General features: G+C 73.0%; 95 protein-coding genes and 3 pseudogenes (2 of these 98 cut by a window edge). 45 read left to right on the plus strand and 53 right to left on the minus strand.

Annotated features, from left to right (window positions below):
- The 4 genes from CHF16_RS10170 to CHF16_RS10185 all read left to right on the plus strand — a co-directional run.
- Positions 1-1,357 carry the 3' portion of a GH1 family beta-glucosidase gene (locus tag CHF16_RS10170; RefSeq protein WP_089325694.1) on the plus strand. The gene continues 11 nt to the left of window position 1, outside the view, so 1,357 of the gene's 1,368 nt are visible here — the last part of the coding sequence; the start codon falls outside the window, past its left edge; it ends in the stop codon at positions 1,355-1,357.
- 35 nt (positions 1,358-1,392) lie between these two features.
- Entirely contained in the window at positions 1,393-2,646 is a 1,254-nt protein-coding gene (locus CHF16_RS10175) for an MFS transporter (protein WP_218826615.1), read from the plus strand.
- Positions 2,630-3,637, plus strand: a complete 1,008-nt coding sequence (locus CHF16_RS10180) for a LacI family DNA-binding transcriptional regulator (RefSeq protein ID WP_089325696.1) — start codon at positions 2,630-2,632, stop codon at positions 3,635-3,637. Before CHF16_RS10175 ends, CHF16_RS10180 begins: the two co-directional genes overlap by 17 nt.
- Positions 3,638-3,750: 113 nt before the next feature.
- Positions 3,751-6,753, plus strand: a complete 3,003-nt coding sequence (locus CHF16_RS10185; RefSeq protein WP_245868333.1) for a glycoside hydrolase family 3 protein — start codon at positions 3,751-3,753, stop codon at positions 6,751-6,753.
- Between the two features lie 56 nt (positions 6,754-6,809).
- Here CHF16_RS10185 and CHF16_RS10190 read toward each other — a convergent pair whose 3' ends face one another.
- Positions 6,810-7,280 (minus strand): nuclear transport factor 2 family protein, encoded by a 471-nt coding sequence (locus CHF16_RS10190; RefSeq protein ID WP_089325697.1) that lies wholly within the window; start codon positions 7,278-7,280, stop codon positions 6,810-6,812.
- A 316-nt stretch (positions 7,281-7,596) separates the two neighbouring features.
- On the opposite strand from CHF16_RS10190, the gene CHF16_RS10195 reads away from it, so the two are divergent.
- Both CHF16_RS10195 and CHF16_RS39375 read left to right on the plus strand, forming a co-directional pair.
- The gene (locus CHF16_RS10195) at positions 7,597-7,998 is read left to right on the plus strand and encodes an SSI family serine proteinase inhibitor (protein ID WP_089325698.1); all 402 of its coding nucleotides are present in this window, start codon (positions 7,597-7,599) and stop codon (positions 7,996-7,998) included.
- Positions 7,999-8,072: 74 nt separating this feature from the next.
- The gene (locus tag CHF16_RS39375; RefSeq protein WP_143227935.1) at positions 8,073-8,396 is read left to right on the plus strand and encodes a hypothetical protein; all 324 of its coding nucleotides are present in this window, start codon (positions 8,073-8,075) and stop codon (positions 8,394-8,396) included.
- 46 nt (positions 8,397-8,442) lie between these two features.
- Here the strand turns inward: CHF16_RS39375 and CHF16_RS10205 are convergent, their stop codons facing one another.
- The 11 genes from CHF16_RS10205 to CHF16_RS10255 form a co-directional block, all read right to left on the minus strand.
- Positions 8,443-8,925 carry a nucleoside deaminase gene (locus CHF16_RS10205; RefSeq protein WP_218826616.1) on the minus strand — a complete coding sequence of 161 codons (483 nt, stop codon included), beginning with the start codon at positions 8,923-8,925 and terminating at the stop codon, positions 8,443-8,445.
- A 14-nt stretch (positions 8,926-8,939) separates the two neighbouring features.
- The gene (locus CHF16_RS10210; RefSeq protein ID WP_089325700.1) at positions 8,940-9,950 is read right to left on the minus strand and encodes a LacI family DNA-binding transcriptional regulator; all 1,011 of its coding nucleotides are present in this window, start codon (positions 9,948-9,950) and stop codon (positions 8,940-8,942) included.
- A 37-nt stretch (positions 9,951-9,987) separates the two neighbouring features.
- On the minus strand, positions 9,988-11,412 hold the full coding sequence (locus CHF16_RS10215) for a GH1 family beta-glucosidase (RefSeq protein WP_089325701.1): 1,425 nt from the start codon (positions 11,410-11,412) through the stop codon (positions 9,988-9,990).
- Positions 11,409-12,305, minus strand: coding sequence for a carbohydrate ABC transporter permease (locus tag CHF16_RS10220; RefSeq protein WP_089325702.1), 897 nt, complete (start codon positions 12,303-12,305; stop codon positions 11,409-11,411). Before CHF16_RS10220 ends, CHF16_RS10215 begins: the two co-directional genes overlap by 4 nt.
- Positions 12,302-13,294: a carbohydrate ABC transporter permease gene (locus tag CHF16_RS10225; protein ID WP_089325703.1), complete on the minus strand. Its 993-nt coding sequence runs from the start codon at positions 13,292-13,294 to the stop codon at positions 12,302-12,304. Before CHF16_RS10225 ends, CHF16_RS10220 begins: the two co-directional genes overlap by 4 nt.
- 120 nt (positions 13,295-13,414) lie before the next feature.
- On the minus strand, positions 13,415-14,710 hold the full coding sequence (locus CHF16_RS10230; RefSeq protein WP_245868334.1) for an ABC transporter substrate-binding protein: 1,296 nt from the start codon (positions 14,708-14,710) through the stop codon (positions 13,415-13,417).
- A 199-nt stretch (positions 14,711-14,909) separates the two neighbouring features.
- Entirely contained in the window at positions 14,910-15,956 is a 1,047-nt protein-coding gene (locus CHF16_RS10235) for a LacI family DNA-binding transcriptional regulator (protein ID WP_089325705.1), read from the minus strand.
- A gap of 10 nt (positions 15,957-15,966) precedes the next feature.
- Entirely contained in the window at positions 15,967-17,592 is a 1,626-nt protein-coding gene (locus tag CHF16_RS10240; protein ID WP_089325706.1) for a glycoside hydrolase family 13 protein, read from the minus strand.
- Between the two features lie 58 nt (positions 17,593-17,650).
- Positions 17,651-18,475 (minus strand): carbohydrate ABC transporter permease, encoded by an 825-nt coding sequence (locus tag CHF16_RS10245; protein ID WP_089325707.1) that lies wholly within the window; start codon positions 18,473-18,475, stop codon positions 17,651-17,653.
- A complete protein-coding gene (locus CHF16_RS10250; protein WP_089325708.1) occupies positions 18,472-19,467 on the minus strand; it encodes a carbohydrate ABC transporter permease in 996 nt (331 codons plus the stop codon). Before CHF16_RS10250 ends, CHF16_RS10245 begins: the two co-directional genes overlap by 4 nt.
- A gap of 7 nt (positions 19,468-19,474) precedes the next feature.
- The gene (locus CHF16_RS10255) at positions 19,475-20,788 is read right to left on the minus strand and encodes an ABC transporter substrate-binding protein (RefSeq protein WP_089325709.1); all 1,314 of its coding nucleotides are present in this window, start codon (positions 20,786-20,788) and stop codon (positions 19,475-19,477) included.
- A gap of 207 nt (positions 20,789-20,995) precedes the next feature.
- On the opposite strand from CHF16_RS10255, the gene CHF16_RS10260 reads away from it, so the two are divergent.
- From CHF16_RS10260 to CHF16_RS10300, 9 genes and pseudogenes are all read left to right on the plus strand, one after another.
- A complete protein-coding gene (locus CHF16_RS10260; protein WP_179271464.1) occupies positions 20,996-21,697 on the plus strand; it encodes a nucleotidyltransferase domain-containing protein in 702 nt (233 codons plus the stop codon).
- Entirely contained in the window at positions 21,694-21,987 is a 294-nt protein-coding gene (locus tag CHF16_RS41305; RefSeq protein WP_245868336.1) for a DNA polymerase beta superfamily protein, read from the plus strand. Before CHF16_RS10260 ends, CHF16_RS41305 begins: the two co-directional genes overlap by 4 nt.
- 113 nt (positions 21,988-22,100) lie before the next feature.
- Complete coding sequence (ribA, locus tag CHF16_RS10270; protein WP_089325710.1) at positions 22,101-22,769, plus strand: GTP cyclohydrolase II; 669 nt, start codon at positions 22,101-22,103, stop codon at positions 22,767-22,769.
- Positions 22,769-23,656, plus strand: coding sequence for a CDP-alcohol phosphatidyltransferase family protein (locus CHF16_RS10275; RefSeq protein ID WP_245868338.1), 888 nt, complete (start codon positions 22,769-22,771; stop codon positions 23,654-23,656). The genes ribA and CHF16_RS10275 overlap by 1 nt, the downstream gene beginning before the upstream one ends.
- Positions 23,613-24,584 (plus strand): zinc-dependent alcohol dehydrogenase, encoded by a 972-nt coding sequence (locus tag CHF16_RS10280; protein WP_089325804.1) that lies wholly within the window; start codon positions 23,613-23,615, stop codon positions 24,582-24,584. The genes CHF16_RS10275 and CHF16_RS10280 overlap by 44 nt, the downstream gene beginning before the upstream one ends.
- 52 nt (positions 24,585-24,636) lie before the next feature.
- Complete coding sequence (locus tag CHF16_RS10285; protein ID WP_089325711.1) at positions 24,637-25,035, plus strand: 6-pyruvoyl trahydropterin synthase family protein; 399 nt, start codon at positions 24,637-24,639, stop codon at positions 25,033-25,035.
- Positions 25,032-26,108 (plus strand): glycosyltransferase family 4 protein, encoded by a 1,077-nt coding sequence (locus CHF16_RS10290; RefSeq protein ID WP_089325712.1) that lies wholly within the window; start codon positions 25,032-25,034, stop codon positions 26,106-26,108. Before CHF16_RS10285 ends, CHF16_RS10290 begins: the two co-directional genes overlap by 4 nt.
- A complete protein-coding gene (locus CHF16_RS10295) occupies positions 26,105-26,956 on the plus strand; it encodes a methyltransferase domain-containing protein (RefSeq protein WP_342750086.1) in 852 nt (283 codons plus the stop codon). The genes CHF16_RS10290 and CHF16_RS10295 overlap by 4 nt, the downstream gene beginning before the upstream one ends.
- A gap of 23 nt (positions 26,957-26,979) precedes the next feature.
- Positions 26,980-27,717, plus strand: a pseudogene (locus CHF16_RS10300) (lysylphosphatidylglycerol synthase domain-containing protein); the annotation flags it as partial.
- Between the two features lie 3 nt (positions 27,718-27,720).
- Here CHF16_RS10300 and CHF16_RS10305 read toward each other — a convergent pair.
- Together CHF16_RS10305 and CHF16_RS41310 are read right to left on the minus strand one after the other, a co-directional pair.
- Positions 27,721-28,521: a creatininase family protein gene (locus CHF16_RS10305; protein ID WP_089325713.1), complete on the minus strand. Its 801-nt coding sequence runs from the start codon at positions 28,519-28,521 to the stop codon at positions 27,721-27,723.
- Between the two features lie 52 nt (positions 28,522-28,573).
- Positions 28,574-29,323, minus strand: a pseudogene (locus CHF16_RS41310) (phosphatase PAP2 family protein); the annotation flags it as partial.
- Between the two features lie 67 nt (positions 29,324-29,390).
- Between CHF16_RS41310 and CHF16_RS10315 the strand changes: the two are divergent.
- Positions 29,391-29,954: a DUF1349 domain-containing protein gene (locus CHF16_RS10315; RefSeq protein WP_089325715.1), complete on the plus strand. Its 564-nt coding sequence runs from the start codon at positions 29,391-29,393 to the stop codon at positions 29,952-29,954.
- 55 nt (positions 29,955-30,009) lie between these two features.
- Positions 30,010-30,972: an alpha/beta hydrolase gene (locus CHF16_RS10320; RefSeq protein ID WP_089325716.1), complete on the plus strand. Its 963-nt coding sequence runs from the start codon at positions 30,010-30,012 to the stop codon at positions 30,970-30,972.
- Between the two features lie 2 nt (positions 30,973-30,974).
- Here the strand turns inward: CHF16_RS10320 and CHF16_RS10325 are convergent, their stop codons facing one another.
- Positions 30,975-31,853 (minus strand): NAD(P)-dependent oxidoreductase, encoded by an 879-nt coding sequence (locus CHF16_RS10325; protein WP_089325717.1) that lies wholly within the window; start codon positions 31,851-31,853, stop codon positions 30,975-30,977.
- A 136-nt stretch (positions 31,854-31,989) separates the two neighbouring features.
- Between CHF16_RS10325 and CHF16_RS10330 the strand changes: the two genes are divergently transcribed.
- Both CHF16_RS10330 and CHF16_RS10335 read left to right on the plus strand, forming a co-directional pair.
- Positions 31,990-32,493 carry a hypothetical protein gene (locus CHF16_RS10330; protein ID WP_089325718.1) on the plus strand — a complete coding sequence of 168 codons (504 nt, stop codon included), beginning with the start codon at positions 31,990-31,992 and terminating at the stop codon, positions 32,491-32,493.
- A gap of 146 nt (positions 32,494-32,639) precedes the next feature.
- Entirely contained in the window at positions 32,640-33,278 is a 639-nt protein-coding gene (locus CHF16_RS10335; protein WP_218826617.1) for a signal protein, read from the plus strand.
- On the opposite strand, the gene CHF16_RS10340 is transcribed toward CHF16_RS10335, so the two are convergent.
- Together CHF16_RS10340 and CHF16_RS10345 are read right to left on the minus strand one after the other, a co-directional pair.
- Positions 33,275-34,195, minus strand: coding sequence for a J domain-containing protein (locus CHF16_RS10340; protein ID WP_089325719.1), 921 nt, complete (start codon positions 34,193-34,195; stop codon positions 33,275-33,277). The two genes, CHF16_RS10335 and CHF16_RS10340, sit on opposite strands and share 4 nt — an antisense overlap.
- Before the next feature lie 193 nt (positions 34,196-34,388).
- Positions 34,389-35,108 (minus strand): hypothetical protein, encoded by a 720-nt coding sequence (locus CHF16_RS10345; RefSeq protein ID WP_089325720.1) that lies wholly within the window; start codon positions 35,106-35,108, stop codon positions 34,389-34,391.
- A 112-nt stretch (positions 35,109-35,220) separates the two neighbouring features.
- On the opposite strand from CHF16_RS10345, the gene CHF16_RS10350 reads away from it, so the two are divergent.
- Positions 35,221-36,657: a hypothetical protein gene (locus CHF16_RS10350; RefSeq protein WP_143227936.1), complete on the plus strand. Its 1,437-nt coding sequence runs from the start codon at positions 35,221-35,223 to the stop codon at positions 36,655-36,657.
- A 53-nt stretch (positions 36,658-36,710) separates the two neighbouring features.
- Here CHF16_RS10350 and CHF16_RS10355 read toward each other — a convergent pair whose 3' ends face one another.
- Together CHF16_RS10355 and CHF16_RS10360 are read right to left on the minus strand one after the other, a co-directional pair.
- Complete coding sequence (locus CHF16_RS10355; RefSeq protein ID WP_089325722.1) at positions 36,711-37,283, minus strand: DUF4352 domain-containing protein; 573 nt, start codon at positions 37,281-37,283, stop codon at positions 36,711-36,713.
- Between the two features lie 184 nt (positions 37,284-37,467).
- Positions 37,468-38,592, minus strand: coding sequence for an ROK family transcriptional regulator (locus tag CHF16_RS10360; RefSeq protein ID WP_089325723.1), 1,125 nt, complete (start codon positions 38,590-38,592; stop codon positions 37,468-37,470).
- Positions 38,593-38,740: 148 nt separating this feature from the next.
- On the opposite strand from CHF16_RS10360, the gene edd reads away from it, so the two are divergent.
- The 4 genes from edd (at position 38,741) to CHF16_RS10380 (ending at position 42,719) form a co-directional block, all read left to right on the plus strand.
- Complete coding sequence (gene edd, locus CHF16_RS10365) at positions 38,741-40,552, plus strand: phosphogluconate dehydratase (protein ID WP_089325724.1); 1,812 nt, start codon at positions 38,741-38,743, stop codon at positions 40,550-40,552.
- A 156-nt stretch (positions 40,553-40,708) separates the two neighbouring features.
- Positions 40,709-41,683 (plus strand): glucokinase, encoded by a 975-nt coding sequence (glk, locus tag CHF16_RS10370; RefSeq protein WP_089325725.1) that lies wholly within the window; start codon positions 40,709-40,711, stop codon positions 41,681-41,683.
- Positions 41,680-42,300, plus strand: coding sequence for a bifunctional 4-hydroxy-2-oxoglutarate aldolase/2-dehydro-3-deoxy-phosphogluconate aldolase (gene eda / locus CHF16_RS10375; RefSeq protein WP_089325726.1), 621 nt, complete (start codon positions 41,680-41,682; stop codon positions 42,298-42,300). Before glk ends, eda begins: the two co-directional genes overlap by 4 nt.
- A gap of 35 nt (positions 42,301-42,335) precedes the next feature.
- On the plus strand, positions 42,336-42,719 hold the full coding sequence (locus CHF16_RS10380) for a PPOX class F420-dependent oxidoreductase (RefSeq protein WP_089325727.1): 384 nt from the start codon (positions 42,336-42,338) through the stop codon (positions 42,717-42,719).
- Here CHF16_RS10380 and CHF16_RS40190 read toward each other — a convergent pair.
- Positions 42,716-42,880 carry a hypothetical protein gene (locus tag CHF16_RS40190; RefSeq protein WP_179271465.1) on the minus strand — a complete coding sequence of 55 codons (165 nt, stop codon included), beginning with the start codon at positions 42,878-42,880 and terminating at the stop codon, positions 42,716-42,718. The genes CHF16_RS10380 and CHF16_RS40190 overlap by 4 nt on opposite strands.
- Positions 42,881-42,953: 73 nt before the next feature.
- On the opposite strand from CHF16_RS40190, the gene CHF16_RS10385 reads away from it, so the two are divergent.
- Positions 42,954-43,889 (plus strand): LysR family transcriptional regulator, encoded by a 936-nt coding sequence (locus CHF16_RS10385; protein ID WP_218826618.1) that lies wholly within the window; start codon positions 42,954-42,956, stop codon positions 43,887-43,889.
- Positions 43,890-43,920: 31 nt separating this feature from the next.
- Here the strand turns inward: CHF16_RS10385 and CHF16_RS10390 are convergent, their stop codons facing one another.
- Positions 43,921-44,400: a DUF1707 SHOCT-like domain-containing protein gene (locus CHF16_RS10390; RefSeq protein ID WP_089325729.1), complete on the minus strand. Its 480-nt coding sequence runs from the start codon at positions 44,398-44,400 to the stop codon at positions 43,921-43,923.
- A 2-nt stretch (positions 44,401-44,402) separates the two neighbouring features.
- A complete protein-coding gene (locus CHF16_RS10395) occupies positions 44,403-45,053 on the minus strand; it encodes a PadR family transcriptional regulator (RefSeq protein WP_089325730.1) in 651 nt (216 codons plus the stop codon).
- Between the two features lie 214 nt (positions 45,054-45,267).
- Between CHF16_RS10395 and CHF16_RS10400 the strand changes: the two genes are divergently transcribed.
- Positions 45,268-47,256: a bifunctional phosphatase PAP2/O-acyltransferase family protein gene (locus CHF16_RS10400; RefSeq protein WP_179271466.1), complete on the plus strand. Its 1,989-nt coding sequence runs from the start codon at positions 45,268-45,270 to the stop codon at positions 47,254-47,256.
- A 53-nt stretch (positions 47,257-47,309) separates the two neighbouring features.
- Here CHF16_RS10400 and hpnH read toward each other — a convergent pair whose 3' ends face one another.
- Genes hpnH through hpnC form a run of 6 tightly spaced genes read right to left on the minus strand, consistent with a single transcriptional unit; the run spans position 47,310 to position 54,503 of the window.
- Positions 47,310-48,314 (minus strand): adenosyl-hopene transferase HpnH, encoded by a 1,005-nt coding sequence (gene hpnH / locus CHF16_RS10405; RefSeq protein WP_089325732.1) that lies wholly within the window; start codon positions 48,312-48,314, stop codon positions 47,310-47,312.
- Entirely contained in the window at positions 48,314-50,260 is a 1,947-nt protein-coding gene (gene shc / locus CHF16_RS10410) for a squalene--hopene cyclase (RefSeq protein ID WP_089325733.1), read from the minus strand. The genes hpnH and shc overlap by 1 nt, the downstream gene beginning before the upstream one ends.
- 22 nt (positions 50,261-50,282) lie before the next feature.
- Positions 50,283-51,308 carry a polyprenyl synthetase family protein gene (locus CHF16_RS10415; RefSeq protein WP_089325734.1) on the minus strand — a complete coding sequence of 342 codons (1,026 nt, stop codon included), beginning with the start codon at positions 51,306-51,308 and terminating at the stop codon, positions 50,283-50,285.
- Positions 51,305-52,729 carry a hydroxysqualene dehydroxylase HpnE gene (hpnE, locus tag CHF16_RS10420; protein ID WP_218826619.1) on the minus strand — a complete coding sequence of 475 codons (1,425 nt, stop codon included), beginning with the start codon at positions 52,727-52,729 and terminating at the stop codon, positions 51,305-51,307. Before hpnE ends, CHF16_RS10415 begins: the two co-directional genes overlap by 4 nt.
- Positions 52,726-53,643 (minus strand): phytoene/squalene synthase family protein, encoded by a 918-nt coding sequence (locus tag CHF16_RS10425; protein WP_089325735.1) that lies wholly within the window; start codon positions 53,641-53,643, stop codon positions 52,726-52,728. The genes hpnE and CHF16_RS10425 overlap by 4 nt, the downstream gene beginning before the upstream one ends.
- On the minus strand, positions 53,640-54,503 hold the full coding sequence (hpnC, locus tag CHF16_RS10430) for a squalene synthase HpnC (RefSeq protein WP_089325736.1): 864 nt from the start codon (positions 54,501-54,503) through the stop codon (positions 53,640-53,642). Before hpnC ends, CHF16_RS10425 begins: the two co-directional genes overlap by 4 nt.
- A 167-nt stretch (positions 54,504-54,670) precedes the next feature.
- Between hpnC and CHF16_RS10435 the strand changes: the two genes are divergently transcribed.
- Entirely contained in the window at positions 54,671-55,654 is a 984-nt protein-coding gene (locus CHF16_RS10435; RefSeq protein ID WP_089325737.1) for a DUF2804 domain-containing protein, read from the plus strand.
- 21 nt (positions 55,655-55,675) lie between these two features.
- Here the strand turns inward: CHF16_RS10435 and CHF16_RS10440 are convergent, their stop codons facing one another.
- Both CHF16_RS10440 and CHF16_RS10445 read right to left on the minus strand, forming a co-directional pair.
- Positions 55,676-57,451: a glycoside hydrolase family 2 protein gene (locus CHF16_RS10440; RefSeq protein ID WP_089325738.1), complete on the minus strand. Its 1,776-nt coding sequence runs from the start codon at positions 57,449-57,451 to the stop codon at positions 55,676-55,678.
- Positions 57,448-58,758 (minus strand): MFS transporter, encoded by a 1,311-nt coding sequence (locus CHF16_RS10445; RefSeq protein WP_245868339.1) that lies wholly within the window; start codon positions 58,756-58,758, stop codon positions 57,448-57,450. Before CHF16_RS10445 ends, CHF16_RS10440 begins: the two co-directional genes overlap by 4 nt.
- Before the next feature lie 151 nt (positions 58,759-58,909).
- Between CHF16_RS10445 and CHF16_RS10450 the strand changes: the two genes are divergently transcribed.
- Positions 58,910-60,487, plus strand: a complete 1,578-nt coding sequence (locus CHF16_RS10450) for a carboxylesterase/lipase family protein (RefSeq protein WP_179271467.1) — start codon at positions 58,910-58,912, stop codon at positions 60,485-60,487.
- Between the two features lie 14 nt (positions 60,488-60,501).
- Here the strand turns inward: CHF16_RS10450 and CHF16_RS10455 are convergent, their stop codons facing one another.
- Positions 60,502-60,798 (minus strand): DUF1905 domain-containing protein, encoded by a 297-nt coding sequence (locus CHF16_RS10455; RefSeq protein WP_089325740.1) that lies wholly within the window; start codon positions 60,796-60,798, stop codon positions 60,502-60,504.
- A 791-nt stretch (positions 60,799-61,589) separates the two neighbouring features.
- Here CHF16_RS10455 and CHF16_RS10460 point away from each other — a divergent pair.
- Entirely contained in the window at positions 61,590-63,254 is a 1,665-nt protein-coding gene (locus CHF16_RS10460) for an HNH endonuclease signature motif containing protein (protein WP_089325741.1), read from the plus strand.
- A gap of 17 nt (positions 63,255-63,271) precedes the next feature.
- Here the strand turns inward: CHF16_RS10460 and CHF16_RS42160 are convergent.
- A pseudogene (locus CHF16_RS42160) lies at positions 63,272-63,370 on the minus strand (DUF397 domain-containing protein); the annotation flags it as partial.
- A gap of 77 nt (positions 63,371-63,447) precedes the next feature.
- On the opposite strand from CHF16_RS42160, the gene CHF16_RS10470 reads away from it, so the two are divergent.
- Entirely contained in the window at positions 63,448-63,714 is a 267-nt protein-coding gene (locus tag CHF16_RS10470) for an ATP-binding protein (RefSeq protein ID WP_089325742.1), read from the plus strand.
- On the opposite strand, the gene CHF16_RS40195 is transcribed toward CHF16_RS10470, so the two are convergent.
- Entirely contained in the window at positions 63,690-63,827 is a 138-nt protein-coding gene (locus CHF16_RS40195) for a hypothetical protein (protein ID WP_179271468.1), read from the minus strand. The two genes, CHF16_RS10470 and CHF16_RS40195, sit on opposite strands and share 25 nt — an antisense overlap.
- A 404-nt stretch (positions 63,828-64,231) precedes the next feature.
- On the opposite strand from CHF16_RS40195, the gene acnA reads away from it, so the two are divergent.
- The gene (gene acnA / locus CHF16_RS10475) at positions 64,232-66,997 is read left to right on the plus strand and encodes an aconitate hydratase AcnA (protein WP_089325810.1); all 2,766 of its coding nucleotides are present in this window, start codon (positions 64,232-64,234) and stop codon (positions 66,995-66,997) included.
- A gap of 53 nt (positions 66,998-67,050) precedes the next feature.
- Here acnA and CHF16_RS10480 read toward each other — a convergent pair whose 3' ends face one another.
- Positions 67,051-67,299 carry a hypothetical protein gene (locus CHF16_RS10480; protein ID WP_089325743.1) on the minus strand — a complete coding sequence of 83 codons (249 nt, stop codon included), beginning with the start codon at positions 67,297-67,299 and terminating at the stop codon, positions 67,051-67,053.
- Between the two features lie 46 nt (positions 67,300-67,345).
- Here CHF16_RS10480 and CHF16_RS10485 point away from each other — a divergent pair, with 46 nt between their 5' ends.
- Genes CHF16_RS10485 through mug form a run of 3 tightly spaced genes read left to right on the plus strand, consistent with a single transcriptional unit; the run spans position 67,346 to position 69,595 of the window.
- Positions 67,346-68,275, plus strand: a complete 930-nt coding sequence (locus tag CHF16_RS10485) for an aldo/keto reductase (RefSeq protein ID WP_089325744.1) — start codon at positions 67,346-67,348, stop codon at positions 68,273-68,275.
- A 37-nt stretch (positions 68,276-68,312) separates the two neighbouring features.
- Positions 68,313-69,032: a sulfite exporter TauE/SafE family protein gene (locus tag CHF16_RS10490; RefSeq protein ID WP_089325745.1), complete on the plus strand. Its 720-nt coding sequence runs from the start codon at positions 68,313-68,315 to the stop codon at positions 69,030-69,032.
- Positions 69,032-69,595 carry a G/U mismatch-specific DNA glycosylase gene (mug, locus tag CHF16_RS10495; protein ID WP_089325746.1) on the plus strand — a complete coding sequence of 188 codons (564 nt, stop codon included), beginning with the start codon at positions 69,032-69,034 and terminating at the stop codon, positions 69,593-69,595. The genes CHF16_RS10490 and mug overlap by 1 nt, the downstream gene beginning before the upstream one ends.
- Here mug and CHF16_RS10500 read toward each other — a convergent pair.
- The 6 genes from CHF16_RS10500 to idi form a co-directional block, all read right to left on the minus strand.
- Positions 69,582-70,148, minus strand: coding sequence for a Uma2 family endonuclease (locus CHF16_RS10500; RefSeq protein WP_089325811.1), 567 nt, complete (start codon positions 70,146-70,148; stop codon positions 69,582-69,584). The two genes, mug and CHF16_RS10500, sit on opposite strands and share 14 nt — an antisense overlap.
- A 128-nt stretch (positions 70,149-70,276) precedes the next feature.
- Positions 70,277-70,702 carry an ASCH domain-containing protein gene (locus CHF16_RS10505; RefSeq protein ID WP_245868349.1) on the minus strand — a complete coding sequence of 142 codons (426 nt, stop codon included), beginning with the start codon at positions 70,700-70,702 and terminating at the stop codon, positions 70,277-70,279.
- Between the two features lie 250 nt (positions 70,703-70,952).
- Positions 70,953-71,804, minus strand: coding sequence for a carbohydrate ABC transporter permease (locus CHF16_RS10510; RefSeq protein ID WP_089325748.1), 852 nt, complete (start codon positions 71,802-71,804; stop codon positions 70,953-70,955).
- Positions 71,801-72,766, minus strand: a complete 966-nt coding sequence (locus CHF16_RS10515) for a carbohydrate ABC transporter permease (protein WP_089325749.1) — start codon at positions 72,764-72,766, stop codon at positions 71,801-71,803. The genes CHF16_RS10510 and CHF16_RS10515 overlap by 4 nt, the downstream gene beginning before the upstream one ends.
- Positions 72,763-74,070, minus strand: coding sequence for an ABC transporter substrate-binding protein (locus tag CHF16_RS10520; protein ID WP_179271470.1), 1,308 nt, complete (start codon positions 74,068-74,070; stop codon positions 72,763-72,765). Before CHF16_RS10520 ends, CHF16_RS10515 begins: the two co-directional genes overlap by 4 nt.
- 142 nt (positions 74,071-74,212) lie before the next feature.
- Complete coding sequence (gene idi / locus CHF16_RS10525; protein ID WP_089325750.1) at positions 74,213-74,791, minus strand: isopentenyl-diphosphate Delta-isomerase; 579 nt, start codon at positions 74,789-74,791, stop codon at positions 74,213-74,215.
- 150 nt (positions 74,792-74,941) lie between these two features.
- Between idi and dxs the strand changes: the two genes are divergently transcribed.
- Entirely contained in the window at positions 74,942-76,885 is a 1,944-nt protein-coding gene (gene dxs / locus CHF16_RS10530; protein ID WP_089325751.1) for a 1-deoxy-D-xylulose-5-phosphate synthase, read from the plus strand.
- A 54-nt stretch (positions 76,886-76,939) separates the two neighbouring features.
- Here the strand turns inward: dxs and CHF16_RS10535 are convergent, their stop codons facing one another.
- The 6 genes from CHF16_RS10535 to CHF16_RS40200 all read right to left on the minus strand — a co-directional run bounded on the left by CHF16_RS10535 (position 76,940) and on the right by CHF16_RS40200 (position 84,921).
- Complete coding sequence (locus CHF16_RS10535) at positions 76,940-77,305, minus strand: hypothetical protein (protein ID WP_089325752.1); 366 nt, start codon at positions 77,303-77,305, stop codon at positions 76,940-76,942.
- An 83-nt stretch (positions 77,306-77,388) separates the two neighbouring features.
- Positions 77,389-78,747: an FAD-dependent oxidoreductase gene (locus tag CHF16_RS10540; protein ID WP_089325753.1), complete on the minus strand. Its 1,359-nt coding sequence runs from the start codon at positions 78,745-78,747 to the stop codon at positions 77,389-77,391.
- A 115-nt stretch (positions 78,748-78,862) separates the two neighbouring features.
- The gene (locus tag CHF16_RS10545) at positions 78,863-80,347 is read right to left on the minus strand and encodes an amino acid permease (RefSeq protein WP_089325754.1); all 1,485 of its coding nucleotides are present in this window, start codon (positions 80,345-80,347) and stop codon (positions 78,863-78,865) included.
- 234 nt (positions 80,348-80,581) lie between these two features.
- Positions 80,582-82,678 carry a 3-hydroxyacyl-CoA dehydrogenase NAD-binding domain-containing protein gene (locus CHF16_RS10550; protein ID WP_089325755.1) on the minus strand — a complete coding sequence of 699 codons (2,097 nt, stop codon included), beginning with the start codon at positions 82,676-82,678 and terminating at the stop codon, positions 80,582-80,584.
- Positions 82,671-83,876: a thiolase family protein gene (locus CHF16_RS10555; protein ID WP_089325756.1), complete on the minus strand. Its 1,206-nt coding sequence runs from the start codon at positions 83,874-83,876 to the stop codon at positions 82,671-82,673. The genes CHF16_RS10550 and CHF16_RS10555 overlap by 8 nt, the downstream gene beginning before the upstream one ends.
- A gap of 181 nt (positions 83,877-84,057) precedes the next feature.
- Positions 84,058-84,921, minus strand: coding sequence for a methyltransferase domain-containing protein (locus tag CHF16_RS40200; protein ID WP_179271471.1), 864 nt, complete (start codon positions 84,919-84,921; stop codon positions 84,058-84,060).
- 487 nt (positions 84,922-85,408) lie between these two features.
- Between CHF16_RS40200 and CHF16_RS10565 the strand changes: the two genes are divergently transcribed.
- Complete coding sequence (locus CHF16_RS10565; protein WP_218826620.1) at positions 85,409-86,254, plus strand: AfsR/SARP family transcriptional regulator; 846 nt, start codon at positions 85,409-85,411, stop codon at positions 86,252-86,254.
- Between the two features lie 78 nt (positions 86,255-86,332).
- On the opposite strand, the gene rfbA is transcribed toward CHF16_RS10565, so the two are convergent.
- Genes rfbA through CHF16_RS10580 form a run of 3 tightly spaced genes read right to left on the minus strand, consistent with a single transcriptional unit; the run spans position 86,333 to position 88,904 of the window.
- A complete protein-coding gene (gene rfbA / locus CHF16_RS10570) occupies positions 86,333-87,217 on the minus strand; it encodes a glucose-1-phosphate thymidylyltransferase RfbA (protein WP_089325758.1) in 885 nt (294 codons plus the stop codon).
- Positions 87,214-88,671, minus strand: coding sequence for an NDP-hexose 2,3-dehydratase family protein (locus CHF16_RS10575; protein ID WP_218826621.1), 1,458 nt, complete (start codon positions 88,669-88,671; stop codon positions 87,214-87,216). The genes rfbA and CHF16_RS10575 overlap by 4 nt, the downstream gene beginning before the upstream one ends.
- Entirely contained in the window at positions 88,668-88,904 is a 237-nt protein-coding gene (locus CHF16_RS10580; RefSeq protein ID WP_089325759.1) for a DUF5988 family protein, read from the minus strand. The genes CHF16_RS10575 and CHF16_RS10580 overlap by 4 nt, the downstream gene beginning before the upstream one ends.
- Before the next feature lie 501 nt (positions 88,905-89,405).
- On the opposite strand from CHF16_RS10580, the gene CHF16_RS40845 reads away from it, so the two are divergent.
- From CHF16_RS40845 to CHF16_RS10595, 3 genes are all read left to right on the plus strand, one after another.
- Positions 89,406-90,221 carry a helix-turn-helix domain-containing protein gene (locus CHF16_RS40845; RefSeq protein WP_089325760.1) on the plus strand — a complete coding sequence of 272 codons (816 nt, stop codon included), beginning with the start codon at positions 89,406-89,408 and terminating at the stop codon, positions 90,219-90,221.
- Positions 90,222-90,395: 174 nt separating this feature from the next.
- A complete protein-coding gene (locus CHF16_RS10590) occupies positions 90,396-91,778 on the plus strand; it encodes an FAD-dependent monooxygenase family protein (RefSeq protein ID WP_089325761.1) in 1,383 nt (460 codons plus the stop codon).
- A gap of 208 nt (positions 91,779-91,986) precedes the next feature.
- Complete coding sequence (locus CHF16_RS10595) at positions 91,987-93,333, plus strand: NDP-hexose 2,3-dehydratase family protein (protein ID WP_179271472.1); 1,347 nt, start codon at positions 91,987-91,989, stop codon at positions 93,331-93,333.
- Here CHF16_RS10595 and CHF16_RS10600 read toward each other — a convergent pair.
- The 4 genes from CHF16_RS10600 to accD form a co-directional block, all read right to left on the minus strand.
- Positions 93,272-93,937, minus strand: coding sequence for a hypothetical protein (locus CHF16_RS10600; protein WP_089325763.1), 666 nt, complete (start codon positions 93,935-93,937; stop codon positions 93,272-93,274). The two genes, CHF16_RS10595 and CHF16_RS10600, sit on opposite strands and share 62 nt — an antisense overlap.
- Before the next feature lie 67 nt (positions 93,938-94,004).
- Positions 94,005-95,369 (minus strand): acetyl-CoA carboxylase biotin carboxylase subunit, encoded by a 1,365-nt coding sequence (locus CHF16_RS10605; RefSeq protein WP_089325764.1) that lies wholly within the window; start codon positions 95,367-95,369, stop codon positions 94,005-94,007.
- A 5-nt stretch (positions 95,370-95,374) separates the two neighbouring features.
- Positions 95,375-95,917 carry an acetyl-CoA carboxylase biotin carboxyl carrier protein gene (locus CHF16_RS10610; protein WP_089325765.1) on the minus strand — a complete coding sequence of 181 codons (543 nt, stop codon included), beginning with the start codon at positions 95,915-95,917 and terminating at the stop codon, positions 95,375-95,377.
- Positions 95,917-97,680: an acetyl-CoA carboxylase, carboxyltransferase subunit beta gene (gene accD / locus CHF16_RS10615; RefSeq protein ID WP_245868341.1), complete on the minus strand. Its 1,764-nt coding sequence runs from the start codon at positions 97,678-97,680 to the stop codon at positions 95,917-95,919. The genes CHF16_RS10610 and accD overlap by 1 nt, the downstream gene beginning before the upstream one ends.
- A 374-nt stretch (positions 97,681-98,054) precedes the next feature.
- On the opposite strand from accD, the gene CHF16_RS10620 reads away from it, so the two are divergent.
- The 6 genes from CHF16_RS10620 to CHF16_RS10645 all read left to right on the plus strand — a co-directional run.
- Entirely contained in the window at positions 98,055-100,046 is a 1,992-nt protein-coding gene (locus CHF16_RS10620; protein ID WP_089325767.1) for an AfsR/SARP family transcriptional regulator, read from the plus strand.
- Between the two features lie 278 nt (positions 100,047-100,324).
- A complete protein-coding gene (locus CHF16_RS10625; RefSeq protein ID WP_089325768.1) occupies positions 100,325-101,599 on the plus strand; it encodes an NAD(P)/FAD-dependent oxidoreductase in 1,275 nt (424 codons plus the stop codon).
- Between the two features lie 104 nt (positions 101,600-101,703).
- Positions 101,704-102,948 (plus strand): cation:proton antiporter domain-containing protein, encoded by a 1,245-nt coding sequence (locus tag CHF16_RS10630; protein WP_218826622.1) that lies wholly within the window; start codon positions 101,704-101,706, stop codon positions 102,946-102,948.
- A gap of 67 nt (positions 102,949-103,015) precedes the next feature.
- A complete protein-coding gene (locus tag CHF16_RS10635; RefSeq protein WP_218826623.1) occupies positions 103,016-104,677 on the plus strand; it encodes an NAD(P)/FAD-dependent oxidoreductase in 1,662 nt (553 codons plus the stop codon).
- A 43-nt stretch (positions 104,678-104,720) separates the two neighbouring features.
- Positions 104,721-111,008 (plus strand): type I polyketide synthase, encoded by a 6,288-nt coding sequence (locus CHF16_RS10640; RefSeq protein ID WP_179271473.1) that lies wholly within the window; start codon positions 104,721-104,723, stop codon positions 111,006-111,008.
- An 18-nt stretch (positions 111,009-111,026) separates the two neighbouring features.
- Positions 111,027-115,106: the start of a type I polyketide synthase gene (locus CHF16_RS10645; RefSeq protein ID WP_089325770.1), read on the plus strand. 5,025 nt of this gene lie beyond the right edge of the window; 4,080 of the gene's 9,105 nt are visible here — the first part of the coding sequence; it begins with the start codon at positions 111,027-111,029; its stop codon lies beyond the right edge, outside the window.

Below are 115,106 nucleotides of genomic sequence, written 5' to 3' on the forward strand. Positions count from 1 at the left end.
GCAAGGGTTCCTGTGGGGCGCGGCCACCGCCGCCTACCAGATCGAGGGAGCGGCACAGGAGGACGGCCGGGCGCCGTCCATCTGGGACACCTTCAGCCACACGCCGGGCAAGGTCCTCGACGGCGACACCGGTGACGTGGCCACCGACCACTACCACCGGTGGGAGGAGGACATCGCGACGATGGCCGCCCTGGGCATCGGCGCCTACCGGTTCTCGATCTCCTGGTCGCGCGTCCTGCCGGACGGCACGCCCAACCAGAAGGGCCTCGACTTCTACTCCCGGCTGGTCGACGAGCTGCTCAGCCACGGCATCGCTCCCGTCGCGACCCTCTACCACTGGGACCTGCCGCAGGCCCTGGAGGACGCGGGCGGCTGGCCGGAGCGCGACACGGCCCACCGGTTCGCCGACTACGCCGAGCGGATCGGGCGCGTCCTCGGCGACCGCGTCCACACCTGGACGACGCTGAACGAGCCGTGGTGCTCGGCGTTCCTCGGCTACGCGTCCGGCGTGCACGCCCCCGGCCGCACCGAGCCGGCGGCCGCGCTGGCCGCCGCCCACCACCTCAACCTCGCGCACGGCCTCGCGGTCCGGGCGCTGCGCGGGGTGACCCCGCCGTCGGCACGCCACTCGGTGACGCTCAACCTGCACCATCTGCGCGGTGACGCGGAGGCCGTCCGGCAGGTGGACGCGGTCTCCAACCGCGTGTTCCTGGACCCGATGCTGGGCAGGGGTTACCCCGCCGACCTGCTGGACGACACCTCCTCCCTGACCGACTGGAGTTTCGTCCGCGACGGGGACGAGGCCCTCATCGCCGCGCCGCTGGACGTCCTCGGCGTGAACTACTACTCGCCGACCCTCGTCCGGGTGTGGGACGGGACGTCCCCGCGCGCACACGCCGACGGCCACCGGCAGGGCGCGGCGACGCCGTTCGTCGGCTGCGAGCGCGTCGAGTTCGCCGAGCAGCCCGGCCCGTACACGGCGATGGGCTGGCCGATCGACGCGAGCGGCATGGAGGAGCTGCTGCTGCGGCTCCATCGCGAGTACCCCGGCACCCCTCTGATGGTCACTGAGAACGGCGCCGCGTTCGACGACGTCGTGGAGGACGGGCGCGTCCGCGACGAGCGGCGCATCGCCTACCTGCGCGACCACATCGCCGCCGTGGAGCGCGCGTGCGCGGCGGGTGCCGACGTGCGCGGCTACTTCGCCTGGTCGCTGCTCGACAACTTCGAATGGGCGTACGGCTACTCCAAGCGCTTCGGCCTCGTCCGCGTCGACTACCCGACCGGCCGGCGCACCTGGAAGGACAGCGCGCACTGGTACCGGGACACGATCGCGACGCACCGCGGGAGCGCCTGACGATGGACCGGGAGCACCCCGTGACGGGAGGGCCGGTGAGCGGAGCACCGGCCGCGGGAGGGACCGGACGGGCCGGTACGGCCGTCCTGGCGCTCGCCCTCGCCGCGTTCTGCTTCGGCACGACCGAGAACCTCCCGATCGGGCTGCTCCCGCTCATCGCCGACGACCTGGACGTCTCCCCGTCCGCCGTCGGGCTGCTCGTCACCGGCTACGGGATCGTGGTCGCGGTCGTCTCCGTCCCGCTCGTGCGGATGACGGTCCGGATGGGCCGCCGCCCGCTGCTGACCGGCGTGATGGCCGTGTTCATCGTGATGAGCTTCGCGGCCGCGGCGGCGCCCGGCTACGGCACGCTGTTCGGCACCCGGCTGGTGACCGCGCTCGGGCAGGCGGTGTTCTGGCCGGTCGCCGTGGTCGCCGCCGCCGGGCTGATGCCGCCGGAGGCGCGGGGCCGGGCGGGCGCCTACGTGTTCGCGGGCGGGTCGCTGGCGATCGTCCTCGGCGTCCCCGCCGGGACGTGGCTCGGCCGGGCCGCCGGGTGGCGCGTGTCGTTCGCGGCCCTCGGGGTGCTGTGCCTGGTGTCGCTCGCCGCGCTCGCCGTGCTGCTGCCGGGCGGGCGGGCGTCCGGCCGCGACCCCGTCCCGGCGTCCGATCCGGACGCCCGGCGCTTCCGGCTGCTGGTCGTCATGATCATGCTGCTCGTCGGCGGGTTCTTCACCGCCTTCACCTACATCACCGAGTTCCTGACGGACGTGAGCGGCTTCTCCGGCGCCGCCATCAGCCCGCTCCTCCTGGTGAACGGCGTCGCCGACATCGCGGGGGTGGTCATCGCGGGGATCGTGGTGGACCGCGGCCCGCGCGCGCTGGCCGCCGGATCCGCCGCGGTGCTGGTGATCGCCCTGCTCGGCCTGTTCGCGCTCGGTACGGCGGCGGTCCCCGCGGTGGCCATGCTCGTCCTGCTGGGCGTCGGGATCCCCGGAGCCGTCACGGCGTTCCAGGCCCGCGTGATGGAGTCGGCGCCGGGCGACACCGACATCGCCTCGGCGTGGACGTCCGCCGCGTTCAACGTCGGGATCGCCGGCGGCGCCCTGCTCGGCGGCGCGCTGCTGCCGCTCGCCGGGGTGCGCGCGACGCCGCTCGCGGGCGCCGCGGTGGCGGCCGCCGCGCTCGCGGTGATCCTGCTCGACCGGCCGCCGCGCGCACGCGGTCCGGCCGTGCCCGGCACGGCTAGCATCATTCGCACCCTGCACCCCTCCGAGGACGACGGGACGGTCCGTGGTCAAGATCACTGATGTGGCGCGGCACGCGGGCGTGTCGCCGAGCACGGTCTCCTACGTGCTGAGCGGGAAGCGCTCGATCTCCGAGGAGACCCGGCGGCGCGTCCGGGAGAGCATCCGCGAGCTCGGCTACCGGCCGCACGCGGGCGCCCGCGCGCTCGCCAGCAGCCGCTCCAACGTGCTGGCGCTGATGATCCCGCTGCGCTCCGGCATCGCGGTGCCGGTCGTCATGCGGTTCGCGGTGTCGGTGGTGACGGCGGCGCGGCGGCACGACCACGACGTCCTGCTGCTCACCCAGGAGGAGGGCGAGGACGGCCTGCGCCGCGTCGCCGACAGCGCGCTCGTCGACGCGCTGATCGTCATGGACGTGCAGATGAAGGACCCGCGGCTGCCGCTGCTGCGCTCCCTGGACCGGCCGAGCGTGCTCATCGGCTTCCCCGCCGACGCCGAGGACCTGACCTGCATCGACCTCGACTTCCACGCCGCCGGCGCGGTCTGCGTCGAGCACCTGGCCGAACTCGGGCACCGCGAGATCGCGCTGATCGGGTCGCCCCCCGAGGTGTACGAGCGGCAGACCGGCTACGCCCAGCGGGTCGCGGACGGGTTCGCCGCCGCGGTCCGCGAGCACGGCCTGACCGGTGAGGTCCATCCCTGCGAGGCGACCGCGGACGCCGCCCGCGAGCTGGTCGCGCGGCTGCTCGCCGAGCGTCCCGGGCTGACCGGCGTCCTCGTGCACAACGAGCCGGTCGTCGGCCCGGTGGTGCGGGCGCTGCGCGCGGCGGGCAGGCGCGTCCCCGAGGACGTGTCCGTCGTCGCGATGGCGCCGGACGAGATGGCCGAGCACGCCGAGCCGCCGCTGTCGTCCGTCGCGATCCCCGCCGAGGAGGTCGGCGGGCGCGCCGTCGAGCTGCTGATGGCCAAGCTCGACGGGGCGCCCGTCCCGGCCGCGACCCTGCTCCCGCCCACCCTGACCCGGCGCGCCAGCAGCGCGCCCGCCGCTCGCTGACCCGACTCGCCGACCCGACTCGCCGACCCGAGGGAAGGAGGACCGGGGCCGCTCGCGGCCCGTTATCGAAGCGCTTCGATACGTCAATCGGGGGACGTCCAGAAGGAGAATCGGTGAACAGACCCCATCGAAACCCCCGTCCCGCCGGCCGGCGCAGCAGGTCGCTGGCCCTCGCCCTCGCCGCCGTGCTGGCGGCTCCCGTCGCGTGGACGGCGCCCGCCGCCGCCCGCGAGGCGGCCTACCCGTTCCGCGACCCCGCCCTCCCGGTGGACGCCCGGGTGGACGACCTGCTCGGCCGGCTCACCCTCGACGAGAAGGTCTCCCTGCTGCACCAGTACCAGCCCGCGATCCCGCGACTCGGCATCGGCCGGTTCAAGACCGGCACCGAGGCGCTGCACGGCGTCGCCTGGTCGACCGACGTCCACAACGCCGGCGCCGTCGTGACCGCCAAGGGCACGGTGTTCCCGCAGTCGGTCGGGCTCGGCGCCACCTGGGACCCGGCGCTGCTGAAGCGCATCGGCTCGGCCGTCGGCGACGAGGCCCGCGGCTACAACAGCGAGAACCCCGACGTGTGGGGCCTTCAACTGTGGGCGCCCGTCGTCAACCTGCTCCGCGACCCGCGCTGGGGCCGCAACGAGGAGGGCTACTCCGAGGACCCGCTGCTCACGGGCCTGCTCGCCACCGCCTACGGGCGCGGCATGCAGGGCGACGACCCGGACCGCCTCAAGGCCGCGCCCGTGCTCAAGCACTACATGGCCAACAACAACGAGATCCGTCGCGACCAGACGTCGTCCAGCCTGCGGCCCCGGGTGCTGAAGGAGTACGACGAGGTCCCGTTCAAGATCCCGCTCAGCCGGGACGCCGCGACCGGCATCATGACGTCGTACAACCTGGTCAACGGCCGTCCCGCGACGGTCACCCCGGACGCCGGCGGCCTCGTCCGGTCCTGGAGCGACCGGACGCTGTTCAACGTGACCGACGCCGGCGGGCCGAACAACCTCGTCAACTCGCAGAAGTACTTCCCCGACCTCGCCACGGCGGACGCGGCGGTCGTCAAGGCGGGCGTGGACAGCTTCACCACCGACGACACCAACTCCTCCATCACGGTCAAGGCGATCAAGGACGCGCTGGCGCGCGGGCTCCTCGCCGAGGCCGACGTCGACCGCGCGGTGGGGCACATCCTCAGCGTCCGGGTGCGGCTCGGCGAGTTCGACCCGGGCGGCGGCCCCTACGGCAAGATCACCAAGGACGTGGTGGACAGCCCCGCGCACCGCGCCCTCGCCCGCGAGGCCGCGGCCGAGCAGATGGTCCTGCTGAAGAACCAGGGCAAGACACTGCCCCTGCCGTCCGGAAAGTCCTCCGGGAAGGTCGCGGTCGTCGGGCCGCTCTCCGACACCCTCTACACCGACTGGTACTCCGGGTCCCTGCCGTACCGGGTCACGCCGCTGGACGGCATCAAGAAGCGCGCCTCGGCCGTCACCTCCAGTGAGGGCGTCGACCGGATCGCGCTGAAGGACGTGAAGACCGGCAAGTACGTCGCGGGCGGGACGGGCTCCGGCGCCGTCCTCAAGACCGGCCCGGCGTCGGCGTCCGACCCGGCGGCGCAGTTCGACGTGTTCGACTGGGGCCAGGGCGTGGTGACCCTGCGCAGCGCCGCCAACGGCAAGACCGTGGGCCGCTACAACTGGGGCGACACGTTCGCCAACGACCAGGCCCAGCCGAACGACTGGTTCGTCCAGCAGATGTTCAAGCTGGAGAAGCAGGACGACGGCGACTACCTGCTCCGCTACGCGGGCTACGAGAAGGCGTACGACTGGGCCGAACCGGCCAAGACGTACGTGAAAGCGCAGGACGACGGCACCCTCGTCCTCACCACAAAGGACGACGCCGGACGCTTCGCCAAGGACGTCGTCAGCAGCGGCGTCGACGCGGCCGTGAAGGCGGCGTCCGCCGCGGACACCGCGGTCGTCGTGGTCGGCAGCATGCCGTTCATCAACGGCCGCGAGGACCACGACCGCACCACGATGGCGCTCGCCGAAGGCCAGTCGGAGCTGATCAAGGCCGTCCGCAAGGCCAACCCGAACACGGTCGTCGTGGTGGAGAACAGCTACCCGACGACCCTCACCTGGGAGCAGGAGAACGTCCCGGCGATCCTGTGGACGAGCCACGCGGGCGCCGAGACCGGGAACGCCCTGGCGTCCATCCTGTTCGGCGACGAGAGCCCGTCCGGGAAGCTGCCGCAGACGTGGTACCGCTCAGAGAAGCAACTGCCCGACATCCTCGAATACGACATCATCAAGTCGGACCGCACCTACCAGTACTTCAAGGGCAAGCCGCTCTACCCGTTCGGCTACGGCCTCTCCTACACCGCGTTCCGGTACGGCAAGCCGAGACTGAGCAGCCATTCCGTGGGACGCGACGGAACGGTCACGGTCGCCGTTCCGGTCACCAACATCGGCCGGAAGGCCGGTGACGAGGTCGTCCAGCTCTACACCCACCAGCGGACGTCGCGGGTGAAGCAGCCGGTGAAGACCCTCCGCGCGTTCGACAAGGTGCACGTGGAGCCCGGCAGAACGGCCACCGCGACCCTCCGGCTGGACGCCTCCGACCTCGCGATCTGGGACGTCACCCGGAACAGGTGGACGGTCGAGAAGTCGAAGCACGACCTGCTCATCGGCTCCTCGTCCGCCGACATCCGGCAGCGCGCGGCGCTCAACGTGCGCGGCGAGACGATCCCCGACCGCGACCTGTCCAAGCCCACCCGCGCCGCCGACTTCGACGACCAGAACGGCATCGAGCTGGTCGACGAGACGAAGGAGAAGGGCGACGCGGTGGCCGGGGCGGCGAACTCCTGGCTGAAGTTCGCCGGCGCCGACCTCGGCAAGGCGACCCGCACGATCACCGCACGGGTGGCGGGCACGTCGGCCGCCACGATCCAGGTCCGGCTGGACCGCCCGGACGGCCCGCTCGCCGGAACGCTGGACGTCCCGCCCACCGGTGACGAGTACGCCTACAAGGAGGTCAGCGCGACACTCGCGAACGCCCGCGGCGACCGCGACGTCTACCTGGTCTTCACCGGCGAGACCCGGCTGAGCTCCTTCTCCCTCACCCGATGAACGCCTTCACCCGATGAACGCCCGGCCCGCCCCGGCAAACCCGGGGCGGGCCGGGGTCACGCCTTCCGGGCGGGACGGACCTCGTCCGGCAGGAGTTCCGGCCTCCGGAGGTGATGCGTCACGTTGCCCGCCAGCTCCAGCGTGATGTGGCGTTCGGCGAAGTGCCACCGCCCCTCACGGCGCTCGAAGGTGTCGCTGTAGGTACCGCAGGCGATGGGCTGCAGAGTGAGACCCGGCACGGCCTGCAGGACGGTGTAGTACGCCTTCGAGGTGGCGGTGCCCGCGTCCTCGTCCACCTCGATCGCGAGGTTCGTGGTGACGTGCTTGGTGCGGAGGGTGCCGTCCTCGTGCACGATCACCGTGTTCTCGAACATGCGGGCTATCGCCTCGCCGCCGCGCAGGGTCCCGCCGCTGCCGGTGAAGGCCGCGTCGGCGAACAGGTCGCGGATGCCCGCGAAGTCGGCGTTGTCCACGCACTCGGCGTAGCGGTAGATCAGGTTGGCGATGTCCTGGTGAGCGCACGGCATGGTCCATCATCCGCGCGCCGCGCGCCCCGCCCGGCGCCGGCTCCCGATGAGCGGGACGGCCTCGACCCCGCGCGGCGTCCCGGTGACCGCACGGCCGGATACCACAGGGCCCGGTCAATTCGCATTCAAAGTGCATTGCACAAATGGGCAGAGTTGATTTAAGTATTGACCGGTGGCCAGGTTGGGACTTGGACCGCCCTTGTTCGGGGCGGTTTGTGGCAATTAATGTCTGGATGCGGCGGGGACGTCACCGCAATCCGGTGTCCCGGCCGGCCCTGTGCCGCAGATCGCGGCGGGCGAATCCAGGGAGGAAGACATGCACATGTCGCATGCCCGGAACCGGTGGGCGGCCGTGCTCGCGGGAATGGCGGTCGCCATGACGGCCGCACCCGCGCAGGCGGCCGGGCCCGCCGGACCGCTCGGCTCCTACGTGCTCGCGCTGCGGCACGACGCGGGCCCCGGAATCGAGCGGTACCTGTACTGCGACCCCGACGGCGGGACGCTCATCGACGCGTCCCGGGCCTGTGACCAGCTCAGATCCGCCCACGGCAGGATCGAGCGCATCCCCGCGCGGCCCGGGGCCTGCACGTTCCAGTACGCGCCGGTGCGCGTGACCGCCCACGGCACCTGGAACGGCCGCCCCCGGTACTTCGAGCGGACGTACCCGAACCGCTGCGTCGCCGTGCGCGACACCGGCGGGATCCTTTTCGCCGGATAACCCCACGGACCGCGGGCCGCCGGAATGGGGAAGCGGGGTGCTGTCCGGCGGCCCGCATGACAACGGAGACGCGGATGCTCGCATTCACTGGGCCGGATGTACTGGTCACCTACCAGCGGACCGGCGGATTCGCCGGAATCCAGGAAAAGGTGACCGTGAACAATTCGGGTACGGCCCTCGTCAATGGCAGGAATCTCGCACTGGACGACGGGGAGATGAGCGGCCTGCGGGACGCGCTGCGGCGGATCGTCACCACCGATTCCTCCGCGGCGGGCTGCCAGGTGGCCGACCACTTCACCTACACCCTCACCTACAAGGGCCACCGGGCGACGCGGTGCTGGCTGCCGTCCGACTGGCGCGAAGCCGTCGAACGGCTGGACGCACTGGCCCGGCGCTGACCGGACACGCAAGGCGACCGGAAGCGAGAGTGACCGGACGCCGCCCTCAGCCGGCGGCGCGGGTGTGCAGCTCGCGCATGACCGCCTCGAGGGCGGCGACCGGGCCGTCCACCGGCAGGCCCGGCACGACCTCCCGGACCGGGATCGCCGCGACCGGCGAGGGAGGCACGCCCAGCTCGGCGCGCAGCGCGCCGAGCTGGGCGGACGACATCGCGTACACGATCCGGCCGAGGCCCACCCAGCCGTGCGCGGCCGAGCACATCGGGCAGTGCTCCCCGGAGGTGTAGACGGTGGCCGCCGCGCGGTCCTCCGGCGCCATGTTCGCCGCCGCCCAGCGGGCGATCTCGAACTCGGGGTGCCGGGTGTGGTCGCCGCCCGCGACCCGGTTGCGGTCCTCGAACAGGACCTCCCCGGAGGCGGACACCAGCACCGACCCGAACGGCTCGTCGCCGTCGTCCAGCGCCTCGGCGGCCAGTTCCACGCAGCGGTTCAGATGGCGCATCTCCTCGGCGCCCGGTTCGTAGCCCATCGGCCGATCCTAGATCATGCCGATTCGCGAAGGACCAGGTGAGGCTGCAGGATGACCACCGGCTCGTCGACGGCCTCGCCGCGGATCCGCGACACCAGCAGCCGCGCCATCTCCACGCCCATCTCCTCCAGCGACTGGTGGACGGTGCTGAGCGGCGGGTCGGCGATCGCCGCGGCGGAGGAGTCGTCGAACCCGATCACCGCGACGTCGTCGGGGATGCGCCGCCCGCGCCGGTGCAGGATGCGCAGCGCGCCGAACGCCATCGGGTCGCTCGCCGCGAACACCGCGTCCAGCTCCGGCTCGCGGGCCAGCAGCCGCTCGGCGGCGGCGATGGCGCTGGCCTCCCCGAAGTCGCCGTACTCGACGTACTCGGGCAGGCCCGCGTCGCCGAGGGCCTCCCGGTAGCCGGCCAGCCGGTCGATGCCCACCCCCATGTCCTGCGGGCCGGCGATCGTCGCGATGCGCCGCCGGCCGCCCGCGATCAGGTGGCCGACGGCCTCGCGGGCGCCGCTGCGGTTGTCGACGTCGACGTAGCTGACCGGCGACAGGCCGGGCGGGCAGCCGCCGAGGACGGTCGGCACGCCGTTGGCCTCCAGCTTGGCGGGCAGCGGGTCCTCGGCGTGCAGGGAGGTGAGGAGCACCCCGTCCACGTGCTGGGTGGTGAGGTACTCCTCCAGCCGGCCGTACTCGGCGGGGGAGCGGGCGAGGGCGAGCAGCAGCTGCAGCCCGGTGTCGCCGAGCCCGTTGCTGATCCCGCGGATGATCCCGGCGAAGTACGGCTCGCCGAACAGCCGCTGGTCCGACTCGGCGACGACGAGCGCCACCGTGTCGGTGCGGCGGGTGACGAGCGTGCGGGCCGCGCGGTTCGGCACGTAGCCGAGCTCGTCGATCGCCCGCAGCACCGCCTCGCGGGCCTGCGGGCTCACCCGCGGCGACCCGTTGACCACGCGGGACACCGTGCCGCGGCCCACCCCGGCGCGCGCCGCCACCTCTTCCAATGTCGGACGCGTGCTCCTGCCCGCCATCCCGCCCCCTTCGTTCCTTACCGTCCGCCGGCCCCGGTCAGGCCCGTCCGGGCAGCCCGCCCCGCCGGATCACGTCGGCGTACCAGCGCGCGCTGTCCTTGGGCACGCGGCGCTGCGTGGCGTAGTCGACGTGCACCAGCCCGAAACGCTTCGAATAGCCCCAAGCCCATTCGAAATTATCCAGCAACGACCAGGTGAAGTAGCCGTGCAGCGGCACGCCCTCGGAGATCGCGTCGTGGCAGGCGCGCAGGTGCGCGTCGATGTAGGCGATGCGGCCCGCGTCCTGGACCGTGCCATCGCCGTCGGGGGTCTCGTCGTAGCCCGCGCCGTTCTCGGTGATGTAGAGCGGGAGGGACGGGTACTCGCGGTACAGCCGGGTCAGCACCTCGTACAGGCCGCGCTCGTCGATCTCCCAGCCCATCCCGGTGACGGGGCGCCCCGCCGGGACGAACCGGACGTGGTCGCTGCCCACCCAGGGGGAGTACGTCGAGAACGGCGACGACGCGGTCTGCGTCGCCTCGCCGGGCGTGCCGGCGACGGTGTGCCGCGAGTAGTAGTTGATGCCGAGCTGGTCGATCGGCCGGCTGATGACGGCGAGGTCGGCGTCCGGCGGCGCGAACCCGTACCGCTCGGTGTCGGCGAGGACGTCCTCGGGGTAGCGGCCGAGCAGCAGCGGGTCGAGGAACAGCCGGTTCTGCAGGCCGTCGATGCGGCGCGCCGCGTCCACGTCCTCGGGGGCGTCCGTCGCCGGGGACACCGCGTACAGGTTGACGGCGGCGCCGAACCTGTTGCCGGGGGTCTCCGCGCGCATCGCGTCCACCGCGAGGCCGTGGCCGAGCAGCAGGTGGTGGGCCGCCAGCAGCGACGCGGAGGGGTCGCGCCGGCCGGGCGCGTGCTCCCCGGAGGCGTAGCCGAGGAACGCCGCGCACCACGGCTCGTTCACCGTCGTCCAGTGGTGGACGCGGTCGCCGAGCGCGGCGTGCACGTGCGCGGCGTACTCGGCGAACCGGTGCGCGGTCTCCCGCTCGGGCCAGCCGCCCTTGTCCTCCAGCGGCTGCGGGAGGTCCCAGTGGTAGAGCGTCGGCCACGGCTCGATGCCGGCCTCCAGCAGCGCGTCGACGAGCCGCCGGTAGAAGTCGAGCCCCTCGGAGTTGAAGCTCCCGGCCCCGGTCGGCTGCACCCGGGGCCAGGAGATCGAGAACCGGTACGCGGTGAGGCCGAGGCTCGACATGAGCGCGACGTCCTCGCGGAACCGGTGGTAGTGGTCGACGGCGACGTCGCCGTTCTCGCCGTTGAGCACCTTGCCCGGAGTGCGGCAGAAGGTGTCCCAGATGGACGGCCCGCGCCCGCCCTCCCCGGCGGCCCCCTCGATCTGGTAGGCGGCGGTGGCGGCCCCCCAGCGGAACCCGGTAGGGAACGGAGCGGCGGGAGCCGCGCTGGTGTCGTCCTGTAGGGAGGTCACGCCTTCACAGCACCTTCCATGATTCCGCCGATGATCTGGCGGCCGAAAATGATGAACACGATGAGGAGCGGCAGGATGGCCACGCTGGTCCCGGCGAACATGAGCGTGTAGTCCTTGAAGTACGCGTTCGCGAGGTTGTTGATGGACAGCTGCACGGTCGGGTTGTCGGGCTGCAGCACCGCGAGGGGCCACATGAACTCGTTCCAGGTCTGCATGAACGTGAACAGGCCGAGGACGCCCGCGGCGGGGCGCAGCGCGGGCAGCACGACGCGCCAGTAGATGCCGAACGTGGTGCACCCGTCGACGCGGGCCGCCTCGATCAGCTCGTCCGGGACGGCCTGGTCGGCGTACTGCCGCATCATGAACACGCCGAACCCGGTGACCAGGAACGGGACGATGACCGCCTGGAGGTGGCCCTGCCAGCCCAGCTTCACCATGATCATGTAGAGCGGGATGATGCCCATCTGGACCGGGATCATCATGGTCGCGATGATCGTCAGCAGCAGCGCGTTCTTGCCGCGGAAGCGCAGCTTGGCGAAGGCGAACCCGGCCAGCGAGGCGAAGAACACCGTGGAGACCGTCACCGCGGCGGAGGCGATGGCGGAGTTCAGCAGGCCCTTGGCGAAGTACGCCTCCGGGTTGTCGAACAGCCGGCCGACGTTGTCGCCGCCGTGCGCGCCCGGCAGCAGCGGGGGCGGGACGTCGGCGACCACGCTGTTGGTGCGGGTCGCGACGATGATCATCCAGTAGATCGGGAAGATCGACAGCGCCAGCGCGACGATCAGCGTGAGGTAGGTCAGCGGGCTGGCGTTCCACAGGCCGCGGAAGCGTCCGCCGCGGGCGGCGGCGTGCCGGCCGCTCGGCCGGCCGGGCCCTGCGAGGAGCGTGGTCACTTGCCTCCCCCTCCCGTGCGCCGCACGGCCAGGAAGTTGATCAGGGAGAACACGATGATCATCACGAACAGCGCCCAGGCGACGGTCGCGCCGTAGCCGTACCGGTCATGGCCGAACGCGTTGTCGTACATGTACATCGTGATCGTCTGGAACTGGTGCATCGCCCCGCCGTCCATCTTGTTCGGGGTGCCGACGCTGAACAGCACGGGCTCGGTGAACAGCTGGAGCCCGCCGATGGTCGAGATGATCACTGTGAAGATGATCGTGGGCCGCAGCATCGGGACGGTGATCTGCCAGAACTGCCGGATCCGGGAGGCGCCGTCGATGGCGGCGGCCTCGTACAGGTCCTTCGGGATCGCCTGCATGGCGGCGAGGTAGATCAGCGCGTTGTAGCCGGTCCAGCGCCAGTCGACCATCATCGCGATGGCGATCCAGGACCAGCCGCGGCTGCTCGACCAGTGGATCGGGTCGACGCCGAACAGCCCGATCACCCAGTTGACCATGCCCCAGTCGGTGTCGAACATCTGGGTGAACACGATCGCCACGGCCGCGGTCGAGGTGACCAGCGGCGCGACCATGCCGATCCGGAACAGGGTCGGCAGCCGCATCCGCCGGTTCAGCGCGTTGGCGACCAGCAGCGCGAGCAGCAGCTGCGGCACGGTGGAGACGACGAAGATGCCGAGGGTGTTGACCGTCGCGTGCCAGAAGTCGGCGTCGGTCAGCAGGTAGTCGTAGTTGTCGAGTCCGACGAACTCGCGGGTGCCCGACGCCAGCTCCCAGTCGTGCAGGGAGACCCACAGGGTGTAGACGAGCGGGAACGCGCCGAAGATCAGGAAGACGATGTAGAACGGCGAGATGAAGGCATAGGGCGCGCCCTTCACATCGAGCCGGGCCAGGCGGGACCGCCAGGTGCGGGCGGGCCGCGGGCGGGCCTTCGCCTGCGGGGGCGGCGGGGGGCCGTTCCGGCTGGGGCGCAGATCGGTGGTCATCGTCGTGCGCCTCCTTTCCGAGGACGGGACGGTGCGGGGAGAGCGGAGATGGGAACGGCGGCGGCGCCGGCGGGGAGGTATCGGCGCGGCGCCGCCGCCGTGGTCACGGGTCGCCGGGGGTTACCGGGCGGCCTTCTTGGCCTCCTCCACCGACTTCGTCCACGCGTCGGCCGGCTTCTGCCTGCCCTGGCCCACGGAGATCAGCACGTTCTCGACCGCGGCCCGCACGTCCTCGTTCTTCGGCCCGAGGTGGACCGGCTTCACGGCCGCCGCCAGCTCACCGAAGATCTGGCCGACCGGGGCGTCGCCGAAGTAGGCGCTCTTCGCGCCCGCGACCGCCGGGTCCTGCGCGGCCTGCGGCGAGGACGGGAAGACGTTCGCGGCCTTGTAGGCGGCCACCTGGCCCTCGGGGGAGGTCAGGAACTTGGCCAGCTCGGCGGCGGCCTTCGCGTGCTTGCTCTGCTTGGGCACGGCGAGCCACGAGCCGCCCCAGTAGCCGGCGCCGCCCGGGGTCTTGGCGACGTCCCACTTGCCCTTGCCGAAGTCGCCGGAGAACTCCTCGATGCCGCCGAGCATCCAGGACGGGCACGGCAGCGCGGCGAAGGTGTCCCGCTTGAGGGCGGTCTGCCACGGCGGGGTGAAGATCGACATGTCCGCGGTGAGCTTGGCCTCCGCGAACTTCAGCGAGGTGTCGAACGCCTGCTTGACGGCCGGGTTGCTGTCGTAGACGAGGTTGTCGCTCTTGTCGAAGAAGCTGTAGCCGGGCCCGTTGCCGGCGTTCTGCAGGACGGTGGCGCGGAACACGGCGGTCGGCCCGTCCAGCCACTTGGTTCCGGGCACCTTCTCCTGGAACTTCTTGCCGGTCTCCAGGAACTGGTCCCAGGTGGTCCAGAGCTCGCCGACCTTGTCGCGCTCGGTGGGCAGGCCCGCCTTCTTGAACAGGTCCTTGCGGTAGCACATGGCCAGCGGGCCGATGTCGGTGCCGAGGCCGACGAGCTGCTTGCCGTCCGCGGTGACGCCCATCTGCCACTTCCACGGCAGGAAGTTCTTCTCCAGCTCCTTGCCGCCGTGGTCGAAGAGGTTGACGAACTTCGCCTTCTGCTGCATGTAGAGCGGGAGGATGCCTTCCTCCAGCATGACGACGTCGCCCGCGCCGCTGCCGGTGGCCATCCACTGCTGGATCCGCGGCTTGTACTCGTCCAGCGTGGAGACCTTGCGCTGCTTGATCTTGACGTTGGGGTGGGACTGCTCGTACTGCTTGTAGAGCGCGTCGTACCCCGGCTCACCGAAGACGTCGACGGTCAGCTCGACCGGACCGCTGTCGGAGCCTCCGTCGTCGTTGTCGTCGCCGCCGCACGCGACGGCGAGGCCGCCGACGAGCACCGCCGCCATCGCCGTACTCAGTCCGCGCCGCATGATGGCCCTCATGGCGGACCCCTCTCAGGTTGTGTCTTGCAGTGGTGTGGGAGCGCTCCCACGAAGGAAAGACCGTGACGGGGCTCACTGTCAATGCGCCGAAACATAACCGTTACAACAACCTGCCCGCCGGGACAGGGCGGTCAGGCCCCGCCCGACGGCCGGTCAGCGACCGGTCAGCCCGTCCCGACCAGGCGGGTCACCCCTCCTGGACGGGCGTGAGCCGCGCCGCCGCCGGAGCCGGCGCCGTGGAGCGCCGGACGACCAGCTCCGGCCGGTACAGCAGTTCCGTGCGGGGCGCGCGCTCGCCGCGGATCTCGTCCAGGACGGTGCTCACCGCGGCCATCGACATGTCCCGCACGGCCTGCCGGACGGTCGTCAGCGGCGGGTCGAGGTAGGCGGTCAGGAGCGAGTCGTCCATGCCGGTGACCGAGACGTCCTCCGGCACCTGGAGCCCGCGCGCCCGCGCCGCCCGGATCGCGCCGAGCGCCATGATGTCGTTGCCGCCGCAGATCGCCGTGCAGCCCGCGTCCAGAAGCGTGGACGCCGCGGCCTGCCCGCCCTCCACCGTGTACATGGTGTTGACGATCAGCTCGTCCACCTCGGCGGGCGAGAGGTCGGTGTGCGCGGCCATCGCGCGCCGGAACCCCTCGGTCTTGCGCCGCGTCGGCACGTACACGTCCTGGCCGATCGCGAGCCCGATCCGGCGGTGGCCCATCGCGGCCAGGTGCGCGACGATCGCCTCCAGCGACGCCACGTCGTCGTTGGAGATGAACGGCGCGTCGATGTCGGGCCGGTACCCGTTGACCAGCACGATCGGCAGCGCCTGCTCCAGCAGCCGCGCGTACCGGGCGCGGTCGGAGTTGGCGTTGGCGTGCAGGCCGTTGACGAAGATGATCCCGGCGACGCCGCGCTCCAGCAGCATCTCGATGTAGTCGTCCTCGGCGACGCCGCCCGGCGCCTGCGAGCACAGCACCGCCATGTACCCGTGCCGGGCGAGCGCGCTCTCGATGACCTCGGCGAACGCCGGGAAGATCGGGTTGGTCAGCTCGGGGATGATCAGCCCGATCAGCCCGGCCCGCCGCTGGCGCAGCTTGGCCGGGCGCTCGTAGCCGAGCACGTCCAGCGCGGTCAGCACCGCCTGGCGCGTGGTCGGGGACACGCCCGGCTTGCCGTTGAGCACGCGGCTCACCGTCGCCTCGCTCACCCCGGCGTGCGCCGCGATGTCCGCCAGGCGTGTCGTCATGGGTTTCAAGTTAGCCCTCCTCGACGTCCCACCACAGGGCGGTGTCCGGGGGCAGGTCCAGGTGGCCGCCCTCCAGCCGGACCGTTCCGCTCGCGAGGAGCGGCGTGCCGCGCGCGGGGATCCGCACCGTCTCTCCGCCCGTGTTGACCGCGCACCCGAGCCGCCTCCCCCCGTTCTCCCGGACGAAGACAAGTGTGCCGGTTGGGGACGCCTCCCAGCGCAGCCCGCCGTCGCCGAGCGCGGGGTGGTCGCGGCGGAGCCGCAGCGCCTCGCGGTACAGGGCGAGCATCGAGCCGGGGTCGGCGCTCTGCGCGGCGACGGTCAGGCCGCGCCAGTCCGGCGGGATCGGCAGCCAGGACGCGGGGCCCGCGCCGAACCCGAACGGGGGCTCCTCGCCCTCCCACGGCAGCGGGACGCGGCAGCCGTCGCGGCCGGCGCCCTCGCCGCGCAGCCGCTGCGGGTCCCGCTGGAACTCCTCCGGCAGGTCGAGGACCTCCGGAAGGCCCAGCTCCTCGCCCTGGTAGACGTAGGACGAGCCCGGCAGGGCGAGCGTGAGCAGCGCCGCCGCGCGGGCGCGCCGCAACCCGGCCGCGCCGCCGCCGTACCGGGTCACGTGCCGCTTCACGTCGTGGTTGGACAGCACCCAGGTCGCGGGCGCGCCGACCTCCCCGGCGGTGCGGATCGACTCCTCGATCACCTCGCGCAGCGCGGCGGCGTCCCACGGCGCGGTGAGGTAGTGGAAGTTGAACGCCTGGTGCAGCTCGTCCGGGCGGGTGTAGTGGGCGAGCCGCCGCGGGGTCGGTGCCCACGCCTCGGCGACGGCGATCCGCTCGCCGTCGTAGGAGTCGAGGAGGCGCCGCCACGCGCGGTGGATGTCGTGCACCGCGTCCTGGTCGAAGTAGGGCAGGACGGCCGTGCCGAGCATCTCGACCTGGTTCGGGTGGCCGACGTCGGGGAGCCCGGGGGCCTTGGCCATGCCGTGGGCGACGTCCACGCGGAAGCCGTCCACGCCGAGGTCGAGCCAGAACTTCAGGATGTCGGCGAACTCGGCGCGGACCTCGGGGTTCTCCCAGTCCAGGTCGGGCTGCTCGGGCGCGAACAGGTGCAGGTACCACTGGCCGTCCGGTACCCGCGTCCAGGCGGGGCCGCCGAACACCGACTCCCAGTCGTTGGGGGGCTCGGCGCCGTCCGGGCCGCGCCCGTCCCGGAAGATGTAGCGGGCGCGCTCGGCGGAGCCGGGGGGCGCGGCGAGCGCCGCGCGGAACCAGGCGTGCCGGTCGGAGGTGTGGTTGGGCACCACGTCCACGATGATCCGCAGGCCGTGCGCGTGCGCGTCGGCGATGAGGCCGCGGGCGTCGGCGAGGGTGCCGAACAGCGGGTCGACGTCGCGGTAGTCGGCCACGTCGTAGCCGAAGTCGGCCATCGGCGAGACGTAGAACGGGGTGAGCCACAGCGCGTCCACCCCGAGACCGGCGAGGTAGGGGAGCCGGGACCGGACGCCGGGCAGGTCGCCGACGCCGTCGCCGTCGGAGTCGGCGAAGCTGCGCACGTACACCTGGTAGATGACGGCGTCGCGCCACCAGCGGGTGCCCTCCTCCGGGTGGGGGGCGCGGGCGAGCAGGGTGTCCTGCGTCATGAACATCCTTCGGATCGGGAGCCCGCGGGGTGCGGGTACGGGCTCAGGAGTGGGGCGCTCACTTCACGCCGCCGGCGGTGAGGCCGGCGACGATCCGGCGCTGGAAGACCAGCACCACGGCGATGAGCGGGACGGTCACGACCACCCCGGCCGCCATCTGGGTGCCGAACGGCTGGTCGAACCCGGAGACGCCGGTGAACTTGGAGATCGCGACGGTGGCGGTCTGCATCTCCTTCTTGTTGACCATGGACAGCGCGATGAGGAACTCGTTCCACGCGGCGATGAACGTCAGGATCGCCGTGGTGAACACCCCCGGCGCCGCCAGCGGGACGATGATCTTGCGGAACGCCTGGCCGCGGGTGCAGCCGTCCACCATGGCGGCCTGCTCCAGCTCGAACGGCAGCTGCCGGAAGAACGCCGTCAGCAGCCACACCGACAGCGGCAGCGCGAAGCCCAGGCTGGGCAGCACCATCGCTTGGTAGGTGTTGATCCACTTGATGTCGGTGAAGAGCTTCAGCAGCGGGACCAGCTGGGAGATTCCCGGGAACATCGTGGTCGCGACGATCAGCCCGAGCACCGCGTTCTTGAACCGGAAGTCGAGCCTGGCCAGCGCGTAGGCGGTGAACGTGCCGATCAGCAGGGTGAGCACGGTGGTGAGGCCGGCCACGACGAGGCTGTTCAGCAGCGCCCGGCCGAACCCGTTGCCGCCGGAGAAGACCGCGGAGAAGTTCTCCCACGACCACCGGGACGGCACGACCGAGTTGTCGAACTGGTCCTGCGGGCGGCGGAACGCCGAGATCGTCATCCAGTAGAACGGTGCGAGGCAGTACACCGCCACCGCCGCGAAACCGAGATAGGACAGCAGCCGTTTCGCCTGGGTCATGCCGCCCTCCTCCGCTCCCGCCTGCTCTGCCGGCGGGCCTCCCCGATGATGTCGGCGCCGAGCAGCTTGACGAACAGGTACGCGATCAGCGCGATGTAGAGGAACAGGACGGTCGCGTACGCCGCGGCCGACCCGTAGCGCAGGTTGGACGCCTCGAACCAGGCGATCATCGTCAGCGTCTCCACCGACTTCTGGTTGACGCCGATCAGCACGGCGGGCAGGTCGAACATGCGCAGCACGTCCAGCATGCGGAACAGCACGGCGACCAGGAGCGCGGGCTTCACCAGCGGAAGCGTGATGCGGAGGAACTGCTGGACGGGCCCGGCGCCGTCCACCCGCGCCGCCTCGTAGACGTCCCGGGGGATCATCTGCAGCCCGGCGAGGACGAGCAGCCCGATGAACGGGGAGGTCTTCCACACCTCGGCGATGACGACGGCCATCTTCGCGGGGAAACCGTCGGCGGTCCACAGGATCTGCCGGCCCAGCACCGCGTTCGCGGCGCCGTCCGCCTGGAAGATCCACCGCCACAGCAGCCCGGAGATCGCGGTGGGGATCGCCCACGGGACGAGGATGCTGGCGCGCACGACGGCCCGCCCCCGGAACGCCCGGTGCATGATCAGCGCCATCGCGACGCCGATCAGCGTCTCCAGCACCACGGTCGTCAGGGTGAAGAACGTGGTGTTGGAGAAGGCGTTCCAGAACGCGCCGGCCCGGTCGCCCTGGAAGATCGCGGTGTAGTTGCCGAGCCCGACGAACCGGTCGCCCTCGACGACGAAGCCCTGCGCGTCCAGGCCCTCGCCGCGCGCGTACAGCGACTCGCGGAACCCGGCGAGGACCGGGTAGCCGATGACCAGCGCGAGCACCAGCAGCGTCGGGGACAGCAGCAGCGCCGCCAGGCGCCTCGTCCCCTGCACGTCGCGCCCGCGCCGGCGGGCGGCGCCCGCCGCGGGCGTCCCCGCGGCGGGCTGCGTCTCGGTGGTGGTGGTGTTCATGCGCGGTTCACTGCGCGGTCAGCGGCTGGAGCTTGGCCTGCAGGTCGGTCAGGGCCTGGTCGGCGGGCTTCTTGCCCGTCACCGCGTCGTACATCTCGCCCTGGATCGCGGCGGTCACGTCGCCGTACTTCACCGCGACCGGGCGCGGCTTCGCGTTCGCGATGGCCTGCTTCAGGACGGGCAGGTACGGGAACTTCTTCACCATCTCGGGGTCGTCGTACAGCGCGGCGAGCGTCGGAGCCTGCGAGGTGGCGAGCAGGTTGGCGCGCTGCGACTGCTCACCGGTCAGGTACCGGATGAAGTCGAGTGCGGACGCCTTGTTCTTCGCGAACGCGGAGATCGCGAGGTTGTGCCCGCCGAGGTTGGCGACGCCGGGGCCGTTCGGGCCGGGCAGCGGCGCGACCGCGAACTTGCCCGCGACCTTGGACGAGCCGTCCTTCTGGTCGGCCAGCGCGTACTGGTACGGCCACTGCCGCTGGAAGACGAGCCTGCCGGACTGGAAGTAGCGGCGCCCGCCCTCGGTGTCGAGGGTGACGGCCTCCTTCGGCATGTGCTCCCTCTTGGCGTTCACCAGGAACTCGACGCCCTGCTTGGCCTGCGGCGTGTTCAGGGCCGGCTTGCCGTCCGCGCCGATGATGGAGCCCCCGGCGCTGCCGATCGCCTCGACCGCGCTGATCGTCATGCTCTCGGTCTTGTTGACCTCGGTGAAGAAGCAGTCGATGTCCTTGGCCTCGGGCAGCTTCTCGACCTTGGCGCAGGCGTCCCACATCTCGGCGTAAGTCTTCGGCGGCGCGGAGATCCCGGCCTTCTTCAGCAGGTCCTCGCGGTAGTAGAGCATCCCGGCGTCGGACGTGGACGGCACGGCGTACAGCCGGTCCCGGTACTGCCCGGTGGTGATCGTCGCGGGCAGCATCTTGGACAGGTCGACCCGGCTCTTGGGGATCTCGGTGAGCCAGCGGTTGGCGGCGAACTCGGCGGTCCACACCACGTCGAGGTTGAGCACCGCGTAGGCGTCGGACTTGGTGGTGGCATTCTGGATCATCTGCTGCCGCTGGTCGTTCGGCTCGTCCGGCAGCTCGATGATCCGGACCTGCTCCTTCGGGTGCTCGGCGTTCCAGCCGTCCACCTGCTTCTGCAGGTGGCCCGAGCGGTCCTTGCCGGTCACGAAGGTGATGGGGCCGCGGCCCTGCAGGCTCGCCTCGCTCGTGCCGCCGGCCGCGCCGCCGTCGTCGCCGCCGCAGGCGGTGAGCGAGAGCGCGAGGCCGGCGCAGACGAGGGCGCCCGCCAGTGGGGCGCCGGGGATCCGGGGGGTGCGCCGCATGGTGTCCTCCTTCGCGGGGACGCGCCGTATCGGGGCGTCGCCCCGCAGGTCAAGAGATGGGGGGCTGGACCGGGACGTTAGCAACGCGTTGCAGGGACGTAAACCTCTTGCAGAAATTTTCAGCAAGTCCGTGGCCGATCTGTAACCGTTTACAGCAACCGGTCAATCCGCTCGACACCCGTGATCGGCCTGCGCCAGGCTGCCTCCGTGACGAACCCCGACCGCGGCCCGGCGCCGGACCTGGTGCGCGACCACACGATCCTGTCCGTGGTGACCGGCTCGCGAGCCTACGGGCTCGCGACGAGTGAAAGTGACGTCGACCGGCGCGGCGTGTACGCGGCCCCGGCCCCGCTGTTCTGGGGTTTCACCAAGCCGCCGACCCATCTGGACGGCCCGCTGCCCGAGCAGTTCTCCTGGGAGCTGGAGCGCTTCTGCGAGCTCGCGCTCGGCGCGAACCCGACCGTCCTGGAGTGCCTGTGGTCGCCGCTCGTGGAACGCGTCACACCGGTCGGGGAGGAGCTGCTGGCCGTCCGGACGGCCTTCCTGTCCCGGCACGCGCACCGCACCTTCCTCCGCTACGCCGAGGCCCAGTTCCGCAAGTTGGAAGGCGACTTGCGCAACGGCGGCGCGCCGCGCTGGAAGCACGTCATGCACATGCTGCGGCTGCTCGTGAGCGGACTGCACCTCGTCCGGCACGGCGAGCCGCTGGTGGACGTCGGCGACCTGCGCGACCGCCTCCTCGCCGTCCGCCGCGGCGAGGTCGCCTGGCCCGAGATCGAGGAGTGGCGCGCCTCCCTCACCGCCGGCATCGACACGGCCATGGCCGCCACCCCGCTGCCCCCCGAACCCGACCGCGCCGCGGTCGAGGACCTGCTGATCTCCGTCCGCCGCAGGAGCGTGAACTGGTGAGACTCCCCGAAGGCATGCACGCGCGCCTCACCGCCGACCACCCCTACCCCCGCGCGTTCCTCACGGTCAGCGGCGCGCACCTGTACGGCTTCCCGTCCGAGGACTCCGACATCGACCTGCGCGGCGCCCACCTGCTGCCGCTGGACGCGCCCGGTCCGTCGCGGCTCCGGGACGATGTCGCCGCGCTCACCGCCCGCCTGGAGGACGAGCGCGACCGCAGCGACCTGCCGGAAGCGCCGGCGAACCGCCGTGCCCTTCACGAGTTGGTGGTCCGCGCGCGCCTAGGCTGAACCCTGCGGAGCCTCCCCTGCGTGCCACCGGTTGTACGGACCGTTCAGGGACGCAACCACCGGGTGCGGTCGCCACGTACCAGAGGTGATTGCGGAGCCGAGGAAGGGGAGCGATGCACGAGCAGGGCATCGACCAGAAGGACATCGCGGAGGCGGACCTCAGGACCCGGCGGGGCGTGTTCCGCGCCGTCGCCTTCCGGGACCCCGTCGACGGGCACGAGCACATGGCGCTGGTCCGCGGCGACGTGCGGGGGCGCGAGGACGTGCTGGTCCGGATGCACTCCGAGTGCATGACGGGCGACATCTTCGGCGCGACCCGCTGCGAGTGCGGGGACCAGCTCGGCTCGGCCCTGGACGCGATCGTCCGGGAGGGCGCGGGCGTCCTGGTCTACCTGCGCGGGCACGAGGGGCGCGGGATCGGCCTCGTCGCGAAGGTCCGCACCCACATCCTGCAGGACGACCAGGGCCTGGACACCGTCGACTCCGCCACCGCCATCGGGCTGCCGGTGGACGTCCGCGACTACGGGCCCGCCGCGCGGATCCTGCGGCACCTCGGCGTCCGGGCGGTGCGGCTGATGTCGAACAACCCGGACAAGGTCAGCGCGCTGGAGTCCTACGGCGTCGCCGTCGCGGCGCGGGTGCCGCTGCTCGTCCCGGTCAGCGACGACAACATCCGCTACCTGACCGCCAAGCGCGACCGGCTCGGCCACGACCTGCCGCAGCTGGACACCCCCGCCCGCGGCGCCGTCGTCGACGGGGCGCCGGTCAGCGAGGTGCGCTGATGACGCGGCCGATGACGTTGACGCGCCCGCCGGCGCCCGTGCGGGTGCCGCTCGCGCTGCCGCGCCGCCCCCGGCTCACCCGGGGACCCGAGCTGGCGCTCGCGGCCGCGGCGCAGCTGGCGCTGCTGGCGGTGCTCCGCCCCGGCCACGCGGGCCTGGCCGTGGGCGGCGGATACGCGCTGGCCTCGTGGGCTCTGCTCGCGCGGGCGTTCCGGCACCGCCGCGCGCTCGGGCCGGCCGACCACGTGACCCTGGCGAGGGTCGTGCTGACCGGGGGTGTGACGGCCCTGGTCGCGGGGCATCTGACCGGTGGCGGGCATGCGGCGGCGCTGGTCGCGGCGGCGACGGCGGCGCTCGTCCTGGACGGGGTGGACGGGCAGGTCGCCCGGCGCACCGGCACGGCGTCCAGGCTCGGCGCGCGGTTCGACATGGAGACCGACGCCTTCCTGGTGCTGGTGCTGAGCGTCGAGGTCGCCCGGACCGCGGGGCCGTGGGTCCTCGCGATCGGCGCGATGCGGTACGCGTTCGGCGCGGCGGCCTGGGCCGCGCCGTGGCTGCGCGCCGACCTGCGGCCGAGCATCGCGCGCAAGGCCGTGGCCGTCGTGCAGGGCGTGGCGCTGGTGGTGGCCGCGGCGGGCGTCGTCCCGCACGCGGAGCTGCTCGTGGCGGCGGCGCTGGCGCTGCTGCTGTGGTCGTTCGGCCGGGACGTGCGGTGGCTGGCCGCGCGGCGCGGCCGGGAGGCGGCGGCCGCGGCGGAGACGGCCGGCCCGGCGGAGGCGGCGGGCCCGGTGGAGACCGCGGGCCCGGTGGAGACTGCGGGTGCGACTCGGGGGAGGAGCGGGGATGCGGCGCGACACGCGCGCTTTCTGGATCCTGTCGCCCGGTAAGGGGGAGATCCGCGAGGCCGTCCTGCCCGACCCGGGGCCGGGGGAGGTGCTGGTCCGCACGCTGTTCTCGGGCGTGAGCCGGGGCACGGAGGCGATCGTGTTCCGCGGCGGCGTCCCGCCGAGCCAGCACGCGATCATGCGGGCGCCGTTCCAGGACGGGACGTTCCCCGGCCCGGTCAAGTACGGGTACCTCAACGTCGGCGTGGTCGAGGAGGGCCCCGCCGAGCTGGCCGGGCGCACCGTGTTCTGCCTCTACCCGCACCAGACCCGGTACGTCGTCCCGGCGGGCGCGGTCACCCCCGTCCCGGACGGGGTGCCGCCGGAGCGGGCGGTCCTGGCGGGCACGGTCGAGACCGCCGTGAACGCGCTGTGGGACGCGCCGCCGCTGGTCGGCGACCGCGTCGCCGTGGTCGGCGCCGGGATGGTCGGCTGCTCGGTCGCCGGGGTCCTCGCCGGGTTCCCCGGATGCCGCGTCCAGCTGGTCGACACCGATCCGTCCCGGTTCGCCGTCGCGGAGGCGCTCGGCGTGGAGTTCGCCTCGCCCGAGCGGGCGGCGGGCGGCTGCGACCTCGTCGTCCACGCGAGCGCGACCGAGGCGGGGCTGGCCCGGTCGCTGGAGCTGCTCGCCCCGGACGGGCAGGTCGTCGAGCTGAGCTGGTACGGCGACCGGAAGGTCAGCGTCCCGCTCGGCGAGTTCTTCCACTCGCGGCGGCTGACCGTCCGGGGCAGCCAGGTCGGCGCGGTGCCGCCGGCCCGGCGGGCGAGCCGGAGCTTCGCCGACCGGCTGGCGCTCGCGCTGCGGCTGCTCGCGAACCCCGCGTTCGACGCGCTGGTCACGGGGGAGAGCACCTTCGCGGAGCTGCCGCGGATCATGCCCGCGCTGGCGGCCGGGAGGCTGCCCGCCCTGTGCCACCGGATCGTCTACTGAGTCGTCATTCGAGTCTGAGTCGCCAACTGAGTCGCCTACTGAGGAGGGCTTCTTGTTCGGTATTACCGTCCGCGACCACGTGATGATCGCGCACAGTTTCCGCGGCGAGGTCTTCGGGCCCGCGCAGCGGCTGCACGGCGCGACCTACGTGGTGGACGCGACGTTCCGCCGGGCCGACCTGGACACCGACGGGCTCGTCGTCGACATCGGGCTCGCCACCCGCGCGCTCGGCGAGGTCCTGGGCGGGCTGAACTACCGCAACCTGGACGACGAGCCGGACTTCGCGGGCCTGAACACCTCGACCGAGTTCCTCGCCAAGGTCATCGCCGACCGGCTCGCCGACCGCGTCCACGCGGGCGCGCTCGGCGAGAACGCGCGCGGCCTGTCCGGCATCACGGTGACGCTGCACGAGTCGCACGTCGCCTGGGCCAGTTACGAGCGGGACCTATGACCGCGCCGGAGATCCCGTTCGTCGTCCCCGGCGACATCGACGACGACACCGCCCCGAGCGGCGGCAACCGGTACGACCGGCGGGTGGGGGAGGAGCTGGCGGCGTCCGGGCGGCCCGTCCGGATGCTCCAGGTGCCGGGGTCGTGGCCGCGCCCCGACGAGCCGGCGCGGACCGCGCTCGCCCGCTCCCTCGCCTCGCTCCCGGATGGCGCCGCCGTGCTGCTGGACGGCCTGGTCGCGTGCGGGGTACCGGAGATCGTCGTCCCCGAGGCGGGCCGGCTGCGGCTCGCGGTCCTGGTGCACCTCCCCCTGGCGGACGAGCCCGGACAGGACGATCTCAACGCGGGCGAGCGCAAGGTCCTGGAGGCGGCGGCCGCGGTCGTCGCGACCAGCCCGTGGGCGAAGGACCACCTCATCGCCCACCACGGCCTCGACCCGTCCCGCGTCCACGCCGTCCCGCCGGGCACCGACCCCGCGCCGCTCGCGTCCGGCACCGACGGCGCCACCCGCCTGCTGTGCGTGGCGTCGGTGACCCCGCGCAAGGGCCACGACGTCCTGGTGGAGGCCCTCGCCACCCTTGCGCACCTGCCGTGGCACTGCGAATGCGCCGGTCCGCTCACCCGCGACCCCGAGCACGTGACGCGGCTGCGCCGCCTGATCGGCCGGCACCGGCTCGCCGGCCGGGTCGAACTGGCCGGGCCGCTCACCGGCAAGCGGCTGGACGACGCCTACGCCGCCGCCGACGCGCTCGTCCTCGCGTCCCGCGCCGAGACGTTCGGGATGGTCGTGACCGAGGCGCTCGCGCGCGGCATCCCGGTCATCGCGACCTCGGCGGACGGCGTGCCCGACGCGCTCGGCTGGGACCCGGCCGGGGCCGTCCCCGGCCTGCTCGTCCCGCCGGGCGACCCCGAGGCACTCGCCACGGCGCTGCGCCGCTGGCTCGTCGACCCCGACCTGCGGGGCCGGCTCCGCGCCGCCGCACGGCTGCGCCGCACCATGCTGCCGGGCTGGGACGACACCGCCCGCCGCATGGCCACCGTCCTGTCCCGGCTGCGCAGGGAGGCGCGCCCATGATCGAGGGAAGTGAAGGCATCGCGACGAACCCGCCAGAGGGGCGTGACGGAGCGTCCCCTTACGCGCCGTCGTGGCTGGCGCTGCGGGAGGAGGCCGACGCCGCCGCGCGGGCCGGTGAGCTGCTGGATCCGCTCCGGGCGGCGCTGCCGGCGGACGGGCCGCTGGTCATCTGGGACCTCGGCTGCGGCACCGGCTCCCTGGGCCGCTGGCTGTCCGGGCGGCTGCGCGGCCCGCAGCACTGGATCCTGCTCGACCGGGACCCGGCGCTGCTCGACCGCGCCCGCGAAAGCTCCTTCGCCACCGCCGACGGGCCGCCCGCCACGGTCGAGACGCGCACCGGCGCCATCGCCGACCTGCGCGCGTCCGACCTGGTCGGCGCGTCGCTGGTGGCCGCGTCCGCGCTGCTGGACGTGCTCACCGCCGCGGAGGTCGAGGCGATCGCGGCGGCGGCCGGCTGCCCGGTGCTGCTCACCCTGTCGGTCGTCGGCCGCGTCCGGCTCACCCCGTCCGAGCCGCTCGACGACGAGTACGCCGCCGCCTTCGACGCCCACCAGCGGCGCGGCGGGCTGCTCGGGCCCGACGCCGTCACCGCCGCGACCAAGGCGTTCGGGCGGCGCGGCGCCACCGTCGTCACCCGCCCGAGCCCGTGGCGGCTCGGCCCCGGGCAGTCCGCGCTGATCGCCGCGTGGCTGCGCGGCTGGGTCGGCGCCGCCGTCGAGCAGAACCCCGGCCTCGCGCCGTTCGCGGACGACTACCTGAGCCGCCGCCTCGCCGCCTGCGCCGAGGACCGGCTCACCGTCGAGGTCCGCCACGTCGACCTGCTCGCCGTTCCCGGGGGGCAGGCGTGAAGAAGCTGTGGCCGTGGGGCCGCATGGCGATCGGGCTGGGCATCCTCGGCGCGCTGCTGTGGTGGCACAGCACGGACGCCTTCGTGGCGGCGCTCCATGCCATCGACGCCGCCTCCGTGGCGGCGGCCCTCGCCCTCGGGCTGCTGACCACGACGCTCAGCGCGGCCCGCTGGTGGCTGGTCGCGCGGCGCGTCGGCCTGCACCTGCCCATGTCCGGCGCCATCACGGACTACTACCGGGCCCAGTTCCTCAATGCGGTGCTGCCGGCCGGTGTTCTGGGGGACGTCCACAGGGCGGTGAGCCACGGGCACCGGTCGGGCGACGTCGCCCGCGGGGTCCGGGCCGTGTTCCTCGAACGGACCGCCGGCCAGGCCGTCGCCATCGTCGCGGGTCTCGCGGCCCTGCTCGTCCATCCGGCTCTGCTGTCGGCGATGGCTCCGGCGCTCATCCCCGTGGGGGTCGTCCTTGTACTGCTCCTTGTCCTCGGGCGCTGGAGGCACCCGGCCCTTGCGTCCACCTTCGCCGACCTGCGCGCCGCCGCGCGCGCTTGGCCCGGCATCGTCGGCCTGTCGGTCGCGGCGCTGGCGGGGCATCTGGCGCTGTTCGTCGTCGCGGCCCGCGTGGTCGGCGCGACGGCTCCGCTCGTCCAGCTCCTCCCGCTCCTGCTGCTGGCGCTGCTGGTGATGGTGCTGCCGATCAACGTCGGCGGCTGGGGGCCGCGCGAGGCCGTCCTCGCCCTGGCGTTCGGCGCCGCCGGGCTCGGCTCAGCGCAGGGCCTGACCGTCTCCGTCGTCTACGGGGTGCTGAGCCTCGTCGCGTGCCTGCCCGGCGCCGCGGCCCTGCTGCTGAAGCACCGCGAGGACGTCCCCGAACGCCGCGACAAGGTGCCGCAGCGCGTCCCGGCCCTTGCCGGCGCGGGCCAGTGAGGGCCGCCCGATGACGCCCGACCCGGTGTAGGCGGCCATCCCGGCCGTCAGGAGGTGCCGCCGGTCGTCGGCCAGATGGTCGGCGGTGGCGTACCCGTCCCGGACCAGCTCCGGGTGGGCGTGCAGCAGGATCGACGTCTCCAGCTCCCCGGCGTGCATGTCGCTCTCCCCGGACGTCTCGATCCCCGCCGCGCGCCGCGCGTCCTCCCAGTCGTCGAACCCGGGGAACAGCGCCATGTCGCCGTGGGCCTCCTGCACGACGTTGCCCAGGACGTAGTTGCCGCCGTGCCCGCTGACCAGCACGAGCTTCGGCACCCCCGCCCGGCGCAGCGACTCGGCGACGTCCCGCACCACCGCGTGGAGGGTCGCCGCCGAGATGCTCACCGTCCCGGGCCAGCCGGCGTGCTCATGCGAGCACGAGATCGTCACGGGCGGGAGCGTCCGCACCGGATGGGTCTTCGCGATCTCCGCCGCGAGCGTGCAGGCGATCACCGTGTCCGTCGCGAGCGGGAGGAACGGCCCGTGCTGCTCGAAGCTCCCCACCGGCAACAGGGCCACGGGGACGTCCGGCACCTCGGTACTCGTATGTGTCGGCAGCAGCGTGTGCGTTGGCGGCGGTGTGTGCGTCGGCGGCGGCATGCACCCCACCCTGCCGCACCCGCCCCGCGACGGAAACCAGCGCCATGGCTCCGGCGAGCAGGAGCGCGGCGACGATCCCGTCCGTCCAGTAGTGGTTCGCGGTCACGACCACCACGAACACCGTGACCGGTGCGTGCAGCGCGACCACCCACCGCCAGGGGCTCCGCGACACCCGGACCACCGCGACCGCCACGAGCAGCGCCCAGCCGATGTGCAGGGAGGGCATCGCCGCGTACTGGTTGGCGATCCCGTCAGCCGCCGCCGGGTAGGCGGACGGCCCCACGGTCAGCATCGTGTCGACCGCGCCGATGCCCGCGAGCCGGGGCGGCGCCAGCGGGAAGAGCATGTGCACGGCCAGGCCCGCCGCCGTCAGCACCACCAGCTCGTTCCGCACCCTCGCATAGGACGGCCGGTGCCGGACGAAGAGCCAGATCAGCAGCAGTGCCGTCCCGGGGAAGTGGACGCCGACGTAGTAGAGGTTGGCGAGGAACGCGGTGTGGTCCCAGCCGAGCGCCCACTGCTGGACGTCCACCTCGCTCGGGAGCCACGACCGCTCGAAGCGCCACAGCCACTCGGCGTTCGACATGGCCTCGCCGGGGCCCTGCTCGATCAGCGTCCGTCCGTACTTGTAGAACGCGAACAGCACGACCAGTAGCCCGGCCTCGGTGAGCAGCGGCCGCACCCTCCCCCGCATCGCCCCTAGCGCCACCGTGCCCGCCATCATGCCCTCCCGTGCCGGTTCTCTCGTGCCCATCACAACCTTCGCGTCCGACAGTTCGGCGGGCACTGGGCCCAGCACCATGAAAACCGGAGGAAAGGTCCAGGACGGAGGGTGGAGTTAACCCCACCACTCCCGTAGATTCCGGGTCGTGATCTCCGGCGAATGGCTCAACCCGCCCCCGGCCGCCGTCGAGGACGGCGGCGCCCTGCTCGTCACCGCCGCGAAGGGCAGCGACTTCTGGCGGACCACGTCCTACGGCTACGACCGCGACGGCGGCCACGCCCTGCTGGCGCCGCTCGGCCCCGAGGCGGCGATCGAGGTCTCCTTCGTCGCCGACTACGACCGGCAGTTCGACCAGGCGGGCCTGCTCGTGCGCCTGGACGAGGAGACCTGGATCAAGGCGGGCGTCGAGTACTGCGACGGTGAGCTGCAACTGGGCGCCGTGGTCACCCGCACGGTCTCTGACTGGTCGTCCGCGCCCGTCCCGTGGCACGGCCGTGAGGTGACGCTCCGGGCCAGCCGCTCCGGCGACGCCGTGACGATCCGGGCGCGCGCGGGCGACGACCCCTGGCAGATGATCCGCCTCGCCCCGTTCCCGCCCGGCGTGGCGGCGACCGCGGGCCCCTACTGCTGCGCCCCCGAACGCGAGGGCCTCACCGTCCGCTTCACCGGCGTGGCCACGGGCCCGCCGGACGAGGCCCTCCACCCATAGGCACCCAAGCACTTACTTGGTATGCTCCCGTCCGACGCGACGGGAGGAACGGTCTATGGCGGTCGCACCGGTCATCGAGGAACGCGCGGGATGCGGCCGGAGCGCGCGGGTGGCCGCGCGGCTCATGCGCCGGCTGGTGCGCCCGCTCATCGAACGCCTCCCGTGGACCCCGCACACCCTGCGCTTCGCCCCGCTCCTGGACCTCGGCGCGGTCCTGCTGGTGCCGCCGCGCGGCACGAAGGTCACCAAGGTGCAGGGGCTCGGCTGCGCCGCCGAATGGGTCCGCGGCCCCGGCGTGTCTATGGACTCCCGCCAGGCGATCCTCTACTTCCACGGCGGCGGCTTCGTCGCCTGCGGGCTGCGCACCCACCGCCGCATGATCGCCCGCATCTCCCAGGCCGCCGGCATGCCCGTGCTGTCGGTCGCCTACCGGATGCAGCCGCGCGTCCCGATCCAGACGACCATCGACGACTGCGTCGACGCCTACCGCCTGCTCCTGACGACCCGCGACCCGGAGGACATCGTCGTCGCGGGCGACTCCGCGGGCGGCTACCTGGCCTTCATGGCGCCGCTGCACGCCCTCCGCGCGGGCCTGCCCCGCCCGGCCGGGATCGCCACCCTGTCGCCCTTCGCCGACCTGGACATCGACCCCAAGATCGCCCACGCGAACGCCGCGATCGACCCGTACATCCCCGCGAAGCGCATGTGGGACATGGTCCACACCTGCTTCCCCGGCGCCGATCCGACCGACCCGTGGCTCTCCCCGGTGCACGCCGACCTCGGCGGCCTGCCGCCCGTCCTGATCCAGGCGGGCGCGATCGAGGTGATCCTCGCCGACGCCGAACTGATGGCCGAGCGCCTCGGCGCCGCCGGCGTCCCGTGCACCCTCCAGATCTGGGAGGGGCAGGCCCACGTCTTCCAGGTGTTCGCCGACATCTCCCGCGAGGGCCTGGTCGCCATCAAGGAGATCGGCGCCTTCGCCCGCCGCGCCACGGCGCGCGAGGCGCAGGCGGCCTGACCTCACCCCCGGAAGTGCTCCACCAGACGCGAGTAGCCGTCGTCCCCATGGCCCTGCTCCAGCGCCTTCCGGACGAGCGAGAGCGTGTACTCGGGCAGCTCGCCGTCGATGCCGCGGTCACGGCTCTCCCGGACGAGGTCCTCGACCGACGGCAGGTGATGCCGCAGCGCACCGAACGGGGTCGCGTAACTCGCCTGGTCGACCTCCTCGGCGATCGACGGCAGGAAGCCCCACAGCGCCGCCATCGGTTTATCGGCGTGCGCGAGGAACTGCTTGAGCTCGACGCCGGCGTCCCCCAGCGCGGCGGCGGCATGCAGGAACCCGTTGAGGAGACCCCACATCGTCCCGTGCACGGCCATCCCGTAGAGGACGGCGACACCCGGGTCGTCTGACACCAGCGGCGCATGACCACTGAGCAGCCCGAGCATCTCCCGGTACCGCTCGTGCACGCCCGCCGCGCCGCCGTAGAAGACCGTCGCGTCGGGATGCCCGACGCCCGGCGCGATGGTCATGATCTGCCCGTGCAGGTACTCCGCGTCCCGCTCGCCGACCCAGCCGGCGACCGTCCTGACCTCCTCGGACGTCCCGTCACTGAGGTTGACGACGGCGCGCCCGGCGAGCACGTCCCGGGCGGGCTCCAGCAGCTCTCGGACGTTCGCCGCGCCCTTCACGTTGATCACGACGACGTCCGCGGCCTGGACGGCCTGCCTGACGCTCGCGCCGCGAACCGCGCCCCTGGCGACCAGCGCCTCGTCCTTGCCCTTCGTGCGGTTCCAGACGGTCGTCGGATGCCCGCCGTCCAGCAGTGCCCCCGCCAGCGCGGATCCCATCTCGCCGAGCCCGAGCACCGCGACCCGCACTCCATCCACTTCGTTGACCATGTCGCCACGCTAGAACCTCAACAAAACCTGAGGTCAATAAGATGTGGCGCTTTGCCGTTTTTGGGAGTCCCTCGTCCCCGCCTTTGGCGAGGTCCGTGCGACGCTCGAAAGCGCGCACCGACCGCCTGGAGGGCCGATGAAGGCGCTGCTGAACTCGCTCAACGAGCCCGAGACGGCCCTCGTCCGGGAGACGGAGACCGCCGAACTCACCCGCCTGGACGAGGACGGCCTCGCGGACCTGCACACACGGATCCGCCGGGCCCGCGACAAGTACAGCAAGCAGTACCGGCGCACCGCGAGCGCCCGCGTCGAGCAGTACGGCGGACGAGGCAAGGCCCGCCCGAAGAACCGGCGCAACGCCCAGAAGGCCGAGGTGTTCGAGGACGCTCTGGCCCGCGTGAGCTGGTACCTGGCCAGGGCCGCCCGCCGCAGCGCGGCCGAACTGAAGGCCGAGCGCATCGCCGCCGCCACCGCGTCCGGGACGCCCCCGCCCCGACCGGGAGCCCCGGCCCCGGAGACGATGACGGCCCAGACGACCCGCCGCCGCAGACCGACGAGCGCGGACCCGGCCCTGAACCGCCGCCACGCCGCCACCCGAGCCAAGGGCGCCCGCCGCCAGGCCCGCCGCGACGCCCGCTGATCCAGTACCGCGTGAGCTACGAGCCCGTCCCGCAGGTGCGGCGCGGCTTCGCCTTTGGCGAGACTCGCGATCCCCGGGCGTCGTTCCCTGCGGCTGCGATGGGCATCGGCGTCTCGTGAAGATCGGGTCTGCGCTAATCTGCGGCGATGATCACTGGGCGAGTTGTGGTTGCGCTGGTCGTGTTAGGGCTGGTCGCCGGGTGTGCCGAGGAGAAGCCGGACGGTGTCTCGGCTTCGGCCGAGGCGGAGACCGCGACGGAGAGCGCGCCGCCTTCGCCGAGCGCGTCCGTGGACCTGGGGCCCGGGAAGGCGCAGGGGGCCTGGTGGAGCTGGGCCGCCGGTTCGCCCTCGGGGCGCAACCCCGTGGAGGACACGACGGGCGAGTTCTGTGCCGCCGAGCAGCCCGACGGCCTCTGGTTCCTGGCGGGGACGTTCGGCGGGGCCGTGTCGCGTACCTGCGAGGTTCCGGCGGGCCGGACGATCGTCGCGCCGGTCGTCAATCAGCGCGGCTCCAAGGCCGACTGCGCGGCGTTCATGCGAGGTGCCGCGGGCAGGATCACCTTGGACGGGAAGAGCGTGCCCTTGAAGCGGTGGTCGGCGACGCCCATCACGATCGTCGGGGTCGCCGGTAACCCCGCCAGCGATGAGGGAACCGTCCGGGCATACGGATGCGGGCTCTGGGGAGTCATTCCGCCGTTGGCGGCGGGCCCGCACAAGGTCGCCATTCGCGGGCGCAGTGGAGACTTCCGCACGGCGGTCAATTACAAGTTGACCGTGGCGGGCTAATCGGGGTGGCGCAGGACGCCGGTCGTCCTCTTCGTCTTCTGGTTGGACGCGTAGTACACGATGTCGGCCTTGCCGTCCTTGCGCCTGGTCAGAGTGATGTCGCCGACGTCGCACGAGGACTGCCCGTCGGGGAAGTCCGTCCGGATGATGAGGGACTTCCCGGCGTAGGAGACAGGGACGGCCTTTCCGGCGCATCTGCCCTTGAGGTATCGCACCTCGCCGACGCGCTCGCCCTTCTTCAGCTTCAGTTCGACGGCCCACTTCGCGCGGCGGCCGTAGCGGTCCTGGACGGTCCCGGTCCAGGTACCCGCCAGGTCGTCGTGCACGGACGTTTCGGCCTCGGGGCCGTCGGGGCGGAGCGATGTGATCACGACCGTGCCGACGATCAGGGCCCAGCACACGAAGACGAAGACCGCGCAGCCGATGCCGGCCTTGTACGCTCCGCGGCGCGGGGTGGTCGGGTGGTAGTGGTGGATGTGCCTGACCCGGGGCGGGGGAGGAGGCCCGGGTGCGGTGGGCGTCCAAGGGCCGGGGTGGGGTGCGCCCGCCGCGGCCGTGTCCCAGGGACCGGGCTGGGGTGCGCCAGCCGCGGCCGTCGCCCAGGGGTCGGGCGGTGCCGTGCTCGCCGCCGTGTCCCAGGGATCTTCGATGAGCTCCTCGTCGGGCTCGGGCTCCGGGGGACGGCGGGCGGCGTCGTACGAGGCGCGGTGGTTGAGGAGGACGTCGCGGGCGGCGTTGATGAGCCGGGTGCGCTCGGCGCCCTCCGCCTTGGCGCGCTCGTCCTGGAACCGGTCCGGGTGGTGCTTGCGGACGAGCGCGATGTGCGCCCGCTTGATCTCCTTCGGGGACGCGCCCGGGGCGATGCCCAGCAGCTCGTAGGCGTCGTGCCCGTCCAGCTCGGTGAACTGCCCGCGCACCGCTACCCGCCGCTCCGCACCCCGGAGTCGCCGGAACCGGACGAGACCATCGGAAGCACGGGCTGTGTCCCTCCCTGACCACGCGGTGACGAGACTTGATCAGCGTAGTCGCCGAGCGTGCCCCCGATGGGCCGCGTCCCGGTGACCGTTACCGGACGGTGCCGGAGACGTCCTCCCGCCCGGTCGGTGGAGATCAACGGCCGATGCGGCGGGCGACCGAGGCGCGGTAGCAGGTCAGCGACCAGTGCGCGGTGGCGTCGGTGTGCCCGGCCGGGACGATCTTGGTGCCGGTCGTGAACGTCACGTCCTTCGCGCCCGCGAGGTAGAACACGAACGCGTCGAGCCGGTGGTCGAAGCCCTCGTAGTACCAGTTATGGCGGAGCACCTTCCGCTGGGGCGTGAACGGTGCCTGCAGCAGTTCCTGGGCCTGCGGCGGGAGGTTGCCGAGAACACCTCTGGCCGCATCGCCGAGGCCGATGTCGGGCGGCGTCGCGGCACCGCCGGACGACGGCCCGCCGCCGGCCATGTACGGCGGCGGGCGGTGATCCACCCGGACGTGGCGGAGCGAGCCGGGCGCGAACTGGAACGAGGTGATCGCGTACACCGGGCGGTGCTCGGTGTTCACCCGCGGCTCCGCGATGGACAGCCCGGCCTCGCCCAATGTCACGGCGTAGCAGCGCCCGTCGCCGCTCGACCCGTCCTCCCGGGCGAACCAGTCGATGGGGGCGCCGGACAGTTCGGCGAGGCGGGCCCGGGTGCCCTCTCCGACCGTCGGCCAGCACTCCTCGCGGAGCCGTCCGCCGTCCAGGCCCATCTCGCCCGGCCTGTGGAGGGGAGCGGCGGCCCGCGCGATCGCCCCGCTTCCGCGCCGTACCTCGGGACTGCTGGACCCGTACGGGACGATCGACCCCATGCGCGCACCCCTCGACCATTCAATTGACGCTTCCCGATCAGTTTAGTGGCGGACGCGCCGGCCGGGTGGTGACGCCGCACCATCGGTGCGGCCGGCGCTATGGTTCTCGATCATGTTGCGATGGAGCCGGCGGACGGAATCGATTCTGTGGGCGGCCGCGCTCGCGCTGAGCGCGGTGCCTCTCGCTCTTGACGCCGGTTTCAGGATGCTCGGCCGCCAGCGGAAAGGGTACGGCTTCGGGGCCATTCTTTCCCCTGGCCAGTGCACCGCCTGGTTACATCAAACGGACGTGGTGCAGCTTCCGGGGTTCCTGAAAATCAGTGCCGCGCCCTACCTGGTCGTCGTTCCGGCGTTCCTGATGTGGGTGGTGACAAAGCGGCGGGCGGCGGGATGGGCCGCCCTGGCCATTCTGGCCCCGGTGTATCTCGCCCACCCGCTGATGTTCGGCTATGACCTGGCCCAATGGGGAGAGGCGTGCACCGACCTGTGGCTCACACCCTGGCCCGGCCGGCAGATCGCGTGGTGGACGGGCCGGATCGTGCTCGTCGCCCTCCTCTTGGCGGCGGTCTACCGTCCGGGGCGCTGGATGGTGCGCGCCGTGGCCGGGGTCCTGGTGGGCGGGCTCGTGCTGGGTGCGGCCGGCGACCAGAGGACCCCTCAACCGGTGATGGCCGATTGGGGGGACTGCCGCAAGGTTCCGCCCCGGAGATTGGCAGCCTCGCAAACGCTGGTGCCGACCGTTGAGAGCATGCCGGAACGGGAGAGGCAACTCGCCTACCTGTGCTCCATCCGAGGCGCTTCCCCGTACATGCCCCTCGACGCGCCGTCTCCCAAGGCGACGGTGCCCGACGGCGTTCTACTCGAGATGGGAAGGCGCGCTTGCCTCGGCCAGAGGCCGCGACCGCGGACGACTCCCGGGCGCCCCGGCGCCCGCTGGCCTTCCACCGCCGAAATGGCCTACCTCTGCCCCAGACGGGCGGCGGCGGATATGCGCGAACAGGAGCAGAAGTCAGCGGCGATGCTGGCGCGGTACAAGCGCGAGCGCGAACGGCAGAGGGCGTATTGCAAGCGCACCGCGCCGGAGGGCCCGAAACCCGTCACGGAGGCCACGGACATCATGTCGGGCGGCGAGAGCGGCAGCTATTTCGTCGGGGGCTCGGGCGATTCCTTCGACGCGGCGATCGAGAACGGGCTGGTCGGGACCGACGGCCGGTCCGTCACCGTGATCACCGGTACGCAGGGTTCGCTGTGCCTGACCGTCCGCGCCTACCGGAAGGCGCCGCCGCCCGCCCTCGAAGGCTGGGAGCGTGTCGCCGAGGTCGGATTCGACAGCCCGGACGGACGCGCCAAGGCCGGCTCGATGGACGCCCCGAGCGACTTCCCGGTCATCACCGCCGCGGGTCCGGGGCCCTACCGCGTCCGCGTGTACGTCCGGGGTCGCGGCGAACCCGAGACGTTCGCACCTGAGCCGCCCGCAGAGAAGCACCTCATCGTCGTCTTCCCCGGCAAGTCGAAGAAGCCGAAGCTCTACAAGAACCGCGAACGCTGACCCCTTCACGGATCAGAACCGTGGCGCTCGCCGGCTTGTCGGCGGTGCCCCGGTCAAAGTGAGATGCGTGCCCCGGCGTCGCCCGACAGGCCGACCCCTATCGTCAATTCCACCGGGTCCGCGGATCGCGCGATGTCGAATACCAGCCGCCCCGTACGATGCTCGTCCGCTTCAGTGCGGCCGGTGAGCGCCTTGGCGTCGTTCTGTTCGAGGTGCCACTCCGGAGCGTAGGTCGCGTTCCCGGCGGCCAGGCGGGCGTCCCATGACGCGGGCGAGCCGCCCGGGTTGCGGACGTCCAGAGTGAGCTCGCAGAACTGCCCGTTGTCCGGCTTCTCGCCGGGAGCGCCCGGCGGCGACCGGAGCCCGCAGCGGACGCGGGTCAGCCGGTATATGACGGTGCCGTCCGTCACCTCCTGCCCGGCCTTCCCCTCGTGCGGCAGGTCCGGCCCGTCCTCCGCGGAGAAGAAGACCGCCCAGACGAGGAGGGCGGCGCCGCAGGCGATGACGAGGGCCACCCCCGCCCGGAGTGGCAGCAGCCACCGCGCCCCGGGAGTTGACAGCCGGTCAGTGCGGCTCATCTGCTCGGCGGTCTGGCGGACGGATCGCGGCGTCGGGACGTCCGGCACTGGACCACCTCAGATCTGCTCGCGGACTCTGAGTGACAGCATTTCTCACTGAGAAGTCGGCGTTCAGTTGATGCTGTCGTGCCGCTTACCGTACCGAGGTGATTCGCTTTCCGTGGACGGTGCGCGCAAAAGCGTCGGCGCCCGGGCTTCCGAAAGGCGTCGACCTGCGCGATTCGGGGTGTGGCTAGTGGAGTGCGGTGTCTATGGCTTCGGGGGAGAGGATGTTGTCGAGGACCATCGCCGCGCAGCCCTTCAGGCCCGCCTGTTCGCCCAGGCGGCTCGGCTCTATGCGCAATGTGCGGGTCGCCAGGGCCGTGGAGCGCTGGTAGACGGTCTCGCGGAGGCCCGCGATCAGGGGTTCGTCGGCGCCGACCAGGTCGCCGCCGAGGACGACGACGGCGGGGTTCAGCAGGTTGACGGCGGTCGCGACGACCTCGCCGATGCGGCGGCCGGCGTCGCGCAGGAGGGCGACGGTCGCGGGGTCGCCGGAGCGGGCCAGCGCGGCGAGGGCGGGGAGGTCGTCGGCGGGCGAGCGGGCCAGGAGGGCGGTGCCGCCGGCGATGGCCTCGACGCAGTTGACGTTGCCGCAGCGGCAGGGCGCCTCCAGCGGCGACGGGACGGGCACGTGGCCGATCTCGCCGGCCGCGCCGAGGGCGCCGCGCTGGATGCGGCCGCCCGCGATGACGCCCGCGCCGATGCCGGTGGAGACCTTGACGAACAGCAGGTCGCCGACGCCGGGGTGGGCCTGGTGCTCGCCGAGCGCGGCGGCGTTGACCTCGTTGTCGAGGTAGGCGGGGACGCCGAAGCGGTCGGCGATGGGCGCGGCGATCTCCACGGCGTCCCAGCGGCCGGCGGCGTGCTCGACGGCATCGGGGACGCCGAGGCCGACGCCCCGGAGCGACGCCTCGGCGACGCCCGACGAGGCGAGGAGGGCGGACCACTCGTCCAGGAGGCGGGGGAGGGTCTTGCCCGGGGAGGTCTCGGCCGGCGGCCCGTCGGCGCGGGCGATGATCGTCCCGGCGAGGTCGCAGACGGCGAGCTGGCCGCGCGACTGGCCGAGGTTCGCGACGAGGACGGCTCCGCCGGCGGCGTTGAACTCCAGCCGGGCCGGGGGGCGTCCGCCGGTGGACGGCCCGGTGGTGCGCTCCACCACGAGGCCGGCGGCGACGAGGGCCGCCACCCGGGACGCGACCGCGGGACGCGACAGCCCGGTGAGGCGGCCCAGGGCGGCGCGGGTGGCGACGCCGTCCTCGCGGATCAGGCTCAGCATGTCGCCGGCCGTGGACGGACGGGAGACGGGGCGGGGCATCCGGCCAGTCAAGCACGCGGGCGTTCAGTGCGTCTAGTTGGCGGAAGTTGCTGACTTATGTCATTCAAACTTCATAAGTGGGGTTGAACGGATGACCTATGTCCCGATAGCTTGGCGATCTAGAGTTCCCCCTGGTCTGGAGCGTCCCATGCCCGTACATCCCGCGCTGGAGGCAGTGACCCGCCGTGTCGCCGAACGGAGCGCCGCCGCGCGCGGCGCGTACCTGAGCCGGATCCGCGACGCCCGGACGGAGGGTCCGGTGCGCGGCGGCATGGGCTGCGCGAACCTCGCGCACGGGTTCGCGGCGTGCGGCGTCCAGGACAAGCTGTGGCTTCGCGGCGACGTCACGCCCAACATCGCGATCGTGTCGGCGTACAACGACATGCTGTCGGCGCACCAGCCGCTCCAGGACTACCCGGACATCCTGAAGGGCGCGATCCGCGCGGCGGGCGGGACGGCGCAGTTCGCCGGGGGCGTGCCCGCGATGTGCGACGGCATCACGCAGGGCCGCGCGGGCATGGAGCTGTCGCTGTTCAGCCGGGACGTGGTGGCGATGGCGACGGCGGTGGCGCTGTCGCACGACATGTTCGACGGGGCCCTGCTGCTCGGCGTGTGCGACAAGATCGTGCCGGGGCTGGTGATCGGCGCCCTGTCGTTCGGGCACCTGCCGGTGATCCTGGTCCCGGCCGGGCCGATGGCGTCGGGGCTGCCGAACGGGGAGAAGGCGAAGGTCCGCAAGCGGTACGCGGCGGGGGAGATCGGCCGCGAGCAGCTCCTCGCCGCCGAGGCCGCGTCCTACCACTCGCCCGGCACGTGCACCTTCTACGGGACGGCGAACTCCAACCAGCTGCTCATGGAGGTCATGGGCCTGCACCTGCCGGGGGCGAGCTTCGTCCCGCCGGGCACCAAGCTGCGCGACGCGCTGACCGAGGCCGCCGGGCGCCGCATCCTGAAGCTGACGAACCTCGCCGAGGAGTACACGCCGATCGGCGAGCTGCTGGACGAGCGCGCGTTCGTCAACGGCATCGTGGCGCTGCTCGCCACCGGCGGCTCCACCAACCACACGCTGCACCTGGTCGCGATGGCCGCGGCCGCGGGCATCGAGCTGACCTGGGACGACTTCGACGAGCTGTCCAAGGTCACGCCGCTGCTGACCCGCCTCTACCCGAACGGCACCGCCGACGTGAACCACTTCCACGCCGCGGGCGGCACCGCGTTCCTCATCGGCGAGCTGATCGACGCGGGGCTCCTGCACGAGGACGCGCGGACGGTCGGCGGCGACACCCTCGCCGCGTATCGGAACGTTCCCGAGTACGCGGCGGGCAAGGCCGAGTGGCGGAGCACCGTCACCGAGTCGGGCGACGTGAACGTCCTGCGGCCCGTCGCGGCCCCGTTCGACACCCACGGCGGCCTGCACACCGTGCGCGGCAACCTGGGGCGGGCGGTCATCAAGGTGTCGGCGGTGAAGCCGGAGCACCGGACGATCGAGGCGCCCGCCCGCGTGTTCGACTCGCAGGAGCGGCTCCAGGAGGCGTTCGCCGCCGGGGAGCTCGACCGGGACGTGGTCGCCGTCGTCCGCAACCAGGGCCCGCGCGCGAACGGGATGCCGGAGCTGCACCGGCTGACCCCTCCGCTGTCGGTCCTGCAGGACCGCGGCCACCGGGTCGCCCTCGTCACGGACGGTCGTATGTCGGGCGCCTCTGGGGCGGTGCCCGCCGCGATCCACGTGTCGCCGGAAGCGGCCGCGGGCGGGCCGCTCGCCCGCGTCCGCGACGGCGACATCGTCCGGCTCGACGCGGACAGTGGCGTCCTGGAGGTCCTCGTCCCGGACGAGGAGTTCGCCGCGCGCGAGCCCGCGGCCCCGCCGCCCGGCCAGACCTACGGCACGGGACGCGAGCTGTTCCAGGCGTTCCGCGACGCGGTGGGGCCCGCCGAGCGGGGTGCGGGGGTCTTCACATGAGCGGAGCGAACCGGGGGGTGTGGGGGGTCGCCCCCCACGGGAGGCAGGCATGAGCGGAGCGAACCGGGGGGTGTGGGGGGTCGCCCCCCCACGGGAGGCAGGCATGAGCGGAGCGAACCGGGGGGTGTGGGGGGTCGCCCCCCACGGGAGGCAGGCATGAGCGGGGTGTGGCTGGTCGCGGACGTCGGGGGGACGAACGCGCGGTTCGCGCTGCTCGACGGGCCGGGCGGCGTCCCGTCCGAGGTGAGATCGCTGCCCACCGCCGGGTATCCGGGGCTCGCCGAGGCGGCCGCCGCGTATCTCGCCGCGGTCGGGGTGCGGCCGTCCGCCGCGTGCCTGGCGGTGGCGGGGCCCGTCGGCGGCGGGACGTACCACCTGACCAACGCGGGCTGGCCGCGGGGCAGTGTGGAGGAGGTGCGCGCCCATCTCGGCGTGCCGCACCTCGACGTCATCAACGACTTCGAGGCGCTCGCCCTGTCCCTGCCGCGCCTCGGCCCGGACGACCTGGTCGCCGTCGGCGGGCGTGCTCCCGCGCCCGCCGGTGCGGCGCCGCTCGCGGTGGTCGGTCCCGGCACGGGGCTCGGCGTCGCCGGGCTCGTCCCGACGCCGCACGGCTGGGTGCCGGTGCCCGGGGAGGGCGGGCAGGTCGATGTCCCGGCCGCGACCGACCGGGAGATCGAGGTGGCGCGGCTGCTGCGCGCCGAGAAGGGCGCGGCCACCGCCGAGTACCTGCTGTCCGGTGCGGGCCTCGCCAGGATCCACCGGTACCTGTCGGTGCTGGACGGCGCGCCGGCCGCCGGCCTCACCGCGCGGGAGATCACCGAGCGCCGCGACGACGACCCGCGCCGCGTCGAGGCGCTGCGGATGTTCTGCGCGCTGCTCGGCTCGCTCGCCGGGAACGCCGCCCTCACGCTCGGCGCCCGCGGCGGCGTCCTCCTCGGCGGCGGGATCCTGCCGCGCATCGTGGACGTCCTGCACGCCAGCGAGTTCCGCGCCCGCTTCGAGGGGAAGCCCCCCGTCGAGGACTACGTGCGCGCCATCCCGACCGCCCTCATCGTCCACCCCGGCCCGGCCCTGGTCGGCGCCGCCGTCCGGCTCGCGCAGAGCCTGCCCGACATGGAGCCCGCATGACCGCCGAAGAGCTGCTCGACCTCGCCCCCGTGATCCCGGTCGTGGTGCTGGACGACGCCGGGGCCGCCGTCCCGCTGGCCCGTGCCCTGGTCGAGGGCGGGCTGCCGGTGATCGAGGTGACGCTGCGCACCCCGGCCGCCCTGGCGGCGATCACCCGGATCGCCGCCGAGGTGCCGGACGCCGTGGTCGGCGCCGGTACCGTCGTCCGGCCCGAGGACGCCGAGCGCTCGGCCGCGGCCGGGGCCCGGTTCCTGGTCAGCCCCGGCTGCACGCCCCGGCTCCAGGCGGCGATGGCCGCGACGGGCCTGCCGTTCCTGCCGGGCGTCGCGACCGCCTCGGAGGCGATCGCGCTGCTGGAGGGCGGGATCACGGCGATGAAGTTCTTCCCCGCCGAGGCCGCGGGCGGCACCGCCTACCTGAAGTCGCTCGCCGGGCCGCTGCCGGGGATCCGGTTCTGCCCGACCGGCGGGATCGGCCCGGGGAACGCCGCCGAGTACCTGGCGCTGAAGAACGTCGGCTGCGTCGGCGGCTCCTGGCTGACCCCGGCGGACGCCGTCCGCGACGGCGACTGGGACCGCGTCCGCAAGCTCGCCGCCGAGGCGGCCGCTCTGCGGTGATGTCACGTTCGAGGCGGGTATCCCGTCTCGAGGACATGAACACCACTGAGACGCTGGAGAGCCTGAGGAAGCAGCGGACCGTCCTGCTGACCTCCTACCGCAAGAACGGGATGCCGGTCGGGACGCCCGTCAACATCGTCGTGGACGGCGACCACGCCTACTTCCGCACCTACGACAAGGCGGTCAAGACCAAGCGGCTGGCGCGCAACCCGGAGGTGGAGATCGCTCCGAGCACCTTCAAGGGGAAGCCCACCGGCCCGGCGGTGCACGGCCGCGTCCGGCTGCTCACCGAGGAGGAGGCGCGGCCCATCCGGCGGCTGCTGGCCCGCAAGCACCCGTTCCTGCAGGGGTTCGCGGTGCCGCTCTTCCACCGGATGAAGCACTACCGGACGCTCCATTACGAGGTGACGCTCGGCTAGCGGCGGTCGCCGGCGGCGTGCGGGCAGGGGCCCGCGGTCAGGCGCGGCGCGTCCCCGTGCGGGACGAGGTCCATGCGCAGCCGGCCGCATTCGCAGCGCGTCCAGAGGACGACGCCCTCGCTGGTGATGTGGCGGGACACGAGAGTGCTGTGCTGAGTCATGACTGCAGTCTGCAACCGGACGAATGTTGGCGTCCATTTCAGATTTGCTCAGTAGATCGTGCAATATGGTTGCATGATTGATCTGCGGCGCCTGCACATGCTCCGGCTCGTTCACCAGTACGGCACGGTCACCTCGGCGGCGGAGGCGCTGCACCTCACGCCCTCGGCGGTGTCGCACCAGCTGCGCGAGTTGTCGCGGGAGCTGAAGGTGCCGCTCCTGGAGCCGCAGGGCCGCAAGGTCCGGCTGACTCCGGCCGCGCACCTGCTGATCGGGCACGCGGACGGCCTGCTGGCCCGGTGGGAGGAGGCCCTCGCAGAGCTGGAGTCGCACCGCGCGGGCGCCACCGGGCCCCTGCGGATGTGCGGGTTCACGACGGCGGTGGGCGGGCTCATCGCCCCCGCCGCCGGCGCGCTGACCCGCGAGGACCCCGGCCTCGCGATCGAGGTCCGCGAGTGCGACACCGAGGTGGCCCTCGGCCTGCTCGCCGCCGGGGAGACCGACATCGCGGTCATCGAGCCCACCCCGGACATGCCGCCGCCCGACGACCCGCGCTTCGACCGCGCACCGCTGCTGGAGGAGGCGCTCGACCTCATCGTCCCCGCCGGGCATCCGCTCGCGCTGCGGCCGCCGGGCCGCGTCCGGCTGGAGGACGCCGCCGCGGAGACGTGGATCAGCGTCGCCCCCGAGGTCTGCGTCCACCAGCAGCAGGTCATGGCGCACTGCACCGCCGCCGGGTTCGTGCCCCGGTTCGCGCACCACGCCACGTCCTGGTCGGTGATCTGGTCGCTCGTCGCGAACGGCCTCGGGGTGTCGCTGGTGCCGCGGCTGGCGGACGGGCCGTCCGACCAGCCGGTGGTGCGGGTCCCGCTGACCGGCGACGGCGTCCCGAAGCGGCGGGTGCTGACGTGCGTGCGCCGGGGCAGCCGCGAGCACCCGATGATCGCCCGCGGCCTGCGCGCCCTCCGCGGCGCCGTCCCCGGCCGCTGCACCTCGCCCGTCGCGGCCTGAAGCCCGCCGCCCCGTCAGGCCCGCCGCCCCGTCAGGCCTGCGGTGACCGGTGCCGCGAGCGGTGCACGCCGAAGGCGAGCAGCGCCGCGCGGATCACCCAGACCGCCAGCGCGATCTGCAGGACGACCAGGACCGCCGTCCCCGGCCCGGAGGTGAAGGCGAGCACCAGGAACACCGCGAACAGCAGCGGGAACGCCGGGAAGCGCGGCCCGTGCCGGTGCCGGGCGGCGAGGTGCCGGTGATGGTGCCGCCATGCGGGGTGCCCCGGGCCGCCGAACGCCATCGGGGCCGCCCGCGCGAACTCGGGTTCGGGTTCGGGCAGGCCGGTGGGCGCCGGCAGGTCCTTGACCAGGGTGCGCAGGTCGCCGCGCGTCTTGGCGGTCAGCACGGTCTCCAGCCGCTCGTCCAGCTCGGTGCGGTCGAGCCGGCCCGCGGCGAAGTGGTCGTGCAGGGCCACCATGACGGCGTCGCGCTCGGCGTCGCCGATGCGGATCTCGTCCCGATGCGCCATCTCTACTCCTCGTCACCGGCGGCCGTCGGCCCCGGGTCGTCGTCGTTGCCGTCGAGGTCGTCGGCCAGGATCCGGTACAGGCCGCGGCGCGCGTCCGCCAGCACGTCGGCGGCCTGGGCGACCTGGCCGGGCGAGCCGGAGTGGACGATCTGCATCACCGCGGCCCCCGTCTGCGCGGCCTGCTTGAACAGCTCGGGGACGCCCTCCCCGAAGTCGGGCGTCATCTCCGCCCACGGCTCGGCGAGCCGGTCGGCGTTCTCCTCGGTGTAGGCGCGGCCCTCGTCGGTGAGGCGGAAGGTCCGGCGGCCGCCGCTCTCGTCGCCGGCGATCAGGCCCTCGTCGGCGAGCTGCTGCAGCGCCGGGTAGACCGCGCCGGGGCTCGGCTTCCACGCGCCGCCGCTGCGCTCGTTGATCTCCTGGATGATCTGGTAGCCGTTGCGCGGCTCCTCGGCCAGCAGCACGAGGATCGCCGCGCGGACGTTGCCCTTGCGCGCCTTGCCGCCGCGGCCCCACGGGCCGCCGCGCCCGCGCGCCCACGGCGGGCGCGGGCCGGGGCCGTGGCCGCCGAACGGGCCGGGCCCCCAGGGGGCGCCGCCGAAGAGCGCGCCGAAGTTCGGGAGGTCACCGCGCCCCCAGGGGCCGTGTCCGTGCATGTGTCCCATGTTCTGACACCACCTTCTGAGATCTCTCTCTGATCCCTCGCGATACGACAACGATATATCGAAGACGTTCGGTTGAGCCAGAGGGTTCCCGAAGATTCCGGCGGGCGGGCATGCTTTCGCCGCGAGCGAACCGGGCATGATCTCCGATACCGGCCACTGCCGTCTGATTCCGCGATACCTGGGTAGCACCCGGCCGAGGGGGACGATGGGCACACACGAGGCGGTGACCGCGCCCGGCGCGGTCGGCGTACCGGACGTCGCGGCCACCCGGCCCCGCGCCAGGAACGAGCTGCTGCTCGGCCTGGCGCTCTTCATCGTGTACTCGCTGGTCACGATGCTGCCGGAGCAGGCGAGGACGGGCCCCGCCCGCGACCACGGCGAGATGCTCTTCCGGCTGGAGCGGGCCCTGCACCTCGACATCGAGCCCGCCCTCAACGGATGGCTCGCCGACCAGTCGGCCCTGCGGGTGCTCTCCAACTACGAGTACGCGATCACCTACATCGCGAGCGCGCTGGCGCTGCTCGTCTGGTTATTCCTGCGCCACCCCGACCGCTACCGGACGGCCCGCAATGCGTTCGTCATGCTCAACCTCGCGGCGCTCGCGTGCTTCGCCCTCTACCCGGTGATGCCGCCGCGGCTGATGCCCGACCTCGGGTTCGTCGACACCGTCTCCGAGGGACGCACCTGGGGGTCGTGGGGCTCGCCGATGGTGCGCCACGCCGACCAGCTCGCCGCCGTCCCGTCCCTGCACATGGGCTGGACGCTGTGGGTCGGCGTCGAGCTCGCCCGCGTGAAGGCGAAGCGCTGGGTGCAGTGGTTGAACCTCGGTCACATCCTCCTTACGCTCTACGTCATCCTGGCGACCGCGAACCACTTCATCGTGGACGCGGTGGCCGCCGTCCCCTTCGTGGTGGTCTCCGTGTACATCGCCGAGCGCATCGCCCACCGGAACCGGCCCTCCACCCGCATCCAGGGACCGGACGCCTTCTTCCTCGCCGTGGAGACGCCCGCCGCGCCGCAGCAGGCCGGCGGCGTCATCATGCTCGACACCTCGCGCGGCGAGGTCGGGCGCGAGGACCTCGTCCGGGTCATCCGGGAGCGGCTGGACGGGCTGCCCCGCTTCCGGCAGCGGCTCGTCCGCCGCGGCCGGTGGCGCCGCCCCGTCTGGCGCGCCCACGACCAGGTCGACTGGGAGTGGCACGTCGCCGAACGGGAGGTCGACGGCATGGCCGGGCTGCGCGCCGCGGTCGCCGCGATCCAGGCGGAGCCGCTGCCGCTCGACAGGCCGCCGTGGCGGATGGTCGTGATGAAGGGCGCCGAGCCCGGCCGCACCGCCGTCGTGTACCTGATGCACCACGTCGTCGCCGACGGCGTCGGGATCGTGGCGCAGGCGATGTACCTGATGGAGCCGCCGCCCGACAACCTCGGCGCCCGGTTCCCGCGCCGGCCGCTGCGCAAGGCCGTCGCGACCGCGGTGGGGCTCGGGCAGCTCGCCTCCGCCGTGACCAGGCCGGAGCCGCTGCCCGCCGCCGGCACGTCCGAGCGCCGCTTCGGCAGCATGTCGCTCCCGCTCGCGCAGGTCCGCGACGTCGGCCGCCGCCACGGCGCCCGGGTGACCGACGTGGTGCTGTGCGCGGTCGCGGGCGCGCTGAACCGGGTCGTCAGCGAGGAGGACGGCCGCCCCGACACCTGCCGCGTCGCCGTGCCGCTCATGATGCGGCCGCCGGGCAGCGCGATGGTCGGCAACCACACCACGGCCGTCATGGTGGACCTGCCGGTCGGGAAGATGGCCGAGGCCGACCGCCTCGCCGTGATCGCCGAGCGCGGCCGCGTGCTGCGCTCCGGCACCCGCGCGCAGGCCGCCTGGTTCGTGATGTGGCAGGCGGGCCGCGTCATGCCGCCGCCGCTGCACGCCCGGTTCGCCCGGATGTCCTACAGCGGGCGCTTCCTGCAGGGCACCGTGTCGAGCCTCCCCGGCCCCGACAGGCCGCTGCGGCTGGCGGGCGCGCCGCTCACCGCCGTGTACCCGATCGTCCCGCTGGCGCCGGGCGCGCCGCTGGCGATCGCCGCGCTCGGCGTCGACCGCGAGCTGTGCTTCGGCGTCTCCGTCGACCCGGGGCTGGCCGACGACGCCGACGCCCTGATCGACGCCGTCCGCGACGTCATCGAGGAGCTGCGCGACGGCCCGGAGTGACCCTGCGGCCGCCGTGCCCGGCGTCCGCCCGCGTCACACGCTGCGACCGCCCCTCACACGCTGCGGACGGCGCGCAGCGACTCCTTCAGCGAGCCCATGGTCGCGAACACGGCGGTGGGCTCGTAGCCGCAGTGCGCCATGCAGTTCGCGCACCGGTCGTCGCGGCCCCGGCCGTAGGCGTCCCAGTCGGTGGTGTCGAGCAGTTCCTGGTAGGTGTCGCAGTAGCCGTCGTCCATCAGGTAGCAGGGCCGCTGCCAGCCCTTCAGCGAGTACGACGGGATCGCCCACGCCGTGCACCGGAAGTCGGCCCTGCCCTCCAGGAAGTCCAGGAACAGCGGCGAGTGGTTGAACCGCCACCGCCGCCTGCGGCCGTCCGCGAACGCCTTCGCGAACAGGCTCCGGGTCTCCTGGACGCCGAGGAAGTGGTCCTGGTCGGGCGCCTTCTCGTACGCGTACGCCGGCGAGATCATCATCTGGTCGACGCGCAGCTCGTCGTTGAGGTAGTCGAGGACGTCGATGACCGTCTGCGGCGTGTCGGTGTTGAACACGGTCGTGTTCGTCGTGACCCGGAACCCGCGCTCCTGGCACATCTTGACCGCCTCGACCGCCTGGTCGAACACGCCCTCCTTGCACACGGACGCGTCGTGCCGCTCGCGCAGCCCGTCGATGTGCACGGCCCACGCGAAGTACCGCGACGGCTCGAACTGGTCGATCTTCTTGGGGATCAGCGCCGCGTTCGTGCACAGGAAGACGTACCGGCGCATCCGGACCAGCTCGGCGACCAGCTCGCCGATCTTCGGGTGCATCAGCGGCTCGCCGCCCGCGATCGACACCATCGGCGCCCCGCACTCGCGGACGGCCGCGAGCGCCTGCTCGACCGGCATCCGCTGCTTCAGCACGTCCGCCGGATGCTGGATCTTCCCGCAGCCCGCGCACGCCAGGTTGCAGGCGTACAGCGGCTCCAGCTCCATGATCAGCGGGTACTTCTCCCGCCGGGCCAGCTTGTTGCGCAGGACGTACCCGCCGACGCGCAGGCTCTGCCGCAGTGGCATCGCCATCAGAACGCCTCCTTCGACCCGCCGCCGGGCCCGCCGGGCGCGGTGCCGGCACGCAGGTACCGGCCCAGCGCGGACAGCGGGAACACCAGCCGGTACAGGTGGTAGTTGATGTAGAAGTCGCCGGGGAAGCCGGTGCCGGTGAAGTGGTCCTCGTCCCACGTCCCGTCCGGGCGCTGGTGCTCGGCGAGCCAGCGGACGCCGCGCTCGACGGCCTCGCCGCGCTCGCCGGCGGCCAGCAGCGCGAGCAGCGCCCACGCCGTCTGCGACGGGGTGGACGGCCCGTGCCCGACCCACGACCGGTCCCGGTAGGAGCGCAGGTCCTCGCCCCAGCCGCCGTCGTCGCGCTGGTGGCGCTCCAGCCAGCCGACCGCGTCCCGGATCGCCGGCTTCTCCGGCCGGACGCCCGCCGCGACCAGCGCCGGGACGACCGCGCCCGTCCCGTACACGTGGTTGGCGCCCCAGCGGCCGAACCACGACCCGTCCGGCTCCTGCGCCTTCAGCAGCCACACCACGGCCCGCTTGGCGAGCAGCGAGTCGGCCATGCCGCGGTGCGCGAGCGCCTCCAGGACGTGCGCGGTGACGTCGGCGGACGGCGGGTCGATGACCTCGCCGAAGTCGCAGAACGGCAGCCGGCGGCACAGCGTCCGGGTGTTGTCGGCGTCGAACGCGCCGAACCCGCCGTCCCGCGACACCATCCCGGCCATCCAGCGGACGCCCCGCTCGATCGCCGGCTCGGCCGCCGGGTGCCGGACGCGGTTCAGCGCGATCACGGCCTCGGCGGTGTCGTCCACGTCGGGGTAGACGTCGTTGTCGAACTCGAACGCCCAGCCGCCCGGGGGCAGGCGGGGGCGGCGCACCGACCAGTCGCCCGGCCCCCGCACCTCCTCGCCGAGCACCCATTCGGCGGCCCGCTCCAGCGCCGGGTGCCCGGCGGGCAGGCCCGCGTCGGCGAGCGCGTTCATCGCGAGGACGGTGTCCCAGACGGGGGACTGGCACGCCTCCAGCCGGCGGCCCTTCTCGTCGCGGATCGTGAACCGCTCCAGCCCGTCCAGCCCGCGCCGGATCACCGGGTGGTCGAGGCCGTAGCCGAGCAGGTGCAGCGCGATCAGCGAGTACACCCACGGCGGCTGGATGCCGCCCCAGGAGCCGTCCCGCTCCTGCCGCGCGAGGATCCACTCCCCGGCGCGGCGCAGCGCCGCCTCCCGCACCCCCTTCAGCGGGCGGCGCCGGGTGGCGTGCCGCTGGTGGACGTGCAGGGCCCTGTCGAGCGCCCCGAACGCCTCGCCCCATCCGGGCAGGCGGCGCCGCCCCGGCCGCGGGACGTCGTAGTCGGGGACGAGCTCGTCCAGCCCGAACGGCAGCGGCCGGACGGGGCGCAGCGACCCCACGACCGTCAGCGGGACGATCGTCTGCCGTGCCCAGCACGCGAAGTCGTACACGTTCAGCGGGAACCAGCGCGGCAGGAACAGCATCTCCGGCGGGACCACCGGCAGCTCGTCCCAGGACCAGCGGCCGAACATCGCCAGCCAGAACCGGGTGAACACGCGGGTCGCGGGGAGGCCGCCCGCGCCGCGGACGTAGGCGGCGGCGCGGGCCATGTGGGCCGCGTCAGGCGGATCGCCCGCGAGCCGCAGCGCCACGTACGCCTCGACGGTCGTGGACAGGTCGGGCGGGCCGTCGTGGAAGTTCGCCCACGTGCCGTCGGGCGCCTGCTGAGAGCGGATCCAGCGGGCGGCCTCGGCGGTGTCCTCGGCGGTGCGGACGCCGAGGAACTCGCGCAGCAGCAGGTCCTCGGCGTCCATCGTGACGTTGGTCTGCAGCTCGCCCTTCCACCAGCCCTCCGGGGACTGGAGCAGGAGCAGGTGGTCGCGGGCGGCGTCCAGGGCCTCGGCGGCCGTCCACGTCCCGGCGGCCTGCGGGGTCTCCGGTGTTTCCAGCGTTGTCATGGGTGATCCGATCCCGGCTCTCTCAGTGGTCCCGGCGGGTGACGAAGTCGGCGATGCGGAGGAACTCGGTGCGGGCGGAGTCCGGCATGCGGACGGCCGCCAGGTGCTCGGCGGCGCGCCGGACCCGGCTCTCGGCCTCCAGCTCGGCCCACGCGCGCCCGCCCGCCGCCTCGACCAGCGCGGCGGCCTCGCGCGCCTCCGCCTCCGCCGGCCCCTCCGCCGCCGGCCTGGGCCGCGCGTACAGCTCGGCGAGCTTCGCGCCCTCCGGCGTGCCGGAATTCAGCGCCGCCACGATCGGCAGCGACATCTTGCGGGACCTCAGGTCCGACATGGCGGGCTTGCCGGTCGTCGCGGGGTCGCCCCAGACGCCGAGCAGGTCGTCGGCGAGCTGGAACGCGACGCCGAGGTCGGTGCCGAACGCCGCCAGCGCGTCCGTGAGCGGCTCGGGCGCGCCGTCCAGGACGGCGCCGATCGAGCAGGAGCACGCCAGCAGCGCGGCGGTCTTGCCGGACGCCATGGCGACGCACTCCTCCACGCCGACCTGGCGGCGGGTCTCGAAGTCCATGTCGAGCGACTGGCCGGCGATGAGGCGGCGGGTGGCGGTGGACAGCGCGTGCGCCGCCCGCCCCGACCCCTCCGCCGGAGCCTCCAGCAGGACCTCGCCGGCCAGGGCGAGGAGCGCGTCGCCGGCGAGGATCGCGGACGCCTCGCCGAACACCGTCCACGCCGCCGGGCGGTGCCTGCGCGTCCGGTCGCCGTCCATGATGTCGTCGTGCAGGAGCGAGAACGCGTGCACCAGCTCCACCGCGACGGCGCCCGGCAGCGCGCTCTCGGGAGGCGCGACCGCGGCGCGCGCCGACAGCAGCGCCAGCGCCGGGCGCAGCGCCTTGCCCGCCGGCGCCTTGCGCGGATGCCCCTCCTCGTCCGTCCAGCCCAGGTGGTAGGCGGCGACGCGGTAGGTGCGCGGATCGAGCCGGCCGACCGCGGCGCGCAGCGCCCCGTCGACCAGCTCGCGGACGCCGGTCATCGAGACCGGGACGGCGGTCACCGGCCCCTCACCTCTTCCAGGTGGCGGCGCACCGGGATCGGCTGGAGGTCCGCGGGGACGCCCACCGCCCCGTCGGGCGAGTCCGCCGGGTCGGGGACCATCGCCCGGTCCGGCAGGCCCGCCAGGTGGCGGCGGACCAGCCGCGCGGCGGTCAGGCCGCTGCGCACCGCGCCCTCCATCGTGTCGGGCCAGCCCGTCGCGGTCCACGCGCCGGCCAGGAACACCCCCGGCGCCCGGGTGACCGCGCCCGGCCGGGCCTCCGCGGTGCCGGGGCGCTGCCGGAACGTCGCCCGCCGCTCCCGCGTCACGAACAGCTCCCGGACGGCGGCGCCGCGCGCGGCCGGCAGCAGCCGCCGCAGCTCCGGCACGAACCGGGCGCGCAGCTCGGCGGTCGGCAGGTCGACCCAGCGGTCGGCCGCCGACAGCGACACCGCCAGGTACTGGCCGCGGCGCAGCCCGCTCACCTCCGTCCGGTCGAACACCCACTGGACGGGCGAGGCGACGGCGGCGGCGAACGGCGCGTCCATGACCTTGCGGTCGTAGACGACGTGCACGTTCACGATCGGGCTGGCGTCCAGCTCGGGCCAGCGCAGCGGGTCCGGCAGCGCCTGCGCGGGCAGCAGCCGCGCCGCCGCCTCGTGCGGCACCGCCATGATCACCGCGTCGGCGGCGATCGGCGCGCCGTCCACCACCACCTTCGGGTCGGTGGTGACGGCCTCGACCTTCGCCTTCAGCCGGACGGTGCCGCCCATCTCCACGATCCGCCGCAGCGCCGGGCCGCCGTGCAGCTCCTCCAGCGGGACGAGCGGGACCCCGATGTCGGCGGCGTCGGCGCGGCTCAGCAGCGCCCGCTTGCACACCATCGCGGACAGCCCGAGCGCCGCCTCGTCCACCTCGGCGTTGAGCGCGGCGGTGATGAACAGCCCCCACAGCGCGTTGCGCGCCCACGTCCGCTGCCCGTGCTCGGCCAGCCACGTCCCCGCCGCCATCGTGTCGAGCGCGGGGTCGGCGGGGTCCAGCCGGCCCAGCGCCAGCGCGGCGCGCACCGCCCGCACCCGGTCGGCGGGCGCGAGCGGCGAGTACCGGGCCAGGGCGGGCAGCAGGTGCAGCGGGCTCGGCAGGTTCGCCCGCCGCAGCCGCGCCGCCTTCGCGCCCGGCCGCAGGACGGGGACGTCGAAGCGGTCCTGCACCTCCACCAGGTGGTCGGCGCGCAGCCTGCGCAGCAGCCCCTGGTACGCGGTGCAGCACCGCAGGAACACGTGCTGCCCGTTGTCGACGCTCAGCTCGCCGCGGGTGAACGAGTGCGTCGCGCCGCCCAGCCACGGCCGGGACTCCACAAGCGTGACCGGCACGCCCGACTCCTGCAGCGCGATGGCGGCGCTGATGCCCGCGAGGCCGCCGCCCACGATGACGACGCTCACCGTTCCACCCCCGACAGCGCGCGCGCCGCCACGACGGCCTTCTGCCAGGTCGGCAATGAGACGCGTCTCTCCAGCGCGATCGACGGCTGCGCCGCGATGGTCTCCAGCAGCCGCCGGTAGATGCCCGCCATCGCCGCCGTGCACGCGGCGCTGCGCCGGTCCAGCAGCGGCAGCAGCCGCAGCCCCTCGGCGTACCAGGCCCGCGCCCGCTCCGCCTGGAAGCCGACCAGCTTGTTCAGCCGCCACGGCGGGTCGATGAAGGTGCCCGACTCGTCCAGCTCCAGCGTGCAGCCGAACCGGACCAGGTCCTCCTTCGGGATGTAGGTGCGCCCGGCCAGCCGGTCCTCGCGCAGGTCGCGCAGGATGTTGGTGAGCTGGAGCGCCACGCCGAGCGAGTCGGCGAGGCCCTCGGCCCGCTGCCGGCCGTCCGACCCGAACACCCCGAGCGACAGCCGCCCGACCGTCCCCGCGACCCGCTGGCAGTAGCGCAGCAGGTCGTCGAAGGTGTCGTAGTCCGAGCCCCGCACGTCGTGCTCGCAGCCGTCGATCAGCTCGTCGAACGCGGCGAGCGGGATCGGGTAGCGGCCCGCCGCGTCCGCCAGCGCGGTCAGCACCGGATGCCCCTCCAGCGCCCGCGCGTCCGCGCGGCGCCGCACCACCTCCTGGACGGTCAGCAGCCGCTGCCGCGACCGGTCCAGCAGGTCGAGCCGCACGCAGGCCGGCTCCGGGCCGTCCCCGATGTCGTCGATGCCGCGCGCGAACGCGTAGATCGCGCTCATCGCGCGCCGCTTCGGCGCGGGCATCAGCCGGATCCCGTAGGAGAAGTTGCGGGCCTCCTCCCGCACCACGCGCTCGCAGTGCCGGTACGCCTCCACCACCCGCTCGGACGTCTCGCACGTCTCCGAAACCGTCATCGCATACTCCCTCTGAGAGCCCGCACCCAGCCGGCGGGCAGCGCGGCGCGCCGCGGGCGGAGCCGCCGGGCGAGGACGTCGTAGCGCCCGCGCGCCAGCGCGGCCAGCGCCGCGCGCCCCCCGGCGACGTATCCGGCGACCGCGATCCGCGCCCATCCGGTCAGGCCCGCCATGAGCGGCGGCGCGCCCCGGTCCAGCAGCTCCGCCGCGCGGTCCGCCTGCAGCGCCAGCACGCCGCGCAGCCGGGTCGGCGCGGTGGCGCGCGCCAGGTCCTCCTCCGCGCAGCCGAAGCGCCGCAGGTCGGCGGCGGGCAGGTAGATCCGCCCGGCCCGGTAGTCCTGGCCCGCGTCCTGGCAGTGCTCGATGACCTGCAGCGCGGTGCACACCCGGTCGGACGCCGCCTCCAGCGCCGGGCGGTGCGCGCGGAACAGGTGCAGGACGATGCGTCCCACCGGCGCGGCCGACAGCGCGCAGTACCCGGTCAGCTCATCGAACGTCTCGTACCGGTGGACGACCTGGTCCCGCCGGTTGGCCCGGACCAGGTCGCGGAACGGCGCCTCGGGGATCCGGTGCGCGTGCACCGTCCCCGCCAGCCGCCTTAACTGCGGCAGGTTCGGCGTCCGCCCGGCGAACACGCGGTCCAGGTCGTCGTCCACCAGGTCGAGGAGCTTGGCCCGCTGCTCGGGCGGCGCCTCGTCGCCGATGTCGTCGACGAGCCGCGCGTACCCGTACACGGCACGCAGGTCGGCCCGGTGCCGGGCGGGCAGCAGCCGCGCGGCCACCGGGAAGTTCTCCCGGGCCGCGAGCCGGTCCAGCGCGCGATCGTGCTCCTCGACGCTCCAGAGCGGTTCAATGATCACCCAGGAGAGATCGACCGGGACGGCACGAGAGAAACTCTGGCCGAGGTATGGACTTATTTAAACGCCGCGCGGTGTGCCCTGGACCGTTGCAGGGGGTCCGGCGCCGACGCCATTGAACCGGACCTTCCCCGGCGGGCGGCGGAAACGGTGATCAGTAGGCTCGGGGAATGGCGACCCACGAACGCGAGATCACCGAGCCCGTCGACCTGTGCCTCCCGGACGGGCGGCTGAACCCCGGCGCGGTCGGCTGGACGCGTCGCCCCCTGCACCGCGCGAACCTGCGCGGGTGGGGCCGGGCGAAGCGCTGGGAGTACTGGGGGATCATCACGCCCCGGCACATCATCGGGCTGGTGGCCTCCTCGCTCGACTACGCCGGCGTCCACGGCGTGTGGGTCCTCGACCGCGAGACCGGCGAGGTGACCGCGAAGGACGCGGTGGTGCCGTTCGCGCGCGGCGCGGTGTTCCCCGCCCGCAGCGGCGAGGGCGAGGCGTCCGTGCGGGGCGGGGGAGCGGCGGTCGGCGTCCGGCAGCGCCCCTCGGGGTCGCGGGTACGGGCGCTGGTGCCGGGCCTGGTCGACCTCGACGTCGAGATCCCGCTGCCGGACGGGCATGAGTCGCTCGGTGTCGTGATCCCGTGGGGGCCGCGCCGCTTCCAGTACACGGTGAAGGACGTCGGCCGCCCCGTGCGGGGGCGGCTGACGCTTCCCGCCGGGGAGTACGAGATCGGCGAGGGCGCCTTCGCCGTCCTCGACCACGGGCGCGGCAAGTGGCCCTACCGGATGACGTGGAACTGGGCCGCGGCGAGCGGGCCCGGCCTCGCGCTGCAGTTCGGCGGCAAGTGGACCGACGGCACCGGGATGACGGAGAACGCCGTGTTCGTGGACGGCCGGCTCCACAAGATCGGCGAGGAGCTGTCCTGGAGCTACGACACCGCCGACTGGACGCGCCCGTGGACGATCACGGGCCGGCGGGTCGAGGTCGAGTTCCGCCCCTTCCACGAGAAGGTGTCGCGCACCGAACTGGGCGTCGTCGGCACCGAGACCCACCAGTGCTTCGGCCGCTTCACCGGGCGCGTCCAGGCCGATGACGGCGCGTGGATCCCCGTCGACGGCCTCACCGGGTGGGCGGAGGAGGCCCGCCAGCGCTGGTGACCCCCGCGCCTGCCGCGCCGGTCAGGCCGTGCCTGTCAGGCGCGGGTCGGTGAGGCGCGCTCCGGTGAGGCGCGCGTTCACCGCGCGCACCAGGTCCTCGGGGAGCTTGCACACCTCGCGGTCGTAGGTGAGGAGGCCGTTCAGCTCGTCCTCCACGTCCGACAGCTGCGTGTAGACGGTGGCGCTGAGCCCGCGCGGCACCGCCGGGGCGATCTGCCGCGCGTGCAGCCGCGCGAACGCGGCGCCGAGCCGGTCGGGGGAGTCGTAGCGCTTGTAGCCGAAGTCCTCGTCGTTGAAGGCGTGGCCGTCCACCCGCAGGTTGTATCCGCCGTATTCCGACAGGACGAGGACGCGTGCGTCCCTGCGGCGCGGGACGCGGAACTTGCGGAAGTACACGTGCAGGCTGCGCAGGTCCCCGGCGCCCTGGTCGTGCCATCCGCTGGCGTGGTCGATGGTCCGCGACGGGTCGAGCGCCCGCACCTCGGCGGCGACGTCCGCCGCGTCGAACTGCCCCCAGCCCTCGTTGAACGGCACCCAGACGGCGATGCTCACCACGTTGCGCAGGTGCTCGATCGTCTCCCGCGTCTCCTCGCGGAAGCGCGCGCGGGAGCCGGCGTCGGCGCGTCCGAAACGCTTGTGCCTGCGGTCGTCGAGACGCAGCGGCAGCACGGCCGGCGCCGTCACCACCTCGCTGTGGTACGGGCCGCCGCCGTTCACCATGTCCTGCCACACGAGGATGCCGAGCCGGTCGCAGTGGTAGTACCAGCGCAGCGGCTCTACCTTGATGTGCTTGCGGAGCATGGTGAAGCCCAGCCGCTTCATCGTCGCGATGTCGTGGACCAGCGCCTCGTCGGACGGCGCCGTGTGCATGCCGTCCGGCCAGTAGCCCTGGTCCAGGACGCCCGCGTGGAAGTACGGGCGCCCGTTCAGCAGTAGCCGGGGGACGCCCGCCTCGTCCGGTCCGACGCCGAACGACCGCATCCCGACATAGCTTTCGACACGGTCTGTGCCGAGTTCGACAGTGATGTCGTAGAGGAAGGGGTCCTCGGGGCTCCAGGGGCGGACGTCCGGAATGTCGATCCGCACCGGTTCGCCCGCCGGCGCCTCGGCGCGCGCGACGACCGCGCCTTCCGCGCCGATCTCGATCCGGGCCGCGTCGCGGGTGCCCGCGTGCACCGTCACCTCGACGCACGCCTCGTCCAGATGCGGCACGAGCGTCAGCCGCTCGACGTGCACCTCCGGCACGCACTCGATCCACACCGTCTGCCAGATGCCGGACTGGGCCGTGTACCAGATGCCGCCCCGCTTGAGGCGCTGCTTGCCCCAGCCCCGGTCACCGGTGTCGGACGGGTCCTGGACCTCCACCACCAGGGTCCCGGCGCCGTCCTCCAGGAGGTCGGTGATGTCGAAGAAGAACGGGAGGTAGCCGCCCTCGTGCCGACCCGCCTCCCGGCCGTTGACCGTCACCCGGCACGTCTGGTCGACGGCGCCGAAATGCAGCAGGACCCGGTGCCCCTCGGGTCGGAACCCCTCCGGCAGCCGGACGTCCCGCCGGTACCAGAGCGTCTCGTGCGGGAGCAGCTGCCGCTCGACCCCCGACAGCGGCGACTCCGGCGAGAACGGGACGAGGATCTCGCCGTCGTACTCCTCCGGCCCCTCCGGAGAGGTGTCGTCGAACGAGTACTCCCAGCGCCCGTTGAGGCTGAGGTGGCTGCCGCGGACGAGCTGCGGACGCGGATACTCCGGCAGCACCGCGTCCGGGTCCAGCGTCCTGCCCCACCTGGTGAGCAGCGTCATGCCACGGCCTCCTCGTCCGGCGTCCGCGCGTCCCGGCGGCGCAGCGCCAGCACCGGCGGGACGATCAGCACCAGGACCGCGGCGGCCGCCAGGAAGACGGCGGGCGTCGGGACGTGCTTCAGCACGCCCAGGTCCTCGTAGCGCTCGTCCGCGCCCTTGATGACGGCGGCGCCGAGGGACGGCCCGATGATCATAGGGACGAGGATGGCGAACACCATCCGCAGGCCCTGCACGTGCCCCGCCCGCCCCGGCGGCGTGTAGTCCCGGACGAGCGCGCCGACCGGGGCCAGCACCAGCATGAAGCCCGACATCAGCACCAGTCCCGCCCCGATCACCGGGACCATGCCGCGCGCGAGCGGCATCAGCAGCAGCCCCGCCGCGTACACCGCGACGGCGGGCGCGAGGAACCGCGCCTTGCCGATCCGGTCGATGACCCGCCCGGCCAGCACGCTGACCGCCGACGCGCCGGTCAGCACGACGGCGAGCACGAGCGCGTAGCCGTCGATGTCGAGGTACCGCTCCAGGTAGATGATCAGGTAGGGCAGGAAGACCTGCGTGGAGATCCCCCACACGCACCACGCGGACAGCGCCAGGTACAGCCCGGGGTTCGCCCGCATCGCCGACGGCCGCAGCCCGTGCACGAGCGCGCTGAGGTAGCCGCCCTCCTGCCGCTCTACCGGGCGGTCCCGGACGAACGCCCAGGCCAGCACCCCGGCCGCCGCGATGATCAGCCCGATGACGAGGAAGAACAGCGACCACTGGCCGTCCCTGGTCATCCAGTCGAACCCGCCGAACACCACCAGCATCGACATCAGCGGCATCACGGCCAGGACGGACTCGACGCGTCCCCGGTTCTCCGTCCGGGTCACGTCCGTCACCCACGCCTGGAAGCTCGCGTCGTTGGCGCCCGACCCGAGGAACGACATCACGCAGTCGAGGACGACGACGGTGACCGCCGCGACCACGACCGCGTCCGCGAACGGCGCGACCCCCGCCACCGCGTCCACGCTGACCAGCCCGAACGCCGCCGTGGACAGCCCCCACACCACGTACCCGGCGGCGATGAAGGCGCGCCTGCGGCCGAGCCGGTCCGACAGCGCGCCGATCGCCAGCGTCGCGGCGGTCGCCGCCACCGCGCTCGCCGCCACCATCGCCGCGATCACGTCGGGGTTCCCGCTGATCGTGTCGTAGACGAACACGTTCAGGTACATGTTCTCGACGGTCCAGGCGAGCTGCCCGACGAAGCCGAGCAGGACCAGCATGGTCCAGAGCCGCCGCCCGAGCGGCGCGTTGTCACCCGTTGTCACGCACGAACAGTACAAGGACCACTTACTGGACGTCCGGTGCCGGAGGGCTTGCATCCGTCCGGGAACCGGGTTCTCATGTGATCTCAGGCACAAGATCGGAAATCGGGGGATCGGGGGCGTCCGAGGGAACGCCGCATTGAAAGGGGACCCTGTGAGGCTCATCGCCATCCCACTGCTCGCGTCCGCCGTCGCCCTGACCGGGGCGGTTCCGGCCGCGGCCGAGCAGGGCGGACGGGATCCGTCCGCCGTCGTCCGCACCGACCTCGGTCCGGTGCGGGGTCAGCTAGCGGACGGTTACCGGCTCTTCCAGGGCATCCCGTTCGCCGCTCCGCCGACCGGGAGCCTGCGCTGGAGGCCGCCGCAGCCGGCGCGCGCGTGGCAGGGCGTCTACGACGCGACCGCCCCGCGCGACCAGTGCGCGCAACTCCCCGCGCCCTACGGCGGCCCGACGTCGTACGCCGAGGACTGCCTCTACCTGAACGTCACCACGCCCGACACCGCGCGCCGCCACGGGCGCGGCCTGCCCGTCATGGTGTGGGTGCACGGCGGCGGAAACGTGACCGGCGCGGGGAGCATCTACAACGCCGCCAAGCTCGCCACGCGCGGCGACGTGGTCGTGGTCACCGTCAACTACCGCCTGGGCCCGTTCGGCTGGCTCGCGCACCAGGGCCTGGAGGCGGGCGCCGACCGCCGCTACCAGACCGGCAACTACGGCCTGCTCGATCAGCAGGCGGCCCTGCGCTGGGTGCAGCGCAACGCCAGTGCCTTCGGCGGCGACCCCCGCAACGTGACGCTGTTCGGCGAGTCCGCCGGCGCCCAGGACGCCTGCGCCAACCTCGCCTCGCCCACCGCGGCGGGCCTGTTCCACAAGGTCATCGCGCAGAGCTTCACCTGCGTCGCGCCCGCGCGCACCGAGGCGTCGGCCGAAGGCGAGGGAGCGGCGCTCGCGGCGGCCGTGGGCTGCGACAAGGGCTCGCCCGCCGCCGACGCCGCGTGCCTGCGCGCGGTTCCCGTGCAGACGCTGCTGGAGACCTTCGAGGCCAAGGCCCTGAACGTCGGCCCCGTCGCGGGCGGCGACCGGGTCCTGCCGTCGCAGCCCGAGCAGGCGATCGCCCAGGGCCGCTTCAACCGGATGCCCGTCATGCACGGCAACACCCTGGACGAGTGGCGCCTGTTCGTCTCGCTCGCCTACCCGAACCCCATCACCGCCGCGCAGTACGAGGACATCGTCCGCTCCACCTACGGCGCCGCCGCCGACGCGGTACTGGCGCGCTACCCGGCGTCGGCCTACTCCGACCCCCGGCTCGCGCTGGCCGCGGTGCAGACGGACTCCAACGAGGTGCTCTCGCCCTGCGCGCACCAGGACGCCTTCCAGCAGCTCAAGCGGGCCGGCGTCCCGGTGTACGCGTACCAGTTCGCCGACCGCGCCGCTCCGCCGATCCTCGACGTCCCCGGCTTCGAGGAGGGCGCCGCGCACGCCAGCGAGCTGACGTACCTGTTCCCGGGCCTGCTCGGCGAGCTGAACCCGGAACAGACCCGCCTCTCCGACGCCATGGTCGCCTACTGGACGTCCTTCGCGCACAACGGCCGGCCGCAGGCGCGCCAGGCCCCGCACTGGCCGCGCTTCCGCTCACCGGACGACGTCCTGTCCCTGGCCCCCGGCAACGGCGGCATCCACCCGACCGACACCGCCGAGAACGGCAACTGCTCCTTCTGGAACTCCCTCTGAATCCGACCCGCTGACTAGCCGAGGCGCTCGGTGAGGTGGACGGTGACGTCGTCACCGACGTCCTTGCCGAGCGCCCGGCGGATCTCCGCCTTCACGGCCAGCTTGTGGTCGCCGTCACCGAGGGCCATGAACGAGCCCCGGAACGGGTGCCCGTCGATGGTGCCCTTGACCTTCACCAGCCCGCGCGTCTGGAAGAACTCCGCCGACTCGGGCCAGACGACGTACGTCCACCCGCCCTCCGCCGTACTCTTCTGCAGGCGGGCCGTGAACTCCTTGTCGAGCTTTACGCTCTTGGGCTGAGCAGTGGTCATCGGACGTCTCCTCTGGGTGTTCGAGCTGTGGCTCTCTCTCCTACCTAGGGGAGACCTTCCTGGTCGGCGGAACTCATCGCTGCTCGAAGCCCTGCTGCCACGGTCGCCGGACGCGGGAGCGGTCACGTGGGGGTTGCAAGTGAGGTTGAGTTGGTGTTGCGAGGGCGGGGGTTGAGGCGGGCTCCTGTTGCCGGTTTGTCTCCGTTGTTTCCCTGTCGGATGTGTGCGGGGCCGGGGTCTTCTTTTTACCGGTTTTTGTGTGGTTGCTGTAGGTGGGCGGTTGCGGTGGCCTTCCGAAGGCGGGCGCTCGCCTTTTGGTCGCCGCCGGTTGCTGTCACGTTGGTTGCTGTCGGTGGCTGGGGGAGAGGTGTTCATCGTTCTGTTTGGTGCGCGGTTGCTGTCCCGTGCCGCGCTGTGCACGGCACCTGAAAGAAGGGCAGGCGGCTAGGACGTCCTTGTCGGGCGGACCACGCGCCTGCCTTTCACTCGGACACAAATCCTCAACCCCACCACCGCAACCAACGTGACTTCAGTCGGTGACTGCCTGAGCTGTTGCGCCAGGCCGCAGGGGTCACCTCAGCCGTCCACCCGCAGCAACCACCCCACTCCGATAAAGCCGTGCTCAGCCCGCGGCCGACCGTTGGATGAGCACCGACCGCAAGGAGCGTCCTTCCGATTCGGAGAGCGGAAAATAAAAGATGGCAGTAAGGTGGCATGTCCAGAATGTCGTCAATGTCAATACGGGGTTGCGCTACAATTGAGGAGTGAATTCGGATTGGAGGTGAAGCCCGGTGTCGGCGCCCTCGGCAGTGGTTGCTGTTCAGCGTGAATGGGAAGGTCGGGAGTGGTTTCCTCCTGGGCCGCAACTGGCCATCTGCCTGTCCGGCGGAAAAGAGCGCCTGGCCGATCTGACCGACGATGAACTTCTCCAGGTCGCGGCTGCGGCCCGCCGCCAGACCTCCTGGGCGCAAGCCCGGGAATTGGCCGCCATCGCCGAACTCGCCCAGCGCCGCGCACGTGCCGAGGCCGACGGCGACCCCGACTACCGGATCCTGCCGGCCCGCGATGCGGTGACCGAAGAAGTCGCCGCCGCCCTCACGATCACCAGCAACGCCTCGGCCACCCTTGTCCACCTCGCCGAACAGCTCACCGGCCCGCTCGCCGACACCGGCGCCGCACTGGAGGCCGGACGGGTCGACCTGGCCAAGGCCCGCGTCATCAGCGACCTGACCGACAGCCTTCCCGAGCAGGTCACCCAACGGGTCCAAGCCGCGGCGCTGGAGAAGGCGTCCACCCAGACCACCGGGCAACTCCGCCGCCGGATCAGGCGGATCGTCCAGCGTCTCGCGCCGGAGGCCGTCGAGGAACGCAAGCGGGAAGCCGTCCGGCAACGGCGCCTGGAGGTGTGGGACACCCCGTCCGGCACCGCTGACCTGGCGCTGTGCGACCTTGCGGTTGAGGACGCCCACGCCATCTACAACAAGATCACCGCCGCCGCACGCGGCATCAAGACCGACGGTGACCCCCGCCCCCTCCACAACATCCGTGCCGACCTGGCCACCCAACTCCTGCAAGGGGTCGAACTCCCCGAGGCCATCCGCGCCCTCATGACCCAGAGCTGCACCGACCCCCGCCCAGTCCCCGCCCTCGCGGCCGTGACGGTGCAAGGGATTCCTACGGGCGCAACGTCGCGTGACGTGGTCGGCGTCCCGGTGTCCGTGCAGAGTCGCCGTGCCTGGGTGACCCGTGACTTGCCTCCCGCCTCGGCCAGTGCAGACGGTGGCTCTTCTTCTGTGGAGGCGTCCATGGCGGACGGTGCATCGTGGGCACATGGCGAGACCCAGCCGACGCCGGCCCGGCTCGACCACGCTGACATCGCCGACGCGGCCAGTGGACCCGACCCAGTCGGGAGCCGTGGTGACCCGTCCCGTGAGCGTGGAAGCGACGGGCCGTTCGATGATCGTCGAGCCTCGGGCTCGGACGGGTCCTCCGGCGGTGACGCCGAGGTTGCGATGCTGGCGGACGTCATCGGTCAGCGGTTGGCCCACGTCAGCGGCCGCGTTCCCTCACGGGAGCTGCCGGATGCCGTGCGACGAGCCGTACAGCGCATCCGGCATGAACTTGCCGGAGCCCGGGAGGCGGCCTGCCGAGGGGACGACCAGGAGCACGGTCGGCCCGGCTACCGACCGTCAGCGGCGATGCGCCGGGAGGTCGAGGCCCGGCACGAGACCTGCGTGTTCCCGAGCTGCAACCAGCCATCGCACCGCTGCGACCTCGACCACACGGTCCCCTGGCGGGCCGGGACCACCTGCCGCTGCAACCTGGCTCCGCTCTGCAGACGCCACCACAGGTTGAAACAGCGCCCCGACTGGCGACTGGTCCAAGTCTGGCCCGGCCTGCTGATCTGGGTCGCGCCCTCGGGTGCCTGGTTCATCGTCCGCCCCGACCGGCGGTAGCAGCCGCGCCGCGAGCCTCAGTGCTTCAAGGCCGCCAGGAGGGCCGCGAACTCGTCACGTCCCACGATGAGCTTGGGGCCGTCCGGGTTCTTGGAGTCGCGGAAGGCGATCGTCCGGGGGAGACGGCCGACCCTGGAGGGGGGCGTCGCCGCTCGTTCTCGAACCCAATGATCAGGCGCCCCGGCTCGCCCGGGTGTTCGTTGCGGAGTTCTTCGCCGGGTGGGGGATCGAGGACGCCTACGTGGGGCGGCTCGTGGTCTGCGAACTCGTCACGAACGCGTACCGGCACGGTGAGGGGCCGATCGTCGTGCGGGTGCTGCGGGACGAGCGCGACGGGCTCCCGGTGATCGAGGTGTGGGACGGCGCTGAGGAGCGGCCGGTTATCCGGGCGCAGAACTATGCGGCCGTGGCTGAGAGCGCCGTGTACGTGGGCGTTCACCAGTCGAGGAGTAGGCCGTAGCCCTCTGCGGCGGCCTCTTCCATCCAGTGGAGTGTTTCGTCCGGGGAGTCGTCGTCCAGGAACTCGCTGAAGGACGACGGCTGCGCCACGTGCACCTTCTGGTTGGCGGCCACGCGCCGGTTCCACTCCCGCGCGAGGCGGACGTAGGGCACGGCATTGGTGGCGGCCGCCTGGTTCTCGCCACCCGAGCGGGGTGCCGGGCCTACGGCGGGACGGTAGCGACAGGATGTGTTCGCGCACGTCCACCAGTCCGGGACGCCCATGGCACCGCATCGCAGGGTGCAAGTAGCTTGATGTCGAGATAAATTGGGGATAGCTTGACGTCGAGAGAAAAGCTGCGGAAGTTAGGCTGCCCTGGTTGCCGGTCATGTCCGCGACTAGGGCAGGATCAAGGTAGACGAGACCACCCGCCCCGCCGCTGCGAGCCGGCCCGGGGGACGGGAGCACTGAAGATCAAGACGAGCGCCGCGCGCTCATGTCCCGGACCGGACGCGCGGTGGCGACGGAGGAGGAGTCCGTGTCCGCGAACAGCTTCGGCAGCCTTGACAAGCTGCAGGTTGGCGACAAGTCGTACGACATCTATCGGCTGGACGCCGTCGAGGGCGCGGCCCGTCTCCCGTACAGCCTGAAGGTGCTGCTGGAGAACCTGCTGCGCACCGAGGACGGCGCGAACGTCACCGCCGACCACATCCGCGCGCTCGCGCAGTGGGACTCGCAGGCCCAGCCGAGCAAGGAGATCCAGTTCACCCCCGCCCGGGTGATCATGCAGGACTTCACCGGCGTGCCCTGCGTGGTGGACCTCGCCACCATGCGCGAGGCCGTGCGGGACCTCGGCGGCGACCCCACGAAGATCAACCCGCTGGCGCCGGCCGAGATGGTGATCGACCACTCCGTCATCGTCGACTACTTCGGCACGCCGGAGGCGTTCCAGCGCAACGTGCAGCGCGAGTACGAGCGCAACAGGGAGCGCTACCAGTTCCTGCGCTGGGGGCAGACGGCGTTCGACGAGTTCAAGGTCGTCCCGCCGGGCACCGGCATCGTCCACCAGGTGAACATCGAGCACCTGGCGCGCGTGGTGTTCGACCGCAACGGGGTCGCCTACCCCGACACCTGCGTCGGCACCGACTCCCACACCACGATGGAGAACGGCATCGGCGTGCTCGGCTGGGGCGTCGGCGGCATCGAGGCGGAGGCCGCGATGCTCGGCCAGCCGATCTCGATGCTCATCCCGCGCGTCGTCGGCTTCAAGCTGACCGGCGAGCTGCCCGCCGGGACCACCGCGACCGACCTCGTGCTGACCATCACCGAGATGCTCCGCGAGCACGGCGTCGTCGGCAAGTTCGTCGAGTTCTACGGCGAGGGCGTGCACGCGCTGCCGCTGGCGAACCGGGCCACCATCGGCAACATGAGCCCCGAGTTCGGCTCCACCTGCGCGATCTTCCCGATCGACGACGAGACGCTGAAGTACCTGCGGCTCACCGGCCGCGACGAGGAGCAGATCGCGCTCGTCGAGGCGTACGCCAAGGCGCAGGGCCTGTGGCTCGACCCGTCCGTGGAGCCCGACTTCTCCGAGTACATGGAGCTGGACCTCGGGACGGTCGTCCCGTCGCTGGCCGGCCCGAAGCGCCCGCAGGACCGCATCGCCCTGTCCGACGCCAAGGCGACCTGGCGGCGCGACGTGCAGAACTACGTCGAGAGCGTCCTCGGCGCGCTGGACGAGGCGTCCGACGAGAGCTTCCCGGCCTCCGACACCCCGGCGATCATGCACGAGACCAACGGCGACAAGCCCCGGCACGTCGACGCCAACGGGTCCAGCCGACCGCACCACCGCGTCGCGGTGAAGCTGGAGGACGGCACCGAGTTCGAGCTCGACCACGGGCACGTCGCCGTCGCCGCCATCACCTCCTGCACCAACACGTCCAACCCGTACGTGATGATCGGCGCGGCGCTGCTGGCCAAGAACGCGGTGGAGAAGGGCCTCACCCGCAAGCCGTGGGTGAAGACCTCGCTCGCGCCCGGCTCGCAGGTCGTCACCGACTACTACGAGCGCGCCGGCCTCACCCCGTACCTCGACAAGATCGGCTTCAACCTGGTCGGGTACGGCTGCACCACCTGCATCGGCAACACCGGCCCGCTGCAGCCGGAGATCTCCAAGGCCGTCAACGACAACGACCTGGCGGTCACCGCGGTGCTGTCCGGCAACCGCAACTTCGAGGGCCGCATCAGCCCCGACGTGAAGATGAACTACCTGGCGTCGCCGCCGCTGGTCATCGCCTACGCCCTCGCCGGGACGATGGACATCGACATCCTCAACGACCCGATCGCCGAGGGCACCGACGGCCCGGTGTACCTGCGCGACATCTGGCCCGCGCCGGAGGAGGTCGCCGCGATCGTCGAGTCCTCCATCGGGCAGGAGATGTTCACCGAGAGCTACGCCGACGTCTTCAAGGGCGACGAGCGCTGGACCGGCCTCGACATCCCGACCGGCGACCTGTTCGAGTGGGACGCCTCCTCCACCTACGTCCGCAAGGCGCCGTACTTCGACGGCATGGGCGCCGAGCCCGAGCCGGTCAGCGACATCCACGGCGCCCGCGTGCTGGCGAAGCTGGGCGACTCGGTCACCACCGACCACATCTCCCCGGCCGGCGCCATCAAGGTCGGCACCCCCGCCGCCCAGTACCTCCAGGACAACGGCGTCGAGGTCAAGGACTTCAACTCCTACGGCTCGCGCCGCGGCAACCACGAGGTCATGATCCGCGGGACGTTCGCCAACATCCGGCTCCGCAACCAGCTCCTGGACGGCGTCGAGGGCGGCTACACCCGCGACTTCACCCGGGAGGGGGCGCCGCAGGCGTTCATCTACGACGCCTCGCGCAACTACATCGAGCAGGGCGTCCCGCTCGTGGTCATCGCGGGCAAGGAGTACGGCTCCGGCTCGTCCCGCGACTGGGCGGCCAAGGGCACCGCGCTGCTCGGCGTCCGCGCCGTCATCGCCGAGTCCTACGAGCGCATCCACCGCTCGAACCTGATCGGCCTCGGCGTCCTGCCGCTGCAGTTCAAGGACGGCGAGTCCGCCGAGTCGCTCGGGCTGACCGGCACCGAGACCTTCGACATCACCGGCGTCACCGCGCTCAACGAGGGCGGCGTCCCCGAGGAGGTCACGGTCAAGGCCGACGGCAAGGAGTTCACCGCCACCGTCCGCATCGACACCCCCGGTGAGGCGGACTACTACCGCAACGGCGGCATCCTGCAGTACGTCCTGCGCAACCTCATCCGCAAGTAACCCGCACCACCGCGACGGGCCGCTCCCTGCGAGGGGGGCGGCCCGTTCCGCGTTCAGCGGTCCACGGCGAGGCGGAGGCCGAAGCCGACGAAGGCGACGCCGGTGAGCTGCTGGAGGCGGCGCTTCACGGCCGGTCGTGCGAGGGCCCGGCACATCAGCCCGGCCACCACGCCGGCGGACGCGAGGAGGCCGGTGCGGCTCCCGGCGGCCACGGTGCTGCGCAGGACGAGCATCGTGTCGACGCCCGGCGTGATCGCCAGCAGCGCGGCCACGGCGGCGAAGGCGAGACAGGCGGTCGGCACTGGGTAATGATGCTCTGGTGACTCCGAAGGGACAAGAAGGCGGAACATGAACAATATTGGTGAACTGCGCGTTTTCCCTCTCTGCCTGGGCGGCAACGTGTTCGGCTGGACAGCCGGCAAGGAGCGCTCGTTCGAGATCCTGGACGCTTACGCGGCGGCCGGCGGCAACTTCGTCGACACCTCCGACTCCTACATGGCGTCCGCGCCCGGCAACAGCGGCGGCGAGTCCGAGACGATCATCGGGGAGTGGACGCGGACGCGCGGCAACCGCGACGACATCGTCATCGCGACCAAGGTGGGCCGCCACCCCCAGCGCCAGGGGCTCGCGCCGGCGAACATCAAGGCCGCCGCCGCCGACTCGCTGCGGCGGCTCGGCACCGACCGCATCGACCTCTACTACACCCACTTCGACGACCCGTCCGTGCCCGTCGAGGACATCATGACGGCGCTGGACGAGCTCGTCACCGCGGGCAAGGTCCGGCAGATCGCGGTGTCGAACATCGAACCCGACCGGCTCGAAGCCTCGCTGGCGTTCAGCGAGCGCGAGGGCACCGCCCGGTACACCGCCATCCAGCCGCACTACAACCTCGTGTCCCGCGACACCTACGAGGGGCCGCGCCGCGACCTCGCGCAGCGGTACGGGCTCGCCGCCGTCCCGTACTACGGCCTCGCCTCCGGCTTCCTGACCGGCAAGTACCGCCCCGGCGCCGCGGTGGACAGCGTGCGCGCCGGCCGCGCCGCCGAGCACCTGGAGACCGAGCGCGGGCGCCGCGTCCTCGCCGCGCTGGACATCGTCGCCGAGGAGCAGGGCGCCGCCGTCGCGACCGTCGCGCTGGCCTGGCTCGCCGCGCAGCCGACCGTCGCCGCGCCCATCGCCAGCGCCCGCACGCTCGACCAGCTCGCGCCCATCGTCGAGGCGGCCCGCACGACCCTCACCGACGACCAGCTCAAACGCCTCACGGAGGCGTCCGCCTGATCCAGACCGGATATGTCGGGATGTACCGTCTGCGGGCGTGCCGCATCTCGACTTCCTCCTGGTCGGCGGGCTGGCGGCGCTGACCGGCGCGATCGTGCAGAGCAGCGTCGGCCTCGGCGTCGGCCTGGTCGCGACCCCGATCGTGACGATGCTGTTCCCGTCGCTGATGCCGGGGGCGATCCTCGTGATCGCCCTCGTGCTGCCGCTCGCGACCCTCGCGCAGGAGATCCGGCACGTCGAGCTGCGCGGCCTCGGCTGGGCGTTCGGCGGCCGGCTCGCCGGGACGCCGTTCGGCGTGTGGCTGGTGGCGGCCGTCCCCGACCGCGTCCTCGGCGTCCTCGTCGGTACCGTCGTCCTCGCCGCGCTCGCGGTGACGGCCGGGTCGCGGGACGTGCCGCGCAACCGCCGGACGCTCACCGCCGCCGGGGTCGTCTCCGGCACGACGGGGACCGCGTCCGGGATCGGCGGCCCGCCGATGGCGCTGCTCTACCAGCGCGAGAGCGGACCCCGCGTCCGCGCGACGCTCGCGCTGTACTTCGCCGGCGGCACGCTGCTGTCGCTCACCGTCCTCGGCGCCGCCGGGCACCTGCCGGTCCGGCAGGTCGTCGCGGGCCTGGCGCTCCTGCCGTTCGTCCTCGCCGGGTTCCTGGCGGCCGGGCCGCTGCGCCGCTACCTGGACGCCGGACGCCTCCGCCTCGCGCTCCTCATCGTCGTCGGGGCGTCCGCGGTGGGGCTGATCGTCCGTAATCTGGTCTGATGCGTCCCACGAAGGCCGACCTGGAGGCCGCCCGCGACCGCGTCATCCCCGACGTCCTGCCGCCGGACGGCGGGACGCTCCGCGTGCTGTTCAGCGGCATCAACCCGGGCCTGTACTCCGGCGCCACCGGGCACCACTTCGCGCGTCCGGGCAACCGCTTCTGGCCCGCGCTGCACCGCTCGGGCTTCACCGACCGCCTGCTGCACCCGTCCGAGCAGGACCTCCTGCCCGGCTACGGCCTCGGCATCACGAACCTGGCCCACCGCACCACGGCCCGCGCGGACGAGCTGACCGGCGAGGAGCTCCGCGAGGGCGGGCGGCGCCTGAGGGCCCTCGTCGACCGGTACCGCCCCGCCTACCTGGCCGTCGCCGGCGTCACCGCCTACCGCACCGCCTTCGGCCGCCCCCGCACTCGGATCGGTCCGCAGGAGGAGGAGTTCGGCCCTGCGCGGCTCTGGGTCCTGCCGAACCCGAGCGGCCTCAACGCGAGCTGGCCCCTCGACCGCATCGCGGCCGAGTTCACCCGCCTTCGCGAAGCCGCCGAAATCGTCAGAACTCGGTGAGGACGGCCGGGTCGAAGCGCACGGTGAACGACTCGTCCGCCTCTACCTCGACCTCCAGCACGCTCCCCGCCGTCGCCGTCTGAACGCGGCGGTAGGCGGCGGCCCCTTCCTCCAGTGCGAAGACCTGGACCTTGCGGACGGGGGAGAACTCGGCGATCCAGTACTGGGGGATGCCGAGCATCGCGTACTCCTTGAGCTTGCGCACGCGATCAGTGCGCTCGCTGGCGCTGCCCGGTGAGATGACCTCGATGACAAGCAGCACCTCCCGGCCTGGGATCACCACCGGATCGCGGTCCACGATCGAAGCCCGGGCCACGCTCCTGGGCACGAGGAACAAGGCGGGCTTCCGGATGCCCGCCGGTGTGCTGATCTCCCATTCACCGCCGCCGGCGACGAAGACGTCGGCCTTCGCCTCCGCCGCGGCCGTGCTGACGATGTCCTGCAATCGCATCGCGGCCCAGTTGTGGGTTGCGCTCGGGGACAACTCGATCAGCCACCCGTCTTCGAGTTCCAGGCCTCGGCCTTCGTCCTCTCGGGCGTGCAGATCGTCCATCGTGTACGGACCAAAACCGCCATGGTCATGCGCGACACCCACGGTCCTGCTCCCATCAATGGTGCCCACAAACCAACGCAGGGACTACGTTACCCCGCCGACTTTCGCGACCCACCGTAGCGAGTTGTTTACTTGCAGGTGGTGCTGTTGAGGGCGAACATCGTGTTGACCTCGTTGACCAGGGTCGGGGTCGGCTGCCAGAGGTCCGTGCGGCCGAGGGCCACGATGGGGCGGGGGAGAGGGCGGACGCCGGTGAGGTGCCAGTGGTGCCGGCCGCGCTCCGCCCAGGGGCCGCAGTCGCAGGCGCCGCCGCGGGCCGCGGCCGAGCAGACGTCGTCGAGGTCGGCGACGGCGATGACGGCGCCGATGGTGGCGAGCGGGTCGCGCGGGTCCCAGCCCGCGGCCTGGATGAGGGGCGAGTCGCACGCCTTCAGGTCGACGCGCATGGAGGCGTGGATGAGGAGCGGGCCGCGGTAGGCGGTGGGCAGGCTCTGGTTCGAGACGGACTTGCCGCCGCGCGCGATCGCGAACGCCCAGGGCTGCTGAACACTCATCGCCTGCACGCGGCCACCTCCATCGCTCGCCCGGTCTCCGTCGGCCCGGGATCGCCGAGGCTCCGGCGGGACGCCGGTATGCCGCGCGACGATGCCCGAGAGGCTAAACGCATCTCGGCTGAATTGCCAACGGAGCGGTCGAAAGGGTTGATGTCCGTCACGGGACGGCTGCCGGGCCGTTCGATTCCCATGCGGATCTCCTTCGATCACCAATGTGACGCGTGAGGCACGTGACCGGTTGACGCGTTCGTCACCCCTTCAGTGCTCCCGCCATCAGCCCGCGCATGAAGAACCGCCCGAGCAGCAGGTACACCAGGAGGGTCGGCAGGGACGCCAGCAGCGCCGACGCCATCTGCTGGTTGTACTGGACGGCGACCGCGCCCGAGCCCGCGGTGTTGTTCAGCATCACCGTGACCGGCCAGCTGTCGGGGGCGCCGAGGAACACCGCGAACAGGAAGTCGTTCCACATCGAGGTGAACTGCCAGATCAGCGTCACCGCGAACGCGGGCGCCGACACCGGCAGCACCACCGACCAGTACGCGCGCAGCATCCCGGCGCCGTCCACGCGGGACGCCTCGATCAGCTCGTCCGGGATCGTGACGTAGTAGTTCCGGAAGATGAGCGTGCAGATCGGGATGCCGTACACGACGTGCGCGAGGACGAGGCCGCGGATCGTGCCCGACAGCTCCATGTCCGTCAGCAGGCCCGCCAGCGGGATCATGACCGCCTGGTACGGGATGAACATGCCGAACAGGAACAGCGTGAAGACGACGTCCGCGCCCGGGAACCGCCATTTCGACAGCACGTAGCCGTTCAGCGAGCCCAGCACCGCCGAGATCACCGAACCGGTCACGGCGATCTTGACGCTGTTCTCCAGGCCGGGCCGCAGCGCGTCCCAGGCCGCCCCCCAGCCGGACGTGCTCCAGTGCGCCGGCAGGCTCCACGCGCTGCTCGGGTCGGCCTCGTCCAGCGGCTTGAAGCTCGTGACCACCAGCACGTAGACGGGGATGAGGAACAGCAGCACGAACGCCAGCAGGACCGCCAGCTTCACCGCCTGCACGGCACCGGACGAGCGGTGCCCCGGCGCGCCCGCGGCGGTCATCGGGTCCGCTCCGAGCGCACCGACCAGACCAGGTACGGGATCACCAGCACCGCGACCGCGACCAGCATGTAGGTGGCGATGGTGGCGCCGTTGGCCGGGTCGTGCCGGTCGAAGATCTCCACGTAGGCGGCGATGGCCGGCACGTAGGTGATGATCTGCTTGCCCGCGATCGCCATGATCAGGTCGAACACCTTCAGCGAGATGTGCCCGAGGATGATCAGCGCGGACAGCGTCACCGGGCGGAGCTGCGGGAACACCACGTACCGGTACACCTTCCACTCGGACGCGCCGTCCACCCGCGCGGCCTCCCGCAGGTCCTCGGGGACGCTGCGGAACCCGGCCAGGTACAGGGCCATGACGTACCCGGACATCTGCCAGATGGCGGGGAGGGCCATCGCCGCCATGCCCCAGTCCGGGTTCTGCCACCAGTCGTTCGACAGGAACCCCAGATGCAGCTTGTCGAACAGCTGGTTGAAGCCGACGGCGCGCTCCGGCGGCGCCGGGTTCATCAGCCACCGCCACACCACGCCGCTGGCGATGAACGACACCGCCATCGGGAACAGGTACACGACGCGGAAGCCCGCCTCCGCGCGGATGCCCTTGTCCATGAGGAACGCCAGGAACGCCCCGAGCAGCAGCGCGCCGGCGACGAACACGGCGGTGAACAGCAGCGCGTGCTTCACCGCGCCCGGCCAGCTCGGCTGGTCCCACAGGTCGACGAAGTTCTTCCCCCTGTCGAACCCGTACTCGGAGACCTCGTCGTGCTTGCCGCTGAGCGCGACCCGGGTGTTCCAGAACAGCAGCCCGTAGACGAACAGGCCGATGGCGACGATGGACGGTGAGACCAGCAGCAGCCCCGGCAGCCACTTGCGCGCGCGCCTGAGGAACGGCGTGCGGTGCTCCTCGGACGCGTCCCGGCGGCCGGGGTCCGCTGCTTCCAGGCCCTCTTGCGAGGCGGTCACTGTCCGCTGTTCTTGGCCGCGCTCACCAGCCCCTGCTGGAGCTTGGCCACGTCCCGGTTCTGCAGGAACAGGCCGATCGCGGTGTCGATGTCGGTGTGCCACTTGTTGTTGGCGTTCACGCCGTGCCAGAACGAGCCCGCGAGCTTGATCTGCGGGTTGTTCCACTCCTCGAACGCCGTCTGCAGGTACCCGGTGTAGAGGCTCTTGTCGGCGTCCTTACGGGCGGGGATGGAGCCCTTCTTCGGGTTGAAGAGGTCCTGCCCCTCCTTGCTGGACACCTCCTTCAGCCAGGCCTCCGCGCCCGCGCGGTGCGGCGCGCCCTTGGGCAGGGTGAAGCTGTCCGACAGCCACATGTAGGTGCCCTCGGTGCCCGGCGCGGCCGCGAACTTGAAGTCGGTGTCGAGCTTCTTGCCCAGGCCGTTCGGCGCGGAGCCGACGAAGTACCCGTACGCCCAGTCGCCCATGATGTTGAACGCGGCCCTGTCGTCCACGACGGCCTTCGCGGCGCCCTGCCAGTCGGTGGACGCGGCCTCCAGCGTCGTGTACTTCATGATCTCGCCGAACTCGTTCAGCGCCTTGGTGACCGCCGGGGTGCCCCAGTCGGCGCCCGGCTGCCACAGCGCGTTGTAGGCGTCGGTGCCGAGGCTGCCGAGCAGGACGTTCTCCAGCAGGTGGTCGGCCGTCCACTGCGCGCCGAGCGACAGCGGCACCTTCTTCGTCTTGTCCTTGACGGCCTTCAGCGCGGTGATGAACTCGGGGATCGACGTCGGCGGGCCGGCGACCCCGGCGTCCTTCAGGATGTCGGGGTTGTACCAGAGCACGTTCGACCGGTGGATGTTCACCGGCACCGAGTAGATGTGCCCCTTGTAGGTGATCTGGTCGACGAGCTGCTGCGGGTAGACCGACTTGAGGTTGTTCTTCTCGTAGAAGTCGTCCAGCGGCTCGATCTGCCCGGCCTTGATGTAGTCGAGCAACTCGGCGCCCGCGTGGCCCTGGAACGAGTCCGGCGGCTTGCGGTTCTGCAGCCGGCTCGCCAGGACGGCCTTGGCCTGCGTGCCCGAGCCGCCGGCGATCGCCGCGTTGACGAACTCGGTACCGGGATTGCGCTTCTCGAAGTCGGCCTGCATGGCCTGCAGCCCGTCGGCCTCGCCTGGACCGGTCCACCAGGAGAAGACCTCGACCTCGGACTTGTCGTTGTCGCCCGAACCGCCGCCGTCGCCGCCGCAGCCCGACATGGCGAGGGCACCGGTCATCGCCACGGCCGCGAACACCGTCCAGCGGCGCCGGAAAGCACGTACTCGCATCGTCCGTCCCTTCGGTTGCCCCGGGGAAAGCAAGCGTCCGTTCGGACGCCCCACGGGTCAACACCGGGCACGGAAAAGTGATCAAGCGGTGATGCGCGCCACAACGGGCGCCGCGCGGTGCGCCGGGAGAGCCGCCGGGCGGCTACCAGGGAAGGGCGGGCGGCAGGTCGGACGGGCCCGCGTCCGGCCAGTCGAGCGGGGCGCCGAGCGGGGCCAGCTCGGCGAGCTGGAGCCGGTACCAGGGTGAGGACTCGGGGCGGCCGGCGAGGTCGAGGCAGCGCTCCCACGTCCACCACTCGGCCGACTCGACCTCGGCGGGGTTCGGCCGCAGCGGCCCGCCCGCCGCGACGACGGCGCGCACGACGGGGCACCGCTCGTGCTCGACCGTCCCGTCCGCGGCGACGGCCCGGTACTGGAAGCGCGGCAGGACGGACGTCAGCGCCGCCTCCGGCATGCCGAGCTCGTCGCGCAGCCGCCGCAGCACGGCGTCGCGCAGCTTCTCGCCGGGGCCGGGATGGCCGCAGCAGCTGCCCGTCCAGACCCCGGGGAACGTGCGCTTGTCCAGGGCGCGCCGAGTGATCAGGACACGACCCTCCGTATCCACCACATAGCAGGAGAAAGCCAGGTGGTAGGGCGTGTGTTCGTGGTGGCTGGAGCTCTTCGGAGCCGTTCCGACGGCTTCGTCATCCGCGTTGAGCAGCACGATCTCTTCGACGGCCATGCTCTACTCCTACCCCATCCCCGCCGCGGCGGTCAGTCTTTTCGCACCCGGCGCGCGGACGGGGTGCGGCGCGTCGCGGGCGAACCGGGATTAAACTCGGAACGGCCCGAGCGAGGGGAGACCCGATCCCCGACGGAGGAGTTGAAACGAGTGAGCCTGCTGGAGTCGATCACAGGTCCCGACGACCTCAAACGACTGGACGCCGGTCAGCTGCCTCGGCTCGCGGAGGAGATCCGCGAGTTCCTCGTCCAAGCGGTCTCCAGGACGGGCGGGCACCTGGGGCCGAACCTCGGCGCGGTCGAGCTGACGATCGCGCTGCACCGCGTCTTCGACTCGCCGCACGACAAGATCCTTTTCGACACGGGGCACCAGGCCTACGTGCACAAGATGCTCACCGGCCGGCACGACTTCGAGCTGCTGCGCAAGCGCGGCGGCCTGTCGGGCTACCCGAGCCGGGCCGAGTCCGAGCACGACGTCATCGAGAACTCGCACGCCTCCACCGCGCTGTCGTACGCCGACGGGTTCGCCAAGGCGTTCCAGCTGCGCGGCGAGGACGACCGCGCCGTGGTCGCGGTCGTCGGTGACGGCGCGCTGACCGGCGGCATGTGCTGGGAGGCGCTCAACAACATCGCCGCCGGCGTCGACCGCCCGGTCATCATCGTCGTCAACGACAACGGCCGGTCCTACTCGCCGACCATCGGCGGCCTCGCGTCCCACCTCGCCGACCTGCGCGTCACCCAGGGCTACGAGAACGCGCTCGACCTCATCAAGAAGACGGTGCCGCGCGCGCCCGTCGTCGGCACCGTCGCCTACGAGGCGCTGCACGGCATCAAGAAGGGCCTCAAGGACGTCCTGCAGCCGCAGGCCATGTTCGAGGACCTCGGCATGAAGTACGTCGGCCCGATCGACGGCCACGACGAGGACGCCGTCGAGCGCGCCCTGCGCCGCGCCCGCGGGTTCGGCCGCCCGGTCATCGTGCACTGCATCACCACCAAGGGCCGCGGCTACGCCCCCGCCGAGAACGACACCGAGGACTGCATGCACGGCGGCGGCGCGTTCGACCCCGCCACCGGCAAGTTCGTCACCAAGAAGAGCGGCCCCGCCTGGACGAAGATCTTCGGCGAGGAGATGGTCGCGATCGGCCGGGAGCGCCGCGACGTCGTCGGCGTCACCGCCGCGATGCTCTACCCGGTCGGGCTCGCGCCGTTCGCCGAGGCCTTCCCCGACCGCGTCTACGACGTCGGCATCGCCGAGCAGCACGCGGTCACCTCCGCCACCGGGCTCGCCATGGGCGGGATGCACCCGGTCGTCGCGGTGTACGCGACGTTCCTGAACCGCGCGTTCGACCAGGTCCTGATGGACACCGCGCTGCACCGGCAGCCGGTCACGTTCGCGTTGGACCGCTCCGGGGTCACCGGCGACGACGGCGCCAGCCACAACGGCATGTGGGACATGTCGATCCTGCAGCTCGTGCCGGGCCTGCGCGTCGCCGTCCCGCGCGACGGGGCGCGGCTGCGCGAGCTGCTGCGCGAGTGCGTCGCCGTCTCCGACGGGCCGACCGCCATCCGCTACCCCAAGGGCCCGGCCGCGGCCGACATCGAGGCGGTCGGCAAGGCCGGCGGGATGGACGTGCTGGCCCGCCACGACGGCTCCAACGGCACCCGCGTCCTGCTGGTCGCGGCGGGCTCGATGGCGACGCCCGCGGTGGAGGCCGCCGGGCTGATCGCCGCGCAGGGCATCGGCGTCACCGTCGTCGACCCGCGCTGGGTGAAGCCGCTCGACCCGGCGCTGCTCGACCTCGCCCGCGACCACGCGCTCGTCGCCGTCGCCGAGGACAACGGCCGCACCGGCGGGCTCGGCGACGCCGTCGCCCGGCTGCTGCGCGACGCCGAGGCCGACGTCCCGATCCGCACGTTCGGCATCCCGCAGGAGTTCCTCGACCACGCCTCGCGCGGCGAGATCCTCGCCGACATCGGCCTGACGCCGCAGGCGCTCGCCCGCGACATCACCGAGTCGGTGGCGCGCATCACCGCGGCGGAGGGCGAGACCGCCGAGGCGCCCGAGGCGTCCGAGGCGTCGAAGGACCAGCCCTGAACGCGGACCGGCCCTGACCGCACGGGCGTGACGAGCGGCCCCGCCCCGGGGCCGCTAGACGCCGTCGGCCGACAGCAGCTGCCAGAAGTGGGTGATGGACGCGGCGGACGTGCCGAGCTCGCGTCCCGAGTACGTCCATCGCCCGCGCAGCCGCCACGGGCGCCCCGCCCCGTCCTGGACGAAGACCTGGAGCGGGAAGCAGGCGTCGTGCGCGCGGATGACGCCCGCGGTGTCGACCGAGGGCGCGAGCCTGGGCTCGCCCTCGCAGCGCACGCCCATCACGGACGTGCGCGGGTCCTGGCGCAGGAGTCCCTGTGTCAGGTCGTACACGAGTACGGACACGTAGTCGGGGCCCAGCCACCTGAGGTCGGGGACCGTCTCGGGTGGGGGGAACCCGTACAGTTCTGGACCGCCGGTCACACGCCGCACCGTAGCGCCCGGGTCACATGCCCGTCACTACTTTCCCGGCGCGAATTCCCGCGGGGCCGGATGCGGCGGGCCGGTCAGTCCCCGCCGCGGCAGGCGGACGTCATCGCCTCCCACCGGGCCAGCTTGACCCGTTCGCCCCGGTCGAGGCTGCGCGCGAGCGCGATCTCGGCGGCGTCGAGGTTCAGCCAGTCGGCGTAGGTGACGACGGGCAGCCCGCGCGACTCCAGCAGCTCCTCGACGGTGTGCTTGCGCTCCGGCTCGGTGCCGGCGAGGTCGGCGAGCAGGTTGCGGACGGTCTCGGCGGCGTCGGACTTGTTGGTGCCGACGACCCCGGTCGGCCCGCGCTTGATCCACCCGGCGACGTACTCGCGGGGCACCGGCGCGCCGTCCGGGCCGAGGATCCGGCCGCCGTCGTTCGGGACGACGTGGGACCGCTCGTCGAACGGGACCCCGGTGAGCGGGACGCTCTGGTAGCCGACCGACCGCAGCACCAGGCCGACGGGCAGCGTCTCGTACTCGCCGGTGCCGGTGACGCGGCCGGACTCGTCCAGCCGGGTCCGCTCCAGCTTCAGGCCCTCGACCCGGCCGGTGCCGAGGATCTCGGCGGGCGCGCGCCAGAACCGGACGTCGATGTGGCGGGGGCGGCCGGGCGCGGGCTCGCCCGTCCAGCCGCTCAGGACCTTGACGTTGCCGCCGGTCTTGCGGTCGCCCGCGGCCAGCTCGGCGCTCGCCGGGTCGAGCTCCATGTCCTCGGGGCGGACGTGGATGCTCGCGTTCGGCAGCTCGCCCAGCTCGCGGGCCTCCTTGGTGGTGAACTTCGCCTGCGCCGGGCCGCGCCGCCCGATCATGTGGATCCGCCTGACCCGGCTGCGCGACAGCGCCTCGATGACCTGCTCGGGGACGTCGGTGTCGCGCAGCTCGTCCGCGGTCTTGGCGAGGATGCGGACGACGTCGACGGCGACGTTGCCGACGCCGACGACCGCGACCTCCTCCACCGACAGGTCGAACTCGTGGTCGGCGGCGTCGGGGTGCCCGCAGTACCAGTTGACGAAGTCGGTGGCGGCGATGCTGCCGGGCAGGTCCTCGCCGGGGATCCGCATCTGCCGGTCGACCATCGCGCCGGTCGCGTAGACGACGGCGTCGTAGCAGCCGAGCAGGTCGGCGCGGGTGATGTCGCGGCCCAGCTCGACGCAGCCGAAGAACCGGACGGCCGGGTTCTCCAGGACCCGCTGCAGGTACTTGGCGATCGACTTGATCGACGTGTGGTCGGGCGCGACGCCGTAGCGGACCAGGCCGTACGGGGTCGGCAGCCGGTCGAACACGTCCACCCGGACGTCGCCGCCCGCCTGCTTGACGAGGGCCTCGGCGGCGTAGATCCCCGCCGGACCGGATCCGATCACCGCGACGAGCACTGGAGGAGCCATGCCGGTCATTGTGCCTACCCGGCGGCGGAAATGACACAGTGACCCCCGTCACGGATCCCGGCGCGTCGCCGGGGCCGCGGGCCGGGGGCGCGGGCCGGGGCGGGCGGATCGGCAGGCGCGGGTGTCAGTACTTGGCGGAGACGTCCTCCGCGCGGCCCACCCGGCTGTGCCGGTACCCGTAGAACCCGTAGATGACGGTGCCGATCGCCATCCAGGCGAGGAACCGCAGCCACGTGTCCACCGGCAGGTTGATCATCACGAACAGGCAGCCGAGCACCGACAGGATCGGGACGGCCGGGACCCACGGCGTCCGGAACGCGCGGGGCAGGTCCGGGCGGGTGCGGCGCAGCACCACCACGGCGACCGAGACGACGAGGAACGCGAACAGGGTGCCGATGTTGACCAGCTCGGCGAGCTTGGCGAGCGGGATGAACCCGGCGAGGATCGCGACGACGGCCCCCATCAGGATGGTCGAGCGGTAGGGGGTGCCGTACCGGGGGTGGACGGCGGAGAGCCACGGCGGCATGAGGCCGTCCCGCCCCATCGCGAAGAAGATGCGGCTCTGCCCGAGCAGCAGGATCAGCACGACGCTGGTGAGGCCGATGACGGCGCCGATGTCGATGATGGTGGCGAACACCGGGTGCCCGACGGACTTGAACGCGTCGGCGAGCGGCGCGGCGGTGCTCAGCTCGGTGTAGTGCTGCATGCCGGCCACGACGGTCGACACGGCGGCGTACAGGACCGCGGTGATGACGAGCGACCCGATCAGCCCGATGGGGATGTCGCGCTGCGGGTTCCGTGCCTCCTCGGAGGCGGTGGCGACGATGTCGAAGCCGATGTAGGCGAAGAACACGATCGCGATGGCGGCGAAGATGCCGAGCCAGCCGAAGTTGGCCGGGGTGAAGCCGAACAGCTCCTGCATCAGCGGCGCGGTGAGGCCGCTGCCCTCCTCCGCCGGCTTCGAGGGCGGGATGTACGGCTCGTAGTTGGCGCCCTTGACGAAGAACAGCCCGGCGAAGATGACCAGCAGCACGATCGCCACCTTGATCGCGACGACCACGGCGTTCACCCGCGAGGAGATCTTGACGCCGAGCACGAGCAGCGCGGTCACCGCGACGACGAGCGCGATGGCGGGCACGTTCACGGTGCCGCCCTCGCCCGGCGGCGCGGCGAGCGACGCGGGGATCGTGACGCCGATGTCGTCCAGCAGCGAGGCGAAGTAGCCGGACCAGCCGACCGACACCACCGCCGCGCCGAGCGCCATCTCCAGGATGAGGTCCCAGCCGATGATCCAGGCCGGGAACTCGCCGATGGTGGCGTAGGAGAAGGTGTAGGCGGAGCCCGCGACCGGGACGGTGGAGGCGAACTCGGCGTAGCAGAGCGCCGCGAGCCCGCACACGACGGCGGCGAGGATGAACGAGAGCGCGACCGCGGGCCCGGCCTTCTCCCGGGCGACCTGCCCGGTGAGCACGAAGATGCCGGTCCCGATGATCACGCCGACGCCGAAGACGGTGAGGTCGAGCGCCGACAGGGCCCGCCGGAGCCGGTGCGCGGGCTCCTCGGTGTCCCGGATCGACTGCTCGACCGACTTCGTGCGCAGCAGGTTCATCCTCGGCACCCTCCGCCTCGCCTCACCTCGTGTCCGCCGCGGCCGGCGCCGTCCGGCACGGGCGGCCGGCGCGGCCGCCGACCGTATGCCCAGATGTGCGCGGGTTATGATCAGCCGAAACGCGAGCGCGCCTGTGACGTGCGGAAATGCCGGGAAAGAGGCGTTCCGAACGTCGCTCGGAACGCCCCTTTCGCGACTATGGCGGCGGGTGCCGCGGAGGGTGCGGGCCGGGGGTCAGGCGGGCAGTGAGGCGACCCCCGGCTCCAGGAAGCGGCGGCCGGTCACCCGCTCGGCGACGCCCGACCGGTCCAGGTACGGGGTGATGCCGCCGAGGTGGAACGGCCAGCCCGCGCCGAGGATCATGCACAGGTCGATGTCCTGCGGGGCCGCGACGACGCCCTCGTCCAGCATGATGCGGATCTCGTCGGCGAGCGCGGCGAGCGCCCGGTCGAGCACCTGCTCCTCGGTGGACGGGCTCGTCCCGCCCGCGAAGATCTCCACGACCTCCGGGTCGAGGGTGAAGTCCGGCCGGTACACCCCGGTCTTGCCGGCCTCGACCATCCTGGCGAGGTTGTCCGACAGCGGGAACCGGTCCGGGAACGCGCGGTGCAGGGTCTCGTTGACGTGCAGCGCGATCGCCGGGCCGACCAGCCCCATCAGCACGAACGGCGGCATCGGCAGCCCGAGCGGCGCGGCGGCGCGCTCGGCGACCTCGATCGGCGTGCCCTCGTCCACCGCCTTGACGATCTCGGCGAGCAGGCGCAGCAGGACGCGGTTGACCACGAACGCCGGGGCGTCCTTCACCAGCACGCACGACTTCTTCAGCGCTTTGCCGGTCGCGAACGCGGTGGCGAGCGCCGCGTCGCCGGTCCGCTCGCCGCGGACGATCTCCAGCAGCGGCAGCACCGCGACCGGGTTGAAGAAGTGGAAGCCGACGACCCGCTCGGGGTGCCGCAGCCCGGACGCCATCTCGGTGACCGACAGCGAGGAGGTGTTGGTCGCGAGGACGCACTCGGCGGAGACGTACTCCTCGACCTCGGCGAACACCTTCTGCTTGACCGACATCTCCTCGAACACGGCCTCGATGACGAAGTCGGCGTCGGCGAACGCGTCCTTGGTCAGCGAGCCGGTGATGAGCGCCTTGAGGCGGTTCGCCTTGTCGGCGGACACGCGGCCCTTGCCAAGCAGCTTGTCGATCTCGCCGTGGGCGTAGCCGACGCCCTTGTCCACCCGCTCCTGGTCGAGGTCGGTCAGCACGACCGGCACCTCCAGGCGGCGCGCGAACAGCAGCGCGAGCTGCGAGGCCATCAGGCCCGCGCCGACGACGCCGACCTTGGTGACGGGGCGGGCGAGCGACTTGTCCGGCGCGCCGGCGGGCTTCCTCGCGCGCTTCTGGGTGAGGTCGAACGCGTACAGGCCGGCGCGCAGCTCGTCGCTCATGATGAGGTCGGCCAGCGCCTCGTCCTCGGCGGCGAAGCCCTCGTCGCGGGTGCGGTCCTTGGCGGCCGCGATGAGGTCGAGGGCGCGCGTGTAGGACGGGGCGGCGCCGTGCAGCTTGCCGTCCGCGTTCCAGCGGGCCGCGGCGACCGCGTCGTCCCACGCCTTGCCCTTGTCGACCTCGGGGCGGGTGACGGTGATGTCGCCGTTGAGGACGCGGGCCGTCCAGGCGAGCGACTCCTCCAGGAAGTCGGCCGAGTCGAAGAGGGCGTCCGCGATGCCCAGCTCGTACGCCTGCGGGCCCTTCAGCGTCCGGTTCTGCGCGAGCGGGTTCTCGATGACGACCTTGAGCGCCCTCTCCGCGCCGATCAGGTGCGGCAGCAGGTACGTCCCGCCCCAGCCGGGCACCAGGCCGAGGAACGCCTCGGGCAGCGCGAACGCCGGGACGCCGGCGGAGATCGTCCGGTAGGTGCAGTGCAGGCCGACCTCGACGCCGCCGCCCATCGCCGCGCCGTTGTAGTAGGCGAACGAGGGGACGCGCAGCTCGCCGAGGCGCCGGAACACGTCGTGGCCGAGCCGGCCGATGGCGCGGGCGTCCTCGCGGTTCGCGATGAGCGGGACGCCCTTCAGGTCGGCGCCGACCGCGAAGATGAACGGCTTGCCGGTGACGCCGACGGCCGCGATGTCGTCGCGCGCGGCCACCGCGTCGATGGCGGCGCCCAGCTCGGCGAGGCCGCCGGGGCCGAAGGTGTTGGGCTTGGTGTGGTCGAAGCCGTTGTCGAGCGTGATGAGCGCGAGCGTGCCGGCCTCGTAGGGCAGCGTCACGTCGCGTACGTGCGCGTGCGTCACGACCTCGTCGCCGAAGACGTCCGCGAGGTTCGCCGTGTCACTCATTGCTGTCCCCCCAGTTCACGTTCTCCCAGAGGACGGTTCCGCCCATGCCCATGCCCACGCACATCGTGGTCAGTCCGTAGCGCACGTCCGTCCGCTCCTCGAACAGGCGGGCGAGCTGGTTCATCAGCCGCACGCCGGACGAGGCGAGCGGGTGGCCGAGCGCGATCGCGCCGCCCCACGGGTTCACCCTCGGGTCGTCGTCGGCGATCTTGAAGTGCTCCAGGAACGCGAGCACCTGTACGGCGAACGCCTCGTTGATCTCGATGAGGCCGATGTCGTCCATGGTCAGCGCGTTGCGGGCGAGGAGCTTCTCGGTCGCGGGGACGGGCCCGACGCCCATCACCTCCGGTTCCACGCCGGCGAACGAGAAGTCGACCAGGCGCATCCGCGGGGTGAGGCCGAGTTCGCGGGCGACGTCCTCGGCGGCCAGCAGGCACGCGGTGGCGCCGTCGTTCAGCCCGGCGGCGTTCCCGGCGGTGACGTTGCCGTGCACGCGGAACGGGGTCTTCAGCTTCGCGAGGTCGTCCAGCGTGGTGCCGGGGCGCGGCGGCTCGTCCTCGGTCGCGAGCCCCCAGCCCTTCTCCGCGGAGCGGACCGCGGTCGGCACGAGGTCCGGCTGGATCTTCCCGGCCGCGTAGGCGGCGGCGACCTTCTGCTGGCTGCGCACGGCGTAGGCGTCGGCGCGCTCCTTGGTGATGCCGGGGAACCGGTCGTGCAGGTTCTCCGCCGTCGACCCCATGACCAGGGCGGACGGGTCGACGAGCCGGTCGGCGAGGAAGCGCGGGTTCGGGTCGACGCCCTCGCCCATCGGGTGCCGGCCCATGTGCTCGACGCCGCCGGCGATGGCGACGTCGTAGGAGCCGAACGAGATCCCGGCGCCGGAGGTGGTGACGGCGGTCATCGCGCCCGCGCACATCCGGTCGATGGCGTAGCCGGGGACGCTCTTGGGCAGCCCGGCCAGCACGGCGGCGGACCGCCCGATGGTCAGGCCCTGGTCGCCGGTCTGGGTGGTGGCGGCGATCGCGACCTCGTCCACCCGCTCGGGCGGGAGGGACGGGTTGCGGCGCATCAGCTCGCGGATCGCGCGGACGACCATGTCGTCGGCGCGGGTCTGCGCGTACAGCCCCTTCGGGCCGGCCTTGCCGAACGGCGTGCGGACGCCGTCGACGAACACGACGTCGCGTGCGGTGCGAGGCACGGGTCGTCCTCCCTGCGGTGGGCGGTGTGAAGGCGGTCGTCGAGCCTCGTGCCGCCCCTGCCGGACGCGGCACGAGTGCCCGCGACAGCGATGCTACTCGCTGGTAGCCAACTATGCTACTCGTCAGTAACCACTGACGAGCGCCTCGTCCACCCACGGCCTGCCCGTCCGGGCGCGTTTCTCACCCCGCGGGGCGGTGCGCCACCACCAGCAGGTAGCCGAGCTCCCACACCTCCGCCAGGGCGCCCATGTCCAGCTGGAACGCCGGATCGTCCGCGTGCAGCTCCTCGATCTCCGGCGGGGCCTGCCCCTTGAGCCGCGCCGCCTCCCGCATCGTCTTGCGCATCACGTGCTCGCTGATGTCGACGATCTCGTCGACCAGCAGGCCCGCGTTCCGGATCAGCCCGGGGTAGTCGTCGATCGTGACGGTGGGGCCGAGCAGCGTCTCGCGGTAGTAGGCGTCCACGGGCCCCCGCTTGTGCTCCGGGATCGGCACCCGCTCGAAGATGTCGGTCACCAGGACCCGGCCGCCCGGCCGGACCACGCGCGCCATCTCGCCGAGGACCCGGCCGCGGTCGGGCATGTGGATGATGGACTCCAGCGCCCACGCGGCGTCGAAGGAGTCCGCCGCGAAGGGCAGGCGCATGGCGTCGGCGTGCTCGAACCGCACCCGCTCGGCGAGCCCCTCGCGCGACGCGAGCCCGTTGGCCAGCTTGGCCTGCTCCCGGCTGATCGTCACGCCGGTGACGCGGGCGCCGGTGTCCTGGGCGAGGCGCACGCCGGGGCCGCCGAGCCCGCACCCGACGTCCAGGAGGTGCTCGCCCTCGCCGACCCGCACCTTGCCGATCATCACCTCGGTCATCCGCGCGGCCGCCTCGCGCAGGGTGGCGCCGTCCTCCGGCGAGTCCCAGTACCCGAAGTGCATGGTGGCGTTGGCCTCGGAGCCGACCATCACCGCGAGCCGAGCGAAACGGTCGTAGAAACGACCGACCTCGTTCGGCTCCGGTACCCTCGGCCGCCGGGCCGCCGGCATCGTCTCGCTCATCTCTGACCGCCTTTCCTGGTGGGCGCGCCCCGGCAGCCCGATCGGCTGCTCGGGCACGACATGAGCCGGGGGCCACCGGTGTCCGGCACGGAGGTCTGCGTCATCGGAGCCCCTCAGCTCAGCCGGCATGCGGCACTCGGGCGCGATGGCGCGGGACCGGGAGATGTGCGGCCGGAACGGCGGCAGTGGCCGACTTCGCTCCGCGGAGGGGCGCGGGGCAGGCGGCCACGACCAGGGTGGCACCGGCCGGTCGGCGCCCTCAACTCCTCGGTTGCGCACGCGCCGGGCGCGTCGCCGGGCCGCGCGGGACGCGCCGGCGGGAACCGGGTCCGAGGGCCCGGACGGCGCTCTGACGTGGGGCTTCGTCCCGCGCGAAGGCAGAGCAATCTGAGCGGTGACAGCGCGCGGAACTGCGGGGCACGCTTGGCCCAGCGGGGTGATCGTGTTCCAAGATGTCACTGCCGCGCCGCCCATGAAGGGGACGCAGATGGTGCGCTTCAAGCTTCTCGGCAGTCTGGAGATAAGCAACAGCGGACGCACGTGCGCGATCACTCCGCCGAAGGTGCGCCAGGTTCTCGCGCTGCTGCTGGTGCGGACCGGCAAGCTCGTCCAGGTGGACTCGGTCATCGAGGAGCTCTGGGCGGACGCGCCGCCGCGCCGCGCCTCGAACACCGTGCAGACCTACGTGTACCAGCTCCGGAAGATCATCGATCAGGAGGGGCTGGCGCCCGCGGGCCGCGAGCTGCTGTTCACCCAGCCGTTCGGCTACCAGCTCCAGATCGAACCGGAGCAGCTCGACATCTGCGTGTTCGAGGCGGAGGTGGCCGAAGGGCGCCGGATGCTGGACGCCGGGCAGCCCGAGCGCGCCTCCCAGCGGCTGCGCCAGGCACTGGACCTGTGGACGGGGCCTCCGCTGGCCGACGTCGTCCAGGGGAACCTGCTGAGCACCCACGCCCTCCACCTGCAGGAGCTGCGGATGCGGGCACTGGAGCTGAGGATCCAGACCGACGTCCACCTCGGCCGCGACCGCGACCTCATCGGTGAGCTGCGCTCGCTGGTGGCCCGGTATCCGCTGCACGAGTGGTTCCACGGCCAGCTCATCGGCGCGCTCGCCCGTGCCGGGCGGAGGGCCGAGGCGCTGGCGGCCTACGGCGAGCTGCGCGCGCTGCTGAACAGGGAGCTGGGGCTCGACCCGTCCCCGGAGCTGCAGCGCATCCACCAGGAGATGCTGGCGCCGGCGCCCGGGTCGTCCGGGCTGTGGACGGAGGACTTCGCGCTCGCCGACTTCGGCCGCTCCCCGGCCCTGGCCAACGGCTCCCAGCGCGGACGCTAGCGGAACCGGGCGCGGACGCCGGCGGACCCGAGCGGCCGCCGCCCGGCCCGCCGCTCGCCGCCCGTCGCCCGCCGCCCGTCAGGGGCAGACCCGCACGCCCTCCTTGGCCATCGCCATGACGTACTGGCCGTAACTCGAATCGGCGAGCTCGGCGCCGAGCTGATGGCACTCGTCGGCGCTGATGTAGCCCTTCCGCAGCGCGATCTCCTCGATGCAGGCGACCTTGACGCCCTGGCGCTCCTCGATCGCCCACAGGTACTGGCCGGCCTGGAAGAGCGCCTCCGGCGTCCCGGTGTCGAACCACACGAAGCCCCGGCCGAGGTCGACGAGCCGCGCCCGCCCGCGCTCCAGGTAGACCCGGTTGACGTCGGTGATCTCCAGCTCGCCGCGCGGGGACGGCTTCAGCCCCCGGGCGATGTCGACGACCTCGCCGTCGTAGAAGTACAGGCCGGTGACGACCCGGTTGGACCGGGGACGCTCGGGCTTCTCCTCGATCGAGACCGGCCGGCCGCGCTCGTCGGTCTCCACGACGCCGTAGCGCTCGGGGTCGTGCACCGGATGGCCGAACAGCACGCAGCCGTCGACGTCGCGGCTGCTGTCGGCCAGCAGGTCCACGAACGAGTTGCCGTGGAAGATGTTGTCTCCGAGGACCAGCGCCACGGGCCCGTCGCCCACGTGGTCGGCGCCGATGATGAAGGCGTCCGCGAGGCCCCGCGGCTCGTCCTGCGCGGCGTAGCGGATGCGGAGCCCGAGCCGCGCGCCGTCACCGAGCAGGCGCCGGAACAGCGGCAGGTCGAACGGCGTGGAGATGATGAGGATGTCCCGCACCCCGGCGAGCATGAGCACCGACAGCGGGTAGTAGATCATCGGCTTGCCGCAGACGGGGAACAGCTGCTTGGAGACCGCGAGGCTGGCGGGGTGGAGCCGCGAGCCGGTGCCGCCGGCGAGGATGATGCCCTTCATCGCGGCCGCCCGGCGGGCGGGGTCAGGCTGTGCGTGCAGGCCAGCAGGCTGCGCGCCTCGACGTTGAGGTAGTGGCCGTGCCGGACGAGGTCGCCGAGCTGGTGCAGCGTCAGCCAGCGGAACCCGGGCGGCTCCGCGGCGGCGTCCGGCGCCGCCTCGACGATGAGGCACCGGTTGCGGGCGTGGAAGAACCGGCCGCCCTCCTCCGACAGGACGGTGTCGAACCTGACCCGGTCGGGGCGGGCCCGCAGCACCTCGTCCAGGAACCGCGGCCGCGCCGCCGCGGGGAGGTGCGCGTGGTTCGCGGGCGTGGCCTGGACGGTCGGCGCCAGCTCGATCACGTCGACGAACCCGGGCTGCGCCGACGCCCGCATCAGCACGTGCAGCACACCGCCGATCGAGCAGGTCAGGAAGGCGATGACGCCCTGCGCCACCGGTCTGATCATCGGCTGGGACCAGTGCGCGACCTCGCGTCCCTCCGCGCGGACCCGCACCCCGATGACCTCGAAGTAGCGGCCGGTGCGGTGGGCGACGGCCGCCGGGGTCCGCCGCCAGTCCGCCACCTCGTTGAGCGGGACGAGCCCGGCGCGCATGTCCGTCATCGTGCGGACCTCGGTGATCCAGCTCAGGACGTCGGTGGTGGTGTGCAGGGAGCCCGCGCCCGGATCCAGCGACCGGAGCAGGGCGGTGTGGAAGGCGTCGGCACCGGGGAGGTCGAGCATGCCCGTGAGATCGGCGCCCGCAGCGGGGAGGCAGCCGAGCACCGTGCGGCTGTCCATGTTGACCGTGTCGTCGACGTGGAGGAGGGCGTGGACCTGGCCCAGCGTCAGCCAGCGGAAGCCGTCCAGGACCTCGACGTCGTCGGTGGTCTCCACGACCATGTTGCGGTTGCGCTTGCGGAAGAACCAGGAGCCCTGCTCGGACTGCCGCACGTCCACGATGACGTTGTGCCGCGAGGTGTTCCGGAAGTAGTCGAGGTAGGGCACCGGCCTGCCCTGGTGCACCCGCGTGTAGTTGCTGCGGGTGGCCTGCACCGTGGGGGAGAGCTGGAGCCCGTTCGCGTTGCCCGGCTCGGCCTTGGCCTGCATCAGCAGGTGCAGGACGCCGTCGAACTCCTTGGCCAGGATCCCGAGGATCCCCACCTCCGGCTGGTGGACGACCGGCTGGCTCCAAGACTCGACGGGGAGGCCGGGGGCCCGCACGTCCATGCCCTCGATGGTGAAGAACCGTCCGCTGGCGTGGCCGATGGTGCCGGTCGCCGGGTCCTCCCGCCACTGGTCCAGGCGGTCCAGCGGGACCCGGTCCACCGCCATGCGGAACCGCTCGGCCGCACCCGCCAGCCAGTCCAGTGTTCCGCCGCGCCCCGCGGCCAGCGCGGAGACGGCCAGCCGCCGCTGGACGGAGGCGCCGTCCCGGCGGGTGAGCAGCGGCGCCGGCCGGTGCGTCGCCGTCACTCGGCGATCTTCGTTCGCATGGTCCAGTGGAAGGCCACCGGACGGGACGGGTCGATCCGCGGCTCGCGCACGATCTCGAAGTGCTCGTAGCCGTTGCGGTGCAAGATCTTGATCTTGGTCTCCGCCGCCGGCGTCCGCACGGTCCGCGCGACCGGGGGGATGTCGGCCGGCCCGCCGATGAGCACTGCCTCGACGGTCTCGCCAGGGGAGGTGAGCCGATCCGTTCTGTCCATCGGAGTTCCGCTCCAATCGGGACTGCTCGTGCCTGCGTATTTCCCGTTGGATCTGCGTCAGTGCGACGTTGTGACGTGCCCTCGGATCATCTCAACGGCCCACTGATGGACCCTCTGCGCACCATTGTGTGGCCAATCGGCCCGCCGGACATCTCCAAAATTGCTGCCGTTTCACGCGGTCGCGTTCCGGGTGCTCGCTGTTGTATCGGAATGCGATGCTCGGCGGCGACCGCTTTGGCGGCGCGCCGAACCTCGCCAGTGATCACTAGAAAGGCAGTTTCAGATATCTCGTTTCGGTGAAGATCCTATCTCGTGATAGGGGCATCCGAAACCGAAATCATCGATTCACGGTCATATTCGGTCACGCTGGGTCGGCCGGCGGGGTGGACCGTTCTTCCGCATGTCTACAGGCGGTCTCGATGAGGTTGCGGCGGCCCTTGACCGTTCCACACGCCTGGGCTTTCACTGGGGATCTTCAGGGTGTGACATCAAGGGGGCCTGGTGCGACAGGAGATCGGCGATGTCGTCGAGCTGATGCGCGACCGATATCACGAGGACCTCACGCTGGAGGAGCTGGCCACCGCGGTCAATCTCACTCCGGGATATTTATCGCGACTGTTCTGCCGGGAGACGGGTTACCCGCCGACACGCTTTCTCGGCGGGGTGCGGCTGGAAGTCGCGCGGCAGAAACTGCTCTGCACCGAGGAGAGTGTCGCCGATATCGCGGTGCAGGTCGGATGTGCGAGTCTCGGCACATTCACCTCGCGTTTCACCCGGACGGTCGGAATCTCGCCGGGACGGTACCGGCGCGCCGCCCGGCTCGGCAACGCCGCCGACGGCTTCGCCGGCGAGCACGACGACCTGCCCTGCACGCAGGGGTCGATCCTGGTGTCGCTCCGCTCCGCGGCGCTCTCCCCGTCCCGGGACTTCGTCGTGCGGGCCGTGCCGACCTCGCTCGTCCTCGGCGGACCGGTGGAGCCGTGCGCGGTCGAGGACCAGAACGGCTCGTCGCACATCGCCCACGTCACCCCCGGCCGGTGGATGATCACGGTCAGGACGCACGGCGAGAGCGGCGGCACGCCGGTGCTGGCGGCCATCCTCGGCCCGGTCTACGTCGTCCCCGGCGCCGCCGTGCCGGTCGAGCTCGACCTCGAGAGGCTGCTGGAGGGGACCATCCCCCACTGCGCGGGCCCGCTGCCCGACCGCGTCCGGAAGGGGCCGCGGGCGCGGAGCGACTTCTCCCGCTCGATGGGGGTGCACGGGCTCGCCTGCCGCGGCCCCGCCACCGAGGCCGCCGCGGTCCGGCAGCCCTCGTGACGGCGCGGCGCGAGCGGCGGCGCAGTCGCGCAACCAGGGAGAAGACACCCGCTCCCGCGCGCTCAAGAATCCTCATGGGTGCGGCGGACCGCATCACCAGGACGCCCGGGGACCCCGGCGCCTGGACGACGACAAGCCGGACCAGCATGAGCTGGACCCGGGCAAGGAGGGGCCGTGCGGCCAGTCGGTGAACACGCGGTAGTCGTCGGCGGCTCGATCGGCGGCCTGGTGGCGGCCCGCGTCCTGTCCGGCAGGTTCGAGCGGGTCACGGTCATCGACCGCGACACGCTGCCGGCCGCGCCCCGGACGCGGCGCGGGGTGCCCCAGGGCGGGCACGCGCACGCGCTGCTGATCAGCGGGCGGATGCAGCTGGAGGAGCTGTTCCCCGGCCTGACCGAGGAGCTGATCGAGGGCGGCGCCGTCCCGTTCGACCCGGGCCACGACCTGATCTTCTACCAGATGGGCGCGCTCCGGACGCGGTTCCGCAGCGGGATGCTCGGGATCAGCCTCAGCCGGGCCTACCTGGAGCTGGCGGTGCGCCGGCGGGTGGCGGCCCTGCACAACGTCGAGATCCGGGACCGCACCGCGGTCGGCGGGCTCCTCGGCGTCGCGGGGCGGGTGCTGGGCGTCGAGCTGGACGACGGCGACCGGATCCCGGCCGACCTCGTCGTCGACGCGACCGGGCGGAGCGCGACGCGCAGCGAGCGGTGGCTGGCGGACCTGGACTGCCCCGCCCCCGAGGTCACCACGGTCAAGATCGACGTGGGGTACACCACGCGGCTGCTGCGGCGCCGCCCGGGGGAGTCCCTCGGCGAAGACGGCGGCCTCCTCTTCCTGATGTCGTGCGTCCCGCCGGGCGACAAGCGCGCCGCCGCGGCGTTCGCCATCGAGGGCGACCGGTGGATGGTCACCCTCGGCGGCTGGCACCGCGCGCACGCGCCCGTCGACCCGGAGGGGTTCGCGGCGTTCGCGGCGGGCCTGCCCGACCCGCACATGGCCGACCTGATCGCCCGGTGCGAGCCGGTCGACGACGGGGACGCGCACCGGTTCACCTACCCCGCCGCGCGGCGGCGCTACTTCGAGCGGCTGCGCCGGCTGCCCGCCGGCTATGTGGCGCTCGGCGACGCGATCTGCAGTTTCAATCCGCTGTACGGCCAGGGAATGACCGTGGCGACGCTGGAGGCGCAGATATTGGGCCGCTGCCTGGACCGGTTCGGCGCACCGAACGCGGAGATGGCGCGGCGCTATTACCGGGCCTGCGGAAAAACGATCGACACGCCGTGGCAGATGTCGACGTCGAGCGATTTCATGTTCCCGGAGACGGTCGGTCCCCGGCCGTTCGGGACGGCGCTGGTCAACCGCTACGTGCGCCGCGTCATGCTGGCCAGCCACGTGTCCGTGCCCGCGCACCGGGTGATGCTGGAGATGCAGCACCTGCTGGCCAGGCCCAGCGCGGTCATGCGTCCGGCCACGGTGGTCCGGTCGCTGCGGGCGGCCCGGCGCTCGCCGGCGCTGAAGGCGGCCCCGCCGCGCGGCGCGGACGTCCCGGTCCGGTGAGCGGCGCCCGTCCCGGCACGGCGGCGCGCCGGGACGGGCGGCCCGCGCCATTCCGGGAAATCGCCGCGCGGCAATCTGGGAGATGACCCGGAGAAGTGGCCTTTCTAGGCTGAAGGCACGCCGGGTGACGATGACCGGCCGAGCCGTCGGAAAGAGTCCTGGAAAGGAATTCGCAGTGGGAAGCACAGCGCCAGCGCCCGGAGCCCAGGTGACCGACGAGGAAGTGCGCGCGTGGCTGGCGGCCGCCGCCGAGCGGACCCCGGTGCGGGTGAAGGAGGTCCCCCTCGACGCGCTCGACGGCTGGCAGGCCGATCCCGCGACCGGGGCGATCTCCCACCGCGACGGCGGGTTCTTCACCATCGAGGCGATGGAGAAGCACGCCACCGTGCACGGCTCCATCTCGCACACCAACTACCCGATCATCATCCAGCCCGGCATGGGCACCCTCGGGATCCTGCTGAAGGAGTTCGACGGGGTCCCGCACCTGCTGATGCAGGCGAAGGCCGAACCGGGCAACGAGCGCGGGGTGCAGCTCGGCCCGACGGTCCAGGCGACCTGGAGCAACCGGGACGGGGACGTCCCGTACCTGTCGTACTTCACCGACCCCGGCGACCGCCGGATCATCGCGGACGTGCGGCAGTCCGAGCAGGGGTCGTGGTTCTTCCGCAAGCGCAACCGGAACGTGATCGTCCAGGTCGAGGAGGACGTCGAGGTCCTCGACGGCTACCGCTGGCTGCCGCTCGGGCAGGTCTACTCGCTGCTCGCCGAGCCCGACACCGTCAGCACCAGCGCCTGCTCGGTGCTGTCGTGCCTGCCGTTCTCCCTGCTGGGCGCGCCCGAGGAGGGGGCCGGGGACGGCGCGGGCTTCCGGTCGGCGCTGCTCCGCTCCTGCGAGCCGGGCGCCCCGGCGCGGCACGGCACGACCGAGATCCTCAGTTGGCTCAGCCGGGCGCGCACCTACGGCGACATGAACGTGGAGCGCATCCACCTGAAGGACGCCGGCATGTGGCACCTGTCGGAGGGGCGCCTGACCCACCGGCAGTTCCAGTTCTTCGACATCGTCGGCGCGGACATCGACCTCGGCGGCGACCGCTGGACCCAGCCGATGATCCGCACCGCGGCGGACGGCCTGGTGGTCTTCCTGGTGCGGAACATCGGCGGCGTCCTGCACGTCCTGGTCAACTCGGTCTTCGAGGGCGGCTACGTGGACGTCGCCGAGCTCGGCCCGAGCCTGCAGTGCATCCCGTCGTTCTACGACGAGCTGCCGCCCGACGCCTATCCGCGCTTCCTCAAGGAGCTGAAGGAGGCGGACCCGGCGCAGATCCACTTCGAGACGAAGGTGACCGACCAGGCGGACATCTTCCAGGCCGCCAGCAGCCGCTACGCCATCCTGGAGACCGATCTGGAGCTGGAGGGCTCGGGCGGCGGGTACGGCGACTTCCGGTGGGTGACGGTGGCCCAGCTCGCCGAGCTGAACCGGCACAGCCACTACCTCAACCAGCAGTCCCGGAACCTGCTGTGCTGCCTTCAGGCGATGTACGCCGCTCGGAGATGAACAGCCGGCGGCAGTGCTCGCAGCAGAAGCCGTAGGTCCGCCCGTCGCGCTCCAGGGTGACCGCGTCCGGGCCGAGCCTCACGATCGCCCCGCACATGGGGTCGTACACCGTGCCCTCCGGGAGGACCGGCCCGTCGTCGTCCCCGCTCTCCCGGGACCGGCGGAACGGGTCGCCGAGCATCGCGACCAGGTCGGAGGCGCCGAGCACCCGGCCGCGGAGCCCGTAGCCCCGCTCCGGGACGCCGATGACGTGGACCTCGGCCACCGGCTCCTCCCGGAGGCGCCGCCGCTCCTCGTCGGTCTCGGCCAGGGCGTCGGTGACGAACCGGACGAACGGCTCGCTCAGGTCCCTGCGCCAGGCGTTGGGCACGTGCACGCGGACGAGGTAGCGCGGGTTCCGGGCGTCGACGGGCCCGTCCGCGCTCCACCACGTCTCCGGCTCGTGGAACACCACGTGCATCACCTCGCGGACGGCCGCGGCCGTGCCGGGATGCATCGCCTCGCCCCCGGTGAGGCCGTCCAGCGAGGTGAGGCGCCGGGCCAGCCGCTCGCGCCGCTCCGGGGTGAGGGAGCCCCGGGGGACGAAGACCTCGAGGAAGAACAACCGGCACCGCCCTCTCGACCGATCACGTCGCGTGTCCGCGATCACATTGCGTGTCCGGTCGACCACTCTAGTGAACGGGGCGCGGATCCGGGGGAGGGTCGAGCGCGAGCGCGGTGTCGTGTTCGGCGTCCTGGAAGCGCGGGTCGGCGATCAGCCGGGCCAGGAAGCCGGCGGTGGTGCGCACCCCGGGACCGGAGATCCGGCATTCGCCGAGCACCGCGGCCATCCGGCGCAGCGCCCGGTCGCGGTCGGGCGCCCAGACGACGAGCTTGGCCAGCAGCGAGTCGTAGGCGGCCGGGATCCGGTATCCGGGGTAGCCGTGCGTGTCGACGCGGACGAAGGGGCCGCCGGGGAGCCGGAACTCGGTGAGCGGGCCCGGCGCGGGGACGAAGTCCCGGTCCGGGTCCTCGGCGTTGATCCGGCACTCGATGGCGGTGCCGCGGGGCCGCACGTCCTCCGGGCGGAGCGAGAGCTCCCGGCCGGCGGCGATCCGGATCTGCTCCGCGACGAGGTCGACGCCGGTCACCATCTCCGTCACCGGATGCTCGACCTGGATCCGGCAGTTGGTCTCCAGGTAGGCGAACGAGCCGCCGGGCGAGACCAGGAACTCGAACGTCGCCGCGCCGACGCAGCCCGCCGCCCGCGCGCCGGCCACCGCCGCCTCGGCCATGCGCTCGGCCAGGCCGCCGGGCAGCCGCGGGGCCGGGGCCTCCTCGATGAGCTTCTGCCGGCGGCGCTGGACCGAGCAGTCGCGGGTCCCGAGGGACAGGACGTTGCCGTGGGCGTCGCAGAGCAGCTGGACCTCGACGTGGCGGGCCGCACCGAGGTGGCGCTCGACGTAGACGCGGTCGTCGCCGAACAGGGCCTGCGCGTCGGTCCGCACCCGCCGCCAGGCGGACGCCAGGTCCGCGGCCTCGCGCACGACCGCCATGGCGTTCCCGCCGCCGCCGGCCGCGGCCTTGACGATGACCGGATAGCCGATCGCGTCCGCCGCCTCCCGCGCCTCCCGCGCGCTGCCCGGCGGTGCCGCGGAGCCGGGCAGCAGCGGCAGGCCCGCCTCGGCCATGAGGGCGCGTGCGGCGATCTTGTCCCCGAAGACCTCCAGCACCGGCGCGGGGGAGCCGATGAAGGCGATGCCGTTCTCCGCGCACACCGCCGCCAGGTCGGCGTCCTCGGACAGGAACCCGTAGCCGGGGTGGAGCGCGTCGGCGCCGGTGCGCCGCGCCGCCTCGATGAGCGCGGGGATGTTCAGGTAGCTGCGCCGGGCGGGGGCCGGGCCGATCTGCACGCTCTCGTCGGCCAGCCGGACGACGGCCGAGTCGCGGTCCTCGGTGGAGTGCACGGCGACCACCCGCAGGCCGAGCTCGCGGCAGGTGCGCGCCACCCGGAGCGCGATCTCGCCCCGGTTCGCGATGAGCACGGTGGAGAACACGGGGGCTAGCGCCCGGCCGGGTCGGCGAGGAGCAGGAGCGGCTCGCCGTACTCGACCTCGGCGCCGTCGCGGGCCACGATCTCGGCCACCCGGCCCGCGCGGTCCGCCTCCACGGGGAGCATCAGCTTCATCACCTCGACGATGCCGACCTGCTGCCCGCGGGCGACGGTGTCGCCCACGCTCACGAAGGGCGCGGCGTCCGGCTCGGGAGCCTGGTAGAACACGCCGACCGAGGGGGAGAGGACGGGGAACAGCCCGTCCTCCTCCGGCATCGGTGGCGGGGGTGCGGCCCGTCCGGCGGCCGTGTTCCCGTCGCCGCCGTCGAGCGCGGCCGGCGGGGCGGGGCGGTCCGCCTCGGCCGGCGGCCACTCCAGCTCCACCGCCACGGCGCCGGCGCGCAGCCGCAGCGACGCGGGCGGATGGGGGACTCCCGACAGCAGCCGCGCGGCGTTGTCCCGGACGGCCTCGATCAACTCGATCAGGTCGGTGCCGCCCTGCGCGCTGCGGTCTCGTTCGTGCTGGGCGACGGCATCCGCGGTCAGCGTCATCAGTGCCTCTCTTCGGGACGGGCCGGCGCGGCGGGCTCGTCGCGGCCGGTGGCGGGGGCGGGCGGCGGCATCGCGAACCGCCGGTAGCGCGCGAGCCGCTCGGCGAGCAGCCGCGCGGGCGGCCGGTCCGCCAGCTCGGGCAGCGTCGCGCGCAGCGCGTCCGCGATGCGCGCGGCGGTGGCCCGGGGCGCGCCCTCGACACCGCCCTCGGGCTCGGGGACGACCGCGTCCACCACGCCGAGCCGCAGGAGCTCGCGGGCGTCGAGCCGCAGCGCCTCCGCCGCCCGGGGCGCGGCGGCGGGGTCCTGCCAGAGGATCGCGGCGCAGCCCTCCGGGCTGATGACGGAGTAGACGGCGTCGGCCAGGATGAGCACGCGGTCGGCCACGGCGAGCGCGAGGGCGCCGCCGCTGCCGCCCTCGCCGGTGACCACGGTGACGATCGGCACCGGGAGCCGGGCCATCAGCCGCAGGTTCGCCGCGATCGCCGCGGCCTGGTGCCGCTCCTCGGCCTCGACGCCCGGATGGGCGCCGGGGGTGTCGACGAGCGTGAGCACCGGGAGCCCGAGCTTGCCGGCGAGCCGCATCAGCCGGGCCGCCTTGCGGTAGCCGGCGGGCGAGGACATGCCGTAGTCGTTGCGGGCGAGCTCCTGCGGCGTGTGCCCCTTCTGGTTGCCGACCACCACGACCGGCCGGCCCTCGAACATCCCCACGCCGCCGACGATCGCGGAGCAGTCGTCGGAGAGGCGGTCCCCGTGCAGCTCCTCGAAGTCGGCCACCAGGTACGGCAGCAGGTCGCGCAGCGTGGGGCGCTTCAGGGAGCGGGCGCGGCGGACGGTCTCCCAGGGCGAGCGCTCGGGGACCTGGTCGCGGTCGGTGAGGAGGGCGGGCTCCGGGGGCGGCGCGGCGGGCGCCGGACGCTCGGCCGGGGCGGGGCGGTCGTGCGTGCGGGCGGTGGGCCGTCCGGCGGCGAGCACCCGCGCCAGCGTCCCGCGCAGCTCGGCCCGCGGCGCGACGATGTCGACGCCGCCGTGGTCGAGCAGGTGCTCGGCGGTCTGGAAACCCGGCGGCAGCGTCTGCTTGATGGTCTGCGCGATGACGCGGGGACCGGCGAAGCCCAGCCGGGCGCCGGGCTCGGCGATGATGACGTCGGCGAGCGTGGCGTAGGACGCGGCGACGCCGCCGTACGTCGGGTCGGTGATCAGCGAGACGGTGAGGATCCCCGCCTCGTCCAGCAGGGCCAGCGCCGCGCTGGTGCGGGCCAGCTGCATGAGCGAGACCGCCCCCTCCTGCATGCGCGCGCCGCCGGAGGCGGTGACGAGGAGCAGCGGCACCTCGTCGGCGCACGCCGTCTCGGCGGCGAGGCAGATGCGGTCCCCGACCCCCGCGCCGAGGCTGCCGCCCATGAACCGGAAGTCCATGACGGCGGCGACGACCGGGCGGCCCTCGATCGTCCCGCGCACGCAGACGGCGGCCTCGTCCAGCCCAGTGGCCGCGCGGGCCTCGCGGAGCCGGTCGAGGTAGGGCCTGGTGTCGTGGAAGCCGAGGGGGTCGGCGGTGCCGGCCGGGGGCCCGAAGGGCTCGGCGCTTCCCGGGTCGAGCAGCTGCCCGACGCGGTCCGCGGCGTTCAGCGGGGCGTGCCGGCCGCACTCGGGGCACACGCCGAGGCGGCGCGCGACCTGCCTGGCATGGCTGAGGGTCCGGCAGCGGCGGCAGACGCTCCAGTCCGCCTGGCCGGTCCCCGAGACTCTCACGGCAAGGGCCACGGCCGAACCTCTTCCTGGTTTCCTCGTCGAGCCCGCCCGCCGGGCGCGGCTCGGCGGCGTCTCGTCTCCGGTCGCGCCGCTCCGGCGGCGCCGCCAAGCCCCATGCTCGGATCCCCCGGGCGCCGTGTCACCGCTTAGATTGCTCCGCGCCGCGGCGGGCGCCTCCCGGCGGATCCGGGCCGGGAACGCCGCGGCGATGCCGTCCGACCTGCCGTTCTTGGCGCGGGCCTTGACCCAGCGCAATCTGGGCGGTGACAGCGGGCGCGCGGGCGCGGAGGCTGGCTGGGTCCGCAGCGGTGGGTCCATGCGTGCGTTCCCGGCGGCGCCGGCGTGCTCATCCCGTGCTCAATCCCGACTTCGGAGGTGATCGGACCATGCCAGAGGCGGAACGGTCAGTGCGGCTGGAGCTGCTCGGTCGGATGCGGGTCTGGCGGGACGAGACCGAGGTGACGCCAGGCCCGCCCAAGCAGCGGGCCGTCCTGGGCCTGCTGGCGAGCCGGGTGAACGAGGTCGTGGAGATCGAGGAGATCATCGACGCGGTCTGGGGCGACACGGTCCCGGCCACCGCCAGCAACAGCGTCCACACCTACGTCGCCGGCCTGCGCAAGGTGCTGGAGCCCCGGCGCGGGCGGCGGGACACGGGCGAGGTGCTGGTCTCCACGGGCGGCGGCTACAGCCTGTGCGTCCCGCCGGAGAACATCGACGTCGAGCGGTTCATGGAGCTGCTGGCGCGCGCCCGCCGGTCGCTGGCGGAGGGCCTCGCACCGGCGGCGCTCCGCGAGTTCGACGCGGCGCTCGGCCTGTGGCGGGGGGAGGCGTACGCGAGCGTGCCGGGACCCTTCGCCGAGACCGAGCGCGCCCACCTGTTCGAGCTGCGGATGACCGCGACCGAGGAGTGGGCCGCCCTGATGCTGGAGGTGGGGCGGCACTCCGAGCTCGCCGCGGTCCTGACCGCGTCCGTCGCCAGGCATCCGCTCCGCGAGCGCCTGCGCTGGCTGCTCATGCTGGCGCTGTACCGGTGCGGCAGGCAGGCGCGGGCGCTGGAGGTGTACCGCGAGACGCGGGAGCTGCTGATCCAGGAGCTGGGCATCGAGCCCGGCCCCGACCTGCGCAAGCTGCACGAGCAGATCCTCGCGGGCAGCCCGGAGCTGCTGGCGCCGGTCCCGGACGGGCCGCCGGCGCTCGGCCGGCCGGGGCCGCGGGAGCGGGGGCTCGGGGAGTTCGTGGCGCTGCGTCCGGCGCAGCTCCCGCCGAAGGCGCGCGGGTTCGCCGGCCGGTCGGCGGAGCTCGGCGCGCTGCGGGCGATCATCGACGAGGGGCTGGCCCAGCCCGGGAGCAAGCCCCCGCTGGTCGTGATCGACGGGGCCCCGGGCAGCGGGAAGACCGCGCTGGCCCTCACGATCGGGCACGAGTTCATCGACCGGTTCCCCGACGGCCAGCTGTTCATCGACCTCGGCGGCTTCAGCCCCGGGCGCCGCCCGCTGGACGCCTCCGAGGCGCTCGCGTCGCTGCTGCTCAGCCTCGGGGTGAGCCGCCGGCACGTACCCGCCGAGCTGGAGGGGCGGACGGCCCTGTACCGGAGCCTCCTGCACGACCGGCGGGTGCTGATCGTGCTCGACGACGCGCTCGACCCCGAGCAGCTGCGGCCGCTGGTCCCCGGCGGCCCCGCCTGCGTCCTGATCACCAGCAGGCGGCGGCAGAGCGGCTTCGTGGCGCGGGACGGGGCGCACCGCGTCGAGGTGGCCCCGCTGGAGCTCGACGAGTCGATCAGCCTGCTCACCTACCTGATCGGTGCGGAACGGGTGGACGGGCAGCGGGAGGACACGGTCCGCATCGCCGAGATGTGCGGGCACCTCCCGCTCGCGCTGCGGCTCGCCGCCGAGCAGCTCACGGCCCACCCCCGGATGCGGTTCGCCGAGCTGGTCGAGCGCTACACCCCGAAGAACAGCAGGCTCGACCGGCTCGCGGTGGAGAACGACCCCGAGGCGACGCTGCGGTCGGTGTTCGGGGCCTCGTACCGGGCGCTGGACCCCGAGCCCGCCCGCATGTTCCGGCTGCTGGGCGCGTACGGCTCTCCCGTCTTCTGCGTCTCCGAGGCCGCCGCGCTGGCCGGGCTGCCGTGGGGCGCGGCCCGGCGGGTGCTGGAGAACCTCGCCGACAACCACCTGCTGGACGCCGAGGGCCGCGACAACTACCGGTTCCACACGCTGATCGGCACGTACGCCGCCGAGTGCTCGCGGCAGGAGCCGGAGCGCCGCCGCAACGAGGCGCTGCGCAGGGTGCTGCGGTACCAGCGGGCCAGGAACGGCTTCTTCAGCGGCCCGGAGAACGTGCTGGACATCGACCACCCGGCGGCCCGCCTCTAGCGGTTCGCCGGCCGTTCCCCCTCGCCGCCATCGCCGGGTCTCGGCGAATGGCGGACGCGGCGCGCCCGGAATCCGTGACGCTTTTCACTGTTCTGCCCCGCCGCATTTATGTCATCTCCCAAATTGCGCCCATTTATGTTTCGACATCGTCCAGCAGGCGTGCAGACTTTCTCTAGGGTCGGCTGTGCAGAATGGCCTGGTATCGATCGGTCGCGTCCCCGGAACGGGGGTTCGCGGATGGTTCGGTCAAGCCGTATCCGGATTAGTGGAAGGTCGGCATGTCGCCCAATCTCTTCGGGATTCCTGACCAATTCGACGTCGTGGTGATCGGTGGCGGTCCCGCCGGCGCCACCACCGCCGGCCTGCTCGCCAAGAACGGGCGCCGGGTCCTCGTCCTCGACCGGGAGCGCTTCCCGCGCTACCACATCGGGGAGTCCCTCATCCCCGCGGTCATGCGGCCCATGGAGGAGCTCGGGCTCACCGAGCGCATGGACGCCCGCGGCTTCGAGCGCAAGTACGGCGGGACGCTCGTGTGGGGCAACGACCAGGTCCCGTGGAACTTCTCGTTCATCAAGGGCGGCCCGTACGCGTACTCGTACCACACCCGCCGCGCGGACTTCGACACGCTGATCCTCGACCGGGCCCGCGAGCTGGGCGCCCACGTCCTGGAGGAGGCGACGGTCAAGGAGCCCATCCTGGACGAGTCGGGCCGGGTCGCCGGCGTGCGCTACTCGGTCCAGGGCGAGAAGCAGGTCCACGAGGCCCGCGCCTCCATGGTCGTGGACGCCTCGGGCCAGGCCCGCGTCCTCAGCCGGCGCTTCTCCGAGATCACCTGGCACGACGAGCTGCGCAACGTCGCCGTCTGGACCTACTTCGACGGCTGCGACCGGCTCCCGGGCGACGAGTGGACGAACATCCTCATCGAGGGCCTGGACGAGGGCTGGTTCTGGGCGATCCCCATCGACAAGGACCGGCAGAGCGTCGGCTACGTGACCCGCGCCGAGAACGCCGGCAAGACCGACCAGTCGCTGCAGGAGCTGTTCGCCGAGCAGCGGGAGCGCACCACCAAGCTCAAGCACCTGCTGCGCGACGCGCGCCAGTCCGGCGGCTTCCGCAGCGCCCGCGACTGGTCGTACACCTCGCACACCTTCCACGGCGACGGCTGGGTCCTGGTGGGCGACTCGGCGGCGTTCGTCGACCCGCTGTTCTCGACCGGCGTCGCGCTGGCGACGCTGGCCGCCAGCACCCTGGCGAAGATCCTCGGGACGGTGCTGGACCACCCCGAGATCGAGAAGGCCGCGCTGGACCGGTACGCCGGCGCCTACCGCGCCTTCTTCGACGAGATCCGGACCTTCGTGGAGCGGTTCTATGACCGCACCAAGTACGAGGAGTTCTATTACAGCCTGGCGCAGGAACTCGTCGACCCGGAGAAGAAGAACGAGCCGTCCAAGGACTTCGTGCAGCTGATCTCGGGCCTGAGCGGAAAGCACGAGATGTTCCATATCCAGCTGGACGATCTGCTCGCCGAGGGCGCGGTGGAGGCCGCGTCCTGATCGGCGCGAGCCGGTCCGCCGTGAGCACCTGCCCGTCCGATCAGAAGTGAGCGATCAGAAGTGAGTGGGGCCGCCCGCCAGTGACCAGCCATCAGGTGCAGTTGTTGTTCGCGGATCTCGCGTTGATCCTCGTGCTCGCGCGCGGGCTCGGGGCACTGGCGACGCGCGTGGGGCAGCCCGCGGTGGTCGGCGAGATCGTCGCGGGCATCCTGCTCGGCCCCACGCTGCTGAGCGACGGGCTCTCCGAGGCGCTGTTCCCGGCGGAGGTCCAGTCGGTCCTCACCGGGATCGCCGACCTCGGCCTGGCGGTGTTCATGTTCGCCGTCGGTCTCGAGGTCGACACCGGTGCGCTGCGGGGGCGGGGGCGGCCGGCCGCCGGCGCGATCGTCGGGGCCACCCTCGTCCCCTTCGGCCTCGGGCTCGCCCTGGGCTTCCACCTGCTGCGCGCCCACCCGGTGGAGGGGAGCCCGACGGCGGCGTTCGTGGTGTTCACCGGGCTGGCCGTCTCGGTGACGGCCTTCCCGGTGCTCGCCAGGATCCTGGAGGACCGCGGGCTGTTCGCCACGCCGCTCGGCGGACTGGCGCTCGCGGTGGCCGCGATCGTCGACGTCGCGGCGTGGGTGGCGCTCGCCGCCGTCCAGGCCATGGTGGGCGGCGAGGCGGCGCTGTGGCGGGCGGGCCTGTTCGTCTGCTACGCGGCCCTGCTGTTCCTCGTCGTCCGGCCGCTGCTGCGCGGGTTCCTGTCCGCCGGTAGGGCCGGCGGGCCGCTGACCCCGTGGACCTTCGCGGTGCTCCTCGGCGGGACGCTCCTGTCGGCCGTGGCGACCCAGGCCATGGGCATGCACCTGATCATGGGCGCGTTCCTGTTCGGGCTGGTCATGCCGCGGGGCGGCGGCCCGGCCCTGCGGGCCGAGCTGGAGGACCGCCTCGGCCAGCTCACCGCCGTCCTGCTGCCGGTGTACTTCGTGGTGGCCGGGCTGCGCATCGACCTGGCCTCGCTGGACGTCTCCGACCTGTGGCTGCTGTGCCTGATCATGGTCGTGGCCGTGGCGGGCAAGGTCGGCGGGACCTACCTGGGGCTGCGCACCCAGGGGATGCCGGCGCGCCCCTCGGCCGCGATCGCCGCGCTGATGAACACCCGCGGGCTGACCGGCCCCGTCGTCCTCGGTGTCGGCCTGCAGCTCGGCCTGCTGGACGACCCGCTCTACTCGCTGATGGTCGTCATGACGCTGCTGACGACGCTGATGACCGGGCCCCTGCTGTCGCTGACCCTCCGCGGGCGCGCGGGCGAGCCGGCGGCCGCCGGAACGGCCCGGGAGCCGACGGGACGGACCGCGGTGCCGCCCTGAAACGGGCGCGCCGCCGCCACAGAGAACGGACGGGCCGTCGCGGCCCGCGAAGCGAAGGGTGAGACAAGTGCAGTCGAACACCAGCGCGCCCCGGCGCGCCGAACATTTCGACGTGGCGATCCTCGGCAGCGGCATGGCGGGCGGCATGCTCGGCGCCATCCTGGCCCGCAACGGCGTGCGCGTGCTGCTGCTGGACGCGGGCGTGCACCCGCGGTTCGCCGTGGGCGAGTCGACCATCCCGTACACCTCCGGGATGACCCGGCTCATCGCCGACCGCTACCGGGTGCCGGAGATCATGCCGCTGTCGAGCTTCAAGGGCATCAGGCGGCACGTCTCGGCCAACTGCGGCCGCAAGCAGAACTTCGGGTTCGTCTACCACCGCGAGGGGCGGCCGCAGAACCCCGAGGAGATCAACCAGCTGGTCGTCCCGGCGGCGCTGCGGACCGAGACCCACCTGTTCCGGCAGGACATCGACGCCTACCTGTTCCACGTGGCGGTCAAGTACGGCGCGACCCCGCGGCTGAACACCCGGATCGAGGACATCGAGATCGACCCGGACTCCGGGGCGGTGCTCCGCGGCGCCCGCGGCGAGGAGTTCCGCGCCTCGTACGTGGTGGACGGCAGCGGGTTCCGCTCGCCGCTGGCCGAGAAGTTCGAGCTGCGGGAGACCCCCACCCGGGCGCGCACCCACACCCGGACGATCTTCACGCACATGATCGGGGTGACGCCGTTCGACGACGCGCCCGCCGCCGAGCGCCATGACCAGCCGAACCCGTGGCACAACGGCACCCTGCACCACGTCTTCGACGGCGGATGGCTCTGGGTGATCCCGTTCGACAACCACCCTGGAGCCATCAACAAGCTCTGCAGCGTCGGGCTGACCTTCGACCCGAGGGTCCATCCCAAGGAGGACGGCGTCCCGCCGGAGCAGGAGTTCAACGCCTTCCTGGAGCGGTTCCCGCAGATCGCGCACCAGTTCAAGGAGGCCAAGGCCGTCCGGCCCTGGGTCTCCACGGGCCGGCTGCAGTACTCGGCCAAGCAGGTGGTGGGGGAGCGGTACTGCCTCACCTCCCACGCGGCCGGGTTCATCGACGCCCTGTACTCCCGCGGTCTCACCAACACCCTCGAACTCGTCAACGCCCTCGGCTGGCGGCTGATCGCGGCGTCCCGGGACGGGAACTGGTCGCTGGAGCGGTTCGGCTACCTGGAGGCGCTCCAGCAGGGCCTCTTCGACTTCCACGACGACCTCGTCTTCAGCTCCTTCGTCGGCTTCGGCGACTACGAGCTGTGGAACGCGACGTGCCGCACCTGGATGCTCGGCACGATGCTCGGCAACGTCATGCTGGAGGACGCCTACTACCGGTTCGCCAAGACGGGCGACGAGAAGGTCTTCCTGGACCTGGAGAACAGCAAGCACCCCGGCTCGCCCCTGCCGGTCAGCGAGGGGTTCAACGAGCTGGGGATCGCCACCCGCGAGCTGTGCGAGTCGGTGCGGGAGGGCACGGTGACCGCGGACGCCGCCGCCGCGCGGATCCTCGGGCTCATCAAGGACGCCGACTACATCGCGCCCGCGTTCCGGCTGGGCGAGCGGGACACCCGCTGCTTCAACATGACACCGCTGAAGATGGCGAAGAACGCCATCTGGTGCCGCCGGGAGGCCCCGCCCGAGATGGGCCCGCGGATGATCCGCGCCAGCAAGGGCCTCGTCCGCATGCGCTTCCGCGAGTAGCACCGCACGCCCCGGCCCCCGCAACAGCACGAGAAGGCAGCGCATGGACCACAACGCAGCACACGATCCGGAGAAGCTGGTCGCCGTCGTCGGCATGGCGGGCAGGTTCCCCGGCGCCGCGGACGTCGACGGGCTCTGGAGCCTGCTGATGGACGGGCGCGACGCGATCGGCCCGGTCCCGCCCGACCGGTGGGACGCCTCCGCGCCGCTGGACCCCGAGCGGGAGATCCAGGCGGTCGGCGGGTTCATCGACGGCGTCGACCGCTTCGACGCCGGGTTCTTCGGCGTCTCGCCGCGCGAGGCCCGGGTCCTCGATCCGCAGCAGCGGCTGCTGATGGAGCTGACCTGGCGGGCGCTGGAGGACGCGGGCCAGCCCGCCGCCGCGCTCGGCGGGTCCAGGACGGGCGTCTACATCGGCTGCTCCTGGCACGACCACGAGCTGATGCGCATCGCCCGGGGGGTGCGGCCCACGCCGCACAGCCTGGTGGGCAACGCGCTCGACGTCATCGCGGCCCGCCTCTCGTACTTCTTCGGGCTGCGCGGCCCGAGCCTGACGGTCGAGACGGGCTGCTCCTCCTCGCTCGTCGCCCTGCACCTCGCCGGGCAGGCGCTGCGGGAGGGGGAGATCGACGCCGCGGTGGTCGGCGGCGCCAACCTCATGCTCGATCCCCATGTGACCGTCGGGCTGACCCATTTCGGGGGCCTGTCCCCGGACGGGCGGTGCGCGGCCTTCTCCGCGTCCGCCAACGGGTTCGTCCGGGGTGAGGGCGTCGCGGCGCTGTACGTGAAGACGCTGAAGCGGGCACTGGAGGACGGCGACCGGATCCACGGCGTCATCGTCCGCACGGTGGTCAACAACGACGGAGGCGGCGACAGCCTGGTGACGCCGAGCGGCGAGGGCCAGGAGGACCTGCTGACCCGCGCCTACCTCGACGGCGACATCCCCTACCAGGCGCTGGCCTACCTGGAGGCGCACGGCACCGGCACGGGCCGCGGCGACCCGATCGAGGCCGGCGCCATCGGGCGGGTGCTCGGGGCCGGGCGGGACGGCGGGCCGCTGCCGATCGGCTCGATCAAGACCAACATCGGGCACCTGGAGGCGTGCGCCGGGCTGGCGGGCCTGTTCAAGGTGCTGCTGGCGCTCCGGCACCGGACGGTGCCGCCGAGCCTGCACTCGGCCGAGCTGAACCCCCGGATCCCGTTCGAGGACATCAACGTGCGGGTCGTCAGGGAACCGCTCGAACTGCCGGACGGCGGCCCCCTCTACATGGGGGTCAACTCCTTCGGCTGGGGCGGTACCAACGCGCATGTGGTCGTCCGCAGCGCCCCGCAGGCGTGCGAGGCCCCGGCGGACGACTCCGGGCGGACGCCCACGGGCCTTCCGGCGATCATCCCGCTGTCGGCCAAGGAGCGTCCGGTGCTCGCCGAGCGGGCACGCGAGCTCGGCGGCTTCGTCGCCTCCACTCCGGTCGGGACGGGTGATCTGCAGGCGGTCCTCGGCCCGCGGCGCGACCACTTCGCCGAGCGCGCGGGGATCGTCGCCGCCGGCGGCGACGGCATCGAGGGCGCGCTTGCCGCGCTGGCCGCCGGGCCGGAGGCGGCCGCCGAGCACCCGGCCGTGGCGACGGGCCAGGCGGTTCCCCGCGGCCGGACGGCGTTCGTCTTCCCCGGCCAGGGCTCCCAGTGGAGCGGGATGGGCCGGGCCCTGTACACCGAGAGCCCGCTGTTCGCCGCGACCGTCGAGAGATGCGCCGAGGCGCTCCGCCCGCACGTCGCCTGGGACCCGCTCGCCGTCTTCACCGGCGAGTCCGGCGACGAGTGGATGACCAGGATCGACATGCTCCAGCCGACGCTGTGGACGATGGCGCTCGGCCTCGCCGAGCTGTGGCGGGGCGCCGGGGTCGAACCCGACGTCGTGCTGGGCCACAGCCAGGGCGAGATCACCGCCGCGACGCTGGCGGGCGTCCTGTCCTACGAGGACGCCGCGCTGGTGATGGTGCGCCGCAGCGCCATCGCCCGCCGGACGTCCGGCCATGGGCGGATGCTCGCCGTCGACCTCGACCGGGAGGCGGCGCAGGCCGCGCTGGAGGGGTTCGAGGACAGCGTGTCCCTCGCCGTCCACAACGGCCCGAGCTCGTGCGTGCTGTCGGGGGACGAGGAGGCCGTGCTGGTCCTCAAGGAGGTGCTGGAAGCCGACGGCGTCTACTGCCGGCTGGTGAACGTCGACTACGCCTCGCACAGTCCGCAGATGGACCCGCTGCGCGACGACCTGCTCTCCGAACTCGCGCCCGCCGCGCCGCGCCGCGGCTCCATCGAGCTGATGTCCACGGTCTCGTGCCGGCGGCTGGACGGGCCGGAGATGGACGCGGAGTACTGGGCGGAGAACCTGCGCCGGCCCGTGCTGTTCGCCGACGCCATGAACGTCCTCCTGGACGAGGGCGTCACCCACGTGGTGGAGATCAGCCCCCACCCCGTGCTGGTGCCCGCCGTCGAGCAGCTCGCCGAGGGCCGCCCGGGCCGGGTGGCGGTGCTGCCCACGCTCCGCCGCGACCGCGGCACGGCCGCGGACTTCGCCATGGCGCTGGCCGGGTCCTACACGGCCGGGCTCGAACCCTTCGGCGGGTCCGGACGCCCCGCACCGGGCCTGCCCGCCGTGCCCGGCTACCCGCTGCGCGGCGACCGCCACTGGACCGAGGAGCGGCCCCGCGGCTCCGGCGCGAACCGCGGGTTCGAGGCGCCGCTCGTCCCGGCCCCCGGCGACCCCGGCGCGTGGCACGCCGCCATGGAGCTGTCGCTGGTGGACCTCCCGTGGCTCGCCGACCACCGGGTGTACGGGACGGCCGTGCTCCCGGGGGCGGCGATGCTGAGCCTCATGGTGAACGCCGCCCGCGCCCGGCGGGGTTCGCCGCCGGGCGTCCTGGAGGACGTCGCCTTCCACGAGGAGGTGGCGCTGACCGGGGACCCGCGCCCGGTCACCGTGGAATGGCGCGACGACCTCGGCGAGGGCGGCCGCATCCGGCTCCTGGCGCTTCCGGACGGTGCGACGTCGTGGGCGGTGAACGCCACGGGACGGACCGGCGGCATGCCGGACGACCAGGCCGCCCCTCGCTTCCCCGAGTGGCACGAGGACGTCGAGCCCACCCCTCCCGGCGACTTCTACGAGCGGTGCGAGCGCCGCCAACTCGGCTACGGCCCGTCGTTCCAGACCGTCCGGAAGCTGCACGTGCATGCGGAGGCGGGCGAGGCGCTGGCCGAACTGGTGCTGCCGGACGGCCTGCACGCGTCCGCCAAGTCCCATGTCCTGCACCCGGCGCTGTGGGACGGTGCGCTCCAGGTCTCGCTGACCCTCTCCGAGGAGGACGCGGCCGTGCTGCCGACGTCCGTGGAGCGGATCGTCCTCTTCGACGGGGTCCTCTCCGACGGGGCCGGCGGCGACGGCGCCAAGGTGACCACCGCGTGGTCCCACGCCAGGCGCCGCGCGGACGGCCGCATGGACATCGGCGTCTTCGGTGAAGGGCGCGAGCCGCTGATGACCGTCCAAGGGCTGGCCCTCCAGCCGCTGCCGGCCGCCGGGGACGCGGATGACGACGACCGGCTGCACCGGGTGCAGTGGGTCGAGACCCGATCGGACGAGGACGCACCGCCGTCCGGCGACGTGGGCGGGCGGCGCTGGGTGATCCTCGGCGAGCCCGCCGGAGCCGCCGTCGAGCTGTCGAGGGCCGTCGCGGCGCTGGGCGTCGAGGTCGTCCACGCCTCGGCCGACGACATCGACGCGGTCCTGGCTCCCGCCGCGGCCGACGGCCCGGGGCCGGTGGACGCGGTGGTCTTCATGGCGCCGCCGCGGGAGGCCGGAATCGAGGCGCAGCAGTCCGGACTCGACCGCCTCACCTCGGTCGTCCGGGCATGCGCGGGACACGACCTCACCCCCGCCCTCGCCATAGTCACCGCGCTCGCACAGGAGGGCGGGGGTGAGCGCGAGACCGACCCCGGCTCGGCGCTCTACTGGGGCTACACCCGCGTGCTGCGGCGCGAGCACGGCGAGCTGGGGGCCCGGCTCATCGACGTCGACCCGGACGATCCGGGGTGGGCGGCGGCCTGCGCGGACGAGCTGGCCCGGGAGGACGGCGACGACCAGGTCGTCCTGCGCGCCGCGCGGCGCGCCGTGGCCCGGCTGGCGCGAGGCCCGGCCGACGGGGAGGCGGAGCAGTGGCCCGTGCCGGGCACCCGCCCGCAGCCGTTCCGCGTCGAGTACTCCGGCGCGCCCGCCCGGCTCCGGTGCGTCCCCCTCGAACGGGTCCCGCCGGGGCCCGGCGAGGTCGAGATCGAGATCGCCGCGTGCGCGCCCGCCGCGCCGTCCGGGGACGCCGGGCCGGCGGGCCTCACCGGGTTCGCGGGCCGCGTCGCCGCGGTCGGCCCGGACGTCGCCGGCCTCGAACCCGGCGACCGGGTCGCGGCGTGCGCGGCGGGACCGCCCGCCACCCACGTCACCGTGCGGGCCGAGCACCTCCGGGGCGTCCCCGGCGACCTAGCGGACGAGGAGGCCGCGGCGCTGCCCGCCGCGATGACCGCCGCGTGGCACGCGCTGGCCGACCTCGCCAAGCTCGACCCCGGCGAGACCGTGCTCGTCCACGTCCAGGACGGCGGTGCCGGGCCGGCCCTCGTCCAGGTGGCCCTCGCCCTCGGCGGCCGGGTCGTCGCGACGGTCGAGAGCCCGGGCCAGCGCGACCAGGTCGTGCGGCTCGGCGTCACCGACGTCCTGGACCGCGCCGACCGTTCCTGGGCGGACCGCGCGCGGGCCCTCACCGGCGGTGCCGGCGTGGACGTCCTGGTCAACCACGCGGGCGGCCCGGTCCTGCGGCTCGGGCTGGAGGTGCTCGCCGACGGCGGCCGCTTCGTGGACTTCGCCCGGCCGCAGGGCGACCCCGGCTCCATCGCGCTGGACTCCCTGAGCACCGGGGCGGTCTTCGCGGTCGCCGACCTCGCGGGCCTGGCCCGGCGCCGCCCGGCGCGCGTCGCCAAGCTGCTGGGGGAGGTCTGGGAGCTGGTCGAGAAGGGGACCCTCAAGCCTCCGGCCACCCGCCGCCGCACCTTCGCCGAGTTCACCGCGGACGACGGCGCGGCCGCCGGGTGCGCGGTCCAGACCGTGGTGTCCGGCCCCGAGACCGTCGAACGGGTGGACGCGGTGCCGATGCCGGGCGGTGCCTTCCGCCCGGACGGCACCTACCTGATCACCGGCGGCCTCGGCGCGCTCGGCCTGTCGCTCGGCGAGTACCTGGCCGCCCACCGGGCCGGCGCGCTCGTCCTGATCGGCCGGTCGGCGCCCACCGCCGAGGCCGGGGCGCGGATCGCCGCCCTGCGGGCCGGCGGAACGCGGGTGGAGACCCTCCAGTGCGACGTCGGTGACGCGGACGCCCTCCGCCGGGCCCTGGACTCGGTGCGCGACGCTCTCCCGCCGCTGCGCGGAGTCGCGCACGCGGCCGGAGTGCTGGCGGACGCCACGATCGCCAACCTCACACCGGACCTCCTGCGCCTCACCCTCGCGCCCAAGGTCGGCGGCGCCCGGAACGTGGAGGCGGTCACCGCCGGGGATCCGCTCGACTTCTTCGTGCTGTTCTCCTCCGCGGCCGGCCTGATCGGCAACCCCGGCCAGGCCGCCTACGCCGCGGCCAACGCCTACCTCGACGCCTTCGCGGTGCGCAGGCGCCGCCGGGGGCTCCCCGCGCTGAGCGTGCAGTGGGGCCCGTTCACCGAGGCCGGGCTCGCCGCGCGGGACCAGCGGCGCGGCGACCGCCTGGAGGAACGGGGAATGAGCGGCATCGCCCCGCACGAGGCGTGGCGGGCCCTGCCGCGGCTGCTCGGCGGCGACGAGCCGGTGATCGGGTACGTCCCCGTCGACCTGCGCCGGTGGTTCGACTCCTATCCGGAGATCGCCTCGCTGAAGAGCTGGGAGCGGCTCTACTCGGCCGCGGCGCGCGGCGGGGCGGACGGACCCGCCGGCGGAGCGTTCCTCGCGCGCCTGCTGGAGGCGCCGCCCGACGCCCGCGCCGGGCTGGTCGAGGAGAAGGTGCGCGAGCTTTCCGGGCGCGTCCTCGGCGCGGACCCCGAGCGGATCGGCGCGGAGACCCCGTTCAAGTCACTGGGGCTCGACTCGCTGATGAGCCTCGAACTGCGCAACCGCCTCGAAGCGGCCTTCGGCCTGAAGCTCTCGCCGACGCTGCTGTGGACCTACGGCAACCCCGCCGCCCTGGCCGGCGCGCTCTGCGAGCGGCTCACCGGCCCCGCGGACCCGGCCGCCACCGCCACCGCCTCCGCGCAGCACGCGCGGGCCTGACCGCAAGGAACGGAGGCCATGGAAGACAACGGCACCGCGGCCGGGAAGCAGACTCCGCTCACCCGGGCGCTCGCGACGATCCGAGAGCTGCGCCGCCGCCTGGAGGAACGGGAGGGCGGCGGTCCCGTCGCCATCGTCGGGACCGGCCTGAGGCTGCCCGGCGGCATCGGCGACCTCGACGGCTACTGGCGGATGCTGGCCGAGGGCCGCGACCTGGTCCGCCCGATGCCGGCGGAGCGCCGGGAACCGTTCGCCGAGGAGTGGCGTGGACTCCCGCAGCGCGGCGGCTTCCTCGACGGCGTGCTGGACTTCGACGCGGGCTTCTTCGGCATCAGCCCCCGCGAGGCGCGGCACCTGGACCCCCAGCACCGCCTCCTCCTGGAGGTCGCCTGGGAGGCCCTGGAGGACGCCGCGCTCCCCGCCGACGCGGCCGCCGCGGCGCGGACCGGCTTCTACCTCGGCATCATGTGGCAGGACTACCGCGACTGGCTCGCCGGGGAGCCGGACGCCTACTGGACGACGGGGAACGGCCACAACTTCGCGGCCGGGCGCATCGCGCACGCGCTGGGGCTCACCGGCCCCACGCTCGCGGTCGACACGGCCTGCTCGTCGTCCCTGGTGGCCGTCCACCTCGCCGTGCAGGCGCTGCGGCGCGGCGAGTGCGAGGTGGCGCTCGCCGGCGGGGCCAACCTGATCCTCTCGCCGCGCTCCATGCGCCTGGTGGCGGAGACCCGCTCGCTGGCGCCCGACGGCCGGTGCAAGACCTTCGACGCCCGCGCCAACGGGTTCACCCGCGGTGAGGGATGCGGCGTCGTCGTGCTGAAGCGGCTGGACCGCGCGCTGCGGGACGGCGACCGGATCCACGCCGTGATCCGCGGCACCGCCCTCAACCAGGACGGGCGCGCCGGCGGCTTCACCGCGCCGAACGTCCTGTCGCAGGTGTCGCTGATCGAGACGGCGCTCGCCGAGGCGGGCCTGGAGCCGGCCGACATCGGGTACGTCGAGACGCACGGCACCGGCACCTCGCTCGGCGACCCCATCGAGATGGAGGCGCTGGCCACGGCGCTGGGCCGCCGGAACGGCGGGCGTCCGCTCGCGGTCGGCGCGCTCAAGACCAACGCCGGGCACCTGGAGTCGGCGGCCGGCGTGGCCGGGCTGGTGAAGGCCGTGCTCAGCCTGCGCGAGCGGCGGTTCCCGCCGCTGGTGCACTTCCGCACCCTGAACCCGAGGATCGACCTCTCGGGCACCGGCATCACCGTCCCGTCGGAGCTCACCGACTGGGACCCGGCGGCCGGCCGCCACGCGGCCGTCAGCTCGTTCGGCATGAGCGGGACCAACGCCCACATCATCCTCGCCGACCCGCGCGAACCGGGGCTCGTCGAGGACCCGCCCGCGCCGGAGCCGGACGGCGCCCCGGCCGGCGGCTTCGAGATCTCCGCGAGGACCGGCGCGGCCCTGCGCGCGCTCGCGGACCGGTACGCCGCGGCGCTGGACGGGCTCGACCCCGCCGACTACGCCGCGTTCGCCCACACCGCCACCTTCGGGCGGACGAGGCTCGACGTCCGTGCCCGGATCGAGGCCGCCGATCCGGGCACGGCGGCCCGGCGGCTCCGCGCCCTGGCGTCGGGCGCGGAACCGGCCGGTGTCACCGTCGTCCGCGACGTCCCCGCCGGTGCCGCGGACGACGGCGCGGGCGTGCCCACGGCGCGGCGGGTCATCGACCTGCCGTTCTACCCGTGGCAGCGCACCCGGTACGCACCCGAATCGCTCGGCGCCGGGCGAGCCGTGCAGCCCGCCGCACCGACCGCCCCCGAGACGGCACTGCCCGAGACGGCACTGCCCGAGACCCATCAGCTCGTCTGGCAACCCGTCGAGCCTCTGGCGGGGAGCAAGGGCGTTTACTGGGTTCTCGCCGGAGACGACGTCGAGCTGGTGAAGCTGCTGCTCGGTGCCGCGGCGCAGCGTGGCGCGGCGGGCACCGTGCTCGGTCCGGACGCGCTGGCGCCCGCCGCCGCGGACGCGGGGTGGGAGCACCGGCCCCTGCCCGCCGGTTCCGACGGCTGGTCGGGCTTCTGGGCCGGCCACCGCGCGACTGAGAGCATTGCCCTTCTCCTCGTGCCGGAGCCGGAGCCGGCGTCGTCCGGCGATGACGCGGCGGACACGGACATAGAGGCGTCGGCCAAGCTCTGCGCCGACATCACCTCGGCCGTCCACGGCCTCCGCGCCGCAAGCGAGACGGGACCGGCGCGGGCGTTCGTCACCACCCAGGGAGCCCGCCGGATCGACGACCAAGACCAGGTCGACTCCCTCCGGCACGGGCTGCTGCACGGCCTGGCCCCGGTGATGGGCCTGGAGTTCAGCACGGTGTGGGGCGGCATCGTCGACCTCCCCGCCGACCCGGAGCCCGACGACGCCGGGGCCCTGCTGGGCTTCGTCGCGGGCGAGACCACACGAGGGCCCGGCGCCGCGTCCGAAGACCTGGCGGCGGTGCGCGGCGGACGGATCCTGGGCGCACGCCTGAGCACCGTCCCCGAGCACGCACCGCACCTGCCGGTCAGGGACGACGCCACCTACCTCGTGACCGGCGGCCTCGGCGCGGTCGGCCGAGAGCTGGTCAAAGACCTCGTGCGGCGCGGCGCACGCCACCTGCTGCTGATCGGCCGCCGCCCGGAGGAGGCCCTCGGCGCCGAAGCGGCAGGGCTCCTGGCGGAGCTGCGCGGCCGTGACGTCTCGGTGGCCTACCGGGGCGGCGGCTGCGACACTCCGGCGGCGATGGCCGCGGCCTGCGCGCCCCTCGGCGGCATGCCGGCCGTGCGAGGCGTGATCCACGCGGCCGGAAGCTCGGAGCGGGCCCCGGCGGAGGACACCGGTACCGAAGAATTCGCCGCCGCGCTCCGGAACAAGTACGCGGCGGCGTGGTCGCTGCACAGGGCGGCGGAGCGGTGGCCGCTGGACTTCTTCGTCCTGGTCTCGTCCGTCTCGGCGGTGTGGGGCACCGAGGGGTACGCCGCCTACTCGGCCGCGAACGGCGGGCTGGACGCGCTCGCCGCGCACCGCAGGTCCCGGGGGCTGCCGGCGACGAGCATCGCCTACGGGCCGTGGACGCTCGACGGCCTCGGGATGGCCGACGAGGAGGCCCTGGAGCGGTACGCGCGGGTGGGCGTCGGCGCCCTCACCGCCGAGCGCGGGTGCGCCGCGCTCGCCGACCGCTCGCCGGGCGCGTCCGGGCACGTCGTGAGCTGCCCGCTCGACCTGGCGCGGCTGGACCGCGTGATGTCGGGCCTCAGGCCCCGTGCGCTGTTCGGGGACGGCACCGCCCCGGACGGCCGGGACCGCCCCGCGACCCCGGCGGCCGCGGAACTGGCCGCGCTTCCGGAACGGGCCCGTGAACCGGCCGCCCGCGCCCGCGTGCGGCGGCTGGTGGCCGCCCAGCTGGGGCACGACGACCCGCAGGCGGTCGACGAGGGCACCGGCTTCTTCGAGCTGGGCCTCGACTCGATCATGGCGGCGGACCTGGTGGCGGGACTGGCCGAGGACTTCGGGACGGACCTCGCCGCCGCCGACGTCTTCGACCACCCGACGGTCGCCGAGCTCGCCGCGCACGTCCTCGAACGGTGGAGCGAGGGCCCCGGCCCGCGCCCCGCCCGCGCCCGCCCGGCCGCGCCGCCGCGCGCCGCGCACCCGGCCGCGGGGACGGGCTCCGCCACCGAGCGCGAGGAAGGGGTGGGCGAGCCGATCGCGATCGTCGGGATGGCGGGGCGCTTCCCGGGAGCGGACTCCGTCGAGGCGCTGTGGGAGCTGCTGCGCGACGGGCGCGACGGCGTCGGGCCCGTGCCGCCCGGACGCTGGGACGGCCTGCCGCCCGGCCGGACCGGCCCCGACGGGGAACCCCTCCTCACCACCGACCAGGGCGGCTTCCTCCAGGACGTCGACCGGTTCGACGCCGCCTTCTTCGGGCTCCCGGCACGGGAGGCCGACGCGCTGGACCCGCAGCAGCGGCTGCTGCTGGAGTCGACATGGCACGCACTGGAGGACGCCGGCATCGACCCCCGGAGCCTGCGGCGCTCCCGCACCGGCGTGTTCGTCGGGATCAGCTAT

This window comes from Actinomadura meyerae, assembly GCF_900188445.1.
Classification (GTDB): Bacteria; Actinomycetota; Actinomycetes; order Streptosporangiales; family Streptosporangiaceae; genus Spirillospora; species Spirillospora meyerae.

Excerpts from the sequence above, each read along its gene's own strand:
- mug (WP_089325746.1), top strand. The coding sequence starts at position 69,032 with ATGCGTCCCACGAAGGCCGACCTGGAGGCCGCCCGCGACCGCGTCATC.
- CHF16_RS10625 (WP_089325768.1), top strand. The coding sequence starts at position 100,325 with ATGTCGCCCAATCTCTTCGGGATTCCTGACCAATTCGACGTCGTGGTG.
- CHF16_RS10455 (WP_089325740.1), bottom strand. The coding sequence starts at position 60,798 with ATGACCACTGCTCAGCCCAAGAGCGTAAAGCTCGACAAGGAGTTCACG.
- CHF16_RS10520 (WP_179271470.1), bottom strand. The coding sequence starts at position 74,070 with ATGCGAGTACGTGCTTTCCGGCGCCGCTGGACGGTGTTCGCGGCCGTG.
- CHF16_RS10610 (WP_089325765.1), bottom strand. The coding sequence starts at position 95,917 with ATGACGCTGACCGCGGATGCCGTCGCCCAGCACGAACGAGACCGCAGC.
- glk (WP_089325725.1), top strand. The coding sequence starts at position 40,709 with ATGAGCGGGGTGTGGCTGGTCGCGGACGTCGGGGGGACGAACGCGCGG.
- CHF16_RS10205 (WP_218826616.1), bottom strand. The coding sequence starts at position 8,925 with ATGGGCTACGAACCGGGCGCCGAGGAGATGCGCCATCTGAACCGCTGC.
- CHF16_RS10435 (WP_089325737.1), top strand. The coding sequence starts at position 54,671 with ATGGCGACCCACGAACGCGAGATCACCGAGCCCGTCGACCTGTGCCTC.
- hpnH (WP_089325732.1), bottom strand. The coding sequence starts at position 48,314 with ATGGCGATGCCACTGCGGCAGAGCCTGCGCGTCGGCGGGTACGTCCTG.
- CHF16_RS10400 (WP_179271466.1), top strand. The coding sequence starts at position 45,268 with ATGGGCACACACGAGGCGGTGACCGCGCCCGGCGCGGTCGGCGTACCG.
- CHF16_RS10320 (WP_089325716.1), top strand. The coding sequence starts at position 30,010 with ATGGCGGTCGCACCGGTCATCGAGGAACGCGCGGGATGCGGCCGGAGC.
- shc (WP_089325733.1), bottom strand. The coding sequence starts at position 50,260 with ATGACAACGCTGGAAACACCGGAGACCCCGCAGGCCGCCGGGACGTGG.
- CHF16_RS10425 (WP_089325735.1), bottom strand. The coding sequence starts at position 53,643 with ATGACGGTTTCGGAGACGTGCGAGACGTCCGAGCGGGTGGTGGAGGCG.
- CHF16_RS10230 (WP_245868334.1), bottom strand. The coding sequence starts at position 14,710 with ATGCGGCGCGGACTGAGTACGGCGATGGCGGCGGTGCTCGTCGGCGGC.
- CHF16_RS10360 (WP_089325723.1), bottom strand. The coding sequence starts at position 38,592 with ATGCCCCGCCCCGTCTCCCGTCCGTCCACGGCCGGCGACATGCTGAGC.
- CHF16_RS10235 (WP_089325705.1), bottom strand. The coding sequence starts at position 15,956 with ATGACGACACGCCTGGCGGACATCGCGGCGCACGCCGGGGTGAGCGAG.
- CHF16_RS10390 (WP_089325729.1), bottom strand. The coding sequence starts at position 44,400 with ATGGCGCATCGGGACGAGATCCGCATCGGCGACGCCGAGCGCGACGCC.
- CHF16_RS39375 (WP_143227935.1), top strand. The coding sequence starts at position 8,073 with ATGCTCGCATTCACTGGGCCGGATGTACTGGTCACCTACCAGCGGACC.
- CHF16_RS10510 (WP_089325748.1), bottom strand. The coding sequence starts at position 71,804 with ATGACCGCCGCGGGCGCGCCGGGGCACCGCTCGTCCGGTGCCGTGCAG.
- CHF16_RS10275 (WP_245868338.1), top strand. The coding sequence starts at position 22,769 with ATGACGCGGCCGATGACGTTGACGCGCCCGCCGGCGCCCGTGCGGGTG.
- CHF16_RS10620 (WP_089325767.1), top strand. The coding sequence starts at position 98,055 with ATGCCAGAGGCGGAACGGTCAGTGCGGCTGGAGCTGCTCGGTCGGATG.
- CHF16_RS10325 (WP_089325717.1), bottom strand. The coding sequence starts at position 31,853 with ATGGTCAACGAAGTGGATGGAGTGCGGGTCGCGGTGCTCGGGCTCGGC.
- CHF16_RS10505 (WP_245868349.1), bottom strand. The coding sequence starts at position 70,702 with ATGAGTGTTCAGCAGCCCTGGGCGTTCGCGATCGCGCGCGGCGGCAAG.
- CHF16_RS10290 (WP_089325712.1), top strand. The coding sequence starts at position 25,032 with ATGACCGCGCCGGAGATCCCGTTCGTCGTCCCCGGCGACATCGACGAC.
- eda (WP_089325726.1), top strand. The coding sequence starts at position 41,680 with ATGACCGCCGAAGAGCTGCTCGACCTCGCCCCCGTGATCCCGGTCGTG.
- CHF16_RS10250 (WP_089325708.1), bottom strand. The coding sequence starts at position 19,467 with ATGAACACCACCACCACCGAGACGCAGCCCGCCGCGGGGACGCCCGCG.
- CHF16_RS10195 (WP_089325698.1), top strand. The coding sequence starts at position 7,597 with ATGCACATGTCGCATGCCCGGAACCGGTGGGCGGCCGTGCTCGCGGGA.
- ribA (WP_089325710.1), top strand. The coding sequence starts at position 22,101 with ATGCACGAGCAGGGCATCGACCAGAAGGACATCGCGGAGGCGGACCTC.
- CHF16_RS10225 (WP_089325703.1), bottom strand. The coding sequence starts at position 13,294 with ATGACCACCGATCTGCGCCCCAGCCGGAACGGCCCCCCGCCGCCCCCG.
- CHF16_RS10395 (WP_089325730.1), bottom strand. The coding sequence starts at position 45,053 with ATGCACGGACACGGCCCCTGGGGGCGCGGTGACCTCCCGAACTTCGGC.
- CHF16_RS40190 (WP_179271465.1), bottom strand. The coding sequence starts at position 42,880 with ATGACTCAGCACAGCACTCTCGTGTCCCGCCACATCACCAGCGAGGGC.
- CHF16_RS10540 (WP_089325753.1), bottom strand. The coding sequence starts at position 78,747 with ATGACCGGCATGGCTCCTCCAGTGCTCGTCGCGGTGATCGGATCCGGT.
- CHF16_RS10280 (WP_089325804.1), top strand. The coding sequence starts at position 23,613 with ATGCGGCGCGACACGCGCGCTTTCTGGATCCTGTCGCCCGGTAAGGGG.
- CHF16_RS10335 (WP_218826617.1), top strand. The coding sequence starts at position 32,640 with ATGATCACTGGGCGAGTTGTGGTTGCGCTGGTCGTGTTAGGGCTGGTC.
- CHF16_RS10305 (WP_089325713.1), bottom strand. The coding sequence starts at position 28,521 with ATGCCGCCGCCGACGCACACACCGCCGCCAACGCACACGCTGCTGCCG.
- CHF16_RS10545 (WP_089325754.1), bottom strand. The coding sequence starts at position 80,347 with ATGAACCTGCTGCGCACGAAGTCGGTCGAGCAGTCGATCCGGGACACC.
- CHF16_RS10240 (WP_089325706.1), bottom strand. The coding sequence starts at position 17,592 with ATGACGCAGGACACCCTGCTCGCCCGCGCCCCCCACCCGGAGGAGGGC.
- CHF16_RS10210 (WP_089325700.1), bottom strand. The coding sequence starts at position 9,950 with ATGGCGGGCAGGAGCACGCGTCCGACATTGGAAGAGGTGGCGGCGCGC.
- CHF16_RS10190 (WP_089325697.1), bottom strand. The coding sequence starts at position 7,280 with ATGCCGTGCGCTCACCAGGACATCGCCAACCTGATCTACCGCTACGCC.
- CHF16_RS10640 (WP_179271473.1), top strand. The coding sequence starts at position 104,721 with ATGGACCACAACGCAGCACACGATCCGGAGAAGCTGGTCGCCGTCGTC.
- CHF16_RS10550 (WP_089325755.1), bottom strand. The coding sequence starts at position 82,678 with ATGAGTGACACGGCGAACCTCGCGGACGTCTTCGGCGACGAGGTCGTG.
- CHF16_RS10295 (WP_342750086.1), top strand. The coding sequence starts at position 26,105 with ATGATCGAGGGAAGTGAAGGCATCGCGACGAACCCGCCAGAGGGGCGT.
- CHF16_RS10565 (WP_218826620.1), top strand. The coding sequence starts at position 85,409 with ATGGTGCGCTTCAAGCTTCTCGGCAGTCTGGAGATAAGCAACAGCGGA.
- rfbA (WP_089325758.1), bottom strand. The coding sequence starts at position 87,217 with ATGAAGGGCATCATCCTCGCCGGCGGCACCGGCTCGCGGCTCCACCCC.
- CHF16_RS10245 (WP_089325707.1), bottom strand. The coding sequence starts at position 18,475 with ATGACCCAGGCGAAACGGCTGCTGTCCTATCTCGGTTTCGCGGCGGTG.
- edd (WP_089325724.1), top strand. The coding sequence starts at position 38,741 with ATGCCCGTACATCCCGCGCTGGAGGCAGTGACCCGCCGTGTCGCCGAA.
- CHF16_RS10485 (WP_089325744.1), top strand. The coding sequence starts at position 67,346 with ATGAACAATATTGGTGAACTGCGCGTTTTCCCTCTCTGCCTGGGCGGC.
- CHF16_RS10500 (WP_089325811.1), bottom strand. The coding sequence starts at position 70,148 with ATGGACGATCTGCACGCCCGAGAGGACGAAGGCCGAGGCCTGGAACTC.
- CHF16_RS10255 (WP_089325709.1), bottom strand. The coding sequence starts at position 20,788 with ATGCGGCGCACCCCCCGGATCCCCGGCGCCCCACTGGCGGGCGCCCTC.
- CHF16_RS10330 (WP_089325718.1), top strand. The coding sequence starts at position 31,990 with ATGAAGGCGCTGCTGAACTCGCTCAACGAGCCCGAGACGGCCCTCGTC.
- CHF16_RS10350 (WP_143227936.1), top strand. The coding sequence starts at position 35,221 with ATGTTGCGATGGAGCCGGCGGACGGAATCGATTCTGTGGGCGGCCGCG.
- CHF16_RS40200 (WP_179271471.1), bottom strand. The coding sequence starts at position 84,921 with ATGAGCGAGACGATGCCGGCGGCCCGGCGGCCGAGGGTACCGGAGCCG.
- CHF16_RS10440 (WP_089325738.1), bottom strand. The coding sequence starts at position 57,451 with ATGACGCTGCTCACCAGGTGGGGCAGGACGCTGGACCCGGACGCGGTG.
- CHF16_RS10380 (WP_089325727.1), top strand. The coding sequence starts at position 42,336 with ATGAACACCACTGAGACGCTGGAGAGCCTGAGGAAGCAGCGGACCGTC.
- CHF16_RS10385 (WP_218826618.1), top strand. The coding sequence starts at position 42,954 with ATGATTGATCTGCGGCGCCTGCACATGCTCCGGCTCGTTCACCAGTAC.
- CHF16_RS10345 (WP_089325720.1), bottom strand. The coding sequence starts at position 35,108 with ATGGGGTCGATCGTCCCGTACGGGTCCAGCAGTCCCGAGGTACGGCGC.
- idi (WP_089325750.1), bottom strand. The coding sequence starts at position 74,791 with ATGGCCGTCGAAGAGATCGTGCTGCTCAACGCGGATGACGAAGCCGTC.
- CHF16_RS10580 (WP_089325759.1), bottom strand. The coding sequence starts at position 88,904 with ATGGACAGAACGGATCGGCTCACCTCCCCTGGCGAGACCGTCGAGGCA.